General features: G+C 39.1%; 98 protein-coding genes, 1 tRNA gene, 1 pseudogene and 3 other annotated features (2 of these 103 cut by a window edge). Of the genes and pseudogenes, 88 read left to right on the top strand and 12 right to left on the bottom strand.

Translation table 11 applies throughout. The features are described from left to right. The 9 genes and pseudogenes from dnaE to AC4G3L_RS06210 form a co-directional block, all read left to right on the top strand. A protein-coding gene (gene dnaE, locus AC4G3L_RS06250; RefSeq protein WP_491076099.1) for a DNA polymerase III subunit alpha crosses the window boundary here: on the top strand, positions 1-909 show its 3' end. Its footprint begins 2448 nt before the window's first position; the window shows 909 of its 3357 coding nt (coding positions 2449-3357); the start codon falls outside the window, past its left edge; its stop codon occupies positions 907-909. 102 nt (positions 910-1011) lie between these two features. Further along, on the top strand, positions 1012-2250 hold the full coding sequence (gene ystJ / locus AC4G3L_RS06245) for an NADP-dependent malic enzyme (protein ID WP_491076098.1): 1239 nt from the start codon (positions 1012-1014) through the stop codon (positions 2248-2250). Between the two features lie 6 nt (positions 2251-2256). Continuing rightward, on the top strand, positions 2257-2907 hold the full coding sequence (locus tag AC4G3L_RS06240) for a FadR/GntR family transcriptional regulator (protein ID WP_491076097.1): 651 nt from the start codon (positions 2257-2259) through the stop codon (positions 2905-2907). A 360-nt stretch (positions 2908-3267) separates the two neighbouring features. Next, a complete protein-coding gene (gene accD, locus AC4G3L_RS06235; protein WP_491076096.1) occupies positions 3268-4131 on the top strand; it encodes an acetyl-CoA carboxylase, carboxyltransferase subunit beta in 864 nt (287 codons plus the stop codon). Beyond that, a complete protein-coding gene (gene accA, locus AC4G3L_RS06230) occupies positions 4131-5108 on the top strand; it encodes an acetyl-CoA carboxylase carboxyl transferase subunit alpha (protein ID WP_491076251.1) in 978 nt (325 codons plus the stop codon). The genes accD and accA overlap by 1 nt, the downstream gene beginning before the upstream one ends. Positions 5109-5389: 281 nt before the next feature. Further along, positions 5390-5581: pseudogene (locus AC4G3L_RS06225) on the top strand (transposase); the annotation flags it as partial. 340 nt (positions 5582-5921) lie between these two features. Beyond that, on the top strand, positions 5922-6881 hold the full coding sequence (gene pfkA, locus AC4G3L_RS06220; protein ID WP_491076095.1) for a 6-phosphofructokinase: 960 nt from the start codon (positions 5922-5924) through the stop codon (positions 6879-6881). Between the two features lie 28 nt (positions 6882-6909). After that, positions 6910-8670, top strand: coding sequence for a pyruvate kinase (pyk, locus tag AC4G3L_RS06215; RefSeq protein ID WP_491076094.1), 1761 nt, complete (start codon positions 6910-6912; stop codon positions 8668-8670). Positions 8671-8804: 134 nt separating this feature from the next. After that, positions 8805-9197 carry an FxsA family protein gene (locus AC4G3L_RS06210; protein ID WP_491076093.1) on the top strand — a complete coding sequence of 131 codons (393 nt, stop codon included), beginning with the start codon at positions 8805-8807 and terminating at the stop codon, positions 9195-9197. Positions 9198-9247: 50 nt separating this feature from the next. On the opposite strand, the gene ytvI is transcribed toward AC4G3L_RS06210, so the two are convergent. Next, complete coding sequence (gene ytvI, locus AC4G3L_RS06205) at positions 9248-10378, bottom strand: sporulation integral membrane protein YtvI (protein WP_491076092.1); 1131 nt, start codon at positions 10376-10378, stop codon at positions 9248-9250. Between the two features lie 158 nt (positions 10379-10536). On the opposite strand from ytvI, the gene AC4G3L_RS06200 reads away from it, so the two are divergent. The 25 genes from AC4G3L_RS06200 to AC4G3L_RS06080 all read left to right on the top strand — a co-directional run bounded on the left by AC4G3L_RS06200 (position 10537) and on the right by AC4G3L_RS06080 (position 36190). After that, the gene (locus AC4G3L_RS06200; RefSeq protein WP_491076091.1) at positions 10537-10995 is read left to right on the top strand and encodes a DUF441 domain-containing protein; all 459 of its coding nucleotides are present in this window, start codon (positions 10537-10539) and stop codon (positions 10993-10995) included. A 324-nt stretch (positions 10996-11319) separates the two neighbouring features. After that, entirely contained in the window at positions 11320-12435 is a 1116-nt protein-coding gene (gene citZ, locus AC4G3L_RS06195; RefSeq protein WP_491076090.1) for a citrate synthase, read from the top strand. Positions 12436-12587: 152 nt separating this feature from the next. Continuing rightward, positions 12588-13859: an NADP-dependent isocitrate dehydrogenase gene (gene icd, locus AC4G3L_RS06190; protein ID WP_491076089.1), complete on the top strand. Its 1272-nt coding sequence runs from the start codon at positions 12588-12590 to the stop codon at positions 13857-13859. Positions 13860-13923: 64 nt separating this feature from the next. Further along, positions 13924-14862 (top strand): malate dehydrogenase, encoded by a 939-nt coding sequence (gene mdh, locus AC4G3L_RS06185; RefSeq protein ID WP_491076088.1) that lies wholly within the window; start codon positions 13924-13926, stop codon positions 14860-14862. Between the two features lie 182 nt (positions 14863-15044). Continuing rightward, complete coding sequence (locus AC4G3L_RS06180; protein ID WP_491076087.1) at positions 15045-15764, top strand: response regulator transcription factor; 720 nt, start codon at positions 15045-15047, stop codon at positions 15762-15764. Beyond that, positions 15761-17527 carry a two-component system histidine kinase PnpS gene (gene pnpS, locus AC4G3L_RS06175; protein WP_491076086.1) on the top strand — a complete coding sequence of 589 codons (1767 nt, stop codon included), beginning with the start codon at positions 15761-15763 and terminating at the stop codon, positions 17525-17527. The genes AC4G3L_RS06180 and pnpS overlap by 4 nt, the downstream gene beginning before the upstream one ends. Positions 17528-17825: 298 nt before the next feature. Then, entirely contained in the window at positions 17826-20453 is a 2628-nt protein-coding gene (gene polA, locus AC4G3L_RS06170) for a DNA polymerase I (RefSeq protein ID WP_491076085.1), read from the top strand. Positions 20454-20472: 19 nt separating this feature from the next. Further along, positions 20473-21303 carry a DNA-formamidopyrimidine glycosylase gene (gene mutM, locus AC4G3L_RS06165; RefSeq protein WP_491076084.1) on the top strand — a complete coding sequence of 277 codons (831 nt, stop codon included), beginning with the start codon at positions 20473-20475 and terminating at the stop codon, positions 21301-21303. A gap of 69 nt (positions 21304-21372) precedes the next feature. Continuing rightward, entirely contained in the window at positions 21373-22011 is a 639-nt protein-coding gene (gene ytaF, locus AC4G3L_RS06160; protein WP_491076083.1) for a sporulation membrane protein YtaF, read from the top strand. A 16-nt stretch (positions 22012-22027) separates the two neighbouring features. Further along, entirely contained in the window at positions 22028-22624 is a 597-nt protein-coding gene (gene coaE / locus AC4G3L_RS06155) for a dephospho-CoA kinase (RefSeq protein WP_491076082.1), read from the top strand. Positions 22625-22862: 238 nt separating this feature from the next. Then, positions 22863-23891: a glyceraldehyde-3-phosphate dehydrogenase gene (locus AC4G3L_RS06150; protein ID WP_491076081.1), complete on the top strand. Its 1029-nt coding sequence runs from the start codon at positions 22863-22865 to the stop codon at positions 23889-23891. Between the two features lie 330 nt (positions 23892-24221). Beyond that, positions 24222-24602 (top strand): adenosylmethionine decarboxylase, encoded by a 381-nt coding sequence (gene speD / locus AC4G3L_RS06145; RefSeq protein ID WP_491076080.1) that lies wholly within the window; start codon positions 24222-24224, stop codon positions 24600-24602. 154 nt (positions 24603-24756) lie between these two features. Continuing rightward, the gene (gene nrdR / locus AC4G3L_RS06140; RefSeq protein ID WP_491076079.1) at positions 24757-25215 is read left to right on the top strand and encodes a transcriptional regulator NrdR; all 459 of its coding nucleotides are present in this window, start codon (positions 24757-24759) and stop codon (positions 25213-25215) included. 73 nt (positions 25216-25288) lie between these two features. Continuing rightward, the gene (locus tag AC4G3L_RS06135; protein WP_491076078.1) at positions 25289-26665 is read left to right on the top strand and encodes a replication initiation and membrane attachment family protein; all 1377 of its coding nucleotides are present in this window, start codon (positions 25289-25291) and stop codon (positions 26663-26665) included. Between the two features lie 18 nt (positions 26666-26683). Further along, entirely contained in the window at positions 26684-27625 is a 942-nt protein-coding gene (gene dnaI, locus AC4G3L_RS06130; RefSeq protein ID WP_491076077.1) for a primosomal protein DnaI, read from the top strand. A gap of 237 nt (positions 27626-27862) precedes the next feature. Beyond that, positions 27863-28015, top strand: a complete 153-nt coding sequence (locus AC4G3L_RS06125) for a hypothetical protein (protein WP_491076076.1) — start codon at positions 27863-27865, stop codon at positions 28013-28015. A 294-nt stretch (positions 28016-28309) separates the two neighbouring features. Then, positions 28310-29164, top strand: a complete 855-nt coding sequence (locus tag AC4G3L_RS06120; protein WP_491076250.1) for a putative sporulation protein YtxC — start codon at positions 28310-28312, stop codon at positions 29162-29164. A gap of 377 nt (positions 29165-29541) precedes the next feature. Next, a complete protein-coding gene (thrS, locus tag AC4G3L_RS06115; RefSeq protein WP_491076075.1) occupies positions 29542-31470 on the top strand; it encodes a threonine--tRNA ligase in 1929 nt (642 codons plus the stop codon). A 311-nt stretch (positions 31471-31781) separates the two neighbouring features. Further along, positions 31782-31913, top strand: a sequence feature (ribosomal protein L20 leader region). Positions 31914-31960: 47 nt separating this feature from the next. After that, positions 31961-32482: a translation initiation factor IF-3 gene (gene infC / locus AC4G3L_RS06110; RefSeq protein WP_491076249.1), complete on the top strand. Its 522-nt coding sequence runs from the start codon at positions 31961-31963 to the stop codon at positions 32480-32482. Between the two features lie 22 nt (positions 32483-32504). Further along, positions 32505-32705, top strand: a complete 201-nt coding sequence (gene rpmI, locus AC4G3L_RS06105; RefSeq protein ID WP_049669916.1) for a 50S ribosomal protein L35 — start codon at positions 32505-32507, stop codon at positions 32703-32705. A gap of 32 nt (positions 32706-32737) precedes the next feature. Further along, complete coding sequence (rplT, locus tag AC4G3L_RS06100; protein WP_066108802.1) at positions 32738-33097, top strand: 50S ribosomal protein L20; 360 nt, start codon at positions 32738-32740, stop codon at positions 33095-33097. 59 nt (positions 33098-33156) lie between these two features. Next, on the top strand, positions 33157-33429 hold the full coding sequence (locus AC4G3L_RS06095; protein WP_491076074.1) for a DUF1294 domain-containing protein: 273 nt from the start codon (positions 33157-33159) through the stop codon (positions 33427-33429). 73 nt (positions 33430-33502) lie between these two features. Then, entirely contained in the window at positions 33503-34072 is a 570-nt protein-coding gene (locus AC4G3L_RS06090) for a TVP38/TMEM64 family protein (RefSeq protein ID WP_491076073.1), read from the top strand. 272 nt (positions 34073-34344) lie between these two features. Continuing rightward, a complete protein-coding gene (locus tag AC4G3L_RS06085) occupies positions 34345-35433 on the top strand; it encodes a M42 family metallopeptidase (RefSeq protein ID WP_491076072.1) in 1089 nt (362 codons plus the stop codon). 337 nt (positions 35434-35770) lie between these two features. Continuing rightward, positions 35771-36190: an FxLYD domain-containing protein gene (locus AC4G3L_RS06080; RefSeq protein WP_491076071.1), complete on the top strand. Its 420-nt coding sequence runs from the start codon at positions 35771-35773 to the stop codon at positions 36188-36190. A gap of 377 nt (positions 36191-36567) precedes the next feature. Here AC4G3L_RS06080 and sspI read toward each other — a convergent pair whose 3' ends face one another. Continuing rightward, positions 36568-36777, bottom strand: coding sequence for a small acid-soluble spore protein SspI (sspI, locus tag AC4G3L_RS06075; RefSeq protein WP_491076070.1), 210 nt, complete (start codon positions 36775-36777; stop codon positions 36568-36570). 68 nt (positions 36778-36845) lie between these two features. Between sspI and AC4G3L_RS06070 the strand changes: the two genes are divergently transcribed. The 3 genes from AC4G3L_RS06070 to pheT all read left to right on the top strand — a co-directional run bounded on the left by AC4G3L_RS06070 (position 36846) and on the right by pheT (position 41493). Continuing rightward, the gene (locus AC4G3L_RS06070) at positions 36846-37637 is read left to right on the top strand and encodes a TrmH family RNA methyltransferase (RefSeq protein WP_491076069.1); all 792 of its coding nucleotides are present in this window, start codon (positions 36846-36848) and stop codon (positions 37635-37637) included. 380 nt (positions 37638-38017) lie between these two features. Next, a complete protein-coding gene (pheS, locus tag AC4G3L_RS06065) occupies positions 38018-39055 on the top strand; it encodes a phenylalanine--tRNA ligase subunit alpha (protein WP_491076068.1) in 1038 nt (345 codons plus the stop codon). Positions 39056-39078: 23 nt separating this feature from the next. Continuing rightward, a complete protein-coding gene (gene pheT, locus AC4G3L_RS06060) occupies positions 39079-41493 on the top strand; it encodes a phenylalanine--tRNA ligase subunit beta (protein ID WP_491076248.1) in 2415 nt (804 codons plus the stop codon). Between the two features lie 1158 nt (positions 41494-42651). Here pheT and rnhC read toward each other — a convergent pair. Next, complete coding sequence (gene rnhC / locus AC4G3L_RS06055; protein WP_491076067.1) at positions 42652-43611, bottom strand: ribonuclease HIII; 960 nt, start codon at positions 43609-43611, stop codon at positions 42652-42654. Between the two features lie 163 nt (positions 43612-43774). Here rnhC and zapA point away from each other — a divergent pair, with 163 nt between their 5' ends. From zapA to uvrC, 11 genes are all read left to right on the top strand, one after another. Continuing rightward, positions 43775-44035, top strand: coding sequence for a cell division protein ZapA (zapA, locus tag AC4G3L_RS06050; protein WP_491076247.1), 261 nt, complete (start codon positions 43775-43777; stop codon positions 44033-44035). A 7-nt stretch (positions 44036-44042) separates the two neighbouring features. Continuing rightward, positions 44043-44585: a CvpA family protein gene (locus AC4G3L_RS06045; protein WP_491076066.1), complete on the top strand. Its 543-nt coding sequence runs from the start codon at positions 44043-44045 to the stop codon at positions 44583-44585. Between the two features lie 105 nt (positions 44586-44690). Next, entirely contained in the window at positions 44691-46406 is a 1716-nt protein-coding gene (polX, locus tag AC4G3L_RS06040) for a DNA polymerase/3'-5' exonuclease PolX (RefSeq protein ID WP_491076065.1), read from the top strand. A 27-nt stretch (positions 46407-46433) separates the two neighbouring features. Beyond that, positions 46434-48788 carry an endonuclease MutS2 gene (locus AC4G3L_RS06035; RefSeq protein WP_491076064.1) on the top strand — a complete coding sequence of 785 codons (2355 nt, stop codon included), beginning with the start codon at positions 46434-46436 and terminating at the stop codon, positions 48786-48788. Between the two features lie 373 nt (positions 48789-49161). Next, complete coding sequence (locus AC4G3L_RS06030) at positions 49162-50865, top strand: AMP-binding protein (RefSeq protein WP_491076063.1); 1704 nt, start codon at positions 49162-49164, stop codon at positions 50863-50865. A gap of 123 nt (positions 50866-50988) precedes the next feature. Continuing rightward, positions 50989-51570: a fatty acid metabolism transcriptional regulator FadR gene (gene fadR / locus AC4G3L_RS06025; protein ID WP_491076062.1), complete on the top strand. Its 582-nt coding sequence runs from the start codon at positions 50989-50991 to the stop codon at positions 51568-51570. A gap of 36 nt (positions 51571-51606) precedes the next feature. Then, the gene (locus tag AC4G3L_RS06020; RefSeq protein WP_491076061.1) at positions 51607-52380 is read left to right on the top strand and encodes an enoyl-CoA hydratase; all 774 of its coding nucleotides are present in this window, start codon (positions 51607-51609) and stop codon (positions 52378-52380) included. Positions 52381-52505: 125 nt separating this feature from the next. Next, complete coding sequence (locus AC4G3L_RS06015; protein ID WP_491076060.1) at positions 52506-53279, top strand: electron transfer flavoprotein subunit beta/FixA family protein; 774 nt, start codon at positions 52506-52508, stop codon at positions 53277-53279. An 84-nt stretch (positions 53280-53363) separates the two neighbouring features. Continuing rightward, positions 53364-54341 carry an electron transfer flavoprotein subunit alpha/FixB family protein gene (locus AC4G3L_RS06010; protein WP_491076059.1) on the top strand — a complete coding sequence of 326 codons (978 nt, stop codon included), beginning with the start codon at positions 53364-53366 and terminating at the stop codon, positions 54339-54341. A 167-nt stretch (positions 54342-54508) separates the two neighbouring features. Continuing rightward, on the top strand, positions 54509-54823 hold the full coding sequence (trxA, locus tag AC4G3L_RS06005; protein WP_491076058.1) for a thioredoxin: 315 nt from the start codon (positions 54509-54511) through the stop codon (positions 54821-54823). Between the two features lie 126 nt (positions 54824-54949). Further along, positions 54950-56737 carry an excinuclease ABC subunit UvrC gene (gene uvrC, locus AC4G3L_RS06000; protein WP_491076057.1) on the top strand — a complete coding sequence of 596 codons (1788 nt, stop codon included), beginning with the start codon at positions 54950-54952 and terminating at the stop codon, positions 56735-56737. Between the two features lie 214 nt (positions 56738-56951). Here uvrC and AC4G3L_RS05995 read toward each other — a convergent pair whose 3' ends face one another. Next, positions 56952-57413: a YslB family protein gene (locus tag AC4G3L_RS05995; RefSeq protein ID WP_491076056.1), complete on the bottom strand. Its 462-nt coding sequence runs from the start codon at positions 57411-57413 to the stop codon at positions 56952-56954. A 406-nt stretch (positions 57414-57819) separates the two neighbouring features. Between AC4G3L_RS05995 and AC4G3L_RS05990 the strand changes: the two genes are divergently transcribed. From AC4G3L_RS05990 to AC4G3L_RS05940, 11 genes are all read left to right on the top strand, one after another. Beyond that, complete coding sequence (locus AC4G3L_RS05990) at positions 57820-58437, top strand: succinate dehydrogenase cytochrome b558 subunit (protein WP_491076055.1); 618 nt, start codon at positions 57820-57822, stop codon at positions 58435-58437. A 57-nt stretch (positions 58438-58494) separates the two neighbouring features. After that, entirely contained in the window at positions 58495-60255 is a 1761-nt protein-coding gene (sdhA, locus tag AC4G3L_RS05985; RefSeq protein ID WP_491076054.1) for a succinate dehydrogenase flavoprotein subunit, read from the top strand. A gap of 2 nt (positions 60256-60257) precedes the next feature. Continuing rightward, on the top strand, positions 60258-61019 hold the full coding sequence (gene sdhB, locus AC4G3L_RS05980; protein WP_491076053.1) for a succinate dehydrogenase iron-sulfur subunit: 762 nt from the start codon (positions 60258-60260) through the stop codon (positions 61017-61019). A 424-nt stretch (positions 61020-61443) separates the two neighbouring features. After that, positions 61444-61914 carry an acyl-CoA thioesterase gene (locus AC4G3L_RS05975; protein ID WP_491076052.1) on the top strand — a complete coding sequence of 157 codons (471 nt, stop codon included), beginning with the start codon at positions 61444-61446 and terminating at the stop codon, positions 61912-61914. A gap of 119 nt (positions 61915-62033) precedes the next feature. After that, positions 62034-62258, top strand: a complete 225-nt coding sequence (locus AC4G3L_RS05970) for a helix-turn-helix domain-containing protein (RefSeq protein WP_066108719.1) — start codon at positions 62034-62036, stop codon at positions 62256-62258. A gap of 284 nt (positions 62259-62542) precedes the next feature. Beyond that, complete coding sequence (gene racE / locus AC4G3L_RS05965) at positions 62543-63352, top strand: glutamate racemase (RefSeq protein ID WP_491076051.1); 810 nt, start codon at positions 62543-62545, stop codon at positions 63350-63352. Positions 63353-63516: 164 nt separating this feature from the next. Continuing rightward, positions 63517-64587, top strand: a complete 1071-nt coding sequence (locus AC4G3L_RS05960; protein WP_491076050.1) for a GerMN domain-containing protein — start codon at positions 63517-63519, stop codon at positions 64585-64587. A gap of 147 nt (positions 64588-64734) precedes the next feature. Continuing rightward, entirely contained in the window at positions 64735-65472 is a 738-nt protein-coding gene (gene rph / locus AC4G3L_RS05955) for a ribonuclease PH (protein ID WP_491076049.1), read from the top strand. Between the two features lie 45 nt (positions 65473-65517). Next, positions 65518-66123: an XTP/dITP diphosphatase gene (locus AC4G3L_RS05950; protein ID WP_491076048.1), complete on the top strand. Its 606-nt coding sequence runs from the start codon at positions 65518-65520 to the stop codon at positions 66121-66123. Then, the gene (locus AC4G3L_RS05945) at positions 66120-66632 is read left to right on the top strand and encodes a metallophosphoesterase family protein (protein WP_491076047.1); all 513 of its coding nucleotides are present in this window, start codon (positions 66120-66122) and stop codon (positions 66630-66632) included. The genes AC4G3L_RS05950 and AC4G3L_RS05945 overlap by 4 nt, the downstream gene beginning before the upstream one ends. A 163-nt stretch (positions 66633-66795) precedes the next feature. Continuing rightward, a tRNA-Arg gene (locus AC4G3L_RS05940) sits at positions 66796-66869 on the top strand. Between the two features lie 87 nt (positions 66870-66956). Here the strand turns inward: AC4G3L_RS05940 and AC4G3L_RS05935 are convergent. Together AC4G3L_RS05935 and AC4G3L_RS05930 are read right to left on the bottom strand one after the other, a co-directional pair. Next, the gene (locus AC4G3L_RS05935) at positions 66957-68174 is read right to left on the bottom strand and encodes an NAD(P)/FAD-dependent oxidoreductase (protein WP_491076046.1); all 1218 of its coding nucleotides are present in this window, start codon (positions 68172-68174) and stop codon (positions 66957-66959) included. A gap of 192 nt (positions 68175-68366) precedes the next feature. Next, on the bottom strand, positions 68367-69929 hold the full coding sequence (locus AC4G3L_RS05930) for an esterase/lipase family protein (RefSeq protein ID WP_491076045.1): 1563 nt from the start codon (positions 69927-69929) through the stop codon (positions 68367-68369). Between the two features lie 415 nt (positions 69930-70344). On the opposite strand from AC4G3L_RS05930, the gene AC4G3L_RS05925 reads away from it, so the two are divergent. Continuing rightward, a complete protein-coding gene (locus AC4G3L_RS05925; protein ID WP_491076044.1) occupies positions 70345-71034 on the top strand; it encodes a hypothetical protein in 690 nt (229 codons plus the stop codon). Positions 71035-71251: 217 nt separating this feature from the next. Here the strand turns inward: AC4G3L_RS05925 and AC4G3L_RS05920 are convergent, their stop codons facing one another. After that, a complete protein-coding gene (locus AC4G3L_RS05920; RefSeq protein ID WP_491076043.1) occupies positions 71252-71521 on the bottom strand; it encodes a DUF1292 domain-containing protein in 270 nt (89 codons plus the stop codon). A gap of 179 nt (positions 71522-71700) precedes the next feature. On the opposite strand from AC4G3L_RS05920, the gene AC4G3L_RS05915 reads away from it, so the two are divergent. Continuing rightward, positions 71701-72714, top strand: coding sequence for an LLM class flavin-dependent oxidoreductase (locus tag AC4G3L_RS05915; RefSeq protein WP_491076042.1), 1014 nt, complete (start codon positions 71701-71703; stop codon positions 72712-72714). Between the two features lie 264 nt (positions 72715-72978). On the opposite strand, the gene AC4G3L_RS05910 is transcribed toward AC4G3L_RS05915, so the two are convergent. Then, positions 72979-73806: an SDR family oxidoreductase gene (locus AC4G3L_RS05910; RefSeq protein ID WP_491076041.1), complete on the bottom strand. Its 828-nt coding sequence runs from the start codon at positions 73804-73806 to the stop codon at positions 72979-72981. A 444-nt stretch (positions 73807-74250) separates the two neighbouring features. Here AC4G3L_RS05910 and AC4G3L_RS05905 point away from each other — a divergent pair, with 444 nt between their 5' ends. From AC4G3L_RS05905 to AC4G3L_RS05895, 3 genes are all read left to right on the top strand, one after another. Beyond that, positions 74251-75600 carry an APC family permease gene (locus AC4G3L_RS05905; protein WP_491076040.1) on the top strand — a complete coding sequence of 450 codons (1350 nt, stop codon included), beginning with the start codon at positions 74251-74253 and terminating at the stop codon, positions 75598-75600. Positions 75601-75782: 182 nt separating this feature from the next. Next, on the top strand, positions 75783-77516 hold the full coding sequence (locus AC4G3L_RS05900) for an ABC transporter ATP-binding protein (RefSeq protein ID WP_491076246.1): 1734 nt from the start codon (positions 75783-75785) through the stop codon (positions 77514-77516). Further along, positions 77506-79362 carry an ABC transporter ATP-binding protein gene (locus AC4G3L_RS05895; protein ID WP_491076039.1) on the top strand — a complete coding sequence of 619 codons (1857 nt, stop codon included), beginning with the start codon at positions 77506-77508 and terminating at the stop codon, positions 79360-79362. Before AC4G3L_RS05900 ends, AC4G3L_RS05895 begins: the two co-directional genes overlap by 11 nt. Positions 79363-79534: 172 nt before the next feature. Here AC4G3L_RS05895 and AC4G3L_RS05890 read toward each other — a convergent pair whose 3' ends face one another. Next, positions 79535-79828, bottom strand: coding sequence for a hypothetical protein (locus tag AC4G3L_RS05890; protein WP_491076038.1), 294 nt, complete (start codon positions 79826-79828; stop codon positions 79535-79537). Positions 79829-80430: 602 nt separating this feature from the next. Then, positions 80431-80675 (top strand) — a binding site (T-box leader). A gap of 96 nt (positions 80676-80771) precedes the next feature. Here AC4G3L_RS05890 and ilvB point away from each other — a divergent pair. From ilvB to yihA, 13 genes are all read left to right on the top strand, one after another. Beyond that, entirely contained in the window at positions 80772-82502 is a 1731-nt protein-coding gene (gene ilvB / locus AC4G3L_RS05885; RefSeq protein WP_491076245.1) for an acetolactate synthase large subunit, read from the top strand. After that, entirely contained in the window at positions 82499-83017 is a 519-nt protein-coding gene (gene ilvN / locus AC4G3L_RS05880; protein ID WP_491076037.1) for an acetolactate synthase small subunit, read from the top strand. The genes ilvB and ilvN overlap by 4 nt, the downstream gene beginning before the upstream one ends. After that, positions 82909-84075, top strand: a complete 1167-nt coding sequence (gene ilvC / locus AC4G3L_RS05875) for a ketol-acid reductoisomerase (RefSeq protein WP_491076244.1) — start codon at positions 82909-82911, stop codon at positions 84073-84075. The genes ilvN and ilvC overlap by 109 nt, the downstream gene beginning before the upstream one ends. Then, the gene (locus AC4G3L_RS05870) at positions 84062-85600 is read left to right on the top strand and encodes a 2-isopropylmalate synthase (protein WP_491076036.1); all 1539 of its coding nucleotides are present in this window, start codon (positions 84062-84064) and stop codon (positions 85598-85600) included. Before ilvC ends, AC4G3L_RS05870 begins: the two co-directional genes overlap by 14 nt. Positions 85601-85621: 21 nt before the next feature. Next, complete coding sequence (gene leuB / locus AC4G3L_RS05865) at positions 85622-86731, top strand: 3-isopropylmalate dehydrogenase (protein ID WP_491076035.1); 1110 nt, start codon at positions 85622-85624, stop codon at positions 86729-86731. 44 nt (positions 86732-86775) lie between these two features. Further along, positions 86776-88194 (top strand): 3-isopropylmalate dehydratase large subunit, encoded by a 1419-nt coding sequence (gene leuC, locus AC4G3L_RS05860; RefSeq protein ID WP_491076034.1) that lies wholly within the window; start codon positions 86776-86778, stop codon positions 88192-88194. A gap of 1 nt (position 88195) precedes the next feature. Further along, on the top strand, positions 88196-88786 hold the full coding sequence (leuD, locus tag AC4G3L_RS05855; RefSeq protein ID WP_491076033.1) for a 3-isopropylmalate dehydratase small subunit: 591 nt from the start codon (positions 88196-88198) through the stop codon (positions 88784-88786). A 139-nt stretch (positions 88787-88925) separates the two neighbouring features. After that, positions 88926-89933, top strand: a complete 1008-nt coding sequence (locus tag AC4G3L_RS05850; protein ID WP_491076032.1) for a tetratricopeptide repeat protein — start codon at positions 88926-88928, stop codon at positions 89931-89933. A gap of 163 nt (positions 89934-90096) precedes the next feature. Beyond that, the gene (tig, locus tag AC4G3L_RS05845) at positions 90097-91386 is read left to right on the top strand and encodes a trigger factor (protein WP_491076031.1); all 1290 of its coding nucleotides are present in this window, start codon (positions 90097-90099) and stop codon (positions 91384-91386) included. 402 nt (positions 91387-91788) lie between these two features. After that, a complete protein-coding gene (clpX, locus tag AC4G3L_RS05840; RefSeq protein ID WP_491076030.1) occupies positions 91789-93054 on the top strand; it encodes an ATP-dependent protease ATP-binding subunit ClpX in 1266 nt (421 codons plus the stop codon). Positions 93055-93971: 917 nt separating this feature from the next. Continuing rightward, entirely contained in the window at positions 93972-95636 is a 1665-nt protein-coding gene (lonB, locus tag AC4G3L_RS05835; protein WP_491076029.1) for an ATP-dependent protease LonB, read from the top strand. 239 nt (positions 95637-95875) lie between these two features. Next, entirely contained in the window at positions 95876-98200 is a 2325-nt protein-coding gene (lon, locus tag AC4G3L_RS05830; RefSeq protein ID WP_491076028.1) for an endopeptidase La, read from the top strand. Next, positions 98197-98778 (top strand): ribosome biogenesis GTP-binding protein YihA/YsxC, encoded by a 582-nt coding sequence (gene yihA, locus AC4G3L_RS05825; RefSeq protein ID WP_491076027.1) that lies wholly within the window; start codon positions 98197-98199, stop codon positions 98776-98778. Before lon ends, yihA begins: the two co-directional genes overlap by 4 nt. Positions 98779-98983: 205 nt before the next feature. On the opposite strand, the gene AC4G3L_RS05820 is transcribed toward yihA, so the two are convergent. Continuing rightward, positions 98984-99169: a hypothetical protein gene (locus AC4G3L_RS05820; RefSeq protein WP_491076026.1), complete on the bottom strand. Its 186-nt coding sequence runs from the start codon at positions 99167-99169 to the stop codon at positions 98984-98986. Between the two features lie 144 nt (positions 99170-99313). After that, positions 99314-99799: a hypothetical protein gene (locus AC4G3L_RS05815; RefSeq protein ID WP_491076025.1), complete on the bottom strand. Its 486-nt coding sequence runs from the start codon at positions 99797-99799 to the stop codon at positions 99314-99316. Between the two features lie 284 nt (positions 99800-100083). Between AC4G3L_RS05815 and hemA the strand changes: the two genes are divergently transcribed. From hemA to ysxE, 8 genes are all read left to right on the top strand, one after another. Then, positions 100084-101445 (top strand): glutamyl-tRNA reductase, encoded by a 1362-nt coding sequence (gene hemA, locus AC4G3L_RS05810; RefSeq protein WP_491076024.1) that lies wholly within the window; start codon positions 100084-100086, stop codon positions 101443-101445. Positions 101446-101463: 18 nt separating this feature from the next. Continuing rightward, on the top strand, positions 101464-102294 hold the full coding sequence (locus AC4G3L_RS05805) for a cytochrome C assembly family protein (RefSeq protein ID WP_491076023.1): 831 nt from the start codon (positions 101464-101466) through the stop codon (positions 102292-102294). Between the two features lie 13 nt (positions 102295-102307). Further along, a complete protein-coding gene (gene hemC / locus AC4G3L_RS05800) occupies positions 102308-103240 on the top strand; it encodes a hydroxymethylbilane synthase (RefSeq protein WP_491076022.1) in 933 nt (310 codons plus the stop codon). Then, the gene (locus tag AC4G3L_RS05795; RefSeq protein ID WP_491076021.1) at positions 103241-104020 is read left to right on the top strand and encodes a uroporphyrinogen-III synthase; all 780 of its coding nucleotides are present in this window, start codon (positions 103241-103243) and stop codon (positions 104018-104020) included. It abuts the gene before it with no gap. Between the two features lie 17 nt (positions 104021-104037). Further along, positions 104038-105024, top strand: coding sequence for a porphobilinogen synthase (hemB, locus tag AC4G3L_RS05790; RefSeq protein WP_491076020.1), 987 nt, complete (start codon positions 104038-104040; stop codon positions 105022-105024). Between the two features lie 27 nt (positions 105025-105051). Then, on the top strand, positions 105052-106341 hold the full coding sequence (hemL, locus tag AC4G3L_RS05785; protein WP_491076019.1) for a glutamate-1-semialdehyde 2,1-aminomutase: 1290 nt from the start codon (positions 105052-105054) through the stop codon (positions 106339-106341). A gap of 243 nt (positions 106342-106584) precedes the next feature. Beyond that, positions 106585-108057: a LysM peptidoglycan-binding domain-containing protein gene (locus AC4G3L_RS05780; RefSeq protein WP_491076018.1), complete on the top strand. Its 1473-nt coding sequence runs from the start codon at positions 106585-106587 to the stop codon at positions 108055-108057. Between the two features lie 194 nt (positions 108058-108251). Further along, on the top strand, positions 108252-109274 hold the full coding sequence (ysxE, locus tag AC4G3L_RS05775) for a spore coat protein YsxE (protein ID WP_491076017.1): 1023 nt from the start codon (positions 108252-108254) through the stop codon (positions 109272-109274). Between the two features lie 121 nt (positions 109275-109395). On the opposite strand, the gene AC4G3L_RS05770 is transcribed toward ysxE, so the two are convergent. Further along, entirely contained in the window at positions 109396-109584 is a 189-nt protein-coding gene (locus AC4G3L_RS05770; protein ID WP_491076016.1) for a YszA family small membrane protein, read from the bottom strand. A gap of 223 nt (positions 109585-109807) precedes the next feature. Next, positions 109808-110045, top strand: a binding site (T-box leader). A 68-nt stretch (positions 110046-110113) separates the two neighbouring features. Between AC4G3L_RS05770 and AC4G3L_RS05765 the strand changes: the two genes are divergently transcribed. The 3 genes from AC4G3L_RS05765 to AC4G3L_RS05755 all read left to right on the top strand — a co-directional run. Continuing rightward, positions 110114-112765 (top strand): valine--tRNA ligase, encoded by a 2652-nt coding sequence (locus AC4G3L_RS05765; RefSeq protein ID WP_491076015.1) that lies wholly within the window; start codon positions 110114-110116, stop codon positions 112763-112765. 99 nt (positions 112766-112864) lie between these two features. Then, complete coding sequence (locus AC4G3L_RS05760; protein WP_491076014.1) at positions 112865-114175, top strand: bifunctional folylpolyglutamate synthase/dihydrofolate synthase; 1311 nt, start codon at positions 112865-112867, stop codon at positions 114173-114175. A gap of 145 nt (positions 114176-114320) precedes the next feature. Further along, a protein-coding gene (locus tag AC4G3L_RS05755) for a sensor domain-containing diguanylate cyclase (protein WP_491076013.1) crosses the window boundary here: on the top strand, positions 114321-115343 show its 5' portion. It continues 699 nt past the right edge of the window; 1023 of the gene's 1722 nt are visible here — the first part of the coding sequence; it begins with the start codon at positions 114321-114323; its stop codon lies off the right edge, out of view.

Genomic DNA, 115343 nt, shown 5'->3' with positions numbered 1-115343 from the left:
AAAGAAATCGTTACGGTACGAAAGAATGGCCCATTCGAAGACTTGTTTGACTTCTGTATACGTATTCCGTTACGCATAATAAATAGAAAAGTATTGGAAAATTTATGTTATGCCGGTGCATTTGATGAGTTTAATATGGACCGCGCAAGCATTCTGGCAAGTATCGATGTGGCACTGGAACATGCCGAATTGGTTCGTCCTGATTCCGAAGATGACGGCTTTTTTGATGCTGATGATCTGTTTATTAAGCCGAAATATATAGTGGTAGATTCGATGCCAACGGATAAAAAATTACAAAAAGAAAAAGAGGTTCTAGGCTTATACTTATCTGAACATCCCATCAGCGGGTCAAGGGCGTTATTGAAAAATGCAGGGGCACTGCCTCTTTCTAAGTTCTCATTGAACTCAACTGGATTTATTGGAGCTTATATACAATCCGTTAAAGCGATTCGCACGAAGAAGGGGGAAAGTATGGCTTTCTTGTTTTTAAGCGATGAAACGGGCGATATGGAGGGTGTTGCTTTCCCAAATGTGTACAAGCAATACTCGTCGTTATTAAAAGAAGGAAGTTTAGTTTTAATAGAAGGAAAGCTGGAAGAACGGAATAGTAAGAAACAATTTGTTATTCAAAATATGTATGATTTAGAGAATAATATTCCACAAATAAAAGAACTCTTCAAATCGGTATATATAAAGGTTGCTCCGAATGTTCAAACGAGTAAAACATTAACGGCCATTCGAAACATTCTGAATCGATACCGTGGGAACACCAAAGTATATGTATATTATGAAAAAGAGGCAAAAACCATACAGTTATCCAGAGAAAATTGGGTGAACCCTACACCTGCCTTATTAGCAGATTTAGAAGGAATTATAGGGGAAGGAAATGTTTTAATCAAAGAAGATTAACTATGTACAAGACTGAATATTGTGATATATTTACAGTATAATTTCAGGCCTGACCAAAAATGGATTCAATTGTCTTTATATAATAAAAAGGGGTGTAGGTAATTGACATTAAGAGAAGAAGCGTTGCATATGCATCGTTTAAATAAAGGGAAACTGGAAACGGTAGCCAAGGTACCTCTGCGGAATGCACATGACTTAAGTCTTGCATATTCTCCTGGTGTAGCCGAACCATGTAAACTTATACATGATAAGCCTGAGGCAGTATATGAATATACTATTAAGGGCAATATGGTGGCCGTGGTATCAGATGGAACAGCGGTATTAGGTCTTGGAAATATCGGCCCGGAAGCAGCATTGCCGGTCATGGAAGGCAAAGCATTACTATTTAAAGCATTTGCGGGAGTCGATGCATTCCCAATCTGTTTAAATACAAACGACGTTGATAAAATTGTAGAGACCGTAAAATTACTTGAACCTACCTTTGGCGGAATTAATTTAGAAGATATTGCTGCTCCAAATTGTTTTGTCATTGAAGAAAGACTTAAAAAAGAAATAAATATCCCCGTTTTCCATGACGATCAGCATGGTACAGCGATTGTGACGGTTGCAGGTCTGGTCAATGCCCTGAAACTGTCCAATAAAAAAATGTCTGAGATAAAAGTGGTAGCGAACGGCGCGGGGGCTGCCGGTATAGCTATTATTAAACTTCTTTATAACTATGGTGTACGCGATTTAATCATGTGCGATAGTAAAGGTGCCATTTACGAAGATCGTGCTTATGGTATGAATACTGTAAAAGCTCAAGTCGCTAAATACACCAATAGAGATCGAATGGAAGGAAGTTTGGAAGATGTCATTAAAGATGCAGATGTCTTTATCGGCGTATCGGTTGCTGGTGCATTGACATCAGAAATGATTAAATCTATGGCCCCTGATCCAATCATTTTTGCAATGGCTAATCCAGTTCCTGAAATTATGCCGAAATTGGCTAAAGAAGCGGGAGCAGCTGTTGTGGGTACGGGAAGATCAGATTTTCCCAATCAGGTAAATAATGTATTAGCTTTCCCGGGAATCTTTAGAGGGGCACTTGATGTCAGAGCGACTCATATTAATGAGAAAATGAAAGTTGCAGCTGTTGAGGCGATTGCCAATCTGATTGCAGACGAAGAATTACACGCGGATTATGTCATACCGGCACCTTTTGATCCACGGGTTGCGCCGGCAGTAGCTGCAGCAGTAGCAAAAGCGGCTATGGAAACAGGGGTTGCCAGATTAAAAGTTGACCCTGAAGAAATCAGAAAGAAGACAGAATTACTATCCTCCATTGGAAAAAGTGAGTGATGACAGATGCAACAGCAAACTGAGGGACAATCCAAAGTATATTTAGAGATAGTTCGTAAACTGCAAAGAATGATTGAAGAAGACCATCTTGTTTCAGGAGATAAAATTCCTTCTGAAAGGGAACTGTCAGATCGATTAAATGTTGGCCGTTCCTCAGTCAGAGAAGCTTTGAGAGCACTGGAACTTTTAGGGCTGATTGAAACAAGAAGGGGAGAAGGTACATTCATACATGATTTCCAGGAGCATAAGCTTGTAGAATTACTCGGTTCATTTTTTATTTTAGAAGGTAAAACAAAGAAAGATTTAATTGAAGTGAAAATATTGCTGGAAAAAGATTGTATACGAATAATGGCTGAATTTAATCAGAGGAATCCAGAGGCTATTAAAGATTTATATAATTGGGCCAGAAACAACGCATTTACAGATGAGGCTTACTTCTCCAAATTGGCCGAATTGACAGAAAATCGTTTGATGGAGAGAATATGGAAAACGGTAAATAGTTATTGCAAAGCATCGGGCTATGAATTTTTCATTAAGGATCCGAAGCAGTATATCATTTTGGCTGCTTTACTTGAAAACGGCCAAAAAGATGAAGCGCTTGAAATATACGAGACAAAAATCAGAGAAAACATCAGAGATTTTGTGATAAGTGAATAAAAAACCATCATATATTGGCCTTATAAAGGTACATTTTGTAAACTATATAAGGCCAAATTCCTAAACCTTACAAACCTTTTAATTCAATGACTTCACTAGGACATAGGATTGAGAGGTTTAAAGGTTTTTTTGTTTTACTAAGTCATTAAAGGAAATAATTAAACATAATAAATTTTCTAAGTAACTACGTCCTTTGCAGCAGAAGAGAGGAAACGGAGTCCACCAAGTAGTTTGTCCTATTACCATAGTCTGTATATATCTGAATGGAAGGCAGGTATAATAGATAAGGTGCTTTTCTGAAATCACTGGCTGATGAAATAATGAGTAGGTTCATTGTAATACGAAAGGGGATCGAGAGCTTTGTTGAAAGACATGTTTTCTCGCACAAAGAAAAAGAAGTATGCAACTATTCCTTCCGAGCAAGCTAAACAAGATGTACCTGAAGGAATTATGATGAAATGCCCATCCTGTAAAAATATTAATTACTCAAAAGAAATATTAAAGAATGATAAAGTTTGCCCAAAATGTGGGTATCATCACCCGATGAATGCCGTTGAACGTTTAAGCAGCTTATTGGATAAGGATTCATTTGAGGAATACGATCGGGAAATGATTTCTGGAAATCCATTGAATTTCCCTAATTATACTGAAAAGCTAAATAGTGATCGAAACAAGACGAATCAGAATGAAGCGGTAGTAACAGGGGTAGGTCGAATCGGTGGTCAGACCACTGTCGTTGCCATAATGGATTCTACCTTTCGGATGGGCAGTATGGGCTCTGTGGTTGGTGAGAAGATTACAAGGGCCATTGAAAAAGCGGATGAATTAAAGTTGCCATTTGTTATATTTACGGCCTCTGGTGGAGCCAGAATGCAAGAGGGAGTTATAAGTCTCATGCAAATGGCGAAAACGAGTGCGGCTTTAAAACGGTTTAGTGAACGGTCGGGACTGATTATTTCAGTTATGACTCATCCGACAACTGGTGGGGTGTCAGCAAGTTTCGCATCACTCGGGGATTATAATCTTGCAGAACCGGGTGCTTTAATAGGATTTGCCGGTCGCCGTATTATCGAGCAAACCATCCACGAAAAATTACCGGAGGATTTTCAAACAGCTGAATTCCTGTTAAAACATGGTCAACTAGATGCAGTGGTGCCAAGATGTGAAATGAAACAGACATTGGCTGCTATTATTGATATTCATACAACAGGGGGGGATAAATGATGCCGGGAGAATTGTCATTTGAAAAACCAATACAGGATCTTCAAAAAAAAATAAATGAATTGAAGAAAATGACTACATATTCGGATGGAGATTTTACAGAAGAAATTATAAAGCTGGATGAACGGCTGGCTGAATTGGAAAAAGAGTTGTATCAAAATATAAAGCCATGGGATCGTGTGGAAATAGCCAGGTATTCATTGCGGCCTACCACCTGCGATTACATAGAACAGTTATTTACGTCATTCTTTGAGTGTCATGGGGATCGACTTTTTGGTGATGATGAAGCAATAGTAGGCGGTATAGCCAAATATCATGGAATGCCAGTGACCGTAATTGGCCATCAGCGGGGCAAAGACACGAAAGATAATATTCGCCGAAATTTTGGTATGCCTCATCCGGAAGGATACAGAAAAGCTTTACGATTAATGAAGCAGGCAGAAAAATTTAAGAGACCTATTATCTGTTTTATTGATACAAAGGGAGCCTATCCTGGTAAGGCGGCAGAAGAACGGGGACAAAGTGAAGCTATCGCCAGGAATTTATTCGAAATGGCTGGCTTAAAAGTACCTATCGTATGTATTGTAATTGGCGAAGGGGGAAGTGGAGGAGCATTGGCTCTTGGTGTGGGTGACCATATCCATATGCTTGAGAATTCCACCTACTCAGTTATTTCTCCTGAAGGTGCGGCATCCATCCTTTGGAAAGATGCCTCCATGGCAAAGAAAGCGGCAGAATCGATGAAGATTACGGCACCTGATTTGAAAGAGTTGGGCATTATAGATGAGATTATTCCTGAAGTACTTGGGGGTGCCCACCGTTCGGTGAAAGATCAGGCAAAGGAAATAGATAAAATCTTACAGAAGTCGTTGGATCAATTAAAAGAAATGAGCAGCGAGGAATTGGTTAATAGAAGGTATGACAAATATAAAAATATAGGGAAGTATGATTTTTCAGCTCACTTTGCAACAAATCATTAAACGTACTACATATTAGATGTACGTTTCAGACTGTAGACAAAGTCCTTATTTTAGGGGACCTTGTCTACAGTTTTTTGTTTTCTCTGTCCTCTTCTATCCAGTTCACGCTATTTTCTGCAGAATGGGCTCGCTTTCCGCGGGCAAGCATCAAGCCTCCTCGTGCTTTGCACTGGGTCTGGATACGCTTGTTTTTCCCGCAGGAGTCTCGCTCATTCTGCAGAAAATAGGTCACTGCGTTATAGGGGGGTTCTCTGTTTAAGACATAAATCCTCTGTAGGCAAATGAATCGTGAACAGTTAGAGGTGATTACGTTAGAACAACTTGTGCCGGAGAACCATTTGGTTTGTAAAGTAGAAGCCGCCATTGATTTTTCGTTTATCTATCCACTGGTTGAGGATAAATATTCGGCTGAACGTGGGCGTCCAAGTATTGATCCAGTCGTATTAATCAAAATGACATTCATTCAATATATAATTCAGAAATCGGCCTCTATTGGGTCATTCTGAATTCCTTTTGTCTACAATCTGAAACGTACATATTAGATGTACGTTTCTTTTTTTGTGGTTTAGGGAAAAATACAAGAAATGTCCATTATTTAAAATTCCCTTGAAAAATATTGAAGAACAACCATCATGGTACCGTTTTCATAAAAATTTCCTTGGTACAAGGGGCTTTACGAAAGGTTTTTGTTATCATAGAATAAGGATGCGATGTGAATATGATTAAACGGAAACAACTTATATTTCGTGATTGTGTTTCTGTCTATTACAGATGTATACTCAATGAGGATAATACTAAACACGGGGTGATATCATGAAAAGAATAGGTGTATTAACAAGTGGGGGAGATTCACCAGGCATGAATGCTGCGGTACGTGCCGTTGTAAGAAAAGCCATTTTCCACGATTTAGAGGTTTATGGAATTTATAACGGATATCAAGGCCTTCTGAATGGAAACATTAAAAAGCTGGAGATTGGTTCAGTAGGAGATATTATACATAGAGGCGGAACGATGCTGTATACTGCTCGTTGTCCAGAATTCAAGGAAAGAGATGTTCAATTAAAGGGAATTGAGCAATTAAAGAAATTTGGGATTGAAGGGCTTGTCGTTATAGGTGGAGATGGGTCTTATCGTGGAGCCAGAGCCTTAACAGAGCATGGATTTCCATGTATAGGTGTACCTGGAACGATTGATAATGATATTCCAGGGACAGAATTCACAATTGGATTTGATACAGCCTTGAACACAGTTATTGATTCTATTGATAAAATCAGAGATACAGCAACATCACACGAACGAACATACGTCATAGAGGTTATGGGAAGAAATGCCGGAGATCTTGCATTATGGGCAGGACTTGCCGGTGGAGCGGAATCTATTCTTATTCCTGAAGAAAACTATGATATGAATGATATCATTAATAAGCTGCAGCGTGGGCATGATAGAGGAAAGAAACACAGTATTATTATTGTTGCTGAAGGTGTAGGCAGTGGTATGGAAATCGGTAAAGAAATCCAGGAACGCACTGGTCATGAAACGCGCGTGACTGTTTTGGGACATGTTCAGCGCGGGGGATCACCAACAGCGACTGATCGCGTTTTAGCCAGTCGGTTGGCTGCTAAAGCTGTTGAATTGCTTCTTGAAGGTACAGGAGGTCGCGCAGTAGGAATCGTTAACAACAAATTAGTTGATTATGACATTATTGAAGCGTTAAAGATGCCGCATGCGATTGACCAAAAAATGTATGAGTTATCTCAGGAGCTTTCAATTTAATTAAGAAGTAAAAATAGGAGGATACAACATGCGTAAAACAAAAATCGTATGTACGATTGGACCAGCCAGTGAGACATTAGAAAAGTTAAAAGCATTAATGGAGGCAGGAATGAATGTTGCCCGTCTTAACTTTTCTCATGGCAGTCACGAAGAACATCGTGCAAGAATACAAACTATTCGTCAGGCTGCTAAAGAAACTGGCAAAACTGTAGGAATTTTACTTGATACAAAAGGTCCGGAAATTCGCACACATAATATGGAGAATGATGGCTTTGAATTAGTGGCTGGTCAAGATGTCACGATTTCTATGACTGAAGTACTTGGTACTCCGGAAAAATTCTCAATTACTTATGAAGGTCTCATTGATGATGTTCATGAGGGATCCAGAATTTTGGTAGATGATGGGTTAATCGGCCTTGAAGTAACAGGTTTGGATAAGGATAAAAAAGAAATCTATACAAAAGTTCTTAACACGGGAATGATTAAGAACAAAAAAGGTGTAAACGTACCAGGAGTTTCTGTGAAATTACCGGGAATTACACAGAAGGATGCTGAAGATATCGTTTTCGGTATTCAGGAAGAAGTTGATTTTATTGCAGCTTCCTTTGTTAGAAGAGGCGCGGACGTTCTTGAAATCAGAGAATTACTTGAAAAGCATAATGCCGGTCATATCCAAATCATCCCGAAAATCGAAAATCATGAGGGTGTAGAAAACATTGAAGAAATCTTAGAGGTTTCTGATGGTCTAATGGTAGCACGTGGAGATCTTGGCGTTGAAATTCCTGCTGAAGATGTACCTCTTGTCCAAAAAGATTTAATTAAACGCTGCAATACACTGGGCAAACCGGTTATTACGGCAACACAAATGCTTGATTCTATGCAACGTAATCCGCGTCCAACACGTGCGGAAGCAAGTGACGTGGCAAACGCAATCTTTGATGGAACGGATGCAATTATGCTCTCTGGTGAAACAGCTGCCGGCCATTATCCAGTTGAAGCGGTTCAAACGATGCATAATATTGCTAGTAAAGCAGAAACTGCTTTAAATTATAAGGCCATTCTATCTGCTCGCAGTAAAGATCATGATTATAGTGTGACGGATGCAATTGGACAATCTGTAGCCCATACAGCTTTAAACTTAAAGGTTTCAGCTATTATTACACCAACACAAAGCGGCTCAACGGCACGTGTGATTTCCCGTTACCGTCCTAAAACACCTATTATCGCAATCACGTCTGATGAAAGAGTTATGAGACGATTAGCATTGGTATCCGGTGTTTATCCAATTTTGGGTACTCTTACAACAACTACTGATGACATGCTTGAAAATGCAGTACAAGCAGCTACAGAGCAAAACTTGGTAAAACCAGGTGAGTTGGTTATTATCACAGCAGGTGTACCAGTGAATGAATCAGGTACAACAAACATTATGAAAATCCATCTAATTGGATCTGTGTTAGCAAGTGCCCAAGGAATTGGACGAAAATCTGCTTGCGGCCGCGTTGTGATTGCGAACAATGCTGAAGATGCGATTGCTAAAGTTCAAGAAGGATCTATTTTAGTTACAAATGCAACTGATAAAGACATGATGCCAGCAATTGAAAAATGCGCAGCCTTGGTAACAGAAGAAGGCGGTTTAACGAGTCATGCTGCTGTTGTAGGTTTAAGCCAGGGTATTCCGGTTATTGTTGGAGTTGAAAATGCAACAAGCCTATTTACGCATAACCAAGTTATAACTGTAGATAGCCGCAGTGGCCGTATTTACGAAGGAAATACTGGAATTCTGTAATAAGCAGGATGGAAATGGAGCTGTTTGTTTAGCTGTTTGCTAATTTAAACAGCTCTTTTTTTAATCCTTGACTATGAATTATGCTAAACTAAAACGAAATGGCGTAATAACATTTGGCAATTAGGAGGTTATGAATGAAGCTTACAACCATATTTTTCATTCTTATACCAATTATAGAAATTATCGTGTTGTTGGTTTCCGGTTCATATTTAGGAATTGGTTGGACTGTTTTCCTTATCTTTTTTACCGGAATAATCGGGGTATTTTTGGCTAAGAAACAGGGCCTTCAAACCATTCGACGTGCACAAGAACAAATGAGTAAAGGGTTTATGCCGGGTGAAGAAGTCTTTAACGGGATTTGTATTCTGGTCGGAGGTTTCCTGCTTTTGCTGCCTGGTTTTATTAGTGATTTTGCTGGGTTTCTATTGCTTATTCCCTATACAAGGAAAGGTCTTAAGCCAATCCTTTATACTTTGCTTACAAAATACATGAACAAATCACGTAAGACGATTACAATTATTCGATAAATCAGGGGGCTGCTTCTAGCGATAAAAATCGTTAGAAGCAGCCCTTCCATTTATTTTCTAATAATGGGAGGTTTAGGGCCCATGATAAAGTTTTTCAAATCCTGAAGGATATGCAATTTATATAATGTTCGCAAGATAACTAGGACAATCGGCCCAACGATAAAACCTAGGAACCCGATCAGTTTAAATCCGACAAATATTGAAACTAGTGTCGCCAATGGATCAAGGCCAATGCTGGAGGAAAGAATTTTTGGTTCCATGAATTGTCTTTGGACGATTACCACGGTATATAAAATACCAAGTCCAAGTGCTAAGCCGAGGTTGCCAATAATCAGTTCATAAATGATCCATGGAATAAATACTAATCCTGTACCAAGATAGGGTAGTAAATCAACAAAGCCGATAATAAGGGCAATCGTTATAGCATAATTCACCCGCAGTATTAACAAACCCACCAGAACAATCAATGCGGTTATGGATATTAAAGTGAGTTGTGCTCTTATAAATCCAAATAATGCTTTTTCCAACTCTTTAAGCACATTCTTTAGATTATACATTGCTTTATTCGGCAGGCTTTTTTCGCTGTATTGAAGTAATTTATCCCATCTTTTTGCAATGAAAAATGTTGCCAGCAAAGTAAATAGGGCCCCTGTTCCCACGCTTGGGAGCCAGCCAATAAAAACAGGGATAAAGCCTAAACTGGACTGAAGGATTGATCCTATCATGCTGCCTGCTTCCTTCCCTATGTGCTCAATATTGGACAGAATCGTATCCTGCTGTCCGGTATCGAGGGTATTAAAGAAGGATATAATTTTTTGGTAAAATGGAAGTATATGGTTTGTGAAGTAATTTTGAGTAAATACAATCATCGTATTTAAATGTTCAGGTAATACTTCTGACAAATAGGTGATACCGACAACCACTTCAGATACAAGAAAAGTAATCAAACCAGCAATAAGTGCAACGGTAACAAGCATAGAAAGTATAACGGATAAGCTTCTTGGTATCTTAAGTTTATTTGTTAAGAATGAGATAAAGGGCTTAAGCAGATAGGCAAACGCTAAGCCAATAATAAATGGGTACGTATATTTAGCTGTAAGAAGCAGTAAATAAAAGGACAGGTATACCCCAACAATAACAATCACAAAGCGTAAAACTTTATAAAGATGTTCAAGGTTCATTCGGTCCTCCTTTATTTCGCTTTCTAAATTTAATTATAGTCTTTACTTTAGTCTAAGGAAAGTTCATATATTGCCAAAAGAGCCATTTTTTGAAATAATCAGACTTATTTGCGTTGCTTTGATATCTATATTTTTTCAACAAGGAAGGAAGAGACACCATGTATAGTCCATACATATTTTTGGGGATTTTACTAGCTATAGGATTAGTTGCAAAGAATAGTTCACTTACATTTGCTGCTTTCTTTTTAATTGTCATGAAAATAGTTGGTTTGGATGGTAAGTTGTTCAGCCAAATTCAGGCAAAGGGGATTAATTGGGGGGTTACGATTATTACGATTGCTGTACTAGTTCCAATTGCTACTGGTCATATAGGGTTTAAGCAGTTAGCGGATGCCATGAAATCTCCATATGCCTGGATCGCCATGATCTCAGGGATTGCGGTTGCATTAATAGCAAAGAATGGCGTACAGCTACTGGTAGATGATCCACATATAACGGTAGCGCTTGTTTTTGGTACAGTCCTTGCTGTAGGTCTATTTAATGGGGTAGCTGTAGGACCGTTAATCGGAGCGGGTATTGCCTATCTGGCGATGCAGCTTATTAATTTATTTAGATAGTTTTATAAGTGGATAATTTTAGAATTTTGTAAGGTGTTTTCGTTTCACAAATTACACTTAATTGTTTATAATTGAAAACAAGACATAGATTTCACATTTTTGTAAAAAAATTCATGTGAAATCTATTGTTATTCTGAGCAATCGTTCATCAAGGGGGAAGCTGGGTAATTTTTATGCTCTTATGATAACGCTTACTTATAAGTAAGAGATATAAATGTGATGAAAGCTTATAGGCAGTACATACATTACAGGAAAGCGATTACCCAATTCATCAACTGAAAATCAGGAACACAGGGGAGATTTCTAGCAAAGGAGAGATGGATCATGTCTGTTACAAAAGGTCTTGAAGGAATAGTGGCTACATCATCTTCAATCAGTTCTATTATCGATGATACATTGACATACGTCGGATTCGATATCGATGATTTAGCTGATAATGCAAGTTTTGAAGAGGTTATTTATTTGTTATGGCATCGAAGATTACCCAACAAGCTAGAATTAGAGGATTTGAAAAATCAACTTGCTGTAAATGCAGGATTGCCTGATGAAATGATTGAGCACTTCAAAATGTATCCGATTGATAAGGTACATCCAATGGGTGCACTAAGAACAGCTGTATCTTTATTGGGGTTATATGATGAAGAAGCTGATATTATGGATGAAGAAGCGAATTTTAGAAAAGCACTGCGTCTGCAAGCCAAAGTCCCATCCATTGTGACAGCTTTTTCACGGATTCGTAAAGGAAAAGAACCTATTGCACCGCGTAAAGATTTTGGATATGCACAGAATTTTCTCTATATGTTAAATGGTAAAGAGCCAGAGCAGATTGAAATCGAAGCCTTTAACAAAGCTTTGGTTTTACATGCTGACCATGAATTGAATGCGTCTACATTTACTGCCCGTGTATGTGTGGCGACCCTTTCGGATATCTATTCAGGTGTTACAGCAGCAATCGGTGCTTTAAAAGGCCCATTGCATGGGGGAGCTAATGAAGCAGTTATGAAAATGCTGACTGAAATAGGTTCTGTGGAAAATGTTGAGAGCTATATAAAAACTAAATTATCAAATAAAGAAAAAATAATGGGCTTTGGTCATCGTGTTTACAGACAGGGAGACCCAAGGGCAAAACATCTTCGTGAAATGTCCCAAAAGCTGACTAATCTAACAGGTGAACCAGTATGGTACGAAATATCGGCTAAAATCGAAGAGTTGGTTACTTCACAAAAGCCGCTGCCGCCAAATGTAGATTTTTATTCTGCTTCTGTATACCATAGTCTTGGGATAGACCATGATTTATTTACACCGATTTTTGCAGTGAGCCGTATGTCAGGCTGGATTGCCCATATACTGGAGCAATATGAAAATAACCGATTAATCCGTCCGCGCGCTGAATATGTGGGACCGGGTATGCAAAAATATATTCCGATTGAAGAACGTTAAAAACAAGTGCCTGAAATTATCTGATAGTTATCAATAGTATGGTTTGTTAATTAACTTTTAGATAGTTATACTTAAATTTATAGATTTAGAGAAGAGGTTAGCTGAAACTAAGCGTTTCACTAACCTTGTATAATGATGTTGGAGGGGTTTGAATGAGCAAGGGAGAAAAAATCACAGTGGTCGATGGAGTGCTGCAAGTACCCAATCAGGCAATTATTCCGTTTATTGAGGGAGATGGAACAGGTCCGGATATTTGGGCAGCTTCATCCAGAGTATTAGAAGCGGCAGTAAACAAAGCATACAATGGGGAAAAAGAAATTGTTTGGAAAGAAGTATTAGCTGGTGAGAAAGCATTTAAACAGACAGGGGAATGGCTGCCTAAAGAGACGCTTGACGTAATTAAAGATTATCTGATTGCGATTAAAGGACCGCTTACAACACCGGTTGGCGGAGGAATCCGTTCCTTAAACGTAGCGTTGCGCCAGGAACTTGATTTATATACTTGCCTGCGTCCGGTTCGTTATTTTAACGGTGTTCCTTCACCAGTTAAAAGACCAGAGGACACAGACATGGTTATATTCCGTGAAAATACAGAAGATATTTATGCGGGAATTGAGTATGCAAAGGGATCAGACGAGGTTAAAAAATTACTAACCTTCCTGCGCGAAGAAATGGGTGTTTCTAAAATCCGTTTCCCTGAAACTTCCGGACTTGGTATCAAGCCTATTTCCGAAGAAGGAACAAAGCGCCTTGTCAGAGCTGCACTTAATTATGTAATTAAAGAAGGGCGTAAATCTCTTACACTCGTTCATAAAGGAAATATAATGAAGTATACAGAGGGAGCCTTCAAAAACTGGGGTTATGAGGTTGCTGAAGAGGAATTTAGCGATCAAGTGTTCACATGGGCACAGTATGACCGCATTAAGGATGCGGAAGGTACAGAGGCAGCTAACAAAGCTCAGGCAGATGCAGAGGCAGCCGGTAAAATTATTGTGAAAGATTCCATTGCAGATATCTTCCTTCAACAAATTTTAACTAGACCAAGGGAATTTGATGTAGTGGCAACTATGAACTTAAATGGAGATTATATCTCCGATGCTCTTGCAGCGCAGGTTGGAGGAATTGGAATTGCACCTGGTGCCAACATTAACTATATAACAGGGCACGCCATTTTTGAAGCAACACATGGAACAGCACCTAAATATGCCGGTCTTGATAAAGTAAATCCATCTTCTGTTATTTTATCAGGTGTATTAATGCTTGAGCATCTTGGTTGGAATGAGGCTGCCAAGTTAATTACTCAATCAATGGAAAAAACAATTGATTCAAAAGTGGTTACATATGACTTTGCCCGTTTAATGGATGGCGCGAGTGAAGTGAAATGTTCTCAATTTGCTGATGAACTAATTAAAAATATGGATTAAAGATTTGTGGAGGGGTGATCCGATAAAAAGGATTGCTCCTTTTAAAAATTGGAGGTAGATAAGAATGTCTTTTAACCGAAAAAAAATATCTGTCATTGGAAGTGGTTTTACAGGGGCTACAACTGCCTTTCTTTTAGCTCAAAAAGAACTGGGGGATGTCGTGCTGGTTGATATTCCGCAAATGGAGAATCCAACAAAGGGTAAAGCTCTGGATATGGCAGAAGCAGCACCCGTACAGGGATTTGATGCATCCATAACTGGAACATCCAATTATGAAGATACAAAGGATTCTGATCTGGTAATCATTACTGCTGGAATTGCACGTAAACCAGGAATGAGCCGGGATGATCTTGTTCAGACGAACCAAAAGATTATGAGATCCGTAGCAAAGGAAATTGTAAAATATTCTCCTGATAGTTATATCATCGTACTAACTAATCCAGTTGATGCCATGACCTATACGGTATTTAAGGAAACTGGATTTCCTAAAAATCGTGTAATTGGTCAATCGGGTGTATTGGATACGGCACGATTCCGTACATTTATTGCTCAGGAATTACATTTATCGGTTAAAGATATAACTGGTTTTGTATTGGGCGGACACGGCGATGATATGGTCCCTCTTATACGCTATTCATATGCTGGTGGAATTCCGCTGGAAACACTCCTGCCAAAGGAACGTTTGGAGGAAATCGTTGAACGTACAAGGAAGGGCGGAGGAGAAATTGTTAACCTTTTAGGTAACGGCAGTGCATACTATGCACCCGCAGCTTCACTTGTTGAGATGGCTGAAGCGATTATAAAGGATCAGCGCAGAGTAATTCCGGCGATTGCGTACTTGGAAGGTGAATATGGATATAATGGAATTTACTTAGGTGTTCCGACTATTCTGGGTGCGAACGGAATTGAAAAAGTTATAGAGTTTGAGTTATTGCAAGATGAAAAAGCAGCGCTTGATAAATCTGCTGAAGCTGTTCGTTCTGTAATGTCTGTGCTTGCTTAAGTTCATGCTGTTTAAAAAATCGGAGGATTTTATTCTCCGATTTTTTTGCATTTTAGGGGGGAGACTGAATAAAGTGGGATAACAAAATAATCCAATTAGACAGTGTATGTAACACAGACTACCAAAAAACGTTTGTTCATATATAATGAATAGTATAGTGAAAAAAGTTACAGGAGGGGCCAATGAGTAAAAAAGTCCTCGTAGTGGAAGATGAACAATCGATTATTACCTTACTAACTTATAATCTGGAACAAGCCGGCTATCATGTACTCAATGCAATGGATGGAGAGACAGGTAAAAGAATGGCTATGGCCGAGTCGCCAGATATAATAATCCTGGATTTGATGCTGCCCAAGTTGGATGGTATAGAAGTATGCAAAATTTTGAGACAAAATAAATTAATGACGCCAATTCTTATGTTAACAGCTAAAGATGAAGAATTTGATAAAGTGCTTGGCCTTGAATTGGGAGCAGATGATTATATGACGAAACCATTTAGCCCGCGAGAAGTTGTAGCGCGTGTAAAAGCTCTTCTCAGAAGAGCGGGAATGGGATCCTCCTTAACGGAAAATTCTGTCGAAAAGCAAGAGGCAGATATCATAATAATTGGTGAATTAAAGATTTATCCTGATAGGTATGAAGCTTATTTGAGGGACGAGCTACTGGAGGTAACGCCGAAGGAATTTGAGCTGCTAGAGTATCTTGCCAGAAATAAATCAAGAGTGCTGACCAGAGATCAGCTTCTCAATGTGATATGGAATTATGAATTTGCCGGTGATACGCGTATTGTGGATGTGCATATTAGCCATTTGCGCGAAAAAATTGAACAAGAGACGAAAAAACCTGTATATATCAAAACTGTACGCGGATTGGGATATAAACTTGAGGAACCGAGGGAATGAAAAAATTTAAGCTTAAACTAACCGCAGAAATAGCCGCTACTACAGTAATCTTACTTCTTTGCTTTGGTCTATTAATCGGAAAGTTGTTCCTTTATTATTATGATAAATCTGTGCTCAGCCATCTTAAGGAAGAGGGGCAACTGTTAAGCCTTTACTTGAATGAAACAGAAGATAGCAATCAGTTAGATATGAAATTCAAACAGTTGAATAAACATTTGGAATCTTCCTTCCTGGTTATGAAGGAGGATGGAGAAATTCTCTATAAAACAGAGAAGCCTGCAGGATGGAAGGAATGGGAAGAATCTGATTCTCTGTCTGCAATTATGGAGGATGTAAGAACAGATAATCAAATAGGGACAAAAACGGAAATTAAAACAGGGCCATCCTATTACTATGTAGACACATTTCAAATGGATAATGGGGATACAAGCTATTTCCTATTGGCTGCGAATGAAGATTCGATTCTTTATACAAAAGTATGGTTTATACTAATTGGCTGTTTGGGCTTTGCCTGTTTGATGATCGGCTTATTTGTCTATCAGCTGATCAAGAAGTTTGCAATCCCGATTGAAAGTGCGATGAAAGCAGCTTATGAATTAACGAGAGGTAACTATCGAGCTCGTTCGTACGTTGGCAGAAATTATGAAACTGGGGTATTTAACCAATTAATTAATACAGTAGCGCGAAATATGCAGGAAATGAAAATCGCTCATGAAATTCAAAAAGACAGATTGAGCACACTGATTGAAAACATGGGAAGTGCTCTGCTTTTAATTGATGATAAAGGGTTTGTTAGCATGATTAACCATGCTTATATGGACCTTTTCAGGGTAGATGAGGAAGAATACTTATTAGAACTCTATTATAAAGTAATCAAACATGAAGAAATAAATGCAATCATCGAAGAAATCTTTATGGCGGAGCAAAAGTTAAAGAAACAAATTGTCCTGACCATTGGAATTGAGCGGAAGAATTTTGAAGTATACGGTGCACCAATCATGGGACCTAAAGGTGAATGGAAGGGGATTTTGCTTGTTTTCCATGATATTACAGAGCTAAAAAAATTGGAATCTGTAAGAAAACAATTCGTTGCGAATGTGTCACATGAATTAAATACCCCGGTTACATCAATTAAAGGGTTTTCAGAAACACTACTTGATGGAGCCATGCATGATCCTCAGGCATTAGAGCACTTCTTATCTATTATTTTAAAAGAAAGCGACAGGCTGCAATCATTAATTAAGGAATTACTGGAGCTTTCAAAAGTCGAACAGCAAGGCTTCCAACTTGATTTACAGGAAATTGATATTATTCCTGTTTTAACAGATACATACACTATGCTTGAGAAAAAAGCATCTAAGAAGCATATTGAATTTGAAATGCAGAATTTTAACAAGCCGATTATTTGTGAAGCAGATGCATTTCGACTTAAACAAGTCAGCATAAATCTTGTCAATAATGCGATTTCCTATACCCCTTCATACGGTAAAGTACGAATTTCTGCTAAAGAAGAATCAGATAAGATATTTATAGCCATAGAGGATACCGGTATTGGAATTGAAGAAAAGGAATTCCCGCGGATATTTGAAAGGTTTTATCGGGTGGATAAAGACCGAAGTCGGGAATCAGGAGGAACCGGGTTGGGACTGGCCATTGCGAAGCATATCGTGGAGGCACATAACGGAGAAATCACGATTCAAAGTCAGAAGAATGTTGGTACCACTTTTACGATTATCCTTCCTAAATTCCAGTCGAAACGTTGAGAACTATCCATTTGCACGAATCACTTGGCAATCATGAAGGAATTGACAACTCAATAGAAAAAGAACCGTCATTTTTCTTTCAAACTCTAGTCATGATAAAATAGAGTGGATAAGGGGAACTGACGGTTTTTTATATCCGTATGAAAGAATAAAAGCCTTGTTATAAGTATTCATTGGTTGCACCTGCTATGATGATTAAATTAGGTGCTCACATACCATTGACAGCACGGTGATTTTAGTTAAACAAGCTATTTGATTGATAGCTATTTGAAAATATAGATGGATACTGGAGGTAGCCATGAAGAAAAAATTAATCTTAATAGATGGAAACAGTATAGCCTATAGGGCATTTTTTGCATTGCCATTGTTAAATAATGAAAAGGGCATCCACACAAATGCTATATATGGTTTTGCGATGATGCTCAATAAAATTATGTCGGAAGAAAATCCTACACATATATTAGTTGCATTTGATGCTGGGAAAACAACCTTTAGACATAGTACATATAAAGAATACAAGGGCGGGCGTCAAAAGACACCACCTGAATTATCAGAGCAATTTTCGTTTATTCGTGAATTATTGGATGCCTATGGAATTTCCTGGTATGAAATGGCCAATTATGAAGCCGATGATATTATCGGAACACTGGCACTAGAGGCAGAAAAAGGGGATTATGAAGTTCAAATTATTTCCGGTGATAAAGACTTAACCCAACTTGCTACCGATAAAACGACTGTACGTATTACCCGTAAAGGTATCACGGATATGGAGGATTATACACCGGCGCATATTCGTGAAAAATATAATTTAACGCCCAATCAAATTATTGATTTAAAAGGGTTGATGGGAGATGCTTCAGATAATATCCCTGGAATCCCGGGTGTGGGGGAAAAAACCGCTCTAAAATTATTAAATCAATTTGGAACGCTTGAGCGTGTTGTGGCTTCTCCAGAGGAAATCAGCGGGAAAAAATTAAAAGAAAAAGTGGAAGAATTTAAAGATCAGGCTATTTTAAGTAAGCAACTGGCAACGATTGAAACAAATGCCCCAATTGAAGTGAAACTTGATAATATAGACTATTCGGGTGCAGATCAGGAAAAGCTCCTATCGATCTATAAAGAATTGGGATTTGCTACCTTGATTGAAAAAATGGAGCCAACTGCTCATGAAGAGATGCCCCAGCTTGAAGAAATTGATTATCAGGAAGCAGAAGATGTGACTGAAGATATGCTGACAGCTCATTCCTCACTCTATTTGGAGCTGCTTGACCCGAATTATCATACAGCTGAGGTAATTGGCCTGGCTATATCAAATGAGAATGGGACTTTCTTTATCGAAAAGGACAAGGCTGTGAAATCTCCTCTTTTTAAAGAATGGGCAGAAAACCCTGAGTATAAAAAAACTGTGTATGATGCCAAACAAAACATTGTTGCTTTAAGTCATGATGGCATTGCTTTAAAAGGAATAGAATTTGATGTTTATTTGGCTTCCTATGTTCTGAATCCCGCAGAACCGGATGTAGATATATCTGACATTGCTAAAAAGCATAACGCCGGGCATATCCAAACAGATGAAAGCTTTTATGGAAAAGGGGCGAAACGTTCGATACCGCCGATCGCTGAAGTAGGAGAACATATTGCTCGTAAAGCTTTGTCGTTAACTATCATAAAAGAAAGCCTGGAGAGGAAGCTTGAAGAATTTAACCAAATTGGCTTGCTTCAGGATTTAGAACTGCCGCTGGCACTTATCCTCGCTGAAATGGAAATCACGGGTGTGAAGGTGGATGTGAATCGTCTGAAAGAAATGGGAGCGGAGCTTGCCGGCAGATTAAAGGATATTGAAGCTAAAATTTATGATATGGCAGGTGAAGCATTTAATATTAATTCACCGAAACAGCTTGGAGTCATCCTATTTGAAAAATTAAATTTGCCTATTATCAAAAAGACAAAGACTGGCTATTCGACTTCTGCGGATGTTCTTGAAAAATTGGAAAGCAAGCATAGTATTGTCAGGGAAATTCTCCATTACAGACAATTGGGTAAGCTGCAATCCACATATATAGAGGGATTGTTAAAAGTCATTCGTGATGATCAGAAGGTTCATACAAGGTTCAATCAGGCCTTGACTCAAACAGGACGATTAAGTTCGACAGATCCGAATCTGCAAAATATCCCAATCAGACTGGAGGAAGGTAAAAAAATCAGACAAGCCTTTGTGCCTTCTGAAGAAGGATGGGTCATTTTTGCAGCTGATTATTCCCAAATTGAACTCCGTGTTCTGGCCCATATCGCGGGTGATGAAAACCTAATTGAAGCATTTAATACTGATATGGACATTCATACAAGGACCGCTATGGATGTATTCCATGTGGATGCGACCCAAGTAACATCGAATATGAGAAGACAGGCTAAAGCCGTAAACTTTGGAATTGTATATGGAATTAGTGATTATGGGCTCTCACAAAGTCTCGGTATCACGAGAAAAGAGGCTGGGGTATTTATTGAACGTTATTTAGAGAGTTTCCCTGGTGTGCAGCAATATATGAAAGATATTGTGGAAGAAGCAAAGGAAAAAGGGTATGTGAGTACCTTATTGCAACGACGCCGATATATACCTGAAATTAATAATCGCAATTTTAACGTCCGCGGTTTTGCAGAAAGAACTGCCATGAATACACCTATTCAGGGCAGTGCAGCTGACATTATTAAATTGGCGATGATTCGGATGAATGCCAGATTAAAGAAAGAGAATTTACAAACGCGAATGCTTCTTCAGGTGCACGATGAACTGATCTTTGAAGCACCGCCAGAGGAATTGGATATCTTAAAGAAAATTGTTCCGGAAGAAATGGAAAATGCGATAGAATTATCAGTTCCATTAAAAGTGGATTATTCATTTGGGAACACCTGGTATGATGCTAAATAGAGTAAAGGGGTGAAAAGGGATGCCTGAATTACCAGAGGTCGAAACAATCAGGAGAACCCTCGAAGTATTGGTTCTTGGAAAAACAATCGATGATGTAGATATACGATGGGGGAAAATTATAAAAGAACCGGATGACACTGAACTGTTTCGGATGCTGCTAAAGGGACAGACCATTCATGCGATTGGGAGGCGCGGCAAATTCCTGATCTTTCATTTAGATGATCACAGCCTTGTTTCCCATTTACGGATGGAAGGCAAATATGGACTCTATGAGGAGACGGAACCAGCCGATAAGCATACACACGTGATCTTCAAATTTACGGATCATACTGAATTAAGATACAGAGATGTCCGTAAGTTTGGTACGATGCATTTGCATTCGAAAGGGACAGAATTAGATGTACTCCCTCTTTCAAAAGTGGGTCCAGAACCTTTTTCGGATGAATTTACACCTGAGTATTTAAGTCGAGCACTTAGTAAGACCAATCGTTTTATCAAAGCGGTTTTATTGGATCAGAGAGTGGTTGCGGGCCTTGGTAATATTTATGTGGATGAAGCGCTGTTTCATTCAGGTATCCATCCTGAGCGGGCAGCGTCAACTTTAACAGAAGAGGAGATAAGTAAACTATATACTTCAATAAAAGAAACTCTTGCGACCGCTATCGAAAAAGGAGGAAGCACAGTACGTTCCTATGTGAATTCCCAGGGTCAGATGGGTATGTTTCAACTGGAGTTGTTTGCTTATTCAAGAAAAGGGCTGCCATGTAAAATTTGCGGAACAACCATGGAAAGAATTATTGTTGGAGGCAGGGGGACAGTCTACTGCCCAAAATGTCAGCCATTATCCTAGACGGATATGAACATAATATGGGCTCCTTTCATATAGTAGGGTATTGATTATGGAAGGGAGCCCCTATGCATGGAGCACATAGCTTCAATTTTGTTATTGGCCTTGGCGGTTAGTCTCGATAGTTGCGGGGTTGGAATGACCTATGGAATGCGAAAAGTAAGTATACCGTTTCGCTCGATCATCATCATTGCCGGATGCTCGGCATTAAGCTTGGCATTTGGCATGTTAATGGGTTCATTAAGTGAGCATTTTATGGCGCATTCCTGGACTGGAAAGCTTGGAGGCATAATCTTACTTGTACTGGGTATTTGGACGCTTTCAATTTACTTTAAAAGGAATGAAAGCAATTGTCCATATGTGGATGAAAGAACCTTGTTTCAACTGGAGATAAAGTCTATCGGGCTGGTTATTCATATACTTAAAAAGCCGTTAAGTGCTGATTTTGATCATTCAGGAACTATTACCGGATTAGAAGCTTTCTTTCTTGGTTTAGCACTATCACTGGATGGATTTGGAGCTGGAATAGGCGCTGGCATTCTGCATTACCCTTTGTTTATCCAAGCAATCCTCTGTTTTGGTATGAGTGCTTTATTAATGACATTGGGCATTAAGGCAGGGAAGTATCTACAGGGTTCATTTATGGCGAAAGTCTTTTCTTTTATTCCGGGATTCGTACTTATTTTTCTGGGTTTAACCAAAATAATTTAACAGGGAATGGAATGATATGGGGAAAATAATCGGAGTTACAGGAGGAATTGCCAGCGGGAAGAGCAGTGTCAGCAGATGGCTTATTTCTAAAGGCTATCCTGTTATTGATGCAGATATTGCAGCAAGAAAAGTCGTTGAGCCGGGTATGCCGGCATTAGAGGAAATCATAAACGCATTCGGGCAGGACATTTGCCTATCCGATGGTACATTAGACAGGAAAAGATTAGGTTCCATTGTTTTTTCAGATTCCGAAAAACGTCAAATATTAAATCATATCGTTCATCCTGCAGTAAGAAAATGGATGATTGAAGAAACCGAAAAAGCACTTCAGCAGGGGGCAGATTTAGTTTTCATGGACATACCATTGTTATATGAAAGTAATTTGACATATATGGTAGAGGGCGTCATTCTTGTGTATGTAAAGCCGGAAGTTCAATTGAAAAGATTAATGGAGCGGGATCATTTTACTGAGGGTGATGCACTCGCAAGAATAAAGGCACAGATGCCCATTAATGATAAGAAAGAATTGGCCGATTATATTATAGATAATAACGGGCCATTTTTCGAAACTGAAGAGCAACTCAATGTGCTGATAGAACAATTACGTGTATAAATAATAAGGCTATCTGAAGGGAATGAGGTGACCCCCAAAAAGTTAGATTTTTTGACTCTAACTTTTGGGGTGCACTTCAGAAATTTCTTTTAGGTAGCCTTTTTATATTATTTTCATAAAAATGGACTTATTAATTTGGATAATAATGGGTGTTTTGCTATGCGGTATTTTCTTCAATGTGTTATACTATTTACATAATTTTCATAAAAAGTATAACTTATATATAGGAGGAAATTAAATGAATGCAAGAGTTGCTATCAATGGGTTTGGTCGGATCGGCAGAATGGTTTTCCGAAAGGCAATATTGGATGAGCATCTTGATATTGTAGCCATTAATGCCAGCTACCCGCCTGAAACATTGGCGCATTTAATAAAGTATGATACAAATCATGGTCCGTTTAATGGTGAAATATGTGCTATGGATGACCATTTATTAATAAATGGGAAGAAAGTTCTTTTGCTTAATAATCGTAACCCAGAATTTCTGCCGTGGAAAAACCTTGGGATTGATATTGTAATAGAAGCCACCGGAAAATTTAACCATCGAGATAAAGCAGCTCTTCATTTAAATGCTGGTGCAAAACGTGTCGTTTTAACAGCTCCTGGCACTAATGAGGACATTACAATTGTGATGGGTGTGAATGAAGATGATTTAGATATTAACAAACATCTTGTGATTTCCAATGCATCCTGTACAACCAATTGCCTTGCTCCTGTTGCCAAAGTGTTGGACGAACAATTTGGAATTGACAATGGACTGATGACTACCATTCACTCATATACAAATGATCAAAACAATATTGATAATCCACATAAAGATTTACGCAGAGCCCGGGCATGTGCACAAAGTATCATTCCTACTACAACGGGTGCAGCCAAAGCCATGGCACTTGTTCTTCCACAGTTGAAAGGGAAACTGCATGGTATTTCATTAAGAATACCTACGCCAAACGTCTCTTTAGTTGATTTAGTAGTAGACCTTAAAAGAGAAGTTACCGTAAATGAAATCAATCAAGCATTTAAAACTGCTGCTGAAGGATCTATGGCTGGTATTATTGAGTACTGCAAAGAACCGCTTGTTTCTGTAGATTTTAATACCAATCCGCATTCTGCAATAGTAGATGCTCTTTCCACCATGGTTATTGGTGCAAATAAAGTGAAGGTGCTAGCCTGGTATGATAATGAATGGGGTTATTCATGCCGAGTTGTAGAATTAGTGAATCACGTGGCTCGTCTTCTACAGGAGAACGAGGTAAAAGTAAGTTAAATACTAAAAACATTTCCAGTTACGGTCTGAGCGTCCTTAGAAAATAAAGGGCGCCACAGGCTGTTTTTTATTCGGACAAATGGATACAATTAATAATAGCTGTGACATCTAGCGTAAGGTTATTTTTGTGGTAATTATTAACTAATATTGAAGAGTATGATTGCAAATGAAATATAAACCATATATACTAAATCTCGTAAACTTCACCACCCTGGCAGTACTACTTAAAGGGTTAGGACCTCTCAGGACTAACTTTCCCCCGTGGTAGTAATGGCCAGAAACGAAAGTAATTAAAATTCGTTTAAAAAATGCTAAAGGGGGAATTAGAACATGGAAACAATAGGTCGTCATGTCATTTCTGAATTATGGGGCTGCGATTTATCTAAATTGAATGATGTTAATCAAATTGAACAAATATTTGTAGATGCGGCTCTAAGATCTGGAGCTGAAGTTAGAGAAGTGACCTTTCATAAGTTTGCACCTCAGGGTGTGAGTGGAGTAGTCATTATATCTGAATCACATTTAACCATACATAGTTTTCCGGAACATGGTTATGCAAGTATCGATGTATATACATGTGGGGATTTAGATCCAAAGACAGCTGTCGATTATATTGCGGAGTCCTTAAAAGCGCAGACACGGGAACATATTGAAATTCCTCGCGGCATGGGTCCTGTTGCTGTCAGTCCTGTTCTAGCTAAAGCTTTATAATAAATGAGTATAAAAGAGATGTTTACTGCATCTCTTTTTTTTATGGGTGGTTAGCCATTTCCAGGATAAAAAATCGCATTTTATACAAACAGACTTGTCCTAATCGATATGTTTTAATAAGATAGAACTATAGAAAAGGACGGTGCAAATCTATATGATATGTCCAACTTGCCAACATAATGGGACAAGAGTGCTGGATTCCCGCCCTGCGGATGAAGGACGTTCGATACGAAGAAGAAGAGAATGTGAATCCTGTGGCTTTCGCTTTACAACATTTGAAAAAGTAGAAGAAATACCATTGATTGTTGTAAAAAAAGATGGAGCACGGGAAGAATATAGCAAAGAAAAAATACTGAGAGGCCTGATTCGGGCTTGTGAAAAACGACATGTTGCCCTGAAAGAATTGGAAGAGATCACGACAGATGTTGAAAAAGAAATAAGAAATCAAGGGCATTCTGAAATAAAAAGTGACTTAATAGGTGAAATGGTTATGGATAGGCTGGCTGAGTTGGATGAAGTTGCCTATGTACGTTTTGCTTCTGTATATCGTCAATTCAAAGATATAAATGTATTCATTGATGAGTTGAAAGAACTAATTAAAAAAGAGGATTAAGTAGAGCTGAAGACAGTTTCTTTAGCTCTTTTTTCAACTATAAAACCCCGAGGTTACGAAAGGTTTGTAGACAATGCAATTTTCATGGATGTATGTAAATCCTAACGACAGATATGTCGTATTATATAAGGAAAAGTTATCGGAAATGGATCACAAATCCATTCAGTATTTATATCAGCCGTTAGTGGGAGGATTGGCTGTTTCTTTGTATTTGACCTTATTAAATGAAGTCAATACAGGTAACATGTACTCCAAACAAACGACACATCGTTGGTTAATGGATGTACTGGGCTTGCCTTTGGATGAGATTTTTCAATTTCGTAAAAGGCTTGAAGGAATAGGATTATTAAAGACATATAAAAAAGTAACTCCTGAAGGGAATGTTTTTATATATGAAATCCTTTGTCCTTTAAGTCCGGAAAAGTTTTTTCATGATGATCTTCTGCCTATTTACTTAAAGCAAAAACTCGAATCCAGACATTATGAACGACTGCTCTCCATGTTTGCTGATAAACGCATTCCAACTGATTATGAGGAAATTACTCAATCATTCAATGACGTATTTGCATCAGAATTTCGCAATCCAAAAGAAATGATCAATCCGGAGACAGATGAAGAAACTCAATTCTTTTCAAAAGAACCACGGGGGTATAACCATAATTTAATTGAACAATTCGATTTCGAATTATTATTTGCCACCCTTAAAAACAGTTTTATATCGAGAAAAGCATTTACCCCAAATGTAATTGAAGCTATTGCGATGCTGTCATACCTATATAAAATTAGCGTAGTTGATATGAGCAAATTGATTTTGAGATGTCAAAATGAACATAGTGAAATAGACATAGAAGAGCTTAGAAACTGTGCAAGGGAATTTTTCCATATTAATCATGGTGAAGAAATGCCGACATTGATTGAACGGAAACAGCCTGAGTATGAGCGTACCATTGTAGAGCCAAAAACACCGGAGGAACATTTGTTGTATACCTTTGAAACAACATCTCCATTAGAGTTTTTAGTCAGCCTGTCACAAGGGGCAATGCCTTCAGACAATGATCTGGCATTAGTAGAAAAAGTTATGGTTAATCAAAAGCTTCCACCGGGTGTGGTCAATGTCCTTCTGCACTATGTCATGTTAAAATCAGATATGAAATTGCAGTCAAACTATGTGGAGACAATTGCTTCGCACTGGGCCAGGAAAAATATAACGACTGTGCGTGAAGCGTATGAAACTGCTTTGAGTGAACATAAGAAATATCAAACCTGGGCTCAGGATAAGAAAACGAAGGCGAATAAATCAACACGCCGTACAACGAATAATTCCAGGAAGGAAATCATTCCTGAATGGATGGACGAGACGAAGAAGAAAGAACCGGTTGCTCAGTCCAGTGAAATTGCTGAACGGGTCAGAAAATTAAAGGAAAAATTACAAAATGAAAATACAAAATAAAGCAGGAGGTGTACAGAGATGAAGAATATACAGGATGCTTTGAATCAACTCGGAAATCGTGAAGGTTTTCAAAAGAGATGGGATGAAATGAGAAATATTGTTTTAAAAGATCCCGATGTCCGGTTATTTATAAATGAACATAGCAGCGAGCTGACAAGCGACATGATTGAAAAGAGTATGAATAAGCTCTATGAGTTTACCATGCAAGCAAAGACATGTGAACACTGTCCCTCTGTATCTGAATGCAAAAATCTTATCCAGGGACATAACCCGCGCCTATTTATTCAGGGAAAACGAATTGATGTTACCTATGAACCCTGTCATAAAAAAATAATGCAGGATGAGAGGAATCGGTTACGTAAGCTGATTCATGCCAGCCATGTTCCAAAAGAAATTGTAGAAGCATCTTTTTCAAATTTAATCTGGGATGAGTATACGACAGAAGCACGTGTAGAAGCGGTTGAGAAAGCAAAGATTTTTGTTGACGCCTATAAAAATGGTGTTCGGCATAAAGGCCTTTACTTATATGGTGAATTTGGGGTGGGTAAAACCTATTTGCTTGGTGCCATTGCAAATGCACTCTCTGAAGCAGGCGTGTCATCTCATATCGTGTACTGGCCCGAATATTTAAGAGAATTAAAAGGTTCCTTCGCGGAAAACTCTTATAATCGCAAGGTGGATGCCCTAAAGGATGTTCCTGTTTTAATGATTGACGATATTGGAGCTGAAACAATGAGTGCTTGGTCTCGTGATGATGTTTTGGGTCCTATTCTTCAATATCGGATGCATGAAAACCTTCCAACCTTCTTTACTTCTAATTTCAATATAAAAGAATTAGAACACCATTTCACGTATTCACAGCGCGGGGAAGAAGAACGGGTTAAAGGGAAACGAATTATGGAGAGAATCCGTAACTTAACGGAGCCGATTGAATTGGACGGTAAAAACCGCAGAGATTAAAAGTATATGAATGACAAATAAAGTTGTATCCTAAGAATGTGAATGACCTCGATGTTTATCGGGGTCATTTTTTTGTTTTTTAAAGAGGGTTTATTGTATAAAGAAGAATTTAATACCATATTACAGTAATGTTGGTTGAATAGCCTCTTCGTTAACGGGACAGGTCAGCGGAAGAAGGAAGTCACTTCTTTAGTGTCGAATTTATTAAGTTATATAAACAAAAATGGGGATGGATTTATGAACAGAAAATATTTTTGGTTTTGGATTGTGTTGATTGCTATATTGGCATTTTTTACAGGGGAACTAGTTAATTTTATGATGCTTTTTTTAATTTTGCTTACCTTAATGGAAATAAGTGATGAGATTAAAAAGAGGAACGAACGTCCATAGTGTAAAAGTTATATCACCTGTTAGTTAGGATTGTTAGTGAGTAGCAGTTTTTTATGTAGCTAAGGTGCAGGTTGGCATAAACAATAGTTATACACTGCAGGTTTAAAAAAAGATTGCCTGTCCTATAGTTCGAACCAAGTGATTTGCTTTAGGTTAATATAAAGGTAGCGTTTTTCTTTCGTATTAGGTTTATTTCTATGTAATTATATCCACCCATCCATTCTAAAGGGATGCCATGCCCCATATATATAAAATTAGGAGTTCCGATAGTCTGGAGGGATAGGGTTGCTTACGATGTATTTTGATTCACAGGAAGAGCAGGCTAATTGGCTTGTTCGATGTAAGAACAACGATTTTTTTATCCGACAGGCAATTTATTCTGTCCATGAAGATGGCCAAAAAACTGTCTCCTTTCTTTGGGAACCGGATCAGGAGGAAATTTTTTGTCACGCACTCATTGAGGCTTTATATACATTTTTCTCTACCTATCATCTGGAATATAAAATTCGGGATGTGATTCGGGAACGATATTATTATAAGGATGAAGATGAAATTGGCCAAATTGCAGAAATGGCACTGCTCATATGGGATGGTGAGGCTGCCTATTGCGGAGATCATTATCTGCCGGATCAATTAAAAAACCGAGTAAAGCTATTGTTGCAGCAAGTAGTTGAACAGAAAATCGATTTTTCGTTTCAATCCCTATGGAATTTTCGTTTTAGGGATATACAGGCATCGCTTATTTCATTGGTTGGATTTGCAATTGACGAATACAAACTCGAGCAGGATTATCAGGAATTTATCTCTGTATTAAGGGGTGTGGTTGAAGAAAGGAGTCCGCAGGTTGAGGAAATTCATTTAGTGTATCACGAGGAGTTTCAATTTTATAATCGTTATTTTCAACGGATTTCAAAACAAGATATACTAAAAGCAATCGACCGAAAATTGATGGCGGAGAATCCGATGTTTATTGATTCGGGCACCATCGCACCACTGGTTTCTCTGGCCCCAAAACGAATTCATATCTATGCGGACGATGAAGATAATCGAATCATTGCAACGCTGAAACAGATTTTTGAAGAGAGAATCCAGTTATTTCGAATCAGTTATTTTCATGAGCAGGTTAAACAGGTAGAAGAACGAACTTAATTTTAAAAGAATGGAATCTATCTTGCAATTGTCATCATAAGCTTTTATAATAACCTACATACAAGTTTTATATTCGATAGGTTACGATAAGGACATGAGTGTTTTAAAAAGCTGTGAACAGAGAGGGGAGCCAGTGGCTGCAAGCTTCCTCATAGACTTGAAATGCTTACCGCCTTTGAACTTCAGCCAGGAAAACAAGAATGTGATTATTGGCTGACGGGAACTCCGTTAAAAGATACAAGTGCCGGAAGAGCTGAAAATAGCAGCGCCGGAATTTGGGTGGAACCGCGGGTTTATTTAGTATACAATAGCTCGTCCCTTAATTTATTAGGGACGGGCTTTTTATTATGTAGAAAAAAGAAAAAGGAGTGGCTCACATGGCTGAAATGATCAAAATTACATTTCCAGATGGTGCGGTAAAAGAATTTGAATCTGGAATTACAACTGAGCAAATTGCTTCTTCCATTAGTTCTGGATTAAAGAAAAAAGCAATTGCAGGAAAGGTAAATGGAGCTTTATATGATTTGCGCCGACCAATTACAGAGGATGCTTCAGTAGAGATTGTGACTCCGGATCAACCGGAAGCTCTAGAGGTATTGCGCCACAGTACAGCGCATTTATTGGCACAGGCTGTTAAGCGTCTTTACAAAGATGTAAAATTTGGCGTAGGTCCAGTCATTGAAGGCGGTTTCTATTATGATATGGATTTAGATAAATCCATTACACCGGAAGACCTTCCGCTGATTGAGAAAGAAATGAAGAAAATTATTAATGCTAACATTGATGTTGTTCGTAAAGAAGTCAGCCGAGCTGAAGCGAAGCGTTTATTTGAGGAAATTGGCGACGAGTACAAGCTGGAATTGATTGATGCTATTCCGGAAGATGAAACTGTTACCATTTATGAACAAGGTGAATTCTTTGACCTATGCCGTGGAGTCCATGTTCCTTCAACAGGTAAAATTAAAGAATTTAAGCTATTGAACATTGCAGGTGCATACTGGCGTGGAGACAGCGATAATAAAATGCTTCAACGTGTGTATGGAACAGCCTTCTTCAAAAAAGAAGATTTGGACGAGCATTTAAGACTTTTAGAGGAAGCGAAAGAACGGGATCACCGTAAGATTGGGAAAGAGCTTGATTTATTCATGAACTCTCAGTTGATTGGACAAGGCCTTCCGTTATGGCTGCCAAAAGGTGCAACGATTCGCCGTGTCATTGAACGCTATATTGTAGATAAAGAACAACAGCTTGGCTATGATCATGTCTATACACCGATTATGGGCAGCGTCGATCTATACAAAACATCCGGTCACTGGGATCACTATCAAGAAAATATGTTCCCGGTAATGGACATGGATAATGAACAGCTTGTTCTTCGTCCAATGAACTGCCCGCATCACATGATGATTTATAAAAATGATATTCATAGCTATCGTGAGCTTCCAATCCGTATTGCTGAATTGGGCATGATGCATAGATATGAAATGTCCGGTGCGCTTGCAGGCCTGCAAAGGGTACGTGGGATGACGCTGAACGATGCCCATGTGTTTGTACGCCCTGACCAAATTAAAGATGAATTCAAACGTGTCGTAACACTGATTCTGGAAGTGTATAAAGACTTCGAAATGGAAAATTACTCTTTCCGTCTTTCTTACCGTGATCCAGCTGATAAGGAAAAATATTTTGATGACGATGCGATGTGGGAAAGAGCTCAATCCATGCTAAAGGAAGCAATGGATGAGATGGGTCTTGACTATTACGAAGCGGAAGGCGAAGCAGCTTTCTACGGTCCTAAATTGGACGTTCAAGTTAAAACAGCGCTTGGAAAAGATGAAACTCTATCTACTGTACAGCTTGATTTCTTGCTTCCTGAGCGTTTTGATCTTACGTATGTTGGAGAAGACGGTAAACAGCATCGTCCGGTTGTTATTCACCGTGGTGTTGTTTCTACAATGGAACGTTTCGTTGCATTCTTGATTGAAGAATACAAAGGAGCATTCCCTACTTGGTTGGCACCAGTTCAGGTTCAAGTTATTCCTGTATCTCCGGATGTTCATCTTGACTATGCAAAAGAAATTGAGGCCGGGCTTAAACGCGCAGGGTTACGTGTAGAAGTAGATTTACGTGATGAGAAAATGGGTTATAAAATCCGTGAAGCACAAATGTTAAAAATCCCTTACATGCTTGTAGTGGGAGATCAGGAACAGGAAAACGGCAAAGTTAACGTACGTAAGTATGGGGAACAAAAATCAGAAACTATGCCATTTGAAGACTTCCTGACTACTATTAAGGGTGAATTGAAGTAATTTCTTTAAAGATAAAGGGGCCTCCTGGAATTTGGGTAGGTCCCTTTTTGATTAGAAAATTTGCCATATCTATTTACCACCCAGAGACCGCAATTATTTTTATATTTAAATGAAGAGACTGGAAAGTGCCCCTTTAGAACAAAATAAGCATTGCCAGATTCTTCATTTTATAATCTTTATACAAAAACCTCTTGCCACAAGGGACTTTATTTGATAGAATAACTTTTGTTGTCACTTCGAGTGAGCTTCTATTGACATTATACAGCGAAACATGCTAAAATGATTTTTAGTGAGCAAATTAAATACGACACATTAGTAAGCAGAAGCACCCGCTTCTCACCTGTATGACACTTTTTATGAGTTGTTAGCTGGTTCAGATGATATAATCAGACGGTATGTCTTTTTATGGGCGGGTGTGCATGCACCGGCCTTTTTTATATGTTAAAAAGCATGTGAAGTATTATTTGCTAGAAAATCTTGGAGGTGGCTTATTATTAGCAAACAAGACTTGATCTTAAATGAAGGCATTCGTGCCCGAGAAGTACGTCTAGTTGATCAAAATGGTGAGCAGCTTGGAATTAAATCCCGCGTTGAGGCATTAGAAATTGCTACACGCGCGAATTTGGATCTTGTGCTGGTTGCACCGAATGCAAAGCCTCCTGTCGCCCGTATTATGGACTATGGTAAGTTCCGTTTCGAGCAACAGAAGAAGGATAAAGAAGCTAGAAAAAACCAAAAAACAATTAGTTTAAAAGAAGTTCGTTTAAGCCCAACTATCGACGAGCATGACTTTAATACGAAGCTTCGCAATGCCATTAAGTTCCTTGAAAAAGGCGATAAGGTTAAAGCAAGCATTCGATTTAAAGGACGGGCTATTACCCATAAAGAAATCGGGCAGCGCGTGTTAGTTCGCTTTGCAGAGGAATGTAAAGAAGTGGCTACTGTGGAAACAGCGCCAAAAATGGACGGACGCAGCATGTTCTTGATTTTAGCACCGAAAAACGAAAAGTAATGTTTCGAGGAGGAAATTTCCCATGCCAAAAATGAAAACTCACAGAGGCGCTGCAAAGCGATTCAAAAAAACTGGTTCTGGTAAGCTTAAGCGCAGCCACGCTTACACAAGCCACTTATTCGCTAACAAATCTACTAAAGCAAAACGTAAACTACGTAAAAGTGGAATGGTTAGTTCCGGAGATTTCAAACGCATTCGTCATCTATTAGACAATATCAAGTAATTGAGAACGCTCAATTTTAGGAGGAATTAGATATGCCACGTGTTAAAGGCGGTACAGTGACGCGCAAACGTCGTAAAAAAGTATTAAAGCTAGCTAAAGGTTATTTCGGTTCAAAACATACATTATACAAAGTTGCTAATCAGCAAGTAATGAAATCCTTGCAATATGCATTCCGCGATCGTCGCCAAAAGAAACGCGACTTCCGTAAATTATGGATTACTCGTATCAATGCAGCAGCTCGCATCAACGGTCTTTCTTACAGCCGTTTAATGCACGGTTTGAAACTTGCTGGTATCGAAGTAAACCGTAAAATGCTTGCTGAGCTTGCAGTTAGCGATGCAGCAGCATTTGCTCAATTAGCAGAAACAGCTAAAAAAGAACTTAATAAATAATTATAGAGGCGCTTCTCAAACGATTGAGAGCGCCTTTTTATATGGAGAGTGAGGACAATATGAAAGCGATACTGATCGGTTATTTTATCATAATCAATTTGGCCTTACTACTTATGATGAAAATAGATAAAACTAGAGCTAAAAGTAATCAATATCGTATAAGTGAGAAAACTTTATGGATTTTAGCACTTGCTGGAGGAGCAATTGGCGGAACTCTAGGTATGCAACTATTCCGGCATAAAACAAAACATATGGCTTTTACAGTAGGATTCCCCTTACTGGCGATATTGGACGTCATCATTGCGGGTATTCTTTTATCCATACAGTCATAATTAATGCCATGAACATATATTAATAAGTAAACCAAGACTTAAACATCATTGTAAGGCAGAATGGGGTGTAAATATGGACTACGACTATACCATGTTGCTCGCTTTTATTGAGGCAGGCGGTTTTTGGTCACCTCTTATCTTTGTACTCTTCCATATAGTAAGGCAATATATTTTTATTCCGGTAGCTGTGGTTTGCATGGCAGGCGGGATAATGTTTGGTGCAGTTTTTGGCACACTTTTATCGTTAATGGGACTATGGCTATCATCGATTATTTTTTATTTCATGATTATTAAAATGCCGAAATTGCAGCGTAAGCTTGAAAGGCTGGATGAACGTACGCTGAAATTCGGAGGCAGGATAAATGTAAAGCAGGCAAGTGTTTTAAGACTAATCCCATTTATCCATTTCCATCTCCTGAACTTTTATTTGATCGGTAACAGTAAATGCTTTACTGATTACGCAAAAGCAGTTTTCTGGTCAAATATCCCATTGGCATTCTTTTATACGGTATTTGGCCATTCTATTGCCAAATTCTCTCCAACGATGATATTGATTATCCTTTCAGCATTAGTTCTCCTCCTCTTTTTTCTTAGGGAAAAGAAAGTTATTATCAAATGGAGCGAGTTTTTTAGTCATACTTGAGGCAGTCTGTTAAGCTTATCAGCGGAGATAAGTTTGGCAGGCTTTTCTAATAGGAACTTGGTTATCGTTACGGAAGTTTATAGCTGGCCCAAGTCAGGAATAAAGAATAGGAATGTATGAGGGTTGGAGTAAGATATTCCTGTTCCGATCATAATAGATGCTAATGGGATTGTAAGTATTCTGCCTGAATCTTTAGAGCTTATGTATAATGAGGAGATAAGCAGATAAAATCATAAAGAATGATATACATATTTAAGGAGGCTACACCCTTTATGAAACATCTTGATGATACGCTCACTATACTGAAGGAGTTAACTGACGTTAATGGCATTGCAGGTAATGAAGAGGAACCAAGAAAAGTTATGAAAAGGCTAATCGAACCATATGCCGATAAGATTACTACGGACGGAATCGGCAGTTTGGTTGCAGAGAAAACAGGTAGCTCAAATGGACCGCGTATTATGATAGCCGGGCACCTGGATGAAGTAGGATTCATGGTCACAAGGATTGACGATAAAGGCTTTCTCTTTTTTCAAACGATTGGAGGCTGGTGGTCACAAGTTATGCTTTCTCAGCGTGTAACAATCACTACATCCAAGGGTGAACAAATTACAGGCTTGATTGGTTCCTCACCGCCGCATATCCTCACACCTGAAGCACGTAAGAAACCAGCAGACATCAAAAATATGTTTATTGATATAGGTGCTGCGAGCCGGGATGAAGTGCTGGAATGGGGAATTCGACCGGGGGATATGGTGACTCCATATTGTGAATTTACAGTCATGAGAAATGAAAAAATGCTGATGGCCAAAGCATGGGATAACCGGATCGGATGTGCGGTTGCGATAGAGGCATTAAAACGCCTAAAAGGAGAGACCCATCCGAATACCGTTTTTGGAGTAGGGACTGTTCAGGAGGAGGTTGGACTGCGCGGCGCTAAAACAGCAGCTAATTATGTGCAACCGGATATTGCGATCGCTGTAGATGTGGGTGTAGCAATTGATACCCCTGGATTATCTGAAAAAGACGGTTTAACAAAAGCAGGCGATGGTCCTGGCTTGGTTTTATATGATGCAAGTCTAGTAACTCATAAAGGGTTGAGGGAGTTTATTATAAATGTGGCAGAAGAATTGAATATACCGTATCAATTTGATCATATACCTGGCGGGGGAACAGATGCAGGTTCGTTTCATGTAAGCGGCAGTGGGGTTCCTTCCATTGCAATTACGATTCCGACCCGTTATATCCATTCTAATGCTGGGATATTAAACCGTGATGATTATGAAAATACAGTGACTCTTATTGTCGAATTGATTAAACACCTGAATCGGGAAATGGTGGATCAGATTACGTTTGATTGATCGAAGAAATTAAGAACGATGGTGACTAATTGCGAGATCGTGTAAAAGGAATTGTACATAGGGTCTTATTAATGAATAAAATGTTATAGCTTAAATAAAAGGCACAATACTAAAATGACTTGCACTCCAAAAGTTAGATTTTGACTCAGGGGTCACCTCAAAACGTATTGTGCCTTTTAGTATAATATTTGGAAATTTTATTAATAGATATGTAAAGTATCTGTTCGTAAATGACATCTTTGACCCTTTTATTTATAATTTGTAAACGTGAGTTAAGGTTTTTGAGTGCTGAACATACTTAAAAATTCACATAAACATACAAAGGAGAAATAAACAAATGGCACGGCTCCTGCAGTATTTCACGGAAACCACTACTTTGGAAACCGTAACAGATCCTAGTTTGTTGAAGAAAGCTTATGCAAATCTTGATTTCAATACAACAGAAAATAAACCATATTATTTAACCACTTCAAATGTGAAGCTAACAGAGAGCACGAATGAATGGGATACCGGTAGTCCATATATTGTAACAGGCTCTATTGTGAACGAAGGCGATCAAAAAGCGGACGATATACGAGTGGCTGCTGGTCTATATGACGAGAACGATAAATTAATCGGTGTATTGAGCGGTTCGGTGGACGTAACGTTAACGCCGAAAGGTAAAGCGGCTTTTGAACTAAATTATCCTGAAATCGGACCTTCCGTAAAAGGTAAAGCTAAGACTGTTAAAGTAGTCGCTTTTAATTGGACATGGTAATCTGATTCCTTACTAAAACTCTTCAACTTATGCCATATAGGCATTCAACGGTTGAAGAGTTTTTTTACTTATACATATTTTTTATGCAACGATAAAAAGAAAGAGTCTGATTCAATAATGCTTCAAAGATTCAGGTTTATAAATTTATATCATCAGCGTTTCGATTAAATATCTACTTCTAGGCTGAATAATAAAAGGTGATAAACAGATGAAGAAAAATAAAAATCGAACTATTCCGAAACTCTAGATGAGAGTTTTAGGAAATAGTTCGATATTTTAATTAGCTGAAAAAACATTTGTATTAGTGGAATTTTAATATGCGGATCGTTTTTTACAATTAGTGAGTTTTAATAAAAGAAAATTCCGTCATCGTTTTATTATTTGCTGAGCGCACTTTCTAAGAGGTGGAGCATTTCACTTTTTTCGTTCTCGGAGGCTTTTTGCCAAATAAGTTCAAATAAAACACCAAGGCCTGGCAGCATTTTTTCTTCACCACTTTGGATGGCATCTACTATAGTGGCTTCAAGTTCATCCTGAGTATTGCCTGTTACGTTATGGATAATGGCATTTCTAAGATTTAAATTCATGTATATTCCCTCCAATTCTGGTCTTTAGGTTTAGTTTTGCTTTTCTTTCCTTTTTCTATGTATCAAATATGGGCTATAATGAAAGAACGTTTAATAAGAAGGTGACCATGTTGAAATATATTGAATCAATGCAAAATGCACGTGTAAAGCAATGGAAAAAACTTTTGACAAAGAAAGACAGAGATAAAAGCGGTCTGTTCCTTGTGGAAGGGTTTCATTTAGTGGAAGAAGCTCTTGCACACGGATTAGTGGAAGAAATGATTATAAAGGAAGGTACTGATTTACCGCAAAAGTGGGTAGTCGGGGACATTAATCTATTTAGTGTACATAAAGACATCTTTGACGCGATCTCGGATACAGACACACCACAGGGAATAGCGGCTGTTTGTAAGAAGCCAACTTTTCAGGATTTAGAAGCAGGAATTTCGGCATTATTATTAATCGATCGAGTTCAGGATCCAGGGAATATTGGAACCATGATCCGTACAGCGGATGCAGCGGGCTTTGATGCGGTTATACTTGGTGATGGATGCGCAGATCCATACAGCCCAAAGGTTGTTCGCTCCACACAAGGCAGCCTTTTCCATATTCCGATACGTAAAGGCAGCCTGGAGACTTGGATGGATAAATTACAGCAATCGGGCGTAAAAGTATATGGAACTGCTCTACAGGGGGCAAAGCCTTACAGAGAAATCAGTAAAGCAGATCGATTTGCAATTCTTGTTGGCAATGAAGGCAGTGGTGTCAGTAAAGAACTTTTAGACAAAACAGATCAAAACGTTTATATTCCTATATACGGAAAAAGTGAATCATTGAATGTGGCAGTAGCCGCGGGTATTCTAATGTATGGCCTGAAATAAAGAGAGAAATGAACGTTTGAATCTCACGCCAATATAGATTATAATGAGTAAATAAAATTGGATGATGAAAAGCAAAGATGGGGACTAAGTAGCTGTTTGAACCACCATACAGGAAGAAAGCGCCTGAGACTGAGAGCGTTTTTATGGATAAGGCAGGCAGTGAATTCACCTCCGGAGCTGCAACCGGGACCACAGGAAATTAGCTTGTGTAAAGGTTAGCCGGCAGAAATGTCGTTATTAAATGAAGCGAGCGTTCCTGAAGAATTAGGACGCTAACAAGGGTGGTACCGCGATGATAACCTCGTCCCTTTTTGGGGGCGGGGTTTTTTGTTGTTTTCATTTATTGGTTTTCATCAAAGTTTGAATAGGAGGATTTTATTATGCAAGAGAAATTACAGGCATTGCAGCAGGAAGCCTTGGAAAAAGTGCAGGTTGCTGTTGATCTTAAAGGCTTGAATGATGTTCGTGTTGCGTATCTTGGAAAAAAAGGGCCCATCACTGAGGTACTGAGAGGAATGGGCAGCCTTTCTGCGGAAGAGAGACCCAAAATCGGTGCGCTTGCCAATGAAGTCAGAGGAGCCATTGCATCAGCCATTGAAGAAAAGCAACATGCCTTAGAGGAAGAAGCCGTTAATCAAAAATTAGCGAAGGAACAAATTGATGTAACTCTTCCAGGTGCACCTGTTAAGAAAGGAAACCACCATCCGTTAACAAAAATTACGGAACAATTGGAAGACCTTTTCTTGGGAATGGGATACACAGTGGCTGAAGGTCCGGAAGTAGAACAGGATTATTATAATTTTGAAGCATTGAATCTTCCTAAAAGCCATCCTGCACGGGATATGCAAGATTCCTTCTACATTACCGATGAAATTTTAATGCGTACACATACATCTCCTGTACAAGCTCGTACAATGGAAAAGCATGAAGGTAAGGGACCGGTTAAGATCATCTGCCCTGGTAAGGTATATCGCCGTGATAACGATGATGCAACTCACTCTCATCAATTTATGCAAATCGAAGGTCTTGTGGTCGATGAGAATATTACAATGGCTGACTTAAATGGAACGCTTGAAGTATTTGCGAAAAAATTCTTTGGTGAAGATCGTGAAATCCGACTTCGTCCAAGCTTTTTCCCATTCACAGAGCCTTCAGTTGAAATGGATATCTCTTGTAAAATTTGTGGTGGAAAAGGCTGCTCTGTTTGTAAACAAACAGGCTGGATCGAAATCCTTGGCGGAGGTATGGTTCATCCAAATGTTCTGGAGATGGCCGGATTTGATTCCAAAAAATATACAGGATTTGCGTTTGGTATGGGTGTAGAGAGAATTGCCATGCTGAAATACGGCGTTGATGATATTCGTCATTTTTATACAAATGACGTTCGTTTCGGAAATCAATTTCATCGTCACGAGTAAGAATTAGATAGGAGGAAAAAATGATGTTTGTATCATATAGATGGTTACAGGATTATGTTGATTTAGATGGAATCAATGCCAATGAGTTGGCAGAAAAAATTACACGCAGCGGGATTGAAGTAGAAGGTGTGGAGTCTCCTGCTGAGGTGATTCAAAATGTGGTAATCGGACATGTACTTGAAAAAGTGCAGCATCCTAATGCGGATAAATTGAGTGTGTGTAAAGTGGATATCGGTGAAGAAGAACCGGTTCAAATTGTATGTGGTGCACCAAATGTGGCAGCAGGACAAAAAGTTCCTGTCGCAAAAGTAGGAGCTGTTTTACCGGGTAATTTTAAAATTAAAAAGAGCAAGCTACGCGGCGAAGCTTCCCACGGGATGATTTGTTCCTTGACGGAGCTGGGTATTGAAGCCAAAGTAGTGGCAAAAGAATTCAGTACAGGTATTTTTGTATTTCCTGATGATGTGGTCCCTGGAACCAATGCACTTGAACAACTGGGGTTAGATGACCATATTCTTGAACTGGGTTTAACACCAAACCGTTCTGACTGCTTAAGCATGCTTGGCGTAGCATACGAAGTAGCAGCTATCTTGGGTAAAGAAGTTAAATTACCTGAAGTAAATGTAAAAGCAGGCTCTGAGAAAGCGGAAAACTATGTGAGTGTAAAAGTGGATGCGCCTGAACAAAATCCTCTTTATATCGCAAAAGTGATTAAAGATGTAAAAGTTGGACCATCTCCATTATGGTTGCAAAGCCGATTAATGAAGAGCGGCATACGCCCACATAATAATGTGGTTGATATTACGAACTACATTTTGCTTGAATATGGTCAACCATTGCACGCGTTTGATTATGATCGTTTGCAATCTAAAGAAATCGTCGTTCGTATGGCTCATGAAGGTGAAAAGCTGACAACATTGGATGAAGCGGAACGTACGCTAAGCAATGATCATTTGGTGATTACGAATGGAAAAGAAACTATTGCCCTTGCAGGTGTGATGGGGGGAGCCAATTCTGAGGTTGTAGATGAAACCACAACTGTATTACTGGAAGCAGCTTATTTCGCAGGCGGTCCTGTACGCAAAGCTTCCAAAGATTTTGGCCTTCGTTCAGAAGCAAGTGCTCGTTTTGAAAAAGGTGTGGATCCAAATCGCGTCCGTTCAGCAGGAGAGCGTGCAGCTGAATTAATCGCAGAGCTTGCCGGCGGAACAGTGCTTGAAGGAGAAGCAGAATTTAATGAAATGAAGATTGAAGAAGCGGTTATCCGTATCAGTCTTGGAAAAATTAATAAGGTACTGGGTACATCATTATCAGTGAACGAAGTGAAGGATATCTTAACGCGCCTTCAATTTGAAGTGAAAGTGGATGGAGAAGAATTTATTATTACGGTACCAACACGCCGTGGAGATATTACGATTCCGGAAGATATTATTGAAGAGGTAGCAAGGCTTTACGGATATGATAATCTTCCAAAAACATTACCGGTTAGCGCTTCGAAACCAGGTGTATTAACTCCTTATCAAATGAAGCGTCGCGTTGTACGCCGTTATTTGGAAGAAGCAGGTTTAATGCAAAATGTTACGTACTCCTTAACATCTGCAGAAAAGGCAACTATGTATACATTGGAGCAACGTGAAAGTATTCGTTTGGCAATGCCAATGAGTGAAGAAAGAAGTACCCTTCGCTTGAGCCTGATTCCTGGCTTGCTGGATGTTTTAAAACATAATGTAGCCCGTCAAAATGAAAATATGGCTGTTTATGAAACAGGCGCTGTTTTCCTTAAAACGTCTGATGCAGAGCTTCCGGAAGAAAAAGAACATCTTGCAGGTGCAGTGACAGGTCTGTGGAACACGAATTTATGGCAAGGAGAGAAGAAGAAAGTAGACTTCTATGTCGTAAAAGGGATCCTAGAAGGTCTATTCCGCAAGCTAGGTGTAGAGGACCGTATTGAGTGGAAACAGGCGGTTGTAGAAGGAATGCATCCAGGACGTACAGCTGAATTGCTTTTAGATGGAGAGTTACTTGGTTTCATTGGCCAAATTCATCCGAAAGTTGAAAAGAAAGAAGACTTAAAAGAAACCTATGTATTCGAATTGTCACTTTTAAAACTTTTAAATGCTGAACAACAACCAATTCAATATACAGCTATCCCGAGATTCCCATCCATAACACGCGATATTGCGTTAGTGGTGGATGCCGAAGCAGTAGCAGGAGAAATCAGCACAATCATCAAAGAAGCGGGCGGAAAACTATTAAAAGAAGTTCACTTATTCGACCTTTACGAAGGAGAGAGAATGGAAGAAGGCAAAAAATCATTAGCATTCTCCCTAAAATACTTCGACCCAGAAAAAACACTGACAGACGAAGAAGTAACCAAAGCCCACAACAAAGTCCTAATGGCAGTAGAAGAAAAAGCTGGGGCACAACTGAGAGGGTAATTAGAAAAGCTGAGACGACTGTTCAGCTCCGACAAGCATAAGAGGAGTCACGTAGGGAGGCGTTCTTTCCTCCCGCAGTGGCTACACTTATGACTCGAGGAGTTAGGAGTCGAAGCTAGATCTAAAGAAAAGCTGAAGGGCCTTGTTCAGGAGTGAGGAGCATAAGACAGAGGCACGAAGGGAGATTTTCCCCCGTAGTGGCTATGCTTATGTCCCGAACTCCTAGGCCCAGAAGCTGGATCCCAAGAAAGGCTGAGACGCTCGATTAAGGAACGAAGACTAAATACGCCACGTCGTGTGGCAACGTCTTCATGACCTACATCCTGTAGGCCCGCGAGGAGTATAAGACAGAGGCTCGAAGGGGACGGTTTCCCCCGCAGAGGTTATGCTTATATCCCGAGCTTTTAGCCACGGAAGCTGGATCCAAAGAAAAGCTGAAGGGCCTTACTCCTAGGCCTCCTCAGCTACTAACACTCAAATGATTGGTGGGAGTTGAAAGACAGCTCCCCTAATCAAAGAGAGAATAGTATAGTTACTAAAAAAAGATTGCTGTAAATAGCAATCTTTTTTTATTTAGTTTATGTAAAAAAGCAGGGCTTTGTAGGATTAGTTTTTTCATTTAAGCATAATCAGTTAAAGGAGATTTACCTCTATGCAGAGTGATGTTTTATCCCACTCTATGAAGATTGGCTGGATTATGAGCTGAAATGGCTGGAATCCTGTGAAGTTTGGCTGGATTGCATCGAAGTTTGGCTTGATTAATGATAAAGTTGGCTGGATTATTTGTAAAATCGGCTCAATAGTATCGATCTGAAGTTAGATTTTGCATAACCAGGGTTGTGTAGATTAGTCTTTTAATAAAATATGATCATTTATTAGGGGGTTATCTCTATGTAGAGTGATATTTTATCCCCACTCTATGGAGATTGGCTGGATTATGAGCTGAAATGGCTGGAATCATGTGAAGTTTGGCTGGATTAATGATAAAGATGGCTCGATTATTTGTAAAATCGTCTGGAATCTTAAAAGCGGCTTGATTATTTTGAAATACAACATATGAAGATTTGTTAAAGTCGTGTCTAGTCATACTACATCATAATTTCAGCATAAAAAAACTCGGTCCTAAAGCAATTTCATGCTTCCGGTCCGAGTTTTTTATTATAGTCCGATTCGTTTGACAAGTTTACGTGCCTTTTCTGTATTGGCGAAGTGGAGCTTGGCATAGGCGTTTAATTCGCTTTCGCCTTTTTTAGCCATAAAGACAGCGGCAGCTTCATCGACTTTTGAGCTGGCTCCTTTTGGGATCGTCATTCCTGCCTGCTCGCTAAGTAGATCCATATGTTTTAAGAAAGCATAACGGGCAATGACAGACGCCGCTGCCACAGCTGTGGATATTCCTTCAGCTTTTGTACTGAAATATAATGGGACATCACGTTTCCCGTTCGTATTAGTGTGACGAAAATAAATATCCGGTTCACAAAATTGGTCAATGAGAATCCCATCCGGTTTTGTTTCTTCTAATTTGGTTAGTAAATGGTTGATGGCTTGCTCGTGGAGCATAGCTTTCATTTTCCCCTGACTCATACCTTTTTGCTGTAGGCTATTATATTTCTCGTTTTTTAGCACAAGCAGACTATATGGGATCATCCCTGTGATTTTTTTACCGAGGATTAATATTTGAGGATCGCGTATTGTTTTGGAATCACGTATTCCCATATTTTCAAGTTCCCGAATGTGTTCCTTGCTAACATAGGCGGCTGCAACTGTTATAGGTCCGAAATAATCGCCAGTTCCCGCTTCGTCTGTTCCAATAATACTCAACTCATTGATTGTATGTGGAGGCCGATAGATATGATCAGATACACTTCTTTTTTTAACTGGTGAATTTTTTTTAGTAGCAGCAGCACTGACTGTTCCATTACTCCATTTACCTACTTCTGAATCAGAGACAGATCCTTGGAATAAAACCTTACCTGATTGGTAGGCTGTAATCGTCATTCCATTCCGTTTAGCTGAGAAGACGGCTCCGGGTGGTGTTTTGGGTACTAAAGAATCAATATAATAGGATTTCATTTTTAAGAGCGTTTCTTTTGATACAATAATAACAGTATTCGCCATTTTTCTACTCCTCTTTAGCTAAAATTCCGCCCTTTTATTGGTAGGACGGAATTTTATGTATATGATAATTTACGAATGATAGTAGTTTTTATCAAGTAATACCAAGATTTTGGTTTTCGTGTTATGATAGTAGACAGGATTTTTATGATTATGATTGGAGGCAATCACCTTGTCGGATAAAAACAGGGTAAACGTTGATATATATGGACAACAATACACCATTGTAGGGGATGAATCAACTTTTCATGTACGACAAGTTGCCCGCTCGGTGGATGATAAAATGCGCGAAATCAGTCAAAAGAACCCGAATTTGGATACGACAAAATTGGCTGTATTAACTGCTGTTAATGCCATGCATGAATATTATAAGTTATTAGAGAAAATTGAAGGATTAGAATTAGAGTTAAAACATCAGAAGAAATGAGGATAATATGGTTACACTAATTATATTAGTAGCTTTGACCATGGGTTTTTTTATTGGTTTAAGAAGGGGATTAATTTTACAGCTGGTTCATTTGTTAAGTTTTATTATTGCCTTGGTAATAGCTAAATTATTTTATAAAGATCTTGGTCCGAAGCTTGAAATGTGGATTCCTTTTCCATCATCTACAGAATCCGACTCGTCTCTTAATATGTTATTTAATATAACAAATCTCGATTCAGCCTTTTATAATGCAATCGCATTTTTTATTATTTTTATTGCTGTAAAAATTGCTCTGCAAATAATAGGCTCCATGCTGGACTTTCTTGCCCATTTACCGCTTTTGAAACAATTTAATCAATTGGCGGGGGGAGCTTTTGGTTTTGTAGAAACGTATTTAGGTGCGTTTATTATCCTATTTATAGCTGCAATGCTGCCTATTGAATCCCTGCAAGAAATGATTCAAAACTCCTCTTTGGCGAAAACAATTATTATGGACACTCCATTCTTATCTAGCTGGGTAACAAAGTTGTGGTTCCATCCATTCTCATGACTTCCTCTTCCAATAGGGAAGTCATTCTTTTTTAGTATCTGATTCAGCTTGTATATAATGAAGGTGTAGGTATCTTTAAAATGAATAAACGGGTAGGTGCCAGATATGAGTATAAATAAAAAAGATGTAATAAAACTATTGGAAACAATAGCTGTATATATGGAGTTAAAAGGTGAAAATCAATTTAAAGTATCTGCTTTTCGAAAAGCGGCACAGGCGCTTGAAGTGGATGAACGAAGCCTGACTGAGATAGACGATTTCACTAAACTGAGCGGTATTGGCAAAGGCACGGCAGCTGTCATTACAGAATATATCGAAACAGAATCCTCGGAGGTTCTTAAAGAGCTGCAAGAGGAAGTGCCAAAAGGTCTAATTCCACTTCTTCGTCTGCAAGGCCTTGGTGGAAAAAAGATTGCCAAGCTTTATAAAGAATTACATATAACAAATGCCGAAGAGCTTCAGAAGGCTTGTGAGGAAGGGAAGGTCAGCAAACTGGCCGGCTTCGCCAAAAAGTCAGAAGAAAATATATTAGAGGCCATTAAAACAATGGGAACTAAACCAGATCGTCTGCCTCTGGCCGTTATGCTTCCGATTGTGGAAGATATCGAATTGAAACTGCAGGCAATGGAAAATATTGTTCGCTTTTCGAGAGCAGGCAGTGTAAGGCGCGGACGCGAGACGATAAAAGATCTGGATTTCATCATAGCGACGGACAACCCGTCCAGTGTGAAGGAGCAGATACTTTCTCTTACAAATATTGACCATATTGTTGCAGCTGGCGATACTAAAGTGTCTCTCGCTTTAGCATATGATTATGAAATTGCGGTTGATTTCAGATTGGTAAAACCTGCTGAATTTGCAACGGCATTGCACTATTTTACCGGGTCTAAAGATCATAATGTCCGTTTACGCCAATTAGCGAAAGAACGCGGTGAAAAGGTTAGTGAATATGGAGTAGAGAATTTAGAAACTGGGAATGTAAAAACATTTGATAGTGAAGAAGATTTATACGGACATTTTGGCCTGCCATATATTCCTCCGCAAATTAGACAGGACGGTACTGAAATTGAGAAGTATCATGCTGATTACGGTTTAATTTCCCTTGAGGATATAAAAGGTGATCTTCATATGCATACAACCTGGAGTGACGGTTCCCATACGTTGAGGGAAATGGTAGAGGCATGCCGTGCTAAAGGATATCGCTATATGGCTATTACCGATCATTCTCAATATTTAAAAGTTGCGAACGGATTGACACCCGAGAGAGTTTTGAAGCAAAAAGAAGAAATTCGCAAATTGAATGAGGAATATGATGACATCATGATTCTATCCGGTATTGAAATGGACATACTTCCAGACGGTACCTTGGATTTTGATGATGAAATTCTGGAACAATTGGATCTCGTGATTGCTTCTATTCATTCCTCCTTCTCGCAGCCGCAGGAAGTGATTATGGAACGTTTGAAAACCGCATTGAGAAATAAACACGTCGATATTATCGCACATCCGACTGGCAGAGTTATCGGGCGAAGGGATGGTTATGCTGTGGATATGGATTTACTTATTCAACTGGCTAAAGAAACAAATACAGCGCTTGAGTTGAATGCAAATCCCAATCGACTTGATTTAGCAGCGGAGAATGTTAAAAAGGCTCAGGATGCCGGTGTAAAAATCATTATTAATACAGATGCTCACAGCATTGATATGTTGGAGAATATGGATGTGGGTGTAGCACATGCCCAGCGTGGCTGGTTAAAGAAAGAAAGCGTATTAAACACTCAATTGGAGGAAGATTTTTTAGCATTCCTCAATAGAGACTAACAGAAAAAGTAAGGAGGATCTTTCTCCATGCAAGATAAAGTATTTAAAACACTCGAATTCACAAAGATCATTACACAATTGCAAAAGCATGCATCTTCCAGTCTAGGGAAGAATTTAAGTGAACAGTTAAAGCCAAACACCGATTTAGAAGAAGTTAGACGTTCTCAATTTGAAACAGACCAGGCAGCAACGGTATACCGCTTAAAGGGTAACGTACCGCTTGGAGGAATATTTGATATTCGATCCCATATTAAACGTGCCCGTATAGGCAGTGTCCTCAGTCCGGTTGAATTGATGGAAACATCGAGCACATTACGGGCAGGCCGAAATTTACGCAGATTTTTGGAAGATATGCAGGAAAATGAAATTGAGCTTCCTATCCTCTATGAATATAAAGATCAATTAGTAAGCTTGAATGAATTAGAAAAAGATATAAATATGGCAATTGGTGACAATGGGGAGGTTCTGGATTCAGCCAGTGACACGCTTAGACAATTGCGTCAGCAAATGCGTACAAACGAAGCAAGAGTTAGAGAAAAGCTGGAAAGTATGATTCGTTCCAGTAATGCTGCCAAAATGTTATCAGATACAATTGTGACGATTAGAAATGACCGGTTTGTCATTCCTGTCAAACAGGAATACAGAAGTCATTACGGCGGTATTATTCATGATCAGTCTGCATCAGGACAAACCTTGTTTATAGAACCGCAGTCTATTGTTCAATTAAATAATACCCTGCAGGATATCCGTGTCAAAGAAAGCAGAGAAGTGGAACGTATCCTGACAATGCTTTCTAATGTAGTGGGAGAGCATGCGGAGGATATTTTACTAAATGTCTCTATTTTAGCTAAGCTTGATTTTGCATTTGCGAAAGCAAAATATGCCAAAGCCATTCATGCATCCATGCCGATAATGAATAATCAGGGAATCATTAAGTTGAAAAAGGCAAGACATCCACTTATTCCGAGAGAAGAAGTTGTTGCCAACGATATAATCCTTGGAGATACTTATGGGACAATGGTGATCACTGGCCCGAATACAGGTGGTAAAACGGTAACGCTAAAAACGGTAGGTCTTTGTACATTGATGGCAATGGCAGGTTTGCATGTACCGGCTATGGACGGTTCTGAGTTAGCCGTTTTCAAATCTGTATATGCTGATATTGGTGATGAACAGTCCATTGAGCAAAGCTTAAGTACATTTTCATCACATATGGTAAATATTGTGGAAATCCTTGAAACATTGGACTTTGAGTCACTCGTATTATTTGATGAGCTAGGAGCCGGTACGGACCCTCAAGAAGGGGCAGCACTTGCAATTTCAATCCTGGATGAAGCACATTCACGCGGAGCAAAGGTGATTGCCACTACCCATTATCCTGAGCTAAAAGCCTATGGATATAATAAAGAAGGCGTCAGAAATGCGAGTGTAGAATTTGATGTAGAAACGCTTAGCCCAACATATCGTCTTTTAATAGGGGTACCAGGGCGAAGTAATGCATTTGAGATCTCTACGAAATTAGGGCTAAATGATCGGATTATTCGCAATGCCCGCGGAATGGTTGGAGCAGAGTCCAATAAGGTTGAAAACATGATTGCATCATTGGAAACCTCCCGAAAAGAAGCCGAAAAAGACTGGCAGGAAGCGGAAGAATACTTAAAGGATGCAGAACGTCTGCATACAGATTTGGAAAAACAATTAATGGAGTATCAGGATAAAAAAGATACTCTGATTGAAAAAGCTAAACAAGAAGCAAGGCAACTGATAGAAAAAGCGCAAAAAGAAGCGGAGGAAATTATCCGTGATTTGCGACAACTGCGTATTGAAAAAAGTGCAGATGTAAAAGAACATGAATTAATTGAAGCTAAGAGAAGACTTAACGAAGCAAAACCGGAAGAATCCAAAAAGACCAGAAAACAAGTGACTTCAACGGAGAGGGTACTGAAACCTGGTGATGAAGTTAAGGTACTCACGTGGGGACAAATTGGACAATTACTTGAAAAGGTATCTGACCATGAATGGAATGTCCAGGTGGGAATTATGAAAATGAAAGTAAATGAAAAGGATCTCGAATTTAAAAAGAGTCCAAAACCAGTTGAGACGAAGACCATTACTAAGATTAAAGGGAAAGACTTTCATGTGAATCTGGAACTTGATCTTCGCGGCGAGCGATACGAAAATGCTTTATCAAGAGTAGAAAAATATATTGATGATGCCCTGCTTGCCAGTTATCCGCGTGTATCCATTATTCATGGAAAAGGAACGGGTGCTTTGAGGCAAGGAGTCAGAGACTATTTGAAAAATCATCGTTCCGTCAAATCGATGAGATTTGGGGAAGCATCTGAAGGCGGAATTGGTGTGACAATTGTAGAATTGAAATAAGAGGGAGTATATGGGAGGAAACCATGGAAACACTGGGGAAGATTTTGTTGGTGGTATCTGCTTTATTTATCCTTGTCGGGATCATATACATGGCTTTCTACGCATGAGAAAGAGCTTAAACGGTTGGGCGAAACCACTGTTTAAGCTCTTTTTTTATACTAAGGTGAAAGGTACTGGCAAGCATACAAGGAATTGAGAAGAGGACCAATTACTTATAATCTGGAAGGTCTGCTTGCATCAATGCTGTTCATTTGTGTGTAAAGTACTATAAAAATGAAATTAAATTGACGGAATATTAGTAAAATATTGTCACATAAAATTCGTTATACTATAATTAACTAGGAGAATTAGCTTTTTAAGGGAGGTTTTTACATTGCCGGAAGAAAAACCATGGTTTAAGCATTATCCAGAAGAAATCCCGAAAAGCATCGAGTATGGACATAATTTAATACAGGATTATTTAAAACAGTCTGCTCACAAATATCCAACTAAGAAAGCTATTCACTTTATGGGAACGTCGATTACGTACAAGAAATTGTATGAATATGCCCTGCAATTTGCCCATTATTTGAAAACATTAGGCATTGAAAAAGGTGATCGAATAGCCATCATGTTGCCTAATACACCCCAGTCAGTCATTAGTTATTATGGGTCATTGATTGCGGGTGCGATAGTGGTACAAACGAATCCTTTGTATATGGAAAGAGAAATTGAATACCAAATGCAGGATTCAGGTGCAAAGGTCATAGTGACATTGGATATTTTATTTCCACGCGTCTCGAGTATCATGAAAAATACAGAATTACAGCATATCATCATTGCCCCCATCAAAGATTTTTTACCATTTCCAAAGAATTTATTTTATCCTTCTATCCAAAAGAAACAATATAATATGGTCGTCAAGGTTGAGCATAAAGGCAACCATCACCTCATGTCTGAAATCCTGAAAATTTCTCCTAAAACTGAAATTGAGTATCAAGGTGATCCGGAACATGACCTTGCTCTGCTTCAATATACAGGAGGAACAACTGGTTTTCCTAAGGGTGTTATGCTTACACATAATAATCTTGTAGCAAATACAAAAATGTGTGATGCATGGCTGTATAAATATAATGAGGGAGAAGAAAAGGTCCTCAGCATATTGCCTTTTTTCCATGTCTATGGGATGACCACGGTGCTTATTCTTTCCATTATGAAAGGCCATGAAATGATCATATTGCCAAAGTTTGATGTGGTCACGACTCTGAAGACTATTCAAAAAGAGAAGCCGACATTATTTCCTGGAGCTCCAACTATGTATATTGGCTTATTGAATCATCCGGAAATTTCAAATTATGATTTATCATCCATCGATGCCTGTATAAGTGGTTCAGCAGCGCTTCCTGTAGAAGTCCAGCAGAAATTCGAAAAGCTAACTGGGGGAAAATTAGTTGAGGGATATGGATTGACAGAAACTTCCCCGGTGACTCATGCAAACCTTTTATGGGGTGATAAGCGTGTGAAGGGAAGTATTGGATTACCATGGCCAAGTACAGACGCTGCTATTCTTTCCTCTGAAACTTTAGAGCCATTGCCTCCAGGTGAGGTCGGTGAATTGGCAATCAAGGGCCCGCAAGTCATGAAAGGTTACTGGAATCGTCCGGAAGAAACGGAAAGCGCTTTCTGTAATGGATGGTTATTGACAGGAGACATGGGTTATATGGATGAAGAAGGATATTTCTTCATTGTAGATCGTAAGAAGGACATCATTATTGCAGGTGGGTTTAATATTTACCCACGTGAAATTGAGGAAGTATTGTATGAGCATGAAGCCATTCAGGAAGCTGTAGTAGCGGGAGTGCCTGACCCTTATCGTGGAGAAACTGTCAAAGCATACATTGTGTTGAAGGAAAATGCTGAAGCTTCCGAACAAGAATTAAATGAGTACTGCCGTAAGTATTTGGCTGCCTATAAAGTACCTCGTTTGTATGAATTCCGTGATGAGCTGCCAAAGACAGCCATTGGTAAAATCCTGCGACGTGTTTTGGTGGATGAAGAAAAACAAAAACAACAAAAGATTGATAAAAGAGAAGCTTAATAAAAGTTCACGAGAAGTTCTTTTATAATCAAGGGGCTAGATTTTACTTGACTTTATAATTCCCCCACTCTAATATAAAAATATGAATGACTATTCATTCATTTTAGAGGAGGAAGAATGATAATGAAAAAAGACCGCCCAAAATACAAACAGATTATTGATGCGGCCGTTATTGTGATTGCTGAAAACGGCTACCATCAAGCACAAGTCTCCAAGATAGCAAAACAGGCGGGTGTAGCAGATGGTACAATTTACTTGTATTTCAAGAATAAAGAAGATATTTTGATTTCCATGTTCCAGGACAAATTGGGGAGTTTTATATCCAGCATTGAAGAAGAGATGGAGAGAGTATCCAGTGCGAAAGAAAAAATGCTGGTGCTCGTTCGCAAGCATTTTGAGATTCTTTCTGAGGATAAGCACTTGGCTATCGTCACGCAGCTGGAGTTACGGCAATCCAATAAAGATATAAGACACAAAATTAACGATGTTCTTAAGGGATATTTGAAGCTTGTCGATTCAATCCTGATTGTCGGTATCGAACAAGGTGAATTTAAACATGATCTTGATGTTCGTCTGGCGCGACATATGGTATTTGGTACTTTAGATGAAATCGTTACGACCTGGATAATGAATGAACAAAAATATAATCTAAACGACCAAGCTGAACCAGTTCAACAATTAATAATCAATGGATTGGGTGCTTAAACCAGTTGAACTAAGTCAAATAAAGGGGTAGTCCACATGAAGACATTACATGTATACGAGGAGAATCAGGTAGCTTATGTTTCAATAAGCAGGCCACCGGCAAACGCATTGGCTTCTGAACTACTTGATGATTTATCTGCTATGTTTGATTCAATTGAGCAAAAGGATGATGTACGGGTTGTTGTTCTTTATGGGGAAGGGAAATTTTTCTCAGCAGGTGCTGATATTAAAGAGTTTACAACGGTTGCATCTGAAAAAGATTTTTCTAGGCTTTCCAAAAGAGGACAGGATTTATTCGAACGAATTGAACGGTTTAAAAAACCTGTCATAGCTGCGATTCATGGAGGGGCATTAGGTGGTGGGCTGGAGCTCGCCATGTCCTGCCATCTGCGATATGTAACGGAGTCAGCTAAGCTAGGCTTACCAGAGCTGCAGCTAGGCCTTATTCCGGGCTTTGCAGGCACTCAAAGGCTCACCCGGTATGTAGGAGCTGCCAAAGCTGCTGAGATGATGTTCACATCTGATCCTATTTCTGGATTGGAGGCTGTTGCAGCAGGACTTGCAAATCATGCCTTCAAGGAAGAAGAGCTAATGGATGCTGTTAAAGAAATTGCCGGTAAAATGGCAAGAAAAAGTCCGATTGCTCTTGAAAAAGCTATCCATCTTATTAACTACTCCAAACATGAACACTATTACAAAGGAGTAGAGGAGGAAGCCGTCCAGTTTGGTAAGATATTTATAACTGAAGATGCCAAAGAGGGAATTCAAGCATTTTTAGAAAAACGTTTACCCGTATTTAAAGGGAAATAAGCTTGTGATAGCGAATCATTCTGTGAGCACCATCTGCTCTTCGAAGTGAAAACTTCGGGGAGTAGGAGTTTTATATATTGTTTTCTCAATCTTTAAAATTAATACGAACAATAGGAGGGCATAACATGAATATATATGTTTTGCTAAAAAGGACATTTGATACAGAGGAGAAAATTTCATTATCAAACGGACGTATTCAAGAAGATGGCGCTGAGTTTATTATTAATCCATATGATGAGTATGCAGTGGAAGAAGCCATCCAGGTTCGTGATGCACAAGGCGGCGAAGTGACTGTGGTTACAGTCGGCGGTGAAGACGCTGAGAAAGAGCTGCGAACTGCGCTTGCTATGGGTGCTGATAAGGCAGTTCTTATAAATATTGAAGATGACGTAGAAAATGGAGATCAATTTACAACTTCTAAAATATTGGCTCAATATTTGAAAGAACAAGAAGTAGATTTGATTATTGGGGGAAATGTAGCGATAGATGGAGGTTCCGGTCAGGTTGGACCGCGTGTTGCCGGATTACTTGATATCCCTTATGTAACCACAGTTACTAAACTTGAAATTAACGGTGAAAATGTAACCGTTACCAGAGATGTAGAAGGGGATTCTGAAATTATCGAGACATCTCTGCCTTTATTAATAACAGCACAACAAGGTTTAAATGAGCCGCGCTATCCTTCCTTACCTGGGATTATGAAGGCGAAGAAAAAACCGCTTGATGAATTGGAATTGGATGATCTCGATCTTGAAGAAGAAGATGTTGAGGCTAAAACGAAGAGTATTGAAATTTATCTGCCGCCTAAGAAAGATGCAGGTAAAGTCTTACAAGGAGAAATTCCTGACCAAATAAAAGAACTGGTTACCCTGCTTCGCACTGAAGCAAAGGTAATTTAACACGAATGAAAGGAATCATTCATTTTATTGGTGAAGAGATAGATAGCAATCAACACAAAGGGAAAAATAACGGGAGGTAAAATTATGTCTAGAAAGATTTTGGTTTTAGGTGAAACAAGAGACTCTTCTCTACGTAATGTATCCTTTGAAGCAATCGCTGCAGCTAAGACAGTTGCTGAGGGTGGAGAAGTTGTAGGTGTTGTATTTGGAGAGTCTGTTGCAGAGATCGGCAAGGAATTCATTCATTACGGTGCAGATCGTGTAATCGTTGTTGAGAATGAATTGCTTAAACAGTATTCATCAGACGGCTATACTCAAGCTTTATTAGCTGTTATCGAACAGGAATCTCCTGAAGGGCTTATTTTCGGCCATACATCATTAGGGAAAGACTTAGCACCACGAGTCGCGGGTAAATTAAACTCAGGTTTAATTTCAGATGCCATTGGTGTAGAAGAAGCAGGTGGAAATATTGTATTTACACGTCCGATATACTCCGGCAAAGCATTTGAAAAGAGGATTGTGACAGATGGGTTAGTATTTGCGACCATCAGACCTAATAATATTGACCCGCTCGATCATGATCCGTCCCGTACGGGTGATGTGTCAACTTTATCTGTGGATATCAAGGATTTACGTACAGTTATTAAAGAAGTATTGCGAAAAGCAACTGAGGGAGTAGACCTGTCAGAGGCAAAAGTAATCGTTGCCGGTGGCCGTGGAGTGAAAAGTGAAGAAGGCTTTGAACCACTTAAGGAATTGGCAAATCTCCTTGGCGGTGCAGTTGGGGCATCACGCGGAGCTTGTGACGCAGATTACTGTGACTATTCCTTACAAATTGGGCAAACAGGTAAAGTAGTAACCCCAGATCTTTACATTGCTTGTGGAATCTCCGGAGCTATCCAGCATTTAGCAGGAATGTCCAATTCCAAAGTAATTGTTGCTATCAATAAAGATCCAGAGGCCAATATTTTTAAAGTTGCGGATTACGGCATTGTTGGTGATTTGTTTGAAGTAGTTCCTTTATTAACAGAAGAGTTCAAAAATCTTCTTGTTAAATCTTAATCATTTAAGTAGGCAAAAACAGGGTAGCAAATTTGCTACCCTGTTTTTCTAATTAAAGTTAATACGTTGAAATACAGGATAATTAAGCAGGACAGTAGCATCCTATATAGAACAGTGGTATACTCCACTTATAGTTTACTTAATGTAAGTCTTAGGAGGTAAGAAACATGGCAATTTCTCATGTAACAGATCAAACGTTCGTAACAGAAACAAGCGAAGGCTTGGTTTTAGCTGATTTTTGGGCACCTTGGTGTGGACCTTGTAAAATGATCGCACCTGTATTAGAAGAAATTGATGCTGAACTAGATGGTAAAGTCAAAATCGTTAAATTAGATGTAGACGAAAATCAAGAAACAGCTGTTAAATTTGGTGTAATGAGTATCCCTACACTTGTTCTTTTTAAAGATGGAGAAGTGGTAGATAAAGTAATCGGTTTCCAACCAAAAGAAGCACTTGTTAATTTAATTTCCAAGCATGCTTAAGGTTTAATGTAAAAGACTTCGGACGACCGGAGTCTTTTTTCTTATGGAAAGTATTAAAACCTCCTTTATTCATAAATTCCGTTTATAATAATAGAAACCATACTATTTGAAGAGGGGGGAACCCTTTTGAAGCAGCATATAAAAGATAAGCTTGCGTTGTTACCTGACCAGCCTGGCTGTTATATAATGAAGGACCGCCAAAATGTGGTCATCTATGTAGGAAAAGCAAAAGTATTAAAAAATAGGGTTCGTTCCTATTTCACCGGTTCTCATGATGGGAAGACACAACGTCTTGTTTCGGAAATCGAGGACTTTGAATATATCGTTACCTCTTCTAATATGGAAGCACTGATATTAGAAATGAATCTCATAAAAAAATATGATCCCAAATATAACATCATGCTTAAAGATGATAAAAGTTTTCCGTTTATCAAGATAACCTCGGAAAGGCATCCCAGATTGATTATTACAAGAAACGTGAAAAAAGATAAGGGGAAGTATTTTGGACCCTATCCCAATGTACATGCAGCGAATGAAACTAAAAAGTTATTAGACAGACTGTATCCGCTTAGGAAATGTACGACACTTCCTGCTAAGGCATGCTTGTATTATCATATTGGCCAATGTTTGGCGCCTTGCGAAAAAGTGGTCAGAGAAGATGATTATAAGCAGATCACAGATGAAATTACGAGATTTTTAAATGGAGGTTTTAAGGATATTAAGAAGGATTTGGAAGCGAATATGTATAAGGCTTCTGAAGAATTGGATTTTGAGCGTGCCAAAGAATTAAGGGACCAAATTGCACATATAGAAGCAACCATGGAAAAGCAAAAAATTGTATTCAGTGATTTAACGGACCGGGATATATTTGGATATGCAGTAGACAAAGGGTGGATGTGTGTTCAGGTATTTTTTGTCCGCCAAGGAAAATTGATTGAGAGGGATGTATCGTTATTTCCTATCTATGATAATCCTTCCGACGAATTGCTTACTTTTTTAGGACAATTTTATTCAAAATCAAATCATTTTAAACCAAGAGAAGTACTCCTGACGGATGATATCGATTTAGAACTGGCTGAAGGCTTGCTTGATGTGAAAGTAGCTCAGCCAAAGCGCGGAGCGAAAAAAGATTTAGTGAAGCTCGCGGTTAAAAATGCCAAAATTGCTTTGCAGGAGAAGTTTTCTTTAATTGAAAGAGATGAAGAACGTACTATTAAGGCAATTGAGAATTTAGGGGAAGTTATGGGGATTCATATCCCCCGTCGCATCGAAGCTTTTGATAACTCAAATATTCAGGGTGTCGATCCTGTTTCAGCAATGGTTGTGTTTATTGATGGGAAGCCGGAACGTAAGGAATATCGAAAATATAAAATTAAGACCGTAATTGGTCCGAATGATTATGACTCCATGCGAGAAGTCGTCAGAAGAAGATATGCTCGAGTACTCCGGGAGAACCTTCCTTTTCCTGATTTAATAATTGTCGATGGTGGCAAGGGGCATATTGAAGCGGTTCGTGAAGTGATTGAGGATGAGTATGGAATGGAGATACCTGTAGCAGGTTTGGCAAAGGATGATAAACACAAGACTTCTGTACTGCTATACGGCAATCCTTTAGAAATTATTCCGTTAGGCAGATCCAGTCAGGAGTTTTATCTGTTGCAGCGAATACAGGATGAAGTTCACCGTTTTGCCATAACATTCCATCGTCAAATCAGGGGGAAATCCAGCTTCCAATCTGTATTGGATGGTATTCCGGGTATTGGTGAGAAACGGAAAAAACAATTGCTTAAGCATTTTGGATCCATTAAAAAGATGAAGGAAGCCACATTTGAGGAAATTACTCAGCTTGGAATTCCTGCACCGAGCGTACAAGCTTTATTGGGAAAACTAAATGAAGATCAAAAAAATAATTAAAAAGTTGAAAACTGTACCCTGTTTGGCAGATATAAAGCCAGCAGACTGAGGTACAGTTTTTTTGTTTAAACCAATTAAGTCCAGATCTTTCACAGCTAAGAATATAAATCGGATTAAAATATAAAATAGTAGGGGAACCCCCTGCAGGAGCTCCCCTCTTACTAGAATACATATTTAATCGGCATATAGGTTCTTTGAGAAATAAAGTCTTGATTTAAATGGTATCCTTATTATCGCTTTTTACCGTAAAGTAAACTAATTTCGCTCGTTTCTTTTGTTCCTCATAGCTTTCAGAGACCACTTTTCTTTGATGTTCTATTTGATAGGCAAGAAAGCCTGCCTCTAATTGAAAATTGGCGTTTTCGTTAATTGAAAATCTACGTTGGATTAATTCACCAGATAGCTCCCACTTTAATTCATCTTTTGTTTCCTTTACAAGCCGAAGATCACCCCATCCGGCAGCATGGAAAAACGTAATGATTTCTTCCGGATTCGATAACGGAAATCTTCTTCCAATTTGTTTTCCAGCCCAATAAAGGATTTGAGGGCCTTCCTTCCCTAATAAATCCTCCAAAAGGAACTCTCTTATTATTTCATATCCAAATGCAGGTATTAACGGCTCATTGTCGGTGACAGGTGTCATTTCCTCTGACTCTAACTTTTCTTCTTTTGCCATACTTCCCCCTCTTTCCATACATTATTATAGCTATATATAGGGGAGTAGATGCAAGGATAAATATACATTTTCTACTAAGTATTTGATAGGCAATATATAGAAATAGGAAAATATCCATTTATTCCAAAATATGTTGAGAAAAAGGAAAACTCTGTATCCGTTTTCTTGACGCATTTTGGTGGAAAGGAGTACAATAAAACCGTCACATAATTGTAAGAATATGTGGAATTATTATTTTTTTATACTATTCATCTATTAATTTTGCAGGAAAATGTTTTTAGCATCTTAGATGGGTGGTGAGTTAGATGATTGCGGTTATGATGAAGGTCTGCTCGCAATTATTTAAGGCATAGTCCTTAACCAAAGGCTATACTTTTATTTTTTCATTTTCAGAGGGAGGGTAACTATGGAGAGTCGTCGCGAGTTTAATTTACGCAGGTTACATTCGTTGTTAGGGGTATTACCAATCGGGCTATTCCTGATTGAGCATTTAATGGTCAATTATTTTGCGACAAGAGGGCCTGAGGCATTCAACAAAGCAGCTGAATTTATGCATGATTTGCCTTTTAGGCTTGCATTGGAAATTGTACTAATTTATTTGCCTATATTATTCCATGCTGTATTAGGTCTTCATATTGCTTTCACAGCAAAATATTCAGTGGGGAGCTATAGCTATTTCCGTAACTGGATGTTTGCTTTACAAAGGATCACTGGTATCCTGACTGTTATTTTCATCGTATGGCATGTTTGGCAAACGAGAGTACAGGTAGCATTAGGAGACACGGCGAATGCGGATATGATGGTAGAGATTTTTTCTAATCCATTTATGATTGTGTTCTATATGGTAGGTGTACTTTCAGCAATATTTCACTTTGCAAACGGGCTATGGTCATTTGCGTTAAGATGGGGACTTATCGTAACGCCAAAATCCCAAAGGATATTTACATATATAACTCTTGGAGTTTTTGTATTCTTAGCTTTTGTTTCTATTCGTACTCTGCTGGCGTTTATCAACATGGCTTAAACAATTGCAATAGCTTAGCAGGAGAGTCTGCTAGTTTAATAAGGAGAGGGTCGGTTTATGAGTAAAGGGAATATAATCGTAGTCGGCGGCGGTCTTGCTGGTTTAATGGCTACCATCAAAATCGCTGAAGTAGGACATAAAGTAGAACTTTTTTCTGTCGTACCCGTTAAAAGATCTCATTCTGTTTGTGCCCAGGGAGGTATTAATGGAGCGGTAAACACAAAGGGTGAAGGAGATTCACCTTGGGAACATTTTGATGATACCGTTTATGGCGGTGACTTCCTGGCTAATCAGCCACAGGTAAAAGCTATGTGTGATGCGGCTCCATCGATCATTCATATGTTTGACCGTATGGGCGTTATGTTTAACCGTACGCCAGAGGGATTGCTCGATTTCAGACGTTTCGGCGGTACTCAGTATCATAGAACAGCTTTTGCGGGCGCTACTACTGGGCAGCAATTACTCTATGCATTGGATGAACAGGTTCGCCGTTATGAAGTGGCTGGTCTTGTACAGAAATATGAGGGCTGGGAATTCCTTGGAGCAGTGCTGGATGAAGAACAGATATGCCGTGGAATTGTAGCTCAAAATCTAACCTCTATGGAAATTAAATCTTTCCGCGGGGATGCTGTGATCATGGCGACCGGAGGACCCGGCATTATTTTTGGTAAATCTACGAATTCCATCATTAATACTGGTGCAGCAGCTGCGATTGTGTATCAGCAGGGCGCTACCTATGCAAATGGTGAATTTATACAAATCCATCCAACAGCAATCCCTGGAGATGATAAACTTCGCTTGATGAGTGAGTCTGCACGTGGTGAAGGCGGACGTATCTGGACATATAAAGATGGTAAGCCATGGTACTTCCTAGAGGAAAAATATCCTGCTTATGGAAATCTTGTTCCCCGTGATATCGCTACACGCGAAATTTTTGATGTGTGTGTGAATCAAAAATTGGGAATCAACGGTGAGAACATGGTTTACTTGGATCTTTCTCATAAAGATCCAAAGGAGCTTGATATTAAATTAGGCGGTATTATTGAAATCTATGAAAAATTCACAGGTGATGATCCGCGCAAATTGCCAATGAAGATCTTCCCGGCTGTCCACTATTCTATGGGTGGATTATGGATTGATAACGACCAAATGACCAAAATACCTGGCTTATTTGCTGCCGGTGAATGCGATTTTTCACAGCACGGAGCTAATCGTTTGGGAGCAAATTCCTTATTATCTGCTATTTATGGAGGAAGTGTGGCAGGACCCAATGCTGTACGCTATGTAAATGGGCTTGCGAGAAGTGCTGACTCCTTACCGGATTCCTTATACGTACAACATGAGTATGTTGAAATGGAAAAATGGAATCGGATCATGTCCATGAATGGAACTGAGAATGCATATTCCATCCATAAAGAATTAGGCGAATGGATGACGGATAATGTAACTGTGGTTCGTTATAATGACAAGCTTCAAAAAACGGATGAAAAAATCCAGGAACTGCTTGAAAGATGGGAAAACATTAATATTAATGATACAGCTAAATGGAGCAATCAGGGAGCATCCTTTACACGTCAGCTATACAATATGCTTCAGCTTGCACGTGTCATTACACTTGGTGCCCTGCAGCGTAATGAAAGCCGTGGTGCTCACTACAAACCTGATTTCCCTGAACGAAATGATGAAGAGTTCATGAAAACGACAATGGCTGACTTTGTAGATGGTAAATCTGCACCAAATATTTATTACGAAGATATTGATGTATCACTCATCAAGCCGCGTAAACGTGATTACTCTAAGAGCAAGGGGGCAAATTAATTATGGCTACAGAAAGTAAAGTACTGTTTAAGATACAACGCCAGGACAACCCGAACTCTGAGCCTTATTTTGAAGAATTTGAGCTGTCCTATCGACCAAATATGAATGTCATCTCTGCTTTAATGGAAATACGCCGTAACCCGGTTACAAAGGATGGCAAGAAAACAAGCCCAGTTACTTGGGATATGAACTGTCTGGAAGAAGTTTGCGGTGCCTGTTCCATGGTCATTAACGGTAAGCCCCGGCAATCCTGTACAGCGTTGGTTGATCAATATGAACAGCCAATCGTACTGGAACCAATGCGTACATTCCCGGTTATCCGTGACCTTCAGGTAGACCGCAGCAGAATGTTTGATTCACTTAAAAAAGTGAAAGCATGGATTCCGATTGACGGTACGTACGATTTAGGACCAGGACCACGTATGGCTGAGAAAAAACGCCAATGGGCCTATGAATTATCTAAATGTATGACATGTGGTGTTTGTCTGGAAGCCTGCCCGAATGTAAATGATAAGTCCAATTTTATAGGACCGGCTCCAGTATCGCAGGTTCGTTTATTTAATGCTCATCCAACAGGTGAGATGCAAAAAGCAGAACGTTTGAATGCATTAATGGGTGATGGAGGAATACAGGATTGCGGTAACTCCCAAAACTGTGTGCAAGTTTGTCCGAAAGGGATTCCTTTAACCACATCGATTGCTGCATTAAATCGTGATACAAATATCCAAGCTTTCAAAAATTTCTTTGGAAGTGACAAGATTTAAAATCATTTTTTTATATTCAAATCTCTCTGCAGTAGAGAAGAGATAGGTAAATAGAATACTTCAGATAAAAGCCGGAAGATTGATAGACGGTATGAAAGCCTATTGATTTCACTAACAGCTCACTGTCGTCTTAAAAATTGCATATGCTTAAATAAGAGCAGAATCAAGAAAAGACCGTCATTCAATAGTTTGAGAGACGGTCTTTTCATTAGGATTAAATAGTTTGGTTTTGGTTGTGTCCTACTTACATATTTATCTTGTCATATATCAAGTTAATTCTTTGTAAAAGAATTATCATAGGTTTGCTACGATAAGAGACAATTATCGATAATACATAGTTCCCCAGTAAAATAATTACATTTCCGTACATTTTTCTGTATAATGAATGAATAATCATTCATTAAGTGGGAAGGTGTGTTTCCGTATGAGTAAAATTGCATATATTGAAAATATGGAGGAGTGGAAAGAAGAATTTATTTTTTCTTTTCCTATCAATGTGAGATTTTCAGAAACTGATATGTTTGGGCATTTGAATAATACAGTCCCTTTTGCCTATTTTGAACAAGCGCGAATTGAATATTTTAAAAGTCTTGGAATGATGCAGGATTGGGTGGATAAAAACAATGAAAAAATCCCGGTTGTGGCAGATCTTCAATGTGATTTTCTCAATCAAGTTTTTTTCGATGAGAAACTGGATATTAAAGTGAAGGCACAAAGAATAGGTAATTCATCGGTTGATATTCATTATCTAGGGGTACGGGAAGACGGAGTTCCATGTTTTACAGGGCGTGGAACAATTGTCCAAATCTCCAGAATCAACGGTAAGCCGGTAGCCTGGACAGATGAAATGAAGGAATTATTTGCTGCGGGATTGAAGAAGCAGCATCAATCTTAAAAACACGTTTAATCACATCTAAATATAGTCACTCCTTATAGACCAGTAACATACACTAACGTGACTAAATATATACCCAATCCTAAGGTTATGGCTGGTAGCAAGGAGGGTTACAATAGTTGAAGGAGAACGATTTCACTCATAAACCTTTACTCACAAAAAGAGAAAGAGAAGTATTTGAGTTATTGGTACAGGACAAAACAACGAAAGATATCGCCAAGGACCTTTTTATTAGTGAGAAAACAGTGAGAAATCACATATCCAATGCGATGCAAAAATTGGGCGTAAAGGGCCGTTCCCAGGCGGTCGTAGAACTACTTCGAATGGGTGAATTGGAGTTATAGAATCACTTGATGATCTTATTTCAAGTATATGTATCAATTGATCTAATTATCATTGTTCTTGACAATTCCTTTATGAGTCCATAAATTAGGAAGAGTAGCGAATAACAAATCACTATACAGGTCATTGTAAAATGCAAAGTAAGTGGTTTGACTCACTACTCTATTTTTGTGTCTAAAAGATGAATTGGAAAATGGACAAACTAAAGAAAATGTATAGACAGTCTGGTTTGAAAAATAGAACTAGAGCTAGAGTGTAAGCAAAAGATAGATAGAGGCGATCTGATTTGGATAGAGAAAACCCAATAGGGCTTATAGATTCAGGAGTTGGTGGATTAACAGTTTTTAAAGAATTTATCAGGCAGCTCCCGAATGAAAACTTAGTATACTTAGGTGATACGGCTAGATGTCCCTATGGACCCCGGCCAATGGATGAAGTACGAAAGTTTACATGGCAAATGGCTAATTTCCTTTTAAAGAAGAATATTAAAATGCTTATTATAGCCTGCAATACCGCAACGGCTGCGGTACTGGAGGAAATGAGGGCTACTTTGCCGATCCCGGTTCTGGGTGTTATTCAACCAGGGGCAAGAGCAGCGATTGATGTATCAAAATCAAGAAATATCGGTATCATTGGCACAGAAGGAACGGTGCGCAGCAAAGCTTATAATAAGGCATTATTGAGTATTCACCCAAGAGTCCATATTGAAAGTCTCGCATGCCCTAAATTTGTACCGCTGGTAGAAAGCGGTGAATGGAACAGTGCCATTGCAAAAAAAATTGTAGCCGAAACATTAAAGCCTCTGAAAAATAGAAGTATGGACACATTAATTTTAGGTTGTACGCATTATCCATTGCTGACAGAACCCATTTCAAATTATATGGGCTCTTATGTGACGGTTATATCCTCCGGTGAAGAAACTGCGAGAGAAGCCAGTGTTTTATTGGAGCATGCAGGTATGCTGAATAAGGAGAATAATCAACCAACCTATAGCTTCTATACTACTGGTTCGAGAAGGATGTTTAAATCGATAGCCTATTCATGGCTTGGTGAAGCGGTAGAAACAGTAGAACATGCTAAGCTTTTAGCAGAGTGAATAGGAAGAATAAATATAATACCCTTTGCACATTCAGAAGTGTTTAATTACCTTCTGTATGGTGCAGAGGGTTTTTTAGTGCGGAATTTTTTCTGCTTATTAAGGTATAAAATGAGCCAAGCCCCGTATATATGTAGTACAAACTGTCTTAGGAGGAATGGTGTATGCCTTTACGAACGAAATCATCGTTAGTCGCTACGGTACTTATCTCATCTGTTTTAGTCTCAGGCTGCGGCTTGTTCGATTTACCAAAAAAAGAAGAAATCGACCCACCACAGGATGTTACGTATCTAAAGGAAGAGGGTGAAGGTGAAAAAGCCGTGAACTCGGAAGAAGCGATTACGACTGAAGAGCAAGGAAAGATACAAACAGAATTATACTTAATGGATGCAAATGGATACATTGTGCCCCAAACAATTCCTTTACCAAATACAGAAAGTGTAGCGAAACAGGCGATAGAATATTTGGTGGCGAGCGGTCCGGTAACAGAGATGCTTCCGAATGGTTTTAAAGCAGTCTTGCCGGCAGATACAACTGTGAAAAGTCTAGATATTAAAGATGGAGCAGCCACCGTCGATTTTTCTAAAGAGTTTAAGGATTATAAGGCAGAGGACGAAATGAAAATACTGGAATCGGTGACATGGACGTTAACTCAATTTGATAAAGTAGATAAAGTAAAATTACAAATTGAAGGGGAAACGTTAAAAGAAATGCCTGTTAATAAAACAGCCATTGAAGACGGTGCGTCAAGATTAATGGGAATTAACAATGATCCTACAGAATCGACAGATATTATGAATACTCGACCCGTCACAGTTTATTATATGTCCGGTGAAACAGATAACTATTATTATGTACCAGTGACAAAAAGAATCAGCAATCAGGAAAAAGATAATGTGGAAGCAGTTGTCAGCAGTCTGATTAAAGGTCCTGGTTATTCTTCGCCGCTAGTAACAGAATTCAGGCCGGATGCTGCCCTATTGGATGAACCTAAAATAGAAGACGGCGTAGTGACCCTTAATTTCAATGAATCTATTTATTCAAGCTTTGATGACGAAGAAAAAATCGTTTCTGGGCATTTATTGAATGAGCTGGTCTTATCCCTGACTGAACAAAAGGACATTAAAAAAGTAGCAATTCAAGTAAACGGAGAGAAAGAACTTCTCAAGGAGGATGGCAAGAAGCTGACCGAACCGGTAACACGTCCTGAAACGGTCAACACAGGTAAATACTAATAATCAATAAATATGGGTAAGTTCCTTATTGGAGCTTGCCTGTTTTTAATTTGGACAAAAATGGCTGTGATGTTTGGACAGGGTGCTTTTTTATTAAATTGGGGTATGCTACACTTAGTCATGATACATACAGTTTAGGAGGTACTTATGAGATTTGATGGTCGTGAGAAAAATGAATTAAGACCCGTACATATAGAAACAAATTATATAAAACACCCTGAAGGTTCGGTGTTGATCAGTGTAGGTGATACAAAGGTGATTTGTACGGCCAGTATAGAGGATCGTGTACCACCTTTTATGCGTGGAGAAGGCAAGGGATGGATTACGGCTGAATACTCGATGCTGCCGCGAGCAACAGAGCAAAGAACCATGCGCGAATCCACAAAAGGGAAAGTAACCGGACGCACAATGGAGATCCAGCGTTTAATCGGACGTGCATTACGTGCGGTAGTCGATTTGGAAGCACTGGGTGAGAGAACAATCTGGATTGATTGTGATGTTATTCAGGCAGATGGCGGAACGCGAACAGCTTCGATTACGGGCGCATTCGTAGCGATGGCCCTTGCATTGGATAAACTTCAGGAGTCGGGAAAAATTAGTTCCTATCCAATTAAAAACTATCTCGCTGCCACGTCAGTCGGGATGATTGAAGAGTTTGGAGCAGTTCTTGATTTAAATTATCATGAGGACTCTCAGGCTTTGGTGGATATGAATGTTATTATGACAGGCGCAGAGGAATTCGTGGAACTTCAGGGAACAGGCGAAGAAGCTACTTTCTCCAGAAATCAATTAAATGAATTGCTCGACCTTGCGAATGAAGGCATACAGCAATTATTCACTATACAACAAGAGGCGTTGGGAGAAATAGCAGCTAAAATTCAATAAAGCGTACCATGCATACGCTTTTTCTCTTGGGAGGAGAAGGTGAATATGAAAACCGTATTAATTGCAACCAAAAATAAAGGTAAAGCAAAAGAATTTGAAACTTTATTTTCCCCAAAAGGGATTAAGGTCATCACCTTATTGGATATTGAAAATGCAATCGATGTGGAAGAGACGGGAAGCACATTTGAGGAAAATGCTCTTTTGAAGGCTAATGCTATTTCTGAGCTATTGCAAATCCCCGTTCTGTCCGATGACTCCGGTTTAGTTATTGATGCGTTGGACGGTCGTCCCGGTATTTTTTCTGCCCGTTATGCGGGGCCAGAGAAAGATGATCGAGCTAATTATGAAATGGTTCTCGAAGAAATGAAGGGTATTCCCGCCGAAAAACGAACAGCGCGTTTTTATTGTGCAATTGCATTGGTTGGACCAAATATGAATCCAATCACAGTAGCCGGTACATGTGAGGGTATCATTGCTGAAGCACCGGATGGTGAAAATGGCTTCGGATATGATCCTATTTTCTTTGTGCCGGAAAAACAAACAACGATGGCTAACCTGGAAGCACGGGAGAAAAACAGAATCAGCCATCGAGCCAATGCTTTAAAAGAATTAGTGAAAGTACTAGATGAAAAAGTAGTTGAATTCCTATGAAATGTTTAATTGTCAGTGATAGCCATGGCTTAAAGGAAGAATTGGTCGTTTTGCATGAGAGACATAAGGATGAGGTAGATTTGTTTATTCATTGCGGGGATTCAGAACTGTCATGTGACGATCAAGTCCTTCAGTATTACCAAACCGTGCAGGGCAACTGTGATTTTGGTGATGATTTTCCAGAAGATTTGATAGCACATCTTGATGACTGGACAATTTTCGTGACACATGGACATTTATACAATATTAAATCTACGCTGATGAATATTAGCTTGAAAGGGAAAGAAATGGGTGCAAATGTTATTTGTTTTGGTCACTCTCATATAGCAGGAGCGGAAAAAATTGATAACTGCCTGTATATTAATCCCGGAAGTATTAGACTCCCTAGAGGGAGTCAATATAAAACCTATGTCATTCTCGAAAAGCAAGATCAGAATGCAATCGTTGATTTTTACACAATGTCAGGGGAAAAATTACCAGGCTGGCAATTGAAAACAACACTTTCCTAAATCAAAAAAAAGTTGTATAGTAAGTGAAGGGAAAGCTGATCAACATTTTTGAGTTATCTTCCCTTCACTTTAAAAAAACTTTTTTAAAAAAGTTATTGACTTAAAATAAAAGTGATTATATAATAATAAATGTCGTTAAGGACAAAGTAAAAAACATAAACATGTCCCAGTAGCTCAGCTGGATAGAGCAACGGCCTTCTAAGCCGTCGGTCGGGAGTTCGAATCTCTCCTGGGACGCTAACTTAAGAAAGAGGCAAAAACCTTTAAAGGTTTTTGCCTCTTTTGCATTTAAGATATAGAATCCATAAAGATGACCTTTTTAGGTCAGCTACTCCTCCGTTTTTGACTATATAAATGAAAGGCTGGATGGGAACCTTTTGTGATTATTTCTGTGATGATTTTAGATAAGACACTGCTATAGACTAGTCCGTTATCTCCATAAGCAAATAGAAAGTGGCAATGTGGAAATTCATCATACTGACCTATAAGTGGAAGCCCATCATGTGTCCCTCCATAGAAGGCTCCAAGATAATATTCGGGTTCAGCTCTTATATTGGGAAATAGTTTGTTAAATTCTTGAATAAGCTTTGTCTTTTTATGAATAATTTTTGAATCACGATCCTCAGGATAGGTTGTGTTTTCATCAAGTCCTCCAATGATAATCCGATTATCTGCAGTTGTGCGCATATAGATATATGGGCGTGCTGTTTCCCAAATTAATGTTTGCTTATACCAGTCAGACTGCTGTAGATTTTCAATCGGTTTGGTGATAACAGCATATGAACTGGTCAAAAGACAATCCTTATCTTTTTTAAATTCTAGCCCTTCGTAGCCGGCAGCAATGATGACATTTCTTGCTGTGATGGTATGATTGCGGTCGGTATGAAATGTTGCGTACTCCTCATTGAATTTTTTTCCCGTTATCTTAGTTTCCTCAAATATTTGTACACCCTTTTGATGGGCTGCTTGAATCAGGCCATGATTATATTTAAATGGGTTGATTTCCCCATCATTATGGATATACAAAGCTGATTGCTTGGAAAATGGGTAACGCTCTTTAATTTGGCTTTCGTTAAGCAGATCGACTTGGAAGCCATGATTAATCAAATAATCGTATTCATTTTGTAACTTCGTCTCTCCTTGGGGATCACTGGCATAATAGAGGCTATCCCTTCGTGTAAACTCGGAATCTATATTTAGTTTTTTCGATGTTTCTTCAATCTCAGAAATGGCTTGCTCGCATAATTTTGTATGGTAAATGGCTGATTCTTCACCAAAAGAATTGACCAACTCGTACAACATCTTATCTCCCAAGTATTGAAGGAGGGCAGTGTTGGTCATCGTGCTGCCTGTGCCAATCCTTCGTTTATCTACTACTGCCACCTTAAGTCCTTTTTCGCTTAAGAGGTGTGCGCACTGTGCCCCTGAACTTCCTCCGCCAACAATAAGAACATCACAAAGTATATCTTCCTCTAATGGTGGATATAAAGGAGGATCTGGAAAAGTCGTTTGCCAATAAAATTTGCCGTTCTGTAGATTCATAAACCTTGCTCCTTTTAATAGGGATGATTTGCATATAATTCCCTTGTGAAATGAAAATATACTTGTATCACATTGGATGATTATTGTTTGGAGCAGAGCATAAAAAGATATATTGTGGCCGCTTTATAGCCTGAATAAGCAAGAAAGAAACAACCCTCTTATAATAATATATAAGAGGGTTGGATATGCATGTTAATCAATATAAACAGATCTCACCAAGGTGCGAACAGATTCTTTTCCGTCAGGGTGCATGGTATTGATATCAATCGTCATATTATAGACGCCAGGCTTCGTAACCTTTGGGAGTTTGGCAGATAAAACGGTTCCGTTAGTGGTCTTCGGCAAGATGTTTTGTTTTAACTCAACCCCAGCTTTATCTATTAATTTAATGGATATGCTGCTTGTTTTTGCATTTTTAGGAGTGTGAATTGTAAATCCAGTTTGCTCTGCTTTGCCAGTTCCGGCCATTTCCAGTTTATAGACATCCTTTTCGTCAAAAGTAGAGGCTAATAGATAGGCATCATGGGTTTCCGTTGCCTTCATTTGGACAGTCCATGTACCAGGGAGGAATTCTTTAAGATTAAAAGTATATAAACTCGCACCGGAAAAAATCATCTGGTCGATAGTCGGCTTTAAAGCGGGAATGGTAGCTCCATCCGGTGAAATTAGCTCAACGACTGTGGATGGACTGGCCGTATAGATTGAGATTATACCGGTTGTTTTTTCAGGGATGTAAATCTCTTTTTGGACAAATCGGTTTTGGACAAGGGCTTCACCATGAATATAGTGGGAAGATGTGCTTTGCATGGCCGATTCATTTTGATCAGATGAATCGGCTGTTACCGCGTTTTGTGTGACAGTGGATGATCTCAAATAAGGTTCAATCCGCGAAAATACCTTAGAGCCCATGCGAATATTATCATGGTCAACCGAGCTATCTGTGAACAGATGTGTGCCATAGGACAACTTAGAGCTTGTTAGGGTGACCAGTCCATCGTTAGCCCCGTAGGAAGATAGATAGGCTCCTCCCAGGGAAAGAGCAGATAAAACAGGTCCATGGTCCGTTCCTGCCACGGTATAGTATTTATTCTTATTTCTGTTCGTATGGCCGTCTGTGACAGAACGGAATCTCGCCATTTCTCCAATCTGCAAAGAGTAAGTTCCGGCATCATTTTGACCGAGCAAATCCCCGAGCCATCCTGCATACCAACTATATGACAGGTCTGCCAGCTCCGAGCCTCTATGCGGTGAGCCCAGTGTGATGACCCGGCCGACATATGGATGGGCACCATAATGAATAAGCGCTGTCTGAGTATCTGGGCCTCCTTTGCTATGGGCGATGATGTTGACTTTCTGACCATTGAAGTATTGGGAGATATCGGAAAGCATCGATGCAAGCAATTCTCCGTTTGTATACTGAGTTTCCGATCCGTTTCCGGCTGCATCATACAGCTGGACAAAGACTGTTTGATACCCGGCTTCATATGCTTTTGTATACATATCATTTATGCCATGGTATGTCGTTTCTCCGTACCAACTGGTTGAGCTGCCGTTTTTCCCTTGGACAAAAACAATTGGAGGTTTTGCTGGGTTATAATTTGGTGGGCGATCACCCAGGAACCATTGGCCCGGTGTGAAGGTTTCGTCGGGTGGTTTCAGCTTACCGGCCGAGGGTCTTTCAGGCAGGCTAAATGAGAAGATAAGAAAAGTGGCTGATAAAACAACTCCAACTTGTTTCTTCAGACTGTTCTTCATAATTTCCTCCATTCAAATCAATTTTTATTAAAAAACTTTATGATTCCAAGGGGTTGCTAATTCTGAAGCTAATGGCTCAAATGATTTTATAAGTTTTCATGGGGGTTTGTTAGCTAGGTTCATAGAGGGCTTCTACTAGTCTCATGTAATACATTTAACAATAAAAAAGTGTTAGGGGCGCTTGAGTGTACTCTTATTCTCTTAAATATACATCATTTTAATATACATTCACAAAATTGTTTTATTTTATAAAAAAATGGGTTAAATTTACTGTTGTGATTAGATAGTAAGTACATAGTTTGATTCTTTACTAAAGTCATTGATCAAAGGGGATGATAACTCTTCATTTCTAATGTTAAGAAGTGATTAATCTAAGCATTTCTTGATTAACCTATGGAAGGGATAGATGTAAGCAATGATGTTGGGTGCTTCATTACTGTGTTCAGTTATTTTTATTGGCATATCTTTATTTGTAGTTCATGCAGAGAATATAGGTTGGGATGCACTATCAGATACTTGGCATTTCATTTTTTTTGCGGAAGGGGCAATCTTTTTTGCTCAAATATTATTGTTGATTCTTTTTACTTTAATTAATCATTCAGTATTGAAAAAGCTCTCTTCCTTTACTGAACTGTTATTTTCATACAAATTGGCTGTTGATCCTTTTATTGCTCTATTAATGTTTGCAAAAGATCAATATGTTTATTATAACTATCTATCTGTCGTACATAATATACTGATGGTTGGTTTTCTAATGCATTTCGTATTGTTAATCCTATTAATTTATAATGATTTAAAGGGATCGAAAGAGGTATCATTTATTTCGTTTATAAAGTTTATGATGGCCATGGCGATTCCTGTAATATTAGCAATCTTATTTTTAATTAAAATAATCATCGAAAGTGAGATCCTGTACTTTGGGGATTTAGGTTTCCTTTTATTGACTGTTACAGTCATATTTATTGCTGTACTAATAGGTAATCTTTTTTATGCGATGGAACCTTACTATATCATTAGTGAATCTTCATTTTTTAACCCGCCCTCTAGGCAGCAAGTATATAAAAAGAAACCAAAGAAAAAGAAGAGGAAAAATGGGAAAAATTAATAAAGAAATTAGACGAGCTTATGGAAGCTAATGAAGTTGGAGGTATATTAAGAAGAGGATGCTGATTAATTGAATTTAGTGAACTATTCTATTTTGCCTGAATCAATTTAATAAATGGATGAAATGATGCCCTGTATAAGAGATATATTGCTGAATAGAAGAAAAAAGGTTATTCCAAATGCCATAAAAGCATCTGGAACAACCTTTTTCCTGGAGATTACTCTGAGTCTTCCATATTCTCTTCAAGTGCATTTGCGACTTTTTGAAACTCTTCGTCGCTTTCTATTTCGTGGAGTTCACCGTCTTCGTCAATTTTGAAGAAGAATATTTCCATATCTTCTTCTGTATCGCGTTTGATTTCTTCCACAAGACCGGTAACGGCATATTCAGAACCATCTACCTCTAGTGTACCGAGTACTTCAATTTCTTCTTCTTGCCCGTCTTCGCCTTCTAATATAAGGATTTCTCCCACTTCGATTTTTGTCATTTGATTACTCCTTTATTCTATTACTTGTCCGCTTAGTATATCGATTATTGAAATGAAAAACAACTAATGAACATTGGTGTCTATTTTAGAGAATGGTCTGTTCAAGCAATATTGTTTGTTTATCGTGATATCCTTGTTACTATTAAATGGAAACTTTATTATGGAAGGATTCAAACTACATGTCAAATAAACTTGTTAATATAAATATACCTGTTTCAGTATTAAATTTAGCTCCTATTCGAAAAGGCCAAGATGCAAAAGGCGCGATTGATTCTATGGTGGAACTTGCACAAGCCACGGAGAAAATGGGATATAAGCGGTACTGGGTTGCCGAGCACCATAATACACCAACTATGGTTAGTTCCGCGACGTCCATTTTAATTAAACATATTCTGGAACACACAGATCAAATAGAGGTGGGATCCGGTGGAATTATGCTGCCTAACCACTCCCCGTTAGTTGTCGCTGAGCAATTTGGAACCATGGCTACAATTTACCCAAATCGATTGAATTTGGGATTGGGTAGAGCTCCTGGAACAGATATGATGACGGCTAATGCTTTAAGGCGTTCACAAAAGGATTCCGTTTATACTTTTCCTGCAGACGTACAATCCTTGTTAACCTATTTAGGACCGGAAGAGACGCAGGGCTATGTAAGGTCGTACCCAGGTGTCGACACGAATATACCTATCTATATTTTGGGCTCTTCTACGGAATCAGCTGTTCTTGCTGCCAAATTGGGTCTGCCATATGTATTTGCAGCTCATTTTGCTCCAACCTATTTAGAAGAAGCTATCTCCATTTATCGAAGTCGATTCCAGCCATCTGAATACCTAAGTGCTCCTTATATGATGGTCTGCCTGAATGTTATTGGTGCGGAGAGTGATGAAGAAGCCGAATTGGAATCTACCACCATGCAGCAATTTTTCTTAAATGTTGTGCGCGGGACACAAAACCCATTAAGTCCTCCAGTTAAAAATATGGATGAATTATGGAGAGGACCTGAAAAGCAAATGGCTCAATCGATGTCCAGTGTCACTTTGCTCGGGGCAAAAGATTCTATACGTGAACAGCTAATCCAATTCCAAGAAAAATATAATGTGGATGAAATTATGGCTGTATCCTATATCTATGATCCAGCTAAACAAAAGCGTTCTTATGAGATCTTAAAAGAAGTCGTTGACGGAAGATAAATTAAAAAAACATCGTATTCTTCGGTTAATTCAACCGTTTGGGTACGATGTTTTTAGTTGGCTATATAATAAATTTGTACATACTTTAAACATACTATCATTTGGAGTGGAAATTTTGCGGTAGGAGGTAATAAGGAATGTCATTTTACCTTTTTGCTATAAAAATAATTGATTGCAATGATTGGTCATGTAAAAAGAGCCTTGTTACGTCTCGATGAGTGTAACAGAGGCTCTTATCTTTTATTAAGTATGAACATTATGATGCTATTTTGAAGTTGACGTTAATTTTTGTTTTGCAAGATTTGCTACTGTACCACCGTCTACACGTAAGTCGATTCCTGTGATATAAGATGCTGCATCGCTGAGTAAAAATTCTACTGCTGTAGCAATCTCTTTGGCTTCTCCTTCACGACGTAAAGGTGTAATCTCAAGCATCTTTTTCATTTCTGCTTGTTTAGAAGCTTCCTGACGGCCCATTGGAGTATTGATTGTACCTGGAGATAATGATGTTATACGTGCTCCTTTTTCTCCCCATATCCATGCCTGTTCTTCAACAATTAATTGTACACCTAATTTCGATAAAGTGTATGCAGCTCCTGGATTCCCTTGAGCAAACTGCTCCATCGTTTCCACCACATTTTCAGCTAATGGCTGCTTTAACACTTCGTCATAAGGACCTTGGCGAGGAGCCATATAACCACTCATGGAGGAGATGCAAACGACAGCTGTTCCCTCTGTAGCAAGTGGAAGGAAAGCCTCTAAAACAATACCTGTTCCCACTAGGTTAACTTCTGTAATACGTCTGGAATCTGCCATTGTAGGAGATAGTCCAGCTGTATGTACCAATCCTTTTAATGTGCCAAGTTCAGCAGATTTCTCTGCTAAAGCAGCAACGTTTTCCCTGGAAGTAATATCAACAGTTTGGATATGTACATCTGTGATTCCTTTTGTGGATAATTCTTCTTTTGTCTGAAGTAAGCGTTCATTTGAAACATCTGCTAAAAGGACAGTCCCTTTCCTGCCAACTAATTCAGCAGTTGCTTTCCCCATTCCGCCTGATCCACCTGTGATGACATATACTGGTTTTTTCATGATACTAACCTCCTATTTGATATTCAACTTTATTATAAACGTTTTCGAAGGGAAGAGGGCCCTTTTTTGTAATTAATGGAAGTTATCTGTTGCAGTTTTATTTAGGACTGTTAAATTGATCAGCAAATCAGTCATCGAACGCAGTATTTGTGTATGTATGATAATCCATATATTGGGCAGATTCTGTTATAAAAGGTATGCAGTAAGCTCTCTTTTTCTGGTAAATAATATTATAAAATAGTAAATAGAAGGAGATGGATAATTGGTTATAATTGTTATAAATTTTATAATATAGAATAATTTAGGTTCTTAACTGAAAGTATTTGGATTTTTGTTATATTAATATTATCAATTCGCTAATATTCTCTTGAATAACTTCTCTCTTTCAGATAACATTTTGAATATGTGAAATGGAGAACTTAATTTGAGAGGAAAAATTATGCCATGCCAAAACATCAAAAGAAGAACATGTATGCAGCGGGAGCTGTTTTAAAGAAAGAGATTGGTTTGAAAGAAGCCCTTACTATTGTAGTTGGGGTTGTAATTGGATCAGGTATATTTTTTAAAGCTACTCCAGTATTGGAAAGCGCAGGATCTCCAGTTGCAGCTATTATAGCTTGGCTACTTGGAGGTTTGATTACCCTGGCAGCTGCTCTGACTTTGGCTGAGATTGGATCAGCTATCCCAGAGACAGGTGGGGTATTCGCTTATTTGAAGGAGCTTTATGGAGAAAAAGTTGCTTTCCTATTTGGGTGGGTTCAAGCGTTAATCTATATACCAGGCATTTTGGCTGCGCTGTCCATCATTTTTGCCACACAAGCAACGTACTTTATGCCTATGACAGACCAACAGCAAAAATGGTTAGCGATTGGTATTTTAGTATTTGTGGCCGCACTAAATATCATCTCAACTAAACTTGGAGGCAGGATTCAGTTCATTTCTACGATAGCTAAAATGATTCCGATTATCGCCATTATTGCGTTTGGGATCATTCATGGAATGGGGAAAGAAACAGCGACCCTCTTTACGGGAGAGGCGGTTCACAGTTTTACATTAACCAGTTTTGGTGCTGCGATATTGGGTACATTGTTTGCCTATGAAGGCTGGGTGAGTGTTGGGAATATGGCTGGAGAAATGAAAAATCCTCAGCGTGACTTACCACGCTCTATTTTGTTTGGAATCATGATTATCATTGCAGCTTACGTCCTAATAAATATAGCCTTTTTCTCCGTCTTGTCTGTTCAGGAAATAGTTTCGACAGATAAAGTAGCTACAGATGCTGCCCTTATTCTTTTTGGAAGCGGCGGTTCTGCGATTATCTCGATAGGAATTCTGGTCTCTATATTTGGTACATTGAATGGATATTTGATGACAGGTGTCCGAGTTCCATTTGCAATGGCACAAAATAAGATTTTCCCGTTCCATCATGTTATGGGACGTGTTGAAAGTCGTACAAGTACACCGATTAATGTCTTTATTTTTGAAGTGGTTTTATCAATTATTTATATTTTGTCAGGATCGTTTAATACCCTGTCTACTCTGGCCTTATTCGCTACATGGATTTTCTTTGTGATGGCCATTTACGGGGTTTTCATCCTTCGTAAAAAGCGTAAGGATCTAGTTCCGACTTATCGGGTTCCTTTCTATCCATTAGTTCCGCTTGTCGGAATCATTGGTGGAGTGTATATATTGGTATGTACGGTCTTTACCGATACCTTATATTCTCTAATCGGATTAGCCATAACAGCACTAGGCTACCCGGTATATCTCTATCTAAAGAAATCAAATATGTAAATTACGTAAACACACGGGATTCCGATATGGAAACTCCGTGTGTTTTTTTATCTATCCTTTTAAAAAGCTCTTATACTGCTTTTTTAAAAGTTAGGTAAATTGGGCTTTTTGCTTGTATGATTGAAAAGGTTTTAGCAAAATAAGGATGTAGTCATATGTCGGTATACGAAAAAGGTGAGGGTATGGGGTATTTACGAAAATATATTAAGAAATACGGGGTTTTATTTACGGTTGCAATTTTATTTTTAATGGTTGAAGCCATCTGTGATTTGCTTCTGCCTACAATACTCGCAACGATGATAGATAAGGGTGTGGCAAATAAAGACCTTTCATATGTATTGGATATGGGCGGAGTCATGTTGCTTGTTACTGCTATAGGTGCATTGGGAGCAATAAGCAGGAATATTATCTCCAGTAATATTTCGCAAAAGATGGGAGCCGAACTACGCTCTGATTTATATAAAAAGATTCAATCTCTAAAATTAGTGCAAATGAACCGTTTTGAAGCGGCAACTCTTGTCACCAGGCTCACAAATGATGTAACACAAGTACAAGTATTTGTGAACGGATTGATGAGAATTATGGTGAAGGCACCATTAATCTGTATAGGGAGCATTATCATGGCAGTCCGTTTAAATGCCTCTATTTCTTGGATTCTATTAATTATTATTCCGATTGTTGCTGGAATCATAATGCTGAATCTGAAACTCAGTTTTCCTTTCTTTATCCGAGTACAAAAAGTGACGGATCGACTGAACGGAGTGATGAGAGAATACTTATCCGGCATTCGTGTCATTAGAGCCTTTAATCGCTCTCAGTTTGAGAAAGAGCGATTTGAAGAACGTAATGATGATTTGGCAGCTACTTCTATTAAAGCGAATCGGGTCATGTCTGTTTTTAATCCAGGGATCATGTTAACAGTGAATTTTGGAATCGTGCTCGTCCTTTTAGTAGGCGGTTGGAATATTAATAATGGTCAAATGCAGGTTGGACAAATTGTTGCCTATGTGAATTATATGACTCAAATATTGTTTTCTTTATCCATGATTTCAATGATATTCAATTTCTTTGTACGCGCAAGGGTGTCAGCCGGAAGAATTGGAGAAGTATTTAATACGGAAGAGCTTCCAAAAAATCCGGATACAAAAGAAAAAGCTGACCATAAAGAAGGCATCTTTTTTAATCAAGTCAGCTTTTCATACTTTGGGACAGAAGATTATGTAGTCAAAGATGTTACTTTTAAAGTGAAACCTGGAGAAACAGTGGGGATTATTGGGTCAACAGGTTCAGGAAAGAGTAGTTTGGTTAATTTGATCCCGCGTTTGTATGAGCCATCAAAAGGTACCATTTATATGGATGGAGTAAATATTCAAACAATCGACCCGGCAATATTGAGAGAGTCTGTCGCATATGTGCCGCAGAAATCGGTATTATTTACAGGGACGATTAAAGAAAATATTCTTTGGGGTAAGGGGGATGCCAGTATGGAAGAGGTGGTTCAGGCCGCTAAGGCTGCATGTGCCCATTCGTTCATAGTGGCTTTACCAGATGGATATGATACACATCTTGGTCAGGGGGGAATCAACCTATCCGGTGGCCAAAAACAAAGACTATCGATTGCAAGGGCCTTGTTGAAAAAATCCTCCGTATTAATTTTGGACGATTCAACCAGCGCGCTGGATGCAGTCACAGAACAACAATTGAAGGTATCACTTAAGGAAAGAACACACGGTTCGATTATATTTTTAATTGCCCAAAGAATCACTTCTGTTATGGATGCGGACAAAATCATCATTATGGATAATGGGAAAATCGTTGGAATTGGTGATCATGAAGAGCTAAGGAATCATAATGCCGTTTATCAAGAGATTATACGATCACAAATAGGTGAGGAGAAGATTAGCCATGGCAAATAAAATGGAAAATGGAAGCAGGCCTTCAGAGTCTGCAATGCCAAAAGCCGGAGGAAGAGGCCATGGCCACGGTGCGGGACGTTTTGCTCCTGTGCAAAAACCTAAGGATTTTTCGGGAACTTTAAAACGAATATGGGGATTTTTTGGGACCGAAAAGAAAAATCTTTGGATCATCTTTGCTTTTGTTGTCATTAGTTCATTCATCAGCCTATTTGTGCCTTATTGGATCGGAAAGACCGTGGATATAATTGCAGCAGAACCAATTGATCTGAATCTTTTGCATATCATGATCCTCATATTAGCAGCGGTTTACATAACAGACGGGATATCGATTCTTTTTCAGGGTTGGATGATGGCCAGGGTTTCGCAGCGGGTTGTGCAAGGGCTCCGCAGTAAGTTATTTCATAAACTGCTTAAATTGCCAATCGGTTATTTTGATTCACATGCCCATGGGGATATGATGAGCAGAGTAACCAACGATATCGATAATGTTTCAAGCAGTATCTCACAATCCACAACGCAGCTGATGGGTGGAGTAATCACTATAACAGGCTCATTCATTATGATGCTTACATTAAGCCCTGTACTGACTGTGGCGGCATGCATTACGGTTCCATTTATGTATATTTTAACGAAAATGATAGCTAAACGGACGCGTGTTTTATTTCGGGAGCAGCAAAAACATTTAGGCAGATTAAACGGACATATAGAAGAGTCGATATCCGGAACGTTGATTATTAAAGCATTTAACCGGGAAAATCAAGTCGTCGAGACCTTTGAGTCAATTAATGAAAATCTGTTTGAATCGGGAAGGAAGGCGCAAATTTGGTCGGGGTATTTAATGCCCTTAATGAATGCCATTAATAATTTGGGGATCGCTGCGATTGCGATTGTGGGTGGTGTATTGGCCGTAAATGAGACTGTAACAGTAGGGGTGATTGCTAGTTTTGTCAGTTATTCAAGACAGTTTACAAGACCGTTAAATGATTTGGCAAATATATTTAATGTATTTCAGTCGGCCGTGGCAGGCGCTGAACGTGTTTTTCAGGTGATTGATGAGAATGAAGAAACAAAAGACCGTGAGCATGCGGTTCCCCTCCTGCATTCAGTAGGTAATGTAACATTTAAGAATGTTTCATTTGGATATGACGCGAATCACCTCATCTTAAAAAATATCAGTTTTGATGCAAAAGCGGGCAGCCACAATGCACTAGTGGGGCCAACTGGCGCAGGGAAAACGACCATAACGAATCTCTTAACTCGGTTTTATGAGGTATCTGAAGGAAGTATCTTAATCGATGGAGTAGATATTCGTGATTATACAAGGGAGAGCTTAAGAGATACATTTGGGATTGTATTACAGGATACGTATTTGTTTACGGGAAGCATTAAAGAAAATATTAAGTATGGTCGGTTGGATGCTAGCGATGAAGAAATGGTCATAGCTGCCAAAACAGCAAATGCTCATTATTTTATTACGAGACTGCCAAATGGCTATGAGACTATACTTTCAGAAAATGGAGCTAATTTGAGCCATGGGAACAGGCAGCTGCTAGCTATTGCCCGGGCAATATTGAAGAATCCGGCTATCTTGATTTTGGATGAAGCAACCAGCAGTGTCGATACACGAACAGAACTTGCTATCCAGAATGCAATGCGTAAAGTGATGAATGGACGTACCAGTTTCGTGATTGCACATAGGCTAAGTACGATTCGTGAAGCAGATACGATTATGGTAATCGATGATGGACAGATAAAGGAAAGTGGGACGCATGAAGAATTATTGCGTCATAATGGCCGTTATAATGAAATGTATGAAAGCCAGTATAAAAATATCCAGAGTTCATAAGCTGAAAGGAGCCTGTGACAATTAATCATAAGTTTCTTCGCATGGAGGACGATCAAAATAACAGTAAATAGAACTAAAACATTGACATCAAAAGTTATTAAATTAAACGGGAAGCTCTTTAGCTCCTCAGATTATAGACAAAAGGAATTCAAATTGGCCTAATAGAGGCCAATTACTGAATTCCTTCTTTTTGTGGCTTTTTCTCGAGGAATAGACCCATCCGCATCTGTTTTAGGCCATTTGGACTTTCCCAGTCCAAATGGACATCTTCTTTAAGTTCGTGACAGCGAAAGTAAGCATCACCTGCATGGAACTCATAGGCGGGGAATAAGGGTCTTCCCCAACCTTTGCTACGCCTTTCCCCCGGCTTAACCCGGTCATAGGTGGTCCAAAGGTAACTCATAGGCGGAGAATAGGGAATTTCCCCGGCCTTTGCTACGCCTTTCCCCCGGCTTAACCCGGTCATAGGTGGTCCAAAGGTAACTCAAAGGCGGGGAATAGGGAATTTCCCCAGCCTTTGCTACGCCTTTCCCTCGGCTTAACCCGGTCATAGGTGGTCCAAAGGTAACTCAAAGGCGACGAAAAGGGGGTCTTTTCCAGCCTTTGCATAGATTTTCTCGGTCATTATGAGTTTATTCTCCTCCGTGTGGCGAAGGTATTCAGCTTCCTTCACATAGTCTCCCACACATGACGATGAATGTCTGATGGTTTTGACTTTGAGTACACTGAGAAAGTAGTGGATAGTCAGCGCCTTGAAGAGGATTAAAATAAGGACTTTCTCTACAGTCTGGGGAGCTTATTTTATGTGGTTTAAATGATTCCGGCGGAGTTAGAACCAATTCTTTTAACGTGGCACTTTAGGTATACAAACAAATGACCATGCTCACCAAAAAAATAAAACAGGAAAACTGCTTGTTTAAAATAATGAAAGCGTATACAACTTGTTAAATTAACTAAATAGTCTAATAATTTAGAAAAATCAGTTGACTATGTGTTCGGAAGGTCGTATTATAGGTTTCAATAAGATAACAAAACGACCATTAATTGGATTTTTATCGAACTAAATAAAAATAATCGATGATAAGGATAAGTAATAATTGGGTTGAACAGGTACAGAGAGCCGGTGGTGCTGAGAATCGGTGCTGTTTCCAATTATGAACTCCCCTTTGAGTGTCTGTATGAAACCCTTCAGTAATGCAGACCGGGTTAATTGATCAACCCGTTATCAAAATGTAAAGAGTGCATGATACGAAAGTGTGATCATGAATTAGGGTGGTACCATGGAAAGGAAAACAAGTCTTTTCATCCCTGCGTTTCAATTGGGAACGTATGTGATGAAGAGGCTTTTTTATTTTTATAAAAAAATGAACCTGGCAAATGAGCCTATCACTAAACGGGAGGTAGATTCCATGTTGGAGAAAACAGCTCTTGCTGAGAAGAAAAAGAAACAAACTGAAATGAAAATCAGCGGAGCCGAGATGTTGGTTAATGCCCTGGAAAAGCAAGGAGTGGAGGTTCTGTTTGGATATCCAGGTGGTGCTGTTTTACCCATTTATGATGCGCTTTATAAGGCGGAAATGCAGCACGTATTGCCAAGGCATGAACAAGGTGCCATTTATGCGGCTGAAGGATATGCCAGGATAAGTGGGAAGCCTGGCGTGGTTATTGCGACTTCTGGTCCTGGAGCAACCAATATTGTTACAGGTCTTGCAGATGCGATGATGGATTCCTTGCCTTTAGTCGTCTTCACCGGTCAGGTTGGTACAGGAGTAATTGGAACAGATGCTTTTCAGGAAGCGGATATTTTAGGGATTACAACTCCGATTACAAAGCATAATTATCAAATTCGAAATACAGCAGATATCCCAAAAGTGGTGAAGGAAGCCTTTCATATAGCTTCTACAGGAAGGCCGGGACCAGTCCTCATCGACATCCCGAAAGATATGGCTCAGCTCGTTGCAATAGAGGAGGAACCTGAAACAATCCATTTGCCAGGCTATCAGCCAAAGTATGAACCAAATTATTTACAAATTAGAAGACTTGTAGAAGCTGTCAGCTCTTCAAAAAAACCGGTTATTCTGGCAGGTGCAGGAATTCTTCATGCGAAAGCTTCGCCGTATTTACTGGAATACGCAGAGCAACAGCAAATCCCAGTCGTTCATACATTGCTTGGTCTTGGAAGTTTTCCTCCGGATCATCCTCTCTATATCGGAATGGGAGGAATGCACGGTATCTACGCAGCTAATATGGCTTTGTATGAAAGTGACTTATTAATCAATATGGGTGCCAGATTTGATGATCGGTTAACAGGAAATCTATCGAAATTTGCCCCATATGCAATGGTTGCCCATATTGATATAGATCCGGCAGAAATAGGTAAAAATGTCCCAACCGCTATTCCGGTTGTAGGAGATGCCGGGCACGCTCTCAAACAATTAGTCAAGCAGAAGGGCAAAAGGTCTGATAATGAGGAGTGGAGGAAGCAAGTTCGGACATGGCTGGAGAGTGCACCCTACTATTACGATAAAGGGAACAGTCAGTACCTGAAACCACAGAGAGTCATGGAAATGATATATGAAATGAGTAAAGGGGATGCGATCGTGACAACGGATGTGGGGCAGCATCAAATGTGGGCTGCTCAGTATTATCCATTTAAACGCCCGAATGCATGGGTAACCTCCGGCGGACTTGGTACGATGGGCTTTGGCTTGCCAGCTGCGATAGGTGCCCAAATTGCAGAACCGGATAATTTGGTTATCTCCATTAACGGTGATGGGGGCATACAAATGTCGATTCAGGAGCTTGCCGTTATAGCTGAACTGAACTTACCAGTGAAAATTATCATTATTAATAATGGATCTCTCGGAATGGTTCGCCAATGGCAGGAAATTTTTTATGAGTCGCGTTACTCAGCAAGTGTTTTTCGGTCTCAGCCATCATTCGCCAAGCTGGCCGAGGCTTATGGAATAAAAGGATATGATGTGCGAACGGACGAAGAAGCGGAGGCGGTATTCCGTGATGAATTCAGTAAAGATACTCCTGTTCTCATCAATATATTTGTGGAACCTGAAGAAAATGTATACCCAATGATTGCACCCGGGAAAGGGAGTAATGAAATGGTGGGGGTGAAGAAAAATTGAAGAGAATTATCACTTTAACCGTTATAAACAGACCGGGGGTCCTTAACCGGATTACCAATTTATTCACAAAACGGAATTATAACATCGAGAGTATTACAGTTGGACACTCGGAAGTGGAAGACAGGGCGCGAATAACCTGTGTCGTCAATGTTGAATCTGTACAAATTGCTGAACAAATTACCAAACAATTAAATAAACAAATTGAAGTAATTAAGGTACAGGATATAACGGATCAATCCGTAGTGGCAAGGGAGCTGGCATTGGTTAAAGTAACAGCCAGCCCACAATTGAGAAGTGAAATATATTCACTTATTGAACCTTTTAGAGCTTCCGTTATTGATATTGGAAAGGAGAGCCTCGTTATCCAAATAACTGGTGAATCGAATAAAATTGAGGCCTTTATCGAATTAATCAAGCCATATGGAATAAAGGAATTGGCAAGAACCGGCACGACCGCTTTTGCTCGCTCCACGCAAATGGGCAACCAGGGAACAAAGAATTATTCAATTGTTTAAATAAAAAGGTAAGGGAGAGAACAATTATGGCTAAAATGTACTATCAAAATGAGGCGAATGAAGCAGCGTTATCGAATAAAAAGGTAGCAGTTATTGGATATGGCTCACAGGGACATGCGCATGCACAGAATTTACGGGAAAGCGGTGTGGAAGTAGTCATTGGACTACGTAAGGGTAAGTCTTGGAATCAGGCCGTGGAGGATGGTTTTGATGTTAAATCCGTAAAGGAAGCAAGTGAAGAAGCGGATGTAATCATGATTCTTTTACCGGATGAACATCAAACAAAAGTATATAAAGCAGAAATTGAACCAGTCTTGCGGGAAGGCCACACGCTTATGTTCGCTCATGGTTTTAACGTTCATTATCATCAAATTGTTCCCCCAACATTCGTAGATGTATCTCTCGTGGCACCAAAAGGGCCGGGTCATTTAGTAAGAAGGACATTTGAACAGGGGGCTGGCGTTCCGGCACTGTTTGCCATCTACCAGGATGTATCAGGTGAAGCAACTGAGGTGGCATTAGCTTACGCTAAAGGAATTGGGGCACTAAGGGCAGGGGCACTTGAAACAACCTTTAAAGAAGAAACAGAGACAGATTTATTCGGTGAACAGGCAGTTCTTTGCGGCGGTTTAACGTCTTTGGTTAAAGCAGGGTTTGAAACATTGACTGAAGCAGGCTACCAGCCTGAACTTGCTTATTTTGAATGTTTGCACGAACTGAAATTAATTGTTGATCTCATGTATGAAGGCGGAATGGAAGGAATGCGCTATTCTATTTCCGATACAGCTCAGTGGGGAGATTTTGTATCAGGCCCACGCATAGTAGGTCCTGCAGTTAAAGAAGAAATGAAGCAAGTATTAAAAGAAATCCAGAATGGTACATTTGCCAAAGGGTGGCTGCTTGAAAATCAAGTGAACAGACCGGTATTCAACGCAACACAAGCTCAGGAAAAGGAGCATCCAATTGAACAAGTTGGCAGAGAGCTTCGTCAAATGATGCCATTCATTCAGCAGCAAAAAAAGAAACAGAAAGAAGTGGTCGGCAGTGCGAAAAATTAACATTTTTGATACGACATTGCGCGATGGAGAGCAATCTGCCGGAGTCACATTGAATTTAACTGAAAAGCTGGAAATAGCCAAGCAGCTGGAGAAGCTGGGGGTCGATATCATTGAAGCTGGATTTCCTGCGGCCTCTCCAGGTGATTTCGAATCTGTTAAGAAAATTGCTGACTTAGTTAAAAATGCAACGGTAACAGGCCTGGCAAGATCTGTGGAAAGTGATATTGATGCAGCTTGGGGAGCGTTAAAGCATACTGCCGATCCAAGGGTACATGTTTTTCTCGCAACCTCACCTATACACAGGAAGTATAAGCTGAAAATGACAGAGGACCAAGTGGTGGAAGCTGCCGTAGCATCGATTCGCTATGCGGCGAAGTATTTCCCTGTTATTCAATGGTCAGCTGAAGATGCGTGCCGTACAGAACTTCCTTTCTTGGCTCGGATTGTGGAAGAAGCCATCAAAGCTGGAGCGCAAATTATTAATATTCCGGATACGGTCGGTTATATCACACCAAAAGAATATGGTGATGTTTTCCGCTATTTGATGCAACATGTACCCTCTATTCAAAAAGTCACATTATCTGCCCATTGCCATGATGATTTGGGATTAGCAACTGCCAATTCGATGGCAGCGATTCTGGCAGGAGCTACTCAGATTGAAGGTACCATTAACGGAATTGGTGAACGAGCCGGAAACACAGCTCTTGAAGAAATCGCACTTGGTTTATATACAAGAAGGGACTTTTATCAGGCAGAAACAGGTCTTGTACTTGGAGAAATCAAACGTACAAGTGAACTGGTCAGTAAGCTGACAGGGATGGTGATTCCGCCAAATAAAGCCGTTATTGGAAAAAATGCTTTTGCGCATGAATCTGGCATTCACCAGGATGGTGTTTTAAAAGAAAAAACAACATATGAGATTATTGAACCGGAATTAGTCGGATTAAGCTCTAACTCCATGGTGCTTGGCAAACATTCGGGCCGCCATGCCTTCCGTACAAAGTTAGAGGAGTTGGGTTTCCATGTATCTAATGAAGAAGTTAATCAGCTTTTCAAAGTTTTCAAAGACCTGGCAGATCGTAAAAAGGAAATGACAGATGATGATATCGCCGCATTAGTTTTAGAAGAGAAAGTAACGAAAGAAGATAGCTATTACGAATTAATCTCTATCCAGGTTCAATATGGCACCCACCAGATTCCAACTGCTACCGTTACATTGTCAGGAATAAACAATGACAGGATTCAAGAGGCTTCTACTGGAGCCGGAAGTATTGAAGCCTTATATAATACGCTCGAGCGTTGCATTCAAAAGTCGGTTAAGCTCCAGGATTACCGCATTCAATCGGTTGGCGGCGGAAGAGATGCGTTGGCACAAGTATATGTAAAGATTATCTATCAGGGAGTAGAAACGAGCGGGCGTGGATTAGCCCAGGATGTTTTGGAAGCGTCAGCTAAAGCCTATTTAAATGCTGTTAACCGTGTGATCTTAACGGAAGAACATCAATCAATGGTCATAACGAATTAATCAATAAGGAGGATTTCGATAATGAAAAAGAACATTGCTGTATTGCCGGGTGACGGAATTGGACCGGAAATTATGATAGGAGCCCTCGAAATCCTCAACGCTATTGGTGAACGATTCGGACATGAATTCACCTATGAATATGGGCATATTGGAGGTTCGGCCATTGATACGGAGGAAACGCCTCTTGCAGACAAAACGATCGAACTTTGCAAACGGAATGATGCCGTGCTGCTTGGCGCTGTCGGAGGTCCAAAATGGGATCATAATCCACCGGAGATGCGTCCAGAACAAGGGTTATTAAAGATTAGGAAAGAGTTAAATTTATACGCAAATATGCGTCCTGTTAGTTATTATGCCAGCATCCAGGAAGCTTCACCATTGAAGAAAGAAATCATTGAGGAGACAGATTTTATAATTGTGAGAGAACTGACAGGCGGTTTATATTTTGGGAAACCGAGTGAGCGTAACTATCATGATGGCATGGAATATGCGATTGATACCCTATATTACGAACGAGAAGAAGTAAAAAGGATTATTACACTATCTTTTGAATTGGCAAAGGAACGAAAAGGGAAAGTGACATCTGTTGATAAAGCAAATGTATTAGAATCAAGCCGAATGTGGAGAGAGGTAGCTGAGGAAGTAGCAAGCGGATATCCGGAAGTGGGTCTTGAACATATGCTGGTAGACAATGCGGCGATGCAGCTTATCCGTAATCCAAGGCAGTTTGATATTATTGTGACCGAGAATATGTTTGGGGATATTTTGAGTGATGAGGCAAGTGTATTAACAGGATCGCTTGGAATGCTACCTTCTGCAAGCCTTTCTGAAAATGGTCTGCATCTATATGAACCGATTCATGGCTCTGCCCCAGATATTACAGGTCTTAATCAAGCTAATCCCATTGGCATGATCCTGTCTGCTGCATCGATGCTTCGTCATTCCTTCCAGATGGAAAAGGAGGCAAGTATGGTAGAGCAAGCAGTGAAAAATGTATTGGACTCCGGTAAATATACCATGGATATATCAGGTGACAGTAAAGCATTGTCAACAACGGAAATGGCTAAAGCTATTAAGGAAGAAATTTTGCAGAAGGACGCTATTTTTCACATTATGGGAGCGTACGCGTAATGGAGTAATAAGAAAAGTAATCATTAAAATAAGGAGGGATCTATGTGGGTAAATCGATAGTGGATAAAATCTGGGAAAATCATATAGTTCACAAGGAGGCGGGGAAACCAGATTTATTATACATCGATCTGCATCTTGTGCATGAAGTGACATCTCCCCAAGCCTTCGAGGGTCTTCGCCTTAAAAAAAGAAAGGTACGCAGGCCCGATTTAACCTTCGCAACAATGGATCACAATGTCCCCACGGTTAATCGCTATGTCATTACAGATGAGGTGGCAAAAAGGCAAATGACAGCTCTTGAAAAAAATTGCGAGGAGTTTGCTGTCCCTTTAGCTGGGCTGGACAGTGAAGATCAGGGAATCGTTCATGTCATTGGGCCTGATTTAGGCTTGACGTGGCCGGGGAAAACGATTGTATGTGGCGATAGCCATACATCTACCCATGGCGCATTTGGTGCCTTGGCATTTGGAATTGGTACAAGTGAAGTGGAGCATGTCTTGGCGACACAAACGATTTGGCAAAACAAACCAAAAACAATGAAAATTGAAATAAACGGCAAACTCCATAAAGGTGTCACTGCAAAAGATGTCATACTCTACATCATCTCGCAAAATAGTACTCATTTTGGCAATGGATATATCTTGGAATATGCGGGAGAAGTCGTGCGAAATATGTCGATGGAAGAGCGAATGACCATGTGTAATATGTCAATAGAAGGCGGTGCACGTGCAGGTTTGGTCAGTCCGGATGAAACAACTTTTTCTTATATGAAGGGGCGTAAATATGCACCAAAGCCGGAGGAATTTGCAGTCTATTGTAAGCGTTGGTCAGAGTTAGCCAGTGATGAAGATGCAGCATATGACAAAATAATCTACATAAATGGAGAAGATATTTCTCCGATGGTCAGTTGGGGGACAAATCCAGGAATGTGCAGTCCAGTAACCGGGAATATTCCAGATTCAACTTTAATGGAGCCGACAGCAGCTAGAACTTTACAGCGTGCACTTGAATATATGGGACTAAAAGAAGGGCAAGCAATCACAGATATCCCTGTTCAGCACGTATTCATCGGTTCCTGCACGAATTCCAGAATAGAGGATTTAAGGGAAGCGGCTGAGGTGATTGATGGCAAAACAGTTGTTGCAGGAATTAGAGCAATGGTGGTACCAGGTTCACAGGCCGTTAAGAAAAAAGCTGAGGAAGAAGGGTTGGATACCATTTTCAAAGAGGCGGGATTTGAATGGAGAGAAGCGGGATGCAGCATGTGTTTAAGCATGAACCCAGATGTTGTGCCGGCAGGTGAACATTGTGCTTCCACATCAAACCGGAATTTTGAAGGAAGACAGGGCAGTGGGGCAAGAACGCATTTAGTATCTCCTCGTATGGCTGCAGCCGCGGCGATTTACGGAAAATTTGTCGATGTCCGGGAAACAGCGATGATTCTTGGAAATGGAGGTCATTAGTTTGGAAAAGATGGCAGTATACACAGGTAAACCCGTCATTCTCGATCGTGATCATGTTGATACAGACCAAATAATCCCTAAGCAGTTTCTGAAACGGATTGAGCGTACCGGCTTTGGTAAGTATGTGTTTTTTGATTGGCGATTTAAGGCAGATGGGACAGAGCGAGAGGATTTTGAGCTAAATCAAGCTGAGACGAAAGGGGCAACCTTTTTAGTCGCAGGTGATAATTTCGGATGCGGGTCCTCTCGCGAACACGCACCATGGGCACTTGGAGATTATGGATTTAAAGTAATTATAGCTTCATCATTCGCAGATATTTTTCACCAAAACTGCCTTCAAAATGGAATCTTACCTATTACATTAGAAAAAGAAATTTTGAGTTCTCTTAAGGAATTGATACGACGGGAAACAGTTATGGATTTGACGGTTGATGTGCCTAATCAAGAATTAAGGGCGCAGGAAGAAGTCATAGCCAGATTCGATATACACCCATACTGGAAGAATATGCTGATTAATGGTTGGGATGAAATTTCCTTAACACTGCAATATAGTGAGGAAATTAATCAATATGAAGAAAGGAAACAGGCATAGACCAAGGGTAAAAGGTCTATGCCTGCTTTCTGTATTTTTCAAATGGATGATGGAAAGCTGTTATATGGGAATGTTTTGTTTTTCATGTAAATGCATGCTAAACTAACGACAATCAATTCAAAAATCAAGGCGGTTTGTTATGAAGAACACAAAGATTCAAGCAAAGAATGAAAAGGTGATTCCTTTCCCCAACCTGGCACAATTACTCCTGAAAAAAGGGATGCAAGCCATGGAGGAAAAAAAGTTTAAACATGCCCGTGAATTTTTTGGACAGGCTTATGATTTAGAACCGGACGATGAAGATATCAACATTGGTTTAGCGCTGTCACTTGTACAGCTGGGTAATTATCAAGATGCAAAAGCCATTGTGAAAAAGATGATGGGAAATGGAATTGGCGAATATTTTCATGTCATCAATATCTATTTAATGATACTCCTCCAGTTGAATGAACACCGCGAGATTATTTCCGTTGTGGAAGCATTGCTCGAGGAAGATCAAGTACCTGTGGGTAAGGTAGAATCGTTAGAGCATCTGTTGGCCATGAGTAAACGGATTGTAGAGCAGAGCGGTGTGCAAGAACAAGGGTATAAAGAACCTGATGATGAAACAACTCTAATCCAAGAAGAGGAACTGACCAATATCCTTGAAAATGGAACAGAAGAAGAGCAATTTTTTATGCTGTCTTCACTTTCAGGCCAAAACATTAGACCATGGGTAGGATTGCTTTGCCAATTTCTAATAGAGGAAAAACATCCATTTTTAAAAACCTTTGCTTTAACATTATTAATAGAGCAGGAAGTTGATAGGGTCGTTGAGGTGGATAAATTCGGGCAAACCCTAACAGTGAACGTTATGGATTTACCAAGTATAGAACAAACGCTTTTTTTGTCGGAAATACATAAGGAACTAAGCGAAAGATTGGAAAATAATAATCCAATTATGTTTGAGCAAGCGGTAGAAATGGTCAAAAGGCATAATATTTTGCTTTACCCAATGAACATAACCAATCTGAGGGATTGGTCAGAGGCCTATTTTCGAATAGTCTCAGAGGCTTATGGCATACAAATGAAGGAACCCAATTCGAGTGTAAATACAATAATAGAAGAAATACGGAATTTAGAGAGGATGACTTTCCCTGTTATTTGAGGGTCCAAGTCTTGAAACGTAGGAAACCTATGTTATAATATAGTGGTTGCAATATGCATAGGTACAGTAAGGCTGTACTACCTAAAATCAATAAATCTGGTTGCACATAATATCGTGTTAAGAGAAAACGATTATTAGGAATATATATAGTGGAGGGAAAACCATGTCTGCAAAATGGGAAAAGCTTGAAGGTAACAGCGGAGTATTAACTGTTGAAGTACCGGTTGAAAAAGTGAACGAAGGCTTAGATTCAGCATTCAAAAAAGTGGTTAAACAAGTACAAGTGCCAGGATTCCGTAAAGGAAAAATGCCTCGTGCATTATTTGAAAAGAAATTCGGTGTTGAATCTCTTTATCAAGATGCATTAGATTTTATTCTTCCAGAAGCATACGCTAATGCGATCGAAGAAACTAAAATCGAGCCAGTTGACCGTCCAGAAATCGATATCGAGAAAATGGAAAAAGGCGAAGCACTTATTTTTAAAGCAACTGTTACAGTTAAACCAGAAGTTAAACTCGGTGAATATAAAGGTATTGAAGTGACAAAAATCGATACTGAAGTAACTGATGAAGATATTGACCAAGAGATCAAAACTTTACAAGAACGCAACGCTGAACTTGTAATTAAAGAAGAAGGACAAGCTGAGACAGGTGATACTGTTGTTTTAGACTTTGAAGGATTCGTTGATGGCGAAGCATTCGAAGGCGGACAAGCAGATAATTACTCTTTAGAACTTGGTTCTAACTCTTTCATCCCAGGTTTTGAAGAACAATTGGTTGGTCTTGAAGTCGGCGGAGAAAAAGAAGTTGAAGTTAATTTCCCTGAAGAATACCATGCTGCAGAATTAGCAGGCAAACCAGCAGTATTCAAAGTGAAAATTCATGAAATCAAAACAAAACAACTTCCTGAATTAGATGACGAATTTGCTAAAGATGTGGATGAAGAAGTTGAAACATTAGAAGCTCTTAAAGAAAAAATCAAAACTCGTCTAGTTGAATCTAAAAAACATCAAGCAGAGCATCATGTAAAAGACACTGTTATCGAAAAAGCTGCAGAAAATGCAGAAATCGAAATTCCAGCTGCCATGGTTGAAACTGAAACGGATCGTATGATTCAAGAGTTTGAACAACGCCTTCAAGCTCAAGGTATGACTCTTGATATGTACTTCCAATTCTCTGGCCAAGATAAAGATGCTCTTAAAGAGCAAATGAAAGAGGAAGCTGAAAAGCGTGTACGCATCAACTTAACTCTTGAAGCAATTGGCAAAGCAGAAAATGTCGAAGTTACTGAAGAAGAAATTAATACAGAAGTACAAGCAATGTCTGAGCAATACGGTTTAACTGCTGAACAGATTATTCAAGCACTTGGCGGTACTGAAAGTGTTAAAGGTGATCTTTTAGTAAGAAAAGCAATCGACGTATTAGTTGAAAACAGCAAAACTGTAGAAGCATAATTAACATAATGATTAACTTAACAAGGTGCGATTTTATCGTACCTTGTTTTATACATACTATACTTACATAATAAAAAGGCCGCATTTCCAGAAGATTCGACTTTTCGAATCGAAATATTTTAGCACATACATAATTGCTTTTTTTATGAATTCAGTGTAGATTAACTAAATAAATAGGGGTTAAAACTCTTCCATTTTTGATTTTTAGGGTTGAAAGAAGTCAAGAATGGATATTATGTACATATACATAAGTGACATTTAGTCTGGAAAATGAGTACGGCCTTTTTCTTACCTTAAGTGGGGCAATGTGTGTTACAATTCTTACATACCCTTCATTTGTTAATCTGACCGTAGAGAATTGCAGATTTCATGATAGAGTCCATAATACCAAGGGGTGAAACTATGTTTAAATTTAATGATGAGAAAGGGCAATTAAAGTGTTCTTTCTGTGGAAAAACTCAAGAACAAGTCCGAAAACTCGTAGCGGGTCCAGGTGTTTATATATGTGATGAGTGCATAGAGCTATGCACTGAAATTGTGGAAGAAGAATTAGGTACTGAAGAAGAAGTTGAGTTAAAAGATATACCAAAACCAATGGAAATCTTAGAGATCCTAGATGAATATGTAATTGGACAAAAAGACGCTAAGAAATCTTTGGCTGTGGCTGTTTACAATCACTATAAACGTGTGAATTCCAATAGCAAAATTGAAGATGTAGAATTATCTAAATCCAATATTTGTCTAATTGGACCTACAGGAAGCGGGAAAACGCTTCTTGCTCAAACTTTAGCAAGATTGTTAAATGTACCATTTGCTATAGCTGATGCTACTTCATTGACTGAAGCTGGTTATGTGGGAGAAGATGTGGAAAATATCTTGCTCAAACTAATTCAAGCTGCGGATTATGATGTAGAGAAAGCTGAAAAAGGCATTATCTATATTGATGAAATTGATAAAATTGCACGTAAATCTGAAAATCCTTCCATTACAAGAGATGTTTCAGGTGAAGGTGTACAACAGGCATTGTTGAAAATTCTTGAAGGTACGGTTGCAAGCGTACCGCCACAAGGTGGAAGAAAGCATCCACATCAAGAGTTTATCCAAATTGATACAACGAATATTCTATTTATTTGCGGTGGCGCATTTGATGGAATTGAACCTATCATTAAACGCCGTCTTGGCCAAAAAGTTATCGGTTTTGGATCAGGTACAGCTAAAGAAGAAGTGACTGATAAGAACTTATTAGTCAAAGTTCTTCCTGAAGACATGCTTCGCTTTGGATTGATTCCAGAATTTATCGGACGTTTGCCGGTTATTGCAACGCTTGAACAATTAGATGAGGATGCATTAATTCAAATCCTTACTAAACCTAAAAATGCACTTGTGAAGCAATATCAAAAAATGCTCCAATTAGATGACGTGGAACTTGATTTTGAGGATGACGCATTGTTGGAAATCTCCAAAAAAGCAATTGAGCGTAAAACAGGTGCACGTGGTTTGCGTTCCATTATTGAGGGAATCATGTTGGATGTTATGTTTGAACTTCCATCACGTGATGATATTAAAAAATGTATCATTACAGCTGATGTAATCACAGAAGGCAAATCCCCTAAAATTATTCTTGCAGATGGAACAACTGAAACGGTAGAGAAGAAAACATCTGCTTGATAAAAAATAACATATAAAGAGTGGCTGATCACATTGTGATCAGCCACTTTTTTTTGATGAAGTTTGGGAATTAGAATAGAGGAAATGCTAAACAATCGGTAAATCCAGTCTATTCTGCTAGATATCCAGCCAAAAAATGCATTAATCCAGCCAAACTTCCGGTAAATCCAGCCAACTTTTCTCAAAATCCGGCCAAACTCCTAAGAATGAGTCGTCTCAGCTTTTTATTTAATCCAGCTTCGACTCCTAGGAGCTCGAGTCATAAGCAAATACTCTGCGGGAGAGAAGAACCCTCCCTCCGAGTCTTCGTCTTATGCTTGTCGCTCCTGACCAGTCGTCTCAGCTTTTTAATCAATCCAGCTTCAGGGCCTAGGAGCTCAGGACATAAGCATAGCCTCTACGGAGGGCAACAGGATGTTGGTCACAAAGACGTTGCCACACGATGTGGCGTTCTTAGCCTTTGATCCTTTAGTACTCTTCCTCCGAGCCTCTGTCTTATGCTCCTCGCAGGCCTACAGGAAGTAGGTCATGAAGATGTTGCCACACGACGTGGCGAAATTAGTCTTCGTTCCTTAGTCAGCCGTTTCAGCTTTTTTAGTCAATCCAGCTTCGACTCCTAGCTCCTCGAGACATAAGTGTAGCCGCTACGGGAGGAAAAAGGGCCTCCCTGCGCGCCTCCTCTTATGCTTGTCGGAGCTGACCAGTCGTCTCAGCTTTTTTATGTAATCCAGCTTCAACGGCTAGAAGCTCAGGACATAAGCATGATCTCTGCAGGAGGGAAGAACGCATCCTTCCGAGCCCCTGTCTTATGCTCCTCGCTTCTGGTCGAGCCGTTTCAGCTTTTTAGTGTTTATTCCTTCCTTTCTAGGGAGATACTAGCTTGTATCTCAACGAAGTGATTTCAGGAGGGTTCTTATATGAGTTGGACGGGTGTGGTTATCGTTATCCAGTTGTTTTTTGGGATAGTGATTGGATTGTATTTTTTAAATTTGTTGAAGGGTCAAAGGGTACAGAAGGTATCAATTGATAGGGAAGCGAAGAAGGAGATGGATCAGCTTCATCGGATGAAGTCTATCTCATTGACTGAACCGCTTTCTGAAAAAGTAAGACCGGCACGGTTTGAAGATATTATTGGACAAGAGAATGGGATTAAAGCACTAAAAGCAGCACTATGTGGTCCTAACCCACAGCATGTATTAATTTATGGACCGCCTGGAATTGGAAAAACGGCTGCTGCGAGACTGGTATTGGAAGAAGCCAAAACAAACCTGAAATCCCCATTTAGGCAAACTGCAACGTTTGTTGAATTGGATGCTACAACAGCAAGGTTCGATGAAAGAGGAATTGCTGACCCACTTATCGGTTCTGTTCATGATCCCATTTATCAAGGCGCTGGAGCGATGGGACAGGCGGGTATTCCCCAGCCTAAACAGGGGGCAGTCTCGAATGCACATGGCGGTATTTTATTTATTGATGAAATCGGAGAATTGCACAATATACAAATGAATAAATTATTGAAAGTATTGGAAGATCGAAAAGTTCATTTTGAAAGTGCATATTATAATGAAGAGAATCCGAATATCCCTAAACATATACATGAAATTTTTCAAAATGGGTTACCTGCTGATTTTCGGCTTGTCGGTGCTACAACGAGAACGCCTTCTGAAATTCCGCCCGCGATTCGCTCCAGATGCTTGGAGATTTTCTTTCGTGAATTAAATCAAGAGGAATTGAAGCAGGTTGCCAGGAACGCTGCCACACGTGTTTCTTTAGATATCAGTATGGAGGGGCTTAATACTATAGGAAATTTTGCCGGCAATGGACGAGAAGCTGTGAATATGGTTCAGAGTGCTGCTGGTTTAGCGATAACAGAGAATAGAAATTATATTAAAGATGAAGACATTGAGTGGATTGTTCAATCAAGCCAAATGTCTCCAAGATATCAAAGATTTATTGCGAATGAATCTGCTATTGGTGTTGTTAATGGTCTTGCTGTAACTGGACCAAGCACAGGGGTACTACTTGAAATTGAAGTGACGGTTATTGATGCGGAAGAAAAAGGATCTGTTAATATTACAGGTATTGTAGAAGAAGAAAGTATTAATAGTGCTGGTAAATCGATCAGAAGAAAAAGTATGGCGAAGGGTTCCATTGAAAATGTCGTGACAGTCCTACGAACAATTGGCGTCCCAGCTGATAAATATGATATCCATGTTAATTTTCCAGGTGGGATACCGATTGATGGTCCCTCGGCAGGTGTCGCAATGGCCGTTGGGATTTACTCGGCTATTTATCAAATACCGGTAAAGAATAATGTGGCGATGACAGGAGAACTTAGTATTCACGGGAAGGTTAAACCAGTGGGCGGTGTGTTTACGAAAGTGACGGCAGCTAAATTAGCAGGGGCTGATGTGGTTCTAATACCTGAAGAAAATAAACAAGCTCTTCTAGACCAAATTGAAAACATTGAAATTAAACCAGTTAAGCACCTAAAGGAAGTATTTCAACAAGTATTTGATCGTACAACTGCCATTGATACTATTATCGAAAATAGGCCACGATCCGAAAGGGAAAGCGGCTAAGGAAGCAATATTAAAAGGCTTGCATAGAGCGAGCCTTTTTTTCGTCTACATTGCATATTTTCAGGAAAAGAATGTTATCTTAAAATTAATATAAAAGATGTTACGTACACTTGGGAATAGGGAAGAAAAGTAACAAGGTTTCGTTTGTCGTCCCAAATAGACACAAACAAGTAAATACGATAAAATTGGTAAAAGACTATGATCAATACATATATTAGCATGTCTTGGAGGTGCAGCAAATGGCAAACATTATGGACAAAAACGTTCCCCTCCTACCGCTTCGAGGATTGCTTGTTTTCCCAACGATGGTTCTCCATCTGGATGTTGGAAGGGAAAAATCTGTTCAGGCGCTAGAGAAAGCGATGGTAGATGACCATTTGATATTTTTAACAACCCAAAAGGAAGCATCTACAGATGAACCTAGTGAAGATGATTTGTATGAAATGGGTACACTCACCAAAGTAAAACAAATGCTTAAACTCCCGAATGGAACAATTCGTGTTTTGGTAGAAGGTTTATCAAGAGCAAAAATGGTTTCCTATGAGGATGATAGTGATTTCCTCACTGCGAAGCTGGAAATGATAGAGGATACAATAGATAAAGATCCAGAAACAGAAGCTTTAATGAGAACTTTATTAAATTACTTTGAACAGTACATAAAAATCTCAAAAAAGGTTACAACCGAAACATATAATTCAACTGAAGATATAGAAGAGCCGGGCAGACTGGCTGATATCGTAACTTCCCACTTGCCGATTAAATTAAAAGACAAGCAAGAAATACTCGAGACGATTGATGTAAAAGAAAGATTAAACAAAGTGATTAGTTTAATCAATAATGAAAAAGAAGTTTTGAATCTCGAGAAGAAGATTGGTCTTCGGGTTAAAAAGTCAATGGAACGCACCCAAAAGGAATATTATCTACGTGAACAAATGAAAGCAATTCAGAAAGAACTGGGTGATAAAGAAGGAAAGGCTGCTGAAATTGCCGAATTGGCTAAGAAGATTAAGGAATCAGGCATGCCTGCCCATGTCATGGAGACGGCTCTTAAGGAACTGGATCGTTATGAAAAAATTCCGGCGACCTCTGCTGAGAGTGCAGTAATCCGTAATTATATTGAATGGCTGGTTGTAATTCCATGGTCTAATAAAACAAAAGATGACCTGAATATCAAAAAAGCTGAAAACATTCTGGATAAAGATCATTATGGTCTTGAAAAGGTTAAAGAGCGTGTGCTTGAATATTTAGCTGTTCAGAAGCTGACTAATTCATTAAAAGGACCAATTCTATGCTTGGCAGGACCGCCTGGGGTAGGTAAAACAAGTTTGGCAAAATCCATTGCCAAATCTCTGAATCGAAATTTTGTCCGTGTTTCACTTGGAGGAGTCCGGGATGAATCAGAAATCCGCGGACATCGCCGTACATATGTAGGTGCTATGCCTGGACGTATTATTCAAGGGATGAAAAAAGCGGGAACCATTAATCCAGTTTTCTTATTGGATGAGATTGATAAGATGTCCAATGATTTTCGTGGAAATCCTTCTTCAGCTATGCTGGAAGTACTTGACCCTGAGCAAAATCATACGTTCAGCGATCACTATATTGAGGAAACCTATGATTTATCCAATGTGATGTTTATTGCAACAGCCAATGATTTATCAACGATTCCAGCACCTTTGCGTGATCGTATGGAGATTATTAATCTTTCCGGTTATACCGAAATTGAAAAACTCCATATTGCTAAAGATCATCTGTTGATTAAACAAATTAAAGCCCATGGGTTAACAAAAAGCCAGCTCCAAATGAAAGAGGAAGCACTCATCAAAATCATTAGGCAATATACGAGAGAAGCTGGAGTTCGTACGTTGGAAAGACAACTGGCAGCAGTTTGCCGTAAAGTAGCTAAGATTATTGTATCAGGTGAAAAAAAGAAAGTAATTGTCAATGAAAAAGTTGTAATTGAATTCCTTGGGAAGCCATATTTCCGATATGGAGAAGCAGAGCGTGAAGACCAGGTTGGAGTAGCAACTGGACTTGCCTATACGACATTTGGTGGAGATACACTTCAAATTGAAGTTTCTTTATCTCCAGGTAAGGGCAAACTTGAGTTAACGGGCAAGCTTGGCGATGTCATGAAGGAATCAGCACAGGCGGCATTTAGCTATGTACGCTCTAAGGCTGAAGAATTTGGCATTGACAAGGATTTCTATGAGAAATATGATATTCATATTCATGTTCCTGAAGGAGCTGTCCCAAAAGATGGTCCATCTGCAGGTATTACAATAGCTACTGCCTTGATTTCAGCGCTTACGGGTAAAGCAATTCGTAAGGAAGTAGGGATGACTGGTGAAATAACATTGCGTGGCCGCGTATTGCCGATTGGTGGATTAAAGGAAAAATCATTGAGTGCTCATCGGGCAGGATTGAAGAAAATCATTTGTCCGATTGATAATGAGAGAGATATTGATGATATTCCGGAAAGTGTTCGTGAAGAATTAGAATTCGTATTTGTATCACAACTTGATGAAGTGCTGCAACATGCATTGGTAGGTGGAGAAAGTTGAAAATTACTCAAGCAGAGATTGTGATGAGTGCTGTTAAACCGGAGCAATATCCAAAGGATGGATTTCCGGAATTTGCACTTGCTGGGCGTTCAAATGTAGGAAAATCTTCTTTTATAAATAAAATGCTCAATCGGAAAGGGTTGGCTCGTACATCATCTAAACCAGGTAAAACACAAACATTGAACTTTTATAAGCTTAATGAACAATTATTTTTCGTCGATGTTCCGGGTTATGGATATGCGAAAGTACCTAAATCTGAACGTGAAGCCTGGGGAAGGATGATAGAAACATATATCACGTCACGGGAGACTTTACGTGCGATGCTTTTAATCATTGATCTGCGTCATAAACCATCTGTGGATGATGTGATGATGTATGATTTTCTTAAACATTATGAGATTCCTTGTATCATTATCGCAACAAAAGCGGATAAAATTCCAAAAGGTAAATGGCAAAAGCATCTGAAAGTCGTGAAAGAAACACTCAATATGGTTAAAGAAGATGAAGTGATTTTGTTCTCTTCAGAAACGGGCCTTGGAAAAGATACAGCCTGGAATGCGATACAGGCGCGAATATAAAAATGATGCGAAAAGAGAGCTGCATGTTAGTTATGCAGCTCTTTTAATATGTATAGACAGCTTAATTCATTCTTATATCTAAAGAATTTATAAAAAAGAAAGTGATGAGTGATCTGAGGATGAGAGAGTGAACAAATGAAGTAGAATTCTAAAAATCAGGAATTTTTTAAGGATGGATTGTATGTGAAAATCTGACATACAACTACTATGTAGATTGTTTGGATTTAATTCTCCATATGAGGGAAGCGATTAAAATGAGTAGACCGGCGGTTATACCTATTATTTGGTCCACCAAAAGCTCACCTGTTTTAAAATAACGGATAGTAAACATTCCTCCGAAAATAAGAAGTATGCTGATGGCAAATTGAATGAAAAATGTGTTTGTCTTCAACCTCTAACACCTCCTCTTAAAATAAAGCATAATATAATCCAAATGTAGTTAATTAATAGACTGGAGATTTCTATAAAAAGAAAGGCAGGTAGCTTAGTGCAGCAACCCTGACCACTATGGTTAGGGCTGCCGTGCTGTCTGCTTTTATTTTTTCTTCTTTTTAAATAGTACGAATCCGCCAAGGAGCATCAGGAAAACGGGCCAATAATGATTAAAGAAATCTATATAGCGGACCAGACCGAGTGTGGTCAGTATTTTCTCGTGAAAAATAAAGATGATGGCAATAGCAAGAAATAAGATGCCAGAACTCTTTCCAATCCCTTTCTTTAAAGAAATCAATAAAAACCCAAAACTAATCAATAAAAACAGGACGGTATGCTCAGCTGGCCAGTATTCCAGCCGTACTGTTATGTACTGGTGTAAGCCAAATCCAGTGAATAAGATCCCCGGTAATATAAAGTCAGATTGACTGCCAAACTTGCTTTCGGCAAGAAAAGCAATACCGATAATAATGCAAAGAGATCCCCATGAATAATAAGGTGATAAAAGAGAATAGTTAATGGACTTTAAAAAATAGAAAAGACCAAAGCCAATTAAAATAATACTTGAAAAATAACGATATTCTTTCATTTGTAATCTCCCGGTTTATTATTATTGATAATTATTCTAATCTTTGATAATGTACAATTAGTGATTTAATTTACACATACTACTGCATGAGAAACTATTTGGTAATTAATATTTAATTTATTATACATTGATTATATCAGGTTTTTTTATTTCTTAAAATTTCTCAATTAAATGAATAATTGATAAAGAGTTACGAAAATGTTCACATTTTATGGAAAAGATTACATGTGTGCCAATGATATACTTGCAAAAGAATATGCTCAGATGGGGGTGTGGCAGGGGAAATGCATATAATTGTTGTTGGTCTTAATTATAAAACCGCTCCTGTTGAAATCCGTGAGAAAGTCAGCTTTGAACTAGAACAGTTGCCGGAAGCAATGAAAGTATTAAGTAACAAAAAAAGCATTTTAGAGAATATCATTATTTCTACATGTAATCGGACGGAAGTATATGCGGTAGTAGATCAACTGCATACCGGCAGATATTATATGAAAGAATTTTTAGCAGAGTGGTTCTCAATCGATCAAAATGAACTATCTTCCTATTTATATATTTACGAACAGGATGGGGCAGTTAACCATCTATTTCAGGTCGCTTGTGGATTGAATTCAATGGTAATGGGAGAAACTCAAATTCTTGGACAGGTGAAGAAAAGCTACCAGCAGGCACAGGAAGAAAATACTATTGGTGTATTGTTTAACAACCTGTTTAAACGAGTAATTACTCTTGCCAAAAAAGCTCATTCTGAAACGGAAATAAATAAAAATGCGGTATCAATCAGCTATGCGGCGGTTGAGCTCGGCAAAAAAATATTTGGTTCGCTTCAGGATAAGAAGATTTTGATTGTCGGTGCAGGGAAAATGGGTCAGCTTGCTATTGAAAACTTATATGGCAGTGGTGCCAATCAAGTGACGGTAATTAACAGAACTTTAGAAAAAGCTGAAAAATTAGCATCAAGATTCTCAGGTCAGGCAAAAATGCTTGAGGAACTGCAATGTTCCCTGCTTGATGCAGATATTGTAATCAGTTCGACTGGATCTAAGGAATATGTGATTACAAAAGAAATGATGGAAAATATCAATATTTTGAGAAAAGGGCGACCAATTTTCATGGTTGATATTGCTGTTCCGCGTGATTTAGATCCTAAATTGATGGAACTTGACAGCGTCTTTCTTTATGATATAGATGATTTAGAGGGTATTGTTCAGGCAAACCTGGCAGAAAGAAAAGAAGCAGCTGAACAAATTATGATTATGATTGAAAGTGAGCTTGTTGAATTCAATCAATGGATTAAAATGCTTGGTGTTGTGCCTGTTATTTCTGCATTACGCGAGAAAGCATTGGATATTCAGTCCGAAACAATGGAAAGCATGCAACGTAAATTACCTGGCCTAAGTGAAAGAGAATGGAAGGTCATTAATAAACATACGAAGAGTATAATCAATCAGATGCTTAAAGACCCAATTCATTATGCAAAAGATATTGCAGATATGGGCAATCCGGAGGCTGCCTTACAGGCATTTGTTTCAATTTTTAAAATAGAAGAGCATGTACAAGAGCAGGAAGAGAAGGCGATAGTGCCATTCCAATCTAAAGAATCATTGCAGCAAAATAGACCTGTCTTAAAAATGGTGTCACATCCATAATAAGCAAGGATGGGATATATGATTGATATCAATTTAAATAGATTGCAAGAAATTACAATTATATTATATGGACTTAGTGTCTTATTCTATTTCATAGATTTTTTACAAAATAATCGGAAGGCTCATAAGGCAGCCTTCTGGTTTCTTTCGATTGTTTGGTTCATGCAAACAATTTTTTTATTTCTATATATGTTTGAAGTAGGAAGATTCCCGGTTCTGACCCTATTTGAAGGTTTATATTTTTACGTGTGGATATTGATTACCTTCTCACTTATCCTAAACCGGATATTGCGGACAGATTTTTTTATGTTTTTTACAAACGTGATAGGGTTTGGGCTAATGGTTATTCATATATTCTCAACATTAGAGGCCTATTCTACAGCAGAAGCGCAAACAAAGTTGTTATCTGAGCTATCCATGATTCATATTACAGTTGCCATTTTATCTTACGCGGCGTTTGCTCTTTCCTTTGTCTTTTCTATTTTATATTTAATACAGTATGATTTGTTAAAGCGAAAGAAATGGGGGAAAAGGCTGAACAGGCTGGGAGATCTGGCTAAACTGGAACAGCTGTCTTATATATTGGTAGCAATCGGTGTTCCAATGTTATTATTATCATTAATACTGGGTCTTGAATGGGCCTATATAATAGTTTCGGATATTAATTGGTATGATAGTAAAATTCTTGGCTCATTTGCCTGCCTAATCATATATGGAATCTATTTATATCTTAAAGTTAACAATCGGATTTATGGGAAATCACTCGCTTATTGGAATATTGGTTCATTCTTGTTCGTGCTAGTGAATTTCTTCTTTTTCGGCAGTATATCCGCATTTCATGTCTATTGATGGAGGGTAAATCATGAGAAAAATTATTATTGGTTCACGTAGAAGCAAATTGGCATTGACACAATCTAATTGGGTCATTGATCAGCTGAAAAATCTTGGATTACCGTTTGAATTCGAATTGAAAGAAATCGTGACAAAGGGTGACAAAATATTAGACGTGACTCTCTCAAAAGTGGGAGGAAAAGGTCTTTTTGTAAAAGAAATTGAACAAGCCATGCTTGATGGTGAAATTGATATGGCTATCCATAGCATGAAAGATATGCCTGCAGAGCTTCCGGAAGGGCTAACGATTGGTTGTATTCCTGTGCGTGAGGATCATCGTGATGTACTCATTTCGAAAAATAATCTTACGCTCGCTGAATTGCCTGAAGGTGCGATTGTTGGGACAAGCAGCTTAAGAAGAAGTGCTCAATTATTGGCTAAACGCCCGGACTTAACCATTAAATGGATTAGAGGAAATGTAGATACACGTATACAAAAATTAAAGGACGAAGATTATGATGCTATCGTCCTCGCGGCAGCTGGCCTTTCAAGATTAGGCTGGAAGAAAGATATCGTCAGTGATTTTCTGGATGAAGATACGTGTATTCCAGCAGTGGGTCAAGGTGCACTGGCAATCGAATGCAGAGCGGATGATCATGAATTATTGAAGGAACTAGCTAAATTGACTTGTCAGGATACAAAAGAAGCTGTCACAGCAGAACGAGTCTTCCTGAATAAAATGGAGGGTGGCTGTCAGGTTCCCATTGCAGGGTTTGCATTTAAAGATGAAACAGGAACTTTACATTTCCAGGCCCTTGTTGGATCGCCTGACGGGAATACCATTTATCGAGAAAAAGTTTCCGGTAGTGACGCTGAGTCTTTAGGCGCGACCGCTGCCAATCGTTTGATTGAGCAAGGAGCGAAGGCATTAATCGAAAAGGTTAAAGAGGAGATGGAAAGCTAAATGGAGCATTCCATGTTTCTTCGGAATAAGTGCGTACTAGTTACGAGAGAAGAATCGCAGGCCGAACAATTGTGTACCATGATTGCTGAGCATGGAGGGGTACCAATTAAGGTACCTCTTATTTCATTTCAAAAGCCTGAAGCAAATCTGCTTAAGATAGCTAAGGAAAAGTTGAATAGGATCACATCCTTTGATTGGCTCGTTTTTACAAGCAAGCCGGGTGTCGATCTATTTTGTGATATGATGAACGAAATGGGACATGATCAAGTAATTCCTAAAATAGCGGCGATTGGGAAGAAAACGAGTGCAGCACTGCAGATGCACGGTTTGCAACCATCTTTTATTCCACCAAAGTACGTGGCTGAATCTTTTTTACCGTCATTTATGGAAGTCGTGGACAAGAGGGAATCCGTCCTTATTATAAAGGGTGACTTGTCGAGAGATTATTTATTTAATGGACTGACAGCTGCGGGTATACACACAGAAGAGTCCATTGTTTATTCTAACCGTCTGCCCACTGCAAGTGAACAAGCTTTAGTAGATTCACTTACGAATAAAAAGATTGATATTCTTTTATTTACCAGTCCTTCGACTGTAAATAATTTTATGAAAATAGTGAAAAAACATAATTTGTTTGCCTGCTTGACAGATAAAGTGACAGTTGCCATCGGTCCGGTTACAAGGAAAAGAGCTGAAGAGCTTGGTATTGCTGTTACACTATGCCCCAAGCAATATACCGTGGAAGATATGATGAAAGAATTAGCACAGTATTATTCGTAATGGAGGAGGGTCCTAAAATGGCCAATATTGAATTTGATCGACACAGAAGATTAAGAAGAAATGCATCTATGAGAGCGCTTGTACGTGAAACTCATTTACATGTAGAAGATTTTATTTATCCGATTTTTATTACAGAAGGAACAAATGAAAAGAACCCGATTGCTTCTATGCCGGGAATCTTTCAATTTTCTATGGATCGTTTAAAAGAGGAAATGGATGAAGTGGCTTCACTTGGCATCAAATCTGTCATTCTCTTTGGAGTGCCCGATGAAGATCATAAGGATGAATGCGGTACAGGTGCTTTTCACACTCATGGTATTGTCCAAAAAGGTATTCGCTTTGTTAAAGAACACTATCCTGAAATCCTGGTTGTTGCTGATACTTGCTTATGTGAATATACAAGTCATGGGCACTGTGGAATGGTTGAAAACGGAGAAGTACTGAATGATGAAAGTCTCGAACTTCTTGTAAAAACAGCTGTCAGCCAGGCTGAAGCAGGAGCAGATATTATTGCCCCTTCCAATATGATGGATGGATTCGTAGCGGCCATTCGCCAGGGGCTTGATGAATCAGGTTATCCGCATATTCCGATCATGTCCTATGCTGTTAAATATTCATCCGCTTTTTATGGTCCTTTCCGTGATGCTGCCAATAGTGCACCGCAATTTGGGGACAGAAAATCCTATCAAATGGATTATGCCAATCGCCTTGAAGCGTTGCGCGAAGCTGAATCTGATGCAATGGAAGGAGCAGATTTCCTAATTGTGAAACCGGCTCTGGCATTCCTTGATATCATTCGTGATGTGAAGAATACAGTTAACCTACCTCTTGTAGCTTATAATGTAAGTGGTGAATATTCCATGGTTAAGGCCGCAGGTGCAAATGGCTGGATCGATGAAAAAGCGATCGTGATGGAAATGCTGGTAGGCATGAAGCGTGCCGGTGTAGATTTAATTATTACCTACTTTGCAAAAGATGCAGCTAAATGGTTGAAAGAAAATTAATTCCATCTATAAAGGAGATTGCAATATATGCGTTCATATGAAAATTCTAAGAAAGCATTCCAAGAATCTTTAAATTTATTACCAGGCGGTGTAAACAGTCCGGTTCGTGCATTTAAATCAGTGAATATGGATCCGATTTTTATGGAAAAGGGGAAAGGGTCTAAAATCTATGATATCGATGGCAATGAATATATAGACTATGTTCTTTCTTGGGGACCGTTAATTCTTGGCCATGCAAACGATCGGGTTGTGGAGGCGATAAAAAAGGTTGCTGAAACTGGAACAAGCTTTGGTGCTCCAACCCTTATGGAGAATAAATTAGCACAACTTGTTATTGATCGTGTGCCTTCCATTGAAATGATACGAATGGTATCATCCGGAACAGAAGCAACTATGAGTGCACTTCGGTTGGCAAGAGGGTATACAGGGCGCGATAAAATCCTTAAGTTTGAAGGGTGTTATCATGGGCATGGAGATTCATTGCTTATCAAAGCAGGTTCTGGTGTTGCTACATTAGGTTTGCCGGACAGCCCGGGAGTCCCGGAAGGCATTGCTCGGAATACGATTACGGTTCCTTACAATGATCTTAAGAGTGTAGAACTTGCTTTTGAACAATTTGGTGAAGATATCGCAGCCGTTATTGTTGAGCCAGTTGCAGGCAATATGGGAGTGGTACCTCCACTGCCAGGTTTCTTGCAGGGATTAAGGGATATTACGGAGGCTCATGGTTCTTTATTAGTTTTTGATGAAGTTATGACTGGTTTCCGTGTTGATTATCAGTGTGCGCAAGGTCATTTTGATATAACTCCAGATTTAACTTGTCTTGGAAAGGTAATTGGTGGTGGACTTCCGGTAGGGGCATTTGGCGGTAAAAAAGAAATTATGAGTCAAATTGCACCAAGTGGGTCTATCTACCAAGCTGGAACATTATCAGGTAACCCAATTGCGATGACAGCAGGCTATGAAACATTAATACAGCTAACTGAGGATACGTATAAAGAGTTTATTAAAAAAGCAGACATCTTAGAGGCAGGTTTTAAAGAAGCAGCTGAAACGTATCATGTACCATTGACCTGTAACCGTGCAGGCTCCATGATTGGCTTCTTTTTCACGGATGGGCAGGTCACAGATTATGAGTCTGCGAAACAATCTGATCTACAATTTTTTGCGGATTATTATAAAGAAATGGCGGAAAATGGCGTCTTCTTGCCGCCTTCTCAATTTGAAGGAATCTTTCTCTCAGTTGAACACAGCGATGAAGACATTCAGAAAACCATACAGGCTGCTCAAAAAGCCTTTAAAGCCATTAAACGATAAAGTGATACTTTGCTCGATGGGATTTTTTTATAGCTGCCAGGCATTAGTTGAACCAACCCGAGTACTTACTGGCGCTAATCTCTAATAAGCGTTACAAATAATATGGTTAGTGAAATCCCTCAGAGTGAAAACTCTGGGGGTTTATTTTTACAGTCATATGCTAAGGATGGAACATATTTTCAGGAACTTTAGCATAGGTTGATAATGGCATTTAGATGAAAAGGGCTGGAAGGAGGAAAACGTGTGTCTGAGGAAAATGCATCGTTATTGCGGCTTTCATTAGAAGAGAATGTGTGGTTTCAAAGAGGACAGGAAGTTGAAGAACTCTATTCCATATCACTTGAACCAAATGTTTCAGCTCATCAGGCAGAACAGTATATCATTCTTAAGGGTACTCTGGATTTAATGGGAGAGTATAAACCGGTTGGAACAAAAGAACAAAAAGATGGAGCGGATGATCCGTTTCGGCGTTATGTTTCTGTTATTGAACAAGGGGAGCACGAATTATTTGAATTCCATCAGCAATTTCCAGTAGATATTACGATTCCTGCAGAAAGAGTCCGGGATATGGATGATCTTAATGTGGGTGTTCATACATTTGATTATAGGTTGCCGGAAAAGGGATATCTGCAGATTGCAGCAGATTTGTGGATTGGTGGTGTTTATGAGGATCTTCCTGATGATCAGCAGCGAGCGGCAGAGGTAGAGGGACGAGTGGAAACATCTCATTATCCAAAAGAAATTCCACAGCAATACGAGGAAGATCATCATCCTCATTTATGGAATAAAGCGGCTGATGAGGTGGAAGAGTCTGCAGAGGAGATTACGATTCAATCAGATGTTCATTATGAGCAAGAGGACGAACAGGAGGAAGTGCCTTTATACCGTTTAAACCAAGCCGAAGATGGAGCAGAAGATAATCAGGAGTCGAATAATCAGGTTGATCCGCCTGTTGATTTTTTTGAAGCTTATACTCCTTTTACACCGCCTTCCGATATTTATGTTGAACAAGACAACCTTTTCTATGTTGAATCGAAGCTAACGCCTCAAGTTAATCAACAACAAGCAGATCACGAGGTTCTGTCAGAAGATGAATCAGAGGAAAAGGAATATACTCCTTTTGCGTATGAACCGGAACAATCAGATAACCAAACGGAACATGAAAATTCCAAGCAATCATTTTCAATTCCAAGTGATCGTACATTTGATGAAGGACCTCCAAAATTAGACGAAGTATCATCATCTAATATTCAATTCGATAATGAGGAAAGTCCTGTAAAAAACAAAGTGCAACATCTGCACTCCCAAGTAGATGAACTGCCGGATCAAACGGAATCATCTATAGAAGAAGATACAGATGAATCCCAGGTACATGAAAAGAAAGAAAAGCAGGCATTCCATAAGTATGCAGAGAAACAGTATCGCTCAAACGAATACTCTACAGAAAAGAAAAAAAGAGAAAATGAAAATGGGAACGCAGAGCAAACTGAAAGTGAATCCAAATCACTCCTATATGATTTGTTTACACAGCAGGAAGAGACCCAGCGAACAAAAGTAAGAGTATGCATTGTTCAGAGCGGAGACAGTATCGAAGTTCTTGCAAACCGATATAAAACGAGCGTTCAGCATATCGCGAGAGTAAATGGTATAGAATTAACCGATCTTAGAGCTGGTCAGGTAATTTATATCCCTGAAGCTGCTGCTTCTTATAAATAATAGGTTCAGTTAACAGCAGAGCGCAGCATTCATGGCTCTGCTTTTTTATTAGAAATTTATAATATAGGACTGATGTGCAGTTCCCATTTTATAAAGAGGGGAAATATATGACGCGGGTTTTTTAGACAATCAGTATAGTCGTGTTGGAGTAGATGGATATCCAAAAAGGCACAAGCAGAAAGGGTGCCACAGGAATGTTAAGAAAAGAGCAGGAATGGATAGCTGAATTTCTAAAAAATTATCAATTGGAACTTGAATTTTACGAGGATTTTGGAAAAGTGAAGAAAGTATATACGAATAATGGCATATTTGCGATTAAAACCATCCCGGCAACCAGAGGATTAGATTTTATCAAAAATGTGCAGACCCTTTATCAAAACGGTTATAACCGAATTGTTCCGATCTTTCCTGCAATAGATGGCAGATATGCTGTGTTAACCCGAGATAAAATCAGTTATCTTATGCCTTGGCTGCCGGATGAACTTATAGAGGAACGGACAGAACGTCATCAGCAAATGTTCAGGGAACTGGCAAGAATGCATACGATATCTGTCAAGGATATCAATACAACTATAGAGGAAAGGGAAGAACATTTTGAAAAAACAGTTAAAAAGTGGGAGGAACAAAAGGAATTCATCCGTGAGATGGTAGTATCCATTGAAAAGAAATGGTATATGTCTCCTTTTGAGCAATTGTTTTGTCTGTGCTTTTATGACTTATCTCAGGCCCTGACGTATTCCTTAAATAAACTTAAGGAGTGGTTTGAAGTCACAAAGGAAGAAGAAAAAGTCCGCAGTGTTGTAACGCATGGAAACATCTCGATTCACCACTTCTTATATAGCGAAAATGGATATGGACATTTTATCAATTTTGAACAGACTAAAACAGCTCCTCCTTATTTTGACTTATTGCCTTTCGTCGTCAAACAGTTAAAAACTTACCCGATCCAGGGAGAAGAAATTGTGGAGTGGATTTATCTCTATCTGAAGTATTTCCCTTTCAAGGAAGGAGAAATGCGATTATTTTTATCCTACTTGGCTTATCCGGCCAATTGTATCAAGATGGCTGAACAATATTTGAGAAAAAAAGATAAACAGGATGAGTTACAATTTTGCCGAAAATTCCAAAGGCAGTACTGGTTATTGAAAAATATTGAATATATTATCATGAGGATGGAGCAAATAGAAGAAAGCAAAAAGGCGAAGGATGAAACTTAATTAATATGAGGAAGTTGGAGAAAAAATTTCAGACTATCAATTAACTAAAGCAATAGATAGGACTGTATCAAATAAAACCAGGTAGAACTCACCTGGTCAAAAGTCAACAGATTTAAATAAATTACAAAATATCAAAATGGAAAGCTAAGGCAAGACCAATCAGTAAAAACAACAGGAGTAAATCGAAAGTAGTTGGAAAAAAGAATGTCCGGATACCTTGAAAGACAGCAAATGGTATAGAGAATTGCTGTATCGTATTTCTTGTATTACGAATCCACGGAGGCATATTATATTGTACCTTTTTCCGCATGCGTATTCCCCCTTTATGATAGGGTATAAAATATTGCCCAGACGGGTGACTGTCCATTGGGAATAAATTCAATTGATTCAAAGATTTAATGAAATTCAGCCTGATTAAATGGATTGAATAAAAAATAAAAAAATCGTCAACAATGATTGACGAGTAGATGCATACTTATGTATGATAACAGTATTAAAAAATGATTTCCGCTTAAGTGAAATGAGAATATCTTCTAAAAGCTTTGAATGGGAAGAGTATGTGATGAAGACTGTAAGAGAGAGGAATCCACCGGCTGTAAGATTCCTTCAGTATCTGTCATCGCAGAAGGTCGCCCAGGAGCTGTTTCCGTGAACATGTCAACCAGTAGCGGATAACCGGTGAAGAGCCGTTAAAGAAATGAAGTGCCGACGCATTATTTATTTGTGTTGGAACAAAGGTGGTACCGCGAGACATACCGTTTCGTCCTTTTTTATAGAGGATGAAACGGTTTTTTTTATTGGGATTTTCACCAAAGTATGAATAAAAAGGAGAATGAAATATGGAGCAACAAACGGATATTGGAATGCCGACCAAATACGATCCGCAGTCAATCGAAAAAGGAAGATACGATTGGTGGTTACAGGGAAAATTCTTTGAAGCGGGACAAGATAAACAAAAAGAACCGTATACGATTGTAATTCCTCCTCCAAATGTAACGGGTAAACTTCATTTGGGCCATGCGTGGGATACAGCGCTTCAGGATATTTTGACAAGAATGAAAAGAATGCAGGGGTATGACGTTTTATGGCTGCCAGGCATGGATCATGCAGGAATTGCAACCCAGGCAAAAGTAGAAGAGAAACTGCGCAATCAAGGAATTTCTCGTTATGATTTAGGACGTGAAAAATTCGTTGACGAAACATGGAAATGGAAAGAAGAATATGCTTCTCATATCCGTGAACAATGGGCAAAAATTGGTTTGGGTCTGGATTATTCACGTGAACGTTTTACTCTTGATGAAGGTCTATCAAAGGCTGTACGTGAAGTTTTCGTTAAACTTTATGAAAAAGGCCTTATTTACCGCGGTGAATATATTATTAACTGGGATCCAAGCACAAAAACTGCAATATCTGATATTGAAGTGATTCATAAAGAAGTTAAAGGTGCTTTTTATCATATGCGCTATCCTCTTGCTGATGGCAGTGGACATATTGAAGTGGCAACGACTCGTCCGGAAACGATGCTTGGCGATACAGCTGTTGCCGTTCATCCAGAAGATGACCGTTATAAACACCTAATCGGAAAAACAGTTATTCTGCCAATCGTAGGCAGAGAAATTCCAATCGTTGGCGATGATTATGTAGAGATGGATTTTGGTTCGGGCGTTGTTAAAATTACACCGGCACATGATCCTAATGACTTCGAGGTTGGTAATCGTCACAATCTTGAACGAATTCTAGTTATGAATGAAGACGGAACGATGAACGCGAAGGCTGGTAAATATAAAGGTATGGACCGTTTCAATTGCCGTAAGCAAATAGTAAAAGATCTTCAGGATCAGGGAGTATTGTTCAAAATTGAAGAGCATATCCATCAGGTTGGACACTCTGAAAGAAGCGGTGCCGTTGTCGAACCTTACCTATCCACACAATGGTTTGTAAAAATGGGGCCTTTGGCAGAGCGAGCAATTGAATTACAAAATACGGAAGGTAAAGTAGAATTCGTACCGGAACGTTTTGAAAAAACATATCTGAACTGGATGGATAATATCCATGACTGGTGTATTTCCAGACAGCTTTGGTGGGGCCACCGTATTCCGGCATGGTACCATAAAGAAACTGGTGAAGTATACGTAGGCATGGAAGATCCAGCAGATATTGAAAACTGGACGCAGGATACAGATGTATTGGATACATGGTTCAGTTCTGCATTATGGCCGTTTTCGACAATGGGATGGCCTGATACAGATTCAGAGGACTTTAAACGTTATTATCCAACAGCAGCTCTTGTGACTGGATACGATATTATTTTCTTCTGGGTATCAAGAATGATCTTCCAGGGAATTGAATTCACTGGAGAGCGTCCATTTAAAGATGTATTGATACATGGCCTTGTTCGCGATGAGCATGGCAAGAAAATGAGTAAATCACTTGGCAATGGTGTAGATCCAATGGAGGTTATTGAGAAATATGGTGCAGACTCTCTAAGATATTTCTTAACAACTGGAAGCTCACCTGGACAGGACTTGCGTTTTAGCTATGAAAAAGTAGAATCCGTTTGGAATTTTGCCAATAAGATATGGAATGCTTCACGTTTCTGTCTAATGAATATGAATGGCCTTAAATATGAAGAGATTGATTTAACGGGCGAAAAATCTGTCGCTGATAAATGGATTTTAACACGATTAAACGAAACGATTGAAACCGTAACAAGATTGGCTGATAAATACGAATTCGGTGAAGTTGGCCGTGCATTATACAACTTCATTTGGGATGATTTCTGTGATTGGTATATTGAAATGGCGAAGCTCCCTCTTTATGGAGAAGACGAAGCTGCTAAGCTTACAACACGTTCTATTCTTGCATACGTATTGGATCAAACCATGAGATTATTGCATCCGTTTATGCCATTCATTACAGAAGAAATTTGGCAGAACCTTCCTCATGAGGGCGAGTCAATTACAACAGCATCATGGCCTGTAGTAAATCCGGACTTAACGGATGAAAAAGCTTCTGATGAAATGAAATTGCTTGTAGAAATCATTCGCACGGTTCGTAACATCCGTGCTGAAGTAAATACTCCGCTGAGCAAAAAAATCAAGCTTTCTTTGAAAGCTAAAGATGCAGAAACACAGGCTGTTTTAGAAAAGAACAGCAGCTATATTGAACGCTTCTGTAACCCTGAAGAATTAACAATTGGTACAGATATTCCAGTCGATGATAAAGCAATGACAGCTATCGTTACCGGTGTTGAATTAATTCTTCCGTTGCAAGGTCTATTAAATATTGAAGAAGAACAAAAACGTCTTCAAAAAGAACTTGATAAATGGAAAAAAGAAGTTGAACGAATTGAGAAAAAGCTTTCCAATGAAGGTTTTATGAAAAAAGCACCTGAAAAGGTTATAGAAGAAGAAAGAGCTAAACTGGCAGACTATGTTGAAAAACAGGAAGCTGTACAAGCTCGTCTGAAAGATTTAGAAGAATTGGCTTAAAATTTAGACTGCACCCTGTTCGATGCAATTGAACAGGGTGTTTTTGTTAAATCATGTCATACTAATTCATACGGGACAAACAGTGTGGGAGTGAAAAAAATGATACGAAATTATCAACAGGCAGAAGAATTTCTAGCAAATCGTACAGCAAAACTCGGAATGAATTTTGGACTGGAACGAATGGAAAAGGTCTTGTGTAAGCTATCGAATCCTGAGCGAAGTATACCATGTATACATATTGCAGGCTCCAATGGAAAAGGCTCCACGCTTACCTATCTGAAACATATCTTGAATTCAGAGGGCTACCGGGTCGGTACTTTTACATCTCCCTATCTTGAAAAGTTAAATGAACAAATCATGATTGATGAAGAAATGATCACGGATAATGAATTAGTAGAATTAATGAATTCCATTATTCCCATTTTAAATGAAGCGGAGGAAAATGGAGATTATCTGACTGCTTTTGAAGTAACCACGCTATTAGCTTTTTTGCATTTTAGAAATGAGCAGCCAGACATCCTGATTATTGAAACCGGTCTAGGTGGGCGGCTTGATTCCACTAATGTGATTGAACCGCTTATAGCGATAATAACCAGTATCTCTTTAGAGCATACGAATATTTTGGGGAATTCATTAGGTGAAATTGCAACAGAAAAAGCAGGAATTATCAAGAAAGGTATCTCAGTTATTACAGGTGTCAAAAATGAAGAAGCCCTTGACCCTATAGTAAAAAAGGCAGAAAAAATGAATGCTGTCTTATATGCTTCTGAAAAAGATTTTAAAGTGTTAAATTATTTGCAGCCAATGGATGAGGAAGTTTTTACGGCGGAATGGAAGGGGCACCTGTTGGAAAATCTGCGCATTGGTATGCTTGGGAGCCATCAAGTTGAGAATGCGATGCTTGCTGTCATTAGTTCATTGGTGCTAAGTGAGACGTATGGCTTTCCTGTTCAAGAGGAGAGCATCAGGAAAGGGCTGTCTTCCGCCAAATGGAAAGGGCGTTTTGAGATCGTATCAAACGAACCTCTTATCATTTTAGACGGCGCACATAATGTATCAGGTATAGAGGCCTTACTTTCTACTATTGAAGATCGCTATCCAAAACGTAATGTACATATTTTATTTGCAGCCTTAAAGGATAAAGATTATAAGCAGATGATTCATTTGATTGAACAAAGGGCTGCCAGTATAACTTTTACGGAAATGCCTTTGGAACGAATGAATAAGGCTGAGGAGCTCTTCCAGAATAGCCGGCATCCAGATAAAATTATACAAAAGGATTGGAGAGCGGGGCTGAACAGGATACTAGTTAAAATGGAAGAGGGTGACATGGTGATGGTCACAGGTTCCTTGTATTTCTTAGCGGCTATACGCCCATATATGATAGAAGAATTTAGCCAAAAGTCATAATGAGGTTCATGCAAAGGTAAAACTTTAATGACAATCCTCCATAAGACCTGTTTATTAAAAAAAATGTGTGACAAATGTCAGAATTTTTGATAATATTTGACATGTAGTACACACTGGATAATATTACCTGATTGGAGGGGCGGCAATGGTTAATAGACAAAAACGCTTCGTTATTTGGATCCTTTGGCTTTTGTTCGTCCCTGCAGGATTATTTATTTCTTATACGAAGTTCCCCGTAATGGGAAATTTATTTTCAATTGATATTTTTATGTTCCTGTTACTGCTATGCATTATTACCTATTATCCTATTATGATAAATGGTTTACCAATCTTTCTCCTCCAGGGAGTATCTTTGGCTATCTTTCTACAGTACGGATTATTTGTGGAAATTGTCCTTTCTCAAATCGGGGTACTGACAATCCTTTATCGAATAAAAATTAATAAAGATGAATTTTTCCGCATTCCTATGAATTCCCTGATGTTTTTTATTAATTCAGTAACAAGCAGTTTAATTTACTATTGGCTTGGCGGTCAGCATTCTGGGCTGATTCTATCTGATTTAAGCATATTCTCATTGATTGTCATTCATCAAATCGTATGGTTTCTATCCAATTTTGTATGTGCTTTATTAATAGACCTATTTGTATATGAAACAAAAGTAGCATTTGTTGCAAAAGATCAGGTGGCAGATATAGTATCCAGTATTATCATTTTTCCGATTGGCTTATTACTGTATTCAACCTATCAGGGATTGGGATTGGTATCCATTATAATTGTCGGAATCCCGCTGGTCAGCCTGGCAATGGTCATGCGATTGTATTATCAGGCTGAAAAAGTAAATGCGGATTTGCAAAAAGCCAGCCAAATTGGTCACAGATTAACAGCCAGATTGGAAATCAAGCAAGTCCTTGATTTATTTCTCAGTGAAGTGACAAGGATTTTCCCGGTGGAGGAAACCTATATATTCGGTGTGGATGAAAAGACGAAAAATCGCCTTCGTATGCGAAGGTTTGATAGTAAAATTGAGCCGAGCCAGCCTCATTTAAATGTAATCTCCGCAACCGATAGTTTGATAGGGGAGGTATGGAAATCGAAACAATCCTTATTAATTCACAGCTCTGCATCCTTAAAGAAATATAAAAATCATGGAATGCCGGATTGGGCAGAA

The sequence above is a fragment of the Bacillus sp. z33 genome (assembly GCF_058313615.1).
The sequence above is the reverse complement of the archived record's forward strand: the minus strand, read 5'-3'. Positions and strand labels throughout refer to the sequence as shown.

What these genes read in the sequence shown, in the direction of transcription:
- AC4G3L_RS05765 (WP_491076015.1), top strand. Translation starts at nt 110,114, where the DNA reads ATGGAGCAACAAACGGATATTGGAATGCCGACCAAATACGATCCGCAG.
- sdhA (WP_491076054.1), top strand. Translation starts at nt 58,495, where the DNA reads ATGAGTAAAGGGAATATAATCGTAGTCGGCGGCGGTCTTGCTGGTTTA.
- AC4G3L_RS05910 (WP_491076041.1), bottom strand. Translation starts at nt 73,806, where the DNA reads ATGAAAAAACCAGTATATGTCATCACAGGTGGATCAGGCGGAATGGGG.
- rph (WP_491076049.1), top strand. Translation starts at nt 64,735, where the DNA reads ATGAGATTTGATGGTCGTGAGAAAAATGAATTAAGACCCGTACATATA.
- AC4G3L_RS06090 (WP_491076073.1), top strand. Translation starts at nt 33,503, where the DNA reads ATGGACTACGACTATACCATGTTGCTCGCTTTTATTGAGGCAGGCGGT.
- tig (WP_491076031.1), top strand. Translation starts at nt 90,097, where the DNA reads ATGTCTGCAAAATGGGAAAAGCTTGAAGGTAACAGCGGAGTATTAACT.
- AC4G3L_RS05925 (WP_491076044.1), top strand. Translation starts at nt 70,345, where the DNA reads ATGATGTTGGGTGCTTCATTACTGTGTTCAGTTATTTTTATTGGCATA.
- trxA (WP_491076058.1), top strand. Translation starts at nt 54,509, where the DNA reads ATGGCAATTTCTCATGTAACAGATCAAACGTTCGTAACAGAAACAAGC.
- dnaI (WP_491076077.1), top strand. Translation starts at nt 26,684, where the DNA reads ATGAAGAATATACAGGATGCTTTGAATCAACTCGGAAATCGTGAAGGT.
- AC4G3L_RS06070 (WP_491076069.1), top strand. Translation starts at nt 36,846, where the DNA reads ATGGGCTATAATGAAAGAACGTTTAATAAGAAGGTGACCATGTTGAAA.
- AC4G3L_RS05945 (WP_491076047.1), top strand. Translation starts at nt 66,120, where the DNA reads ATGAAATGTTTAATTGTCAGTGATAGCCATGGCTTAAAGGAAGAATTG.
- AC4G3L_RS05990 (WP_491076055.1), top strand. Translation starts at nt 57,820, where the DNA reads ATGGAGAGTCGTCGCGAGTTTAATTTACGCAGGTTACATTCGTTGTTA.
- AC4G3L_RS05895 (WP_491076039.1), top strand. Translation starts at nt 77,506, where the DNA reads ATGGCAAATAAAATGGAAAATGGAAGCAGGCCTTCAGAGTCTGCAATG.
- sdhB (WP_491076053.1), top strand. Translation starts at nt 60,258, where the DNA reads ATGGCTACAGAAAGTAAAGTACTGTTTAAGATACAACGCCAGGACAAC.
- AC4G3L_RS05905 (WP_491076040.1), top strand. Translation starts at nt 74,251, where the DNA reads ATGCCAAAACATCAAAAGAAGAACATGTATGCAGCGGGAGCTGTTTTA.
- AC4G3L_RS06085 (WP_491076072.1), top strand. Translation starts at nt 34,345, where the DNA reads ATGAAACATCTTGATGATACGCTCACTATACTGAAGGAGTTAACTGAC.
- lonB (WP_491076029.1), top strand. Translation starts at nt 93,972, where the DNA reads ATGAGTTGGACGGGTGTGGTTATCGTTATCCAGTTGTTTTTTGGGATA.
- ytvI (WP_491076092.1), bottom strand. Translation starts at nt 10,378, where the DNA reads ATGAACCTTGAACATCTTTATAAAGTTTTACGCTTTGTGATTGTTATT.
- AC4G3L_RS05890 (WP_491076038.1), bottom strand. Translation starts at nt 79,828, where the DNA reads ATGACCGGGTTAAGCCGGGGGAAAGGCGTAGCAAAGGCCGGGGAAATT.
- ilvB (WP_491076245.1), top strand. Translation starts at nt 80,772, where the DNA reads ATGTTGGAGAAAACAGCTCTTGCTGAGAAGAAAAAGAAACAAACTGAA.
- pnpS (WP_491076086.1), top strand. Translation starts at nt 15,761, where the DNA reads ATGAAAAAATTTAAGCTTAAACTAACCGCAGAAATAGCCGCTACTACA.
- AC4G3L_RS05960 (WP_491076050.1), top strand. Translation starts at nt 63,517, where the DNA reads ATGCCTTTACGAACGAAATCATCGTTAGTCGCTACGGTACTTATCTCA.
- pheT (WP_491076248.1), top strand. Translation starts at nt 39,079, where the DNA reads ATGTTTGTATCATATAGATGGTTACAGGATTATGTTGATTTAGATGGA.
- mutM (WP_491076084.1), top strand. Translation starts at nt 20,473, where the DNA reads ATGCCTGAATTACCAGAGGTCGAAACAATCAGGAGAACCCTCGAAGTA.
- AC4G3L_RS06200 (WP_491076091.1), top strand. Translation starts at nt 10,537, where the DNA reads ATGTATAGTCCATACATATTTTTGGGGATTTTACTAGCTATAGGATTA.
- AC4G3L_RS06150 (WP_491076081.1), top strand. Translation starts at nt 22,863, where the DNA reads ATGAATGCAAGAGTTGCTATCAATGGGTTTGGTCGGATCGGCAGAATG.
- hemA (WP_491076024.1), top strand. Translation starts at nt 100,084, where the DNA reads ATGCATATAATTGTTGTTGGTCTTAATTATAAAACCGCTCCTGTTGAA.
- polA (WP_491076085.1), top strand. Translation starts at nt 17,826, where the DNA reads ATGAAGAAAAAATTAATCTTAATAGATGGAAACAGTATAGCCTATAGG.
- AC4G3L_RS06010 (WP_491076059.1), top strand. Translation starts at nt 53,364, where the DNA reads ATGTCTAGAAAGATTTTGGTTTTAGGTGAAACAAGAGACTCTTCTCTA.
- ysxE (WP_491076017.1), top strand. Translation starts at nt 108,252, where the DNA reads ATGTTAAGAAAAGAGCAGGAATGGATAGCTGAATTTCTAAAAAATTAT.
- AC4G3L_RS06045 (WP_491076066.1), top strand. Translation starts at nt 44,043, where the DNA reads ATGGTTACACTAATTATATTAGTAGCTTTGACCATGGGTTTTTTTATT.
- AC4G3L_RS05920 (WP_491076043.1), bottom strand. Translation starts at nt 71,521, where the DNA reads ATGACAAAAATCGAAGTGGGAGAAATCCTTATATTAGAAGGCGAAGAC.
- AC4G3L_RS05850 (WP_491076032.1), top strand. Translation starts at nt 88,926, where the DNA reads ATGAAGAACACAAAGATTCAAGCAAAGAATGAAAAGGTGATTCCTTTC.
- hemB (WP_491076020.1), top strand. Translation starts at nt 104,038, where the DNA reads ATGGCCAATATTGAATTTGATCGACACAGAAGATTAAGAAGAAATGCA.
- mdh (WP_491076088.1), top strand. Translation starts at nt 13,924, where the DNA reads ATGTCTTTTAACCGAAAAAAAATATCTGTCATTGGAAGTGGTTTTACA.
- AC4G3L_RS06240 (WP_491076097.1), top strand. Translation starts at nt 2,257, where the DNA reads ATGCAACAGCAAACTGAGGGACAATCCAAAGTATATTTAGAGATAGTT.
- thrS (WP_491076075.1), top strand. Translation starts at nt 29,542, where the DNA reads ATGGCTGAAATGATCAAAATTACATTTCCAGATGGTGCGGTAAAAGAA.
- pfkA (WP_491076095.1), top strand. Translation starts at nt 5,922, where the DNA reads ATGAAAAGAATAGGTGTATTAACAAGTGGGGGAGATTCACCAGGCATG.
- AC4G3L_RS05795 (WP_491076021.1), top strand. Translation starts at nt 103,241, where the DNA reads ATGGAGCATTCCATGTTTCTTCGGAATAAGTGCGTACTAGTTACGAGA.
- citZ (WP_491076090.1), top strand. Translation starts at nt 11,320, where the DNA reads ATGTCTGTTACAAAAGGTCTTGAAGGAATAGTGGCTACATCATCTTCA.
- AC4G3L_RS05935 (WP_491076046.1), bottom strand. Translation starts at nt 68,174, where the DNA reads ATGAATCTACAGAACGGCAAATTTTATTGGCAAACGACTTTTCCAGAT.
- AC4G3L_RS05770 (WP_491076016.1), bottom strand. Translation starts at nt 109,584, where the DNA reads ATGCGGAAAAAGGTACAATATAATATGCCTCCGTGGATTCGTAATACA.
- AC4G3L_RS05995 (WP_491076056.1), bottom strand. Translation starts at nt 57,413, where the DNA reads ATGGCAAAAGAAGAAAAGTTAGAGTCAGAGGAAATGACACCTGTCACC.
- AC4G3L_RS05815 (WP_491076025.1), bottom strand. Translation starts at nt 99,799, where the DNA reads ATGAAAGAATATCGTTATTTTTCAAGTATTATTTTAATTGGCTTTGGT.
- rpmI (WP_049669916.1), top strand. Translation starts at nt 32,505, where the DNA reads ATGCCAAAAATGAAAACTCACAGAGGCGCTGCAAAGCGATTCAAAAAA.
- speD (WP_491076080.1), top strand. Translation starts at nt 24,222, where the DNA reads ATGGAAACAATAGGTCGTCATGTCATTTCTGAATTATGGGGCTGCGAT.
- icd (WP_491076089.1), top strand. Translation starts at nt 12,588, where the DNA reads ATGAGCAAGGGAGAAAAAATCACAGTGGTCGATGGAGTGCTGCAAGTA.
- AC4G3L_RS06210 (WP_491076093.1), top strand. Translation starts at nt 8,805, where the DNA reads ATGAAGCTTACAACCATATTTTTCATTCTTATACCAATTATAGAAATT.
- AC4G3L_RS06135 (WP_491076078.1), top strand. Translation starts at nt 25,289, where the DNA reads ATGCAATTTTCATGGATGTATGTAAATCCTAACGACAGATATGTCGTA.
- AC4G3L_RS05930 (WP_491076045.1), bottom strand. Translation starts at nt 69,929, where the DNA reads ATGAAGAACAGTCTGAAGAAACAAGTTGGAGTTGTTTTATCAGCCACT.
- AC4G3L_RS05915 (WP_491076042.1), top strand. Translation starts at nt 71,701, where the DNA reads ATGTCAAATAAACTTGTTAATATAAATATACCTGTTTCAGTATTAAAT.
- pheS (WP_491076068.1), top strand. Translation starts at nt 38,018, where the DNA reads ATGCAAGAGAAATTACAGGCATTGCAGCAGGAAGCCTTGGAAAAAGTG.
- AC4G3L_RS06120 (WP_491076250.1), top strand. Translation starts at nt 28,310, where the DNA reads ATGTATTTTGATTCACAGGAAGAGCAGGCTAATTGGCTTGTTCGATGT.
- ytaF (WP_491076083.1), top strand. Translation starts at nt 21,373, where the DNA reads ATGGAGCACATAGCTTCAATTTTGTTATTGGCCTTGGCGGTTAGTCTC.
- hemC (WP_491076022.1), top strand. Translation starts at nt 102,308, where the DNA reads ATGAGAAAAATTATTATTGGTTCACGTAGAAGCAAATTGGCATTGACA.
- AC4G3L_RS06095 (WP_491076074.1), top strand. Translation starts at nt 33,157, where the DNA reads ATGAAAGCGATACTGATCGGTTATTTTATCATAATCAATTTGGCCTTA.
- AC4G3L_RS05975 (WP_491076052.1), top strand. Translation starts at nt 61,444, where the DNA reads ATGAGTAAAATTGCATATATTGAAAATATGGAGGAGTGGAAAGAAGAA.
- AC4G3L_RS06080 (WP_491076071.1), top strand. Translation starts at nt 35,771, where the DNA reads ATGGCACGGCTCCTGCAGTATTTCACGGAAACCACTACTTTGGAAACC.
- coaE (WP_491076082.1), top strand. Translation starts at nt 22,028, where the DNA reads ATGGGGAAAATAATCGGAGTTACAGGAGGAATTGCCAGCGGGAAGAGC.
- AC4G3L_RS05900 (WP_491076246.1), top strand. Translation starts at nt 75,783, where the DNA reads ATGGGGTATTTACGAAAATATATTAAGAAATACGGGGTTTTATTTACG.
- accA (WP_491076251.1), top strand. Translation starts at nt 4,131, where the DNA reads ATGCCGGGAGAATTGTCATTTGAAAAACCAATACAGGATCTTCAAAAA.
- rplT (WP_066108802.1), top strand. Translation starts at nt 32,738, where the DNA reads ATGCCACGTGTTAAAGGCGGTACAGTGACGCGCAAACGTCGTAAAAAA.
- AC4G3L_RS05805 (WP_491076023.1), top strand. Translation starts at nt 101,464, where the DNA reads ATGATTGATATCAATTTAAATAGATTGCAAGAAATTACAATTATATTA.
- AC4G3L_RS06020 (WP_491076061.1), top strand. Translation starts at nt 51,607, where the DNA reads ATGAAGACATTACATGTATACGAGGAGAATCAGGTAGCTTATGTTTCA.
- AC4G3L_RS06015 (WP_491076060.1), top strand. Translation starts at nt 52,506, where the DNA reads ATGAATATATATGTTTTGCTAAAAAGGACATTTGATACAGAGGAGAAA.
- pyk (WP_491076094.1), top strand. Translation starts at nt 6,910, where the DNA reads ATGCGTAAAACAAAAATCGTATGTACGATTGGACCAGCCAGTGAGACA.
- AC4G3L_RS06125 (WP_491076076.1), top strand. Translation starts at nt 27,863, where the DNA reads ATGAACAGAAAATATTTTTGGTTTTGGATTGTGTTGATTGCTATATTG.
- polX (WP_491076065.1), top strand. Translation starts at nt 44,691, where the DNA reads ATGAGTATAAATAAAAAAGATGTAATAAAACTATTGGAAACAATAGCT.
- lon (WP_491076028.1), top strand. Translation starts at nt 95,876, where the DNA reads ATGGCAAACATTATGGACAAAAACGTTCCCCTCCTACCGCTTCGAGGA.
- AC4G3L_RS05950 (WP_491076048.1), top strand. Translation starts at nt 65,518, where the DNA reads ATGAAAACCGTATTAATTGCAACCAAAAATAAAGGTAAAGCAAAAGAA.
- nrdR (WP_491076079.1), top strand. Translation starts at nt 24,757, where the DNA reads ATGATATGTCCAACTTGCCAACATAATGGGACAAGAGTGCTGGATTCC.
- fadR (WP_491076062.1), top strand. Translation starts at nt 50,989, where the DNA reads ATGAAAAAAGACCGCCCAAAATACAAACAGATTATTGATGCGGCCGTT.
- AC4G3L_RS06180 (WP_491076087.1), top strand. Translation starts at nt 15,045, where the DNA reads ATGAGTAAAAAAGTCCTCGTAGTGGAAGATGAACAATCGATTATTACC.
- AC4G3L_RS06035 (WP_491076064.1), top strand. Translation starts at nt 46,434, where the DNA reads ATGCAAGATAAAGTATTTAAAACACTCGAATTCACAAAGATCATTACA.
- sspI (WP_491076070.1), bottom strand. Translation starts at nt 36,777, where the DNA reads ATGAATTTAAATCTTAGAAATGCCATTATCCATAACGTAACAGGCAAT.
- leuB (WP_491076035.1), top strand. Translation starts at nt 85,622, where the DNA reads ATGAAAAAGAACATTGCTGTATTGCCGGGTGACGGAATTGGACCGGAA.
- hemL (WP_491076019.1), top strand. Translation starts at nt 105,052, where the DNA reads ATGCGTTCATATGAAAATTCTAAGAAAGCATTCCAAGAATCTTTAAAT.
- clpX (WP_491076030.1), top strand. Translation starts at nt 91,789, where the DNA reads ATGTTTAAATTTAATGATGAGAAAGGGCAATTAAAGTGTTCTTTCTGT.
- AC4G3L_RS05760 (WP_491076014.1), top strand. Translation starts at nt 112,865, where the DNA reads ATGATACGAAATTATCAACAGGCAGAAGAATTTCTAGCAAATCGTACA.
- rnhC (WP_491076067.1), bottom strand. Translation starts at nt 43,611, where the DNA reads ATGGCGAATACTGTTATTATTGTATCAAAAGAAACGCTCTTAAAAATG.